103 protein-coding genes and 1 pseudogene are annotated in these 115343 nt (G+C 68.1%); 17 read left to right on the forward strand and 87 right to left on the reverse strand.

The window, feature by feature from the left end; all coding sequences use genetic code 11:
• The 3 genes from ACWDAG_RS07330 to ACWDAG_RS07340 all read right to left on the reverse strand — a co-directional run.
• The coding region (locus ACWDAG_RS07330; RefSeq protein ID WP_450694613.1) for a caspase family protein at positions 1 to 3195 on the reverse strand (3195 nt) is incomplete at its 3' end.
• Between the two features lie 5 nt (positions 3196 to 3200).
• Positions 3201 to 4091, reverse strand: coding sequence for an antibiotic ABC transporter ATP-binding protein (locus ACWDAG_RS07335; RefSeq protein WP_450694614.1), 891 nt, complete (start codon positions 4089 to 4091; stop codon positions 3201 to 3203).
• Positions 4092 to 4176: 85 nt separating this feature from the next.
• Positions 4177 to 4548, reverse strand: a complete 372-nt coding sequence (locus ACWDAG_RS07340) for a VOC family protein (protein ID WP_344402639.1) — start codon at positions 4546 to 4548, stop codon at positions 4177 to 4179.
• A 78-nt stretch (positions 4549 to 4626) separates the two neighbouring features.
• Between ACWDAG_RS07340 and ACWDAG_RS07345 the strand changes: the two genes are divergently transcribed.
• A complete protein-coding gene (locus ACWDAG_RS07345) occupies positions 4627 to 5397 on the forward strand; it encodes a transposase (RefSeq protein ID WP_450694615.1) in 771 nt (256 codons plus the stop codon).
• 1081 nt (positions 5398 to 6478) lie between these two features.
• Positions 6479 to 6658 carry a hypothetical protein gene (locus tag ACWDAG_RS07350; RefSeq protein ID WP_450694616.1) on the forward strand — a complete coding sequence of 60 codons (180 nt, stop codon included), beginning with the start codon at positions 6479 to 6481 and terminating at the stop codon, positions 6656 to 6658.
• Positions 6659 to 6736: 78 nt separating this feature from the next.
• On the opposite strand, the gene ACWDAG_RS07355 is transcribed toward ACWDAG_RS07350, so the two are convergent.
• The 43 genes from ACWDAG_RS07355 to ACWDAG_RS07565 all read right to left on the reverse strand — a co-directional run bounded on the left by ACWDAG_RS07355 (position 6737) and on the right by ACWDAG_RS07565 (position 43892).
• Positions 6737 to 7855: a DUF4192 domain-containing protein gene (locus ACWDAG_RS07355; protein WP_450694617.1), complete on the reverse strand. Its 1119-nt coding sequence runs from the start codon at positions 7853 to 7855 to the stop codon at positions 6737 to 6739.
• Positions 7852 to 8394, reverse strand: coding sequence for a hypothetical protein (locus ACWDAG_RS07360; RefSeq protein ID WP_450694618.1), 543 nt, complete (start codon positions 8392 to 8394; stop codon positions 7852 to 7854). The genes ACWDAG_RS07355 and ACWDAG_RS07360 overlap by 4 nt, the downstream gene beginning before the upstream one ends.
• Positions 8391 to 9425, reverse strand: coding sequence for an N-6 DNA methylase (locus ACWDAG_RS07365; protein ID WP_450694619.1), 1035 nt, complete (start codon positions 9423 to 9425; stop codon positions 8391 to 8393). Before ACWDAG_RS07365 ends, ACWDAG_RS07360 begins: the two co-directional genes overlap by 4 nt.
• Before the next feature lie 76 nt (positions 9426 to 9501).
• Positions 9502 to 9804, reverse strand: coding sequence for a hypothetical protein (locus ACWDAG_RS07370; RefSeq protein WP_450694620.1), 303 nt, complete (start codon positions 9802 to 9804; stop codon positions 9502 to 9504).
• Between the two features lie 63 nt (positions 9805 to 9867).
• On the reverse strand, positions 9868 to 10494 hold the full coding sequence (locus ACWDAG_RS07375) for a hypothetical protein (RefSeq protein ID WP_450694621.1): 627 nt from the start codon (positions 10492 to 10494) through the stop codon (positions 9868 to 9870).
• A gap of 280 nt (positions 10495 to 10774) precedes the next feature.
• Positions 10775 to 11383: a hypothetical protein gene (locus ACWDAG_RS07380; RefSeq protein WP_450694622.1), complete on the reverse strand. Its 609-nt coding sequence runs from the start codon at positions 11381 to 11383 to the stop codon at positions 10775 to 10777.
• Positions 11380 to 11973: a hypothetical protein gene (locus tag ACWDAG_RS07385; protein WP_450694623.1), complete on the reverse strand. Its 594-nt coding sequence runs from the start codon at positions 11971 to 11973 to the stop codon at positions 11380 to 11382. The genes ACWDAG_RS07380 and ACWDAG_RS07385 overlap by 4 nt, the downstream gene beginning before the upstream one ends.
• Positions 11974 to 12036: 63 nt before the next feature.
• Positions 12037 to 12393, reverse strand: coding sequence for an HU family DNA-binding protein (locus ACWDAG_RS07390; RefSeq protein ID WP_450694624.1), 357 nt, complete (start codon positions 12391 to 12393; stop codon positions 12037 to 12039).
• Positions 12394 to 13015: 622 nt separating this feature from the next.
• Positions 13016 to 13750 carry a hypothetical protein gene (locus ACWDAG_RS07395; protein ID WP_450694625.1) on the reverse strand — a complete coding sequence of 245 codons (735 nt, stop codon included), beginning with the start codon at positions 13748 to 13750 and terminating at the stop codon, positions 13016 to 13018.
• 28 nt (positions 13751 to 13778) lie between these two features.
• A complete protein-coding gene (locus tag ACWDAG_RS07400) occupies positions 13779 to 15281 on the reverse strand; it encodes a DNA cytosine methyltransferase (protein ID WP_450694626.1) in 1503 nt (500 codons plus the stop codon).
• Positions 15282 to 15459: 178 nt separating this feature from the next.
• Positions 15460 to 15852 carry a hypothetical protein gene (locus ACWDAG_RS07405; RefSeq protein WP_450694627.1) on the reverse strand — a complete coding sequence of 131 codons (393 nt, stop codon included), beginning with the start codon at positions 15850 to 15852 and terminating at the stop codon, positions 15460 to 15462.
• On the reverse strand, positions 15852 to 16478 hold the full coding sequence (locus ACWDAG_RS07410; protein ID WP_450694628.1) for a hypothetical protein: 627 nt from the start codon (positions 16476 to 16478) through the stop codon (positions 15852 to 15854). The genes ACWDAG_RS07405 and ACWDAG_RS07410 overlap by 1 nt, the downstream gene beginning before the upstream one ends.
• A 90-nt stretch (positions 16479 to 16568) precedes the next feature.
• Complete coding sequence (locus ACWDAG_RS07415) at positions 16569 to 16856, reverse strand: hypothetical protein (RefSeq protein WP_450694629.1); 288 nt, start codon at positions 16854 to 16856, stop codon at positions 16569 to 16571.
• 101 nt (positions 16857 to 16957) lie between these two features.
• The gene (locus ACWDAG_RS07420) at positions 16958 to 17872 is read right to left on the reverse strand and encodes a helix-turn-helix domain-containing protein (protein ID WP_450694630.1); all 915 of its coding nucleotides are present in this window, start codon (positions 17870 to 17872) and stop codon (positions 16958 to 16960) included.
• Between the two features lie 90 nt (positions 17873 to 17962).
• The gene (locus tag ACWDAG_RS07425; protein WP_450694631.1) at positions 17963 to 19096 is read right to left on the reverse strand and encodes a PD-(D/E)XK nuclease family protein; all 1134 of its coding nucleotides are present in this window, start codon (positions 19094 to 19096) and stop codon (positions 17963 to 17965) included.
• The gene (locus ACWDAG_RS07430; RefSeq protein WP_450694632.1) at positions 19093 to 19683 is read right to left on the reverse strand and encodes a hypothetical protein; all 591 of its coding nucleotides are present in this window, start codon (positions 19681 to 19683) and stop codon (positions 19093 to 19095) included. Before ACWDAG_RS07430 ends, ACWDAG_RS07425 begins: the two co-directional genes overlap by 4 nt.
• Before the next feature lie 17 nt (positions 19684 to 19700).
• Positions 19701 to 20603 (reverse strand): recombinase RecT, encoded by a 903-nt coding sequence (locus tag ACWDAG_RS07435; protein ID WP_450694633.1) that lies wholly within the window; start codon positions 20601 to 20603, stop codon positions 19701 to 19703.
• A 90-nt stretch (positions 20604 to 20693) separates the two neighbouring features.
• The gene (locus ACWDAG_RS07440; protein ID WP_450694634.1) at positions 20694 to 21038 is read right to left on the reverse strand and encodes a hypothetical protein; all 345 of its coding nucleotides are present in this window, start codon (positions 21036 to 21038) and stop codon (positions 20694 to 20696) included.
• Positions 21039 to 21141: 103 nt separating this feature from the next.
• Positions 21142 to 21348 carry a hypothetical protein gene (locus ACWDAG_RS07445; RefSeq protein ID WP_450694635.1) on the reverse strand — a complete coding sequence of 69 codons (207 nt, stop codon included), beginning with the start codon at positions 21346 to 21348 and terminating at the stop codon, positions 21142 to 21144.
• Between the two features lie 89 nt (positions 21349 to 21437).
• Positions 21438 to 22007, reverse strand: coding sequence for a hypothetical protein (locus ACWDAG_RS07450; RefSeq protein WP_450694636.1), 570 nt, complete (start codon positions 22005 to 22007; stop codon positions 21438 to 21440).
• Positions 22008 to 22254: 247 nt separating this feature from the next.
• A complete protein-coding gene (locus tag ACWDAG_RS07455) occupies positions 22255 to 22500 on the reverse strand; it encodes a hypothetical protein (protein WP_450694637.1) in 246 nt (81 codons plus the stop codon).
• Between the two features lie 12 nt (positions 22501 to 22512).
• Positions 22513 to 23730: a peptidoglycan-binding protein gene (locus ACWDAG_RS07460; RefSeq protein WP_450694638.1), complete on the reverse strand. Its 1218-nt coding sequence runs from the start codon at positions 23728 to 23730 to the stop codon at positions 22513 to 22515.
• Positions 23731 to 24655: 925 nt separating this feature from the next.
• A complete protein-coding gene (locus ACWDAG_RS07465; protein WP_450694639.1) occupies positions 24656 to 25246 on the reverse strand; it encodes a hypothetical protein in 591 nt (196 codons plus the stop codon).
• A gap of 280 nt (positions 25247 to 25526) precedes the next feature.
• A complete protein-coding gene (locus tag ACWDAG_RS07470; RefSeq protein WP_450694640.1) occupies positions 25527 to 25964 on the reverse strand; it encodes a hypothetical protein in 438 nt (145 codons plus the stop codon).
• Entirely contained in the window at positions 25965 to 27071 is a 1107-nt protein-coding gene (locus ACWDAG_RS07475) for a hypothetical protein (RefSeq protein ID WP_450694641.1), read from the reverse strand.
• Positions 27071 to 27997 carry a hypothetical protein gene (locus tag ACWDAG_RS07480; RefSeq protein WP_450694642.1) on the reverse strand — a complete coding sequence of 309 codons (927 nt, stop codon included), beginning with the start codon at positions 27995 to 27997 and terminating at the stop codon, positions 27071 to 27073. Before ACWDAG_RS07480 ends, ACWDAG_RS07475 begins: the two co-directional genes overlap by 1 nt.
• Before the next feature lie 11 nt (positions 27998 to 28008).
• Entirely contained in the window at positions 28009 to 28944 is a 936-nt protein-coding gene (locus tag ACWDAG_RS07485) for a hypothetical protein (protein ID WP_450694643.1), read from the reverse strand.
• Positions 28944 to 33203 (reverse strand): phage tail tape measure protein, encoded by a 4260-nt coding sequence (locus ACWDAG_RS07490; protein ID WP_450694644.1) that lies wholly within the window; start codon positions 33201 to 33203, stop codon positions 28944 to 28946. The genes ACWDAG_RS07485 and ACWDAG_RS07490 overlap by 1 nt, the downstream gene beginning before the upstream one ends.
• A gap of 35 nt (positions 33204 to 33238) precedes the next feature.
• Positions 33239 to 33637 carry a hypothetical protein gene (locus tag ACWDAG_RS07495; protein WP_450694645.1) on the reverse strand — a complete coding sequence of 133 codons (399 nt, stop codon included), beginning with the start codon at positions 33635 to 33637 and terminating at the stop codon, positions 33239 to 33241.
• Positions 33580 to 34062, reverse strand: a complete 483-nt coding sequence (locus ACWDAG_RS07500) for a hypothetical protein (RefSeq protein WP_450694646.1) — start codon at positions 34060 to 34062, stop codon at positions 33580 to 33582. The genes ACWDAG_RS07495 and ACWDAG_RS07500 overlap by 58 nt, the downstream gene beginning before the upstream one ends.
• A gap of 77 nt (positions 34063 to 34139) precedes the next feature.
• Entirely contained in the window at positions 34140 to 34820 is a 681-nt protein-coding gene (locus tag ACWDAG_RS07505; protein ID WP_450694647.1) for a phage tail tube protein, read from the reverse strand.
• Between the two features lie 127 nt (positions 34821 to 34947).
• Positions 34948 to 35391, reverse strand: coding sequence for a hypothetical protein (locus ACWDAG_RS07510; protein WP_450694648.1), 444 nt, complete (start codon positions 35389 to 35391; stop codon positions 34948 to 34950).
• Positions 35388 to 35816, reverse strand: a complete 429-nt coding sequence (locus ACWDAG_RS07515) for an HK97 gp10 family phage protein (protein ID WP_450694649.1) — start codon at positions 35814 to 35816, stop codon at positions 35388 to 35390. Before ACWDAG_RS07515 ends, ACWDAG_RS07510 begins: the two co-directional genes overlap by 4 nt.
• Positions 35816 to 36247: a DUF6093 family protein gene (locus ACWDAG_RS07520; protein ID WP_450694650.1), complete on the reverse strand. Its 432-nt coding sequence runs from the start codon at positions 36245 to 36247 to the stop codon at positions 35816 to 35818. Before ACWDAG_RS07520 ends, ACWDAG_RS07515 begins: the two co-directional genes overlap by 1 nt.
• Complete coding sequence (locus ACWDAG_RS07525; protein WP_450694651.1) at positions 36237 to 36614, reverse strand: hypothetical protein; 378 nt, start codon at positions 36612 to 36614, stop codon at positions 36237 to 36239. The genes ACWDAG_RS07520 and ACWDAG_RS07525 overlap by 11 nt, the downstream gene beginning before the upstream one ends.
• A gap of 874 nt (positions 36615 to 37488) precedes the next feature.
• Positions 37489 to 38292 (reverse strand): aminoglycoside phosphotransferase, encoded by an 804-nt coding sequence (locus tag ACWDAG_RS07530; RefSeq protein ID WP_450694652.1) that lies wholly within the window; start codon positions 38290 to 38292, stop codon positions 37489 to 37491.
• A gap of 57 nt (positions 38293 to 38349) precedes the next feature.
• Positions 38350 to 38490 (reverse strand): hypothetical protein, encoded by a 141-nt coding sequence (locus tag ACWDAG_RS07535; protein WP_450694653.1) that lies wholly within the window; start codon positions 38488 to 38490, stop codon positions 38350 to 38352.
• Between the two features lie 2 nt (positions 38491 to 38492).
• The gene (locus tag ACWDAG_RS07540) at positions 38493 to 39602 is read right to left on the reverse strand and encodes a radical SAM protein (RefSeq protein WP_450694654.1); all 1110 of its coding nucleotides are present in this window, start codon (positions 39600 to 39602) and stop codon (positions 38493 to 38495) included.
• A gap of 53 nt (positions 39603 to 39655) precedes the next feature.
• Positions 39656 to 40504 carry a GntR family transcriptional regulator gene (locus ACWDAG_RS07545; RefSeq protein WP_450694655.1) on the reverse strand — a complete coding sequence of 283 codons (849 nt, stop codon included), beginning with the start codon at positions 40502 to 40504 and terminating at the stop codon, positions 39656 to 39658.
• A 59-nt stretch (positions 40505 to 40563) separates the two neighbouring features.
• Complete coding sequence (locus ACWDAG_RS07550) at positions 40564 to 41841, reverse strand: DUF6302 family protein (RefSeq protein WP_450694656.1); 1278 nt, start codon at positions 41839 to 41841, stop codon at positions 40564 to 40566.
• Between the two features lie 295 nt (positions 41842 to 42136).
• Positions 42137 to 42631: a hypothetical protein gene (locus ACWDAG_RS07555; RefSeq protein ID WP_450694803.1), complete on the reverse strand. Its 495-nt coding sequence runs from the start codon at positions 42629 to 42631 to the stop codon at positions 42137 to 42139.
• Positions 42631 to 43074, reverse strand: a complete 444-nt coding sequence (locus ACWDAG_RS07560; protein WP_450694657.1) for an ATP-binding protein — start codon at positions 43072 to 43074, stop codon at positions 42631 to 42633. The genes ACWDAG_RS07555 and ACWDAG_RS07560 overlap by 1 nt, the downstream gene beginning before the upstream one ends.
• A 14-nt stretch (positions 43075 to 43088) precedes the next feature.
• A complete protein-coding gene (locus tag ACWDAG_RS07565) occupies positions 43089 to 43892 on the reverse strand; it encodes a TauD/TfdA family dioxygenase (protein WP_450694658.1) in 804 nt (267 codons plus the stop codon).
• A gap of 168 nt (positions 43893 to 44060) precedes the next feature.
• On the opposite strand from ACWDAG_RS07565, the gene ACWDAG_RS07570 reads away from it, so the two are divergent.
• The 5 genes from ACWDAG_RS07570 to ACWDAG_RS07590 all read left to right on the forward strand — a co-directional run bounded on the left by ACWDAG_RS07570 (position 44061) and on the right by ACWDAG_RS07590 (position 50352).
• Positions 44061 to 44480: an NUDIX hydrolase gene (locus ACWDAG_RS07570; RefSeq protein ID WP_450694659.1), complete on the forward strand. Its 420-nt coding sequence runs from the start codon at positions 44061 to 44063 to the stop codon at positions 44478 to 44480.
• A gap of 6 nt (positions 44481 to 44486) precedes the next feature.
• Positions 44487 to 45650, forward strand: a complete 1164-nt coding sequence (locus ACWDAG_RS07575; RefSeq protein WP_450694660.1) for a helix-turn-helix domain-containing protein — start codon at positions 44487 to 44489, stop codon at positions 45648 to 45650.
• 237 nt (positions 45651 to 45887) lie between these two features.
• A complete protein-coding gene (locus ACWDAG_RS07580; RefSeq protein WP_450694661.1) occupies positions 45888 to 47150 on the forward strand; it encodes an XRE family transcriptional regulator in 1263 nt (420 codons plus the stop codon).
• On the forward strand, positions 47147 to 47659 hold the full coding sequence (locus ACWDAG_RS07585; RefSeq protein ID WP_450694662.1) for an NUDIX domain-containing protein: 513 nt from the start codon (positions 47147 to 47149) through the stop codon (positions 47657 to 47659). The genes ACWDAG_RS07580 and ACWDAG_RS07585 overlap by 4 nt, the downstream gene beginning before the upstream one ends.
• 422 nt (positions 47660 to 48081) lie before the next feature.
• Positions 48082 to 50352 carry a galactose oxidase-like domain-containing protein gene (locus ACWDAG_RS07590; protein ID WP_450694663.1) on the forward strand — a complete coding sequence of 757 codons (2271 nt, stop codon included), beginning with the start codon at positions 48082 to 48084 and terminating at the stop codon, positions 50350 to 50352.
• Between the two features lie 89 nt (positions 50353 to 50441).
• On the opposite strand, the pseudogene ACWDAG_RS07595 reads toward ACWDAG_RS07590, so the two are convergent.
• A pseudogene (locus ACWDAG_RS07595) lies at positions 50442 to 50629 on the reverse strand (transposase); the annotation flags it as partial.
• Between the two features lie 300 nt (positions 50630 to 50929).
• On the opposite strand from ACWDAG_RS07595, the gene ACWDAG_RS07600 reads away from it, so the two are divergent.
• Complete coding sequence (locus tag ACWDAG_RS07600; RefSeq protein ID WP_450694664.1) at positions 50930 to 54196, forward strand: P-loop NTPase fold protein; 3267 nt, start codon at positions 50930 to 50932, stop codon at positions 54194 to 54196.
• 189 nt (positions 54197 to 54385) lie between these two features.
• Here the strand turns inward: ACWDAG_RS07600 and ACWDAG_RS07605 are convergent, their stop codons facing one another.
• From ACWDAG_RS07605 to ACWDAG_RS07630, 6 genes are all read right to left on the reverse strand, one after another.
• The gene (locus ACWDAG_RS07605; protein ID WP_450694665.1) at positions 54386 to 55237 is read right to left on the reverse strand and encodes a methyltransferase domain-containing protein; all 852 of its coding nucleotides are present in this window, start codon (positions 55235 to 55237) and stop codon (positions 54386 to 54388) included.
• 307 nt (positions 55238 to 55544) lie between these two features.
• The gene (locus ACWDAG_RS07610; RefSeq protein WP_450694666.1) at positions 55545 to 55877 is read right to left on the reverse strand and encodes a hypothetical protein; all 333 of its coding nucleotides are present in this window, start codon (positions 55875 to 55877) and stop codon (positions 55545 to 55547) included.
• 79 nt (positions 55878 to 55956) lie between these two features.
• A complete protein-coding gene (locus tag ACWDAG_RS07615) occupies positions 55957 to 56232 on the reverse strand; it encodes a hypothetical protein (RefSeq protein WP_450694667.1) in 276 nt (91 codons plus the stop codon).
• Complete coding sequence (locus ACWDAG_RS07620; protein ID WP_450694668.1) at positions 56232 to 57281, reverse strand: major capsid protein; 1050 nt, start codon at positions 57279 to 57281, stop codon at positions 56232 to 56234. Before ACWDAG_RS07620 ends, ACWDAG_RS07615 begins: the two co-directional genes overlap by 1 nt.
• Before the next feature lie 16 nt (positions 57282 to 57297).
• On the reverse strand, positions 57298 to 57714 hold the full coding sequence (locus ACWDAG_RS07625; protein ID WP_450694669.1) for a head decoration protein: 417 nt from the start codon (positions 57712 to 57714) through the stop codon (positions 57298 to 57300).
• Between the two features lie 111 nt (positions 57715 to 57825).
• Positions 57826 to 58530 (reverse strand): hypothetical protein, encoded by a 705-nt coding sequence (locus ACWDAG_RS07630; protein ID WP_450694670.1) that lies wholly within the window; start codon positions 58528 to 58530, stop codon positions 57826 to 57828.
• 466 nt (positions 58531 to 58996) lie between these two features.
• Here ACWDAG_RS07630 and ACWDAG_RS07635 point away from each other — a divergent pair, with 466 nt between their 5' ends.
• Positions 58997 to 59203 (forward strand): hypothetical protein, encoded by a 207-nt coding sequence (locus ACWDAG_RS07635; protein ID WP_450694671.1) that lies wholly within the window; start codon positions 58997 to 58999, stop codon positions 59201 to 59203.
• Between the two features lie 78 nt (positions 59204 to 59281).
• Here ACWDAG_RS07635 and ACWDAG_RS07640 read toward each other — a convergent pair whose 3' ends face one another.
• From ACWDAG_RS07640 to ACWDAG_RS07670, 7 genes are all read right to left on the reverse strand, one after another.
• Complete coding sequence (locus tag ACWDAG_RS07640) at positions 59282 to 59530, reverse strand: hypothetical protein (RefSeq protein ID WP_450694672.1); 249 nt, start codon at positions 59528 to 59530, stop codon at positions 59282 to 59284.
• A gap of 132 nt (positions 59531 to 59662) precedes the next feature.
• A complete protein-coding gene (locus ACWDAG_RS07645; RefSeq protein ID WP_450694673.1) occupies positions 59663 to 60703 on the reverse strand; it encodes a terpene synthase family protein in 1041 nt (346 codons plus the stop codon).
• Positions 60704 to 61239: 536 nt separating this feature from the next.
• The gene (locus ACWDAG_RS07650) at positions 61240 to 61578 is read right to left on the reverse strand and encodes a DUF6233 domain-containing protein (RefSeq protein ID WP_450694674.1); all 339 of its coding nucleotides are present in this window, start codon (positions 61576 to 61578) and stop codon (positions 61240 to 61242) included.
• A 111-nt stretch (positions 61579 to 61689) separates the two neighbouring features.
• A complete protein-coding gene (locus ACWDAG_RS07655) occupies positions 61690 to 62016 on the reverse strand; it encodes a DUF6221 family protein (protein WP_450694675.1) in 327 nt (108 codons plus the stop codon).
• A gap of 38 nt (positions 62017 to 62054) precedes the next feature.
• The gene (locus ACWDAG_RS07660; protein WP_450694676.1) at positions 62055 to 62477 is read right to left on the reverse strand and encodes a pyridoxamine 5'-phosphate oxidase family protein; all 423 of its coding nucleotides are present in this window, start codon (positions 62475 to 62477) and stop codon (positions 62055 to 62057) included.
• 561 nt (positions 62478 to 63038) lie between these two features.
• Positions 63039 to 63278 carry a hypothetical protein gene (locus ACWDAG_RS07665; protein ID WP_450694677.1) on the reverse strand — a complete coding sequence of 80 codons (240 nt, stop codon included), beginning with the start codon at positions 63276 to 63278 and terminating at the stop codon, positions 63039 to 63041.
• 32 nt (positions 63279 to 63310) lie between these two features.
• A complete protein-coding gene (locus tag ACWDAG_RS07670) occupies positions 63311 to 65008 on the reverse strand; it encodes a hypothetical protein (protein ID WP_450694678.1) in 1698 nt (565 codons plus the stop codon).
• 94 nt (positions 65009 to 65102) lie between these two features.
• Here ACWDAG_RS07670 and ACWDAG_RS07675 point away from each other — a divergent pair, with 94 nt between their 5' ends.
• Entirely contained in the window at positions 65103 to 65717 is a 615-nt protein-coding gene (locus ACWDAG_RS07675; RefSeq protein WP_450694679.1) for a hypothetical protein, read from the forward strand.
• A 4-nt stretch (positions 65718 to 65721) separates the two neighbouring features.
• Here the strand turns inward: ACWDAG_RS07675 and ACWDAG_RS07680 are convergent, their stop codons facing one another.
• Together ACWDAG_RS07680 and ACWDAG_RS07685 are read right to left on the reverse strand one after the other, a co-directional pair.
• A complete protein-coding gene (locus ACWDAG_RS07680; protein ID WP_450694680.1) occupies positions 65722 to 67158 on the reverse strand; it encodes a terminase large subunit domain-containing protein in 1437 nt (478 codons plus the stop codon).
• Between the two features lie 53 nt (positions 67159 to 67211).
• Positions 67212 to 67748 carry a hypothetical protein gene (locus ACWDAG_RS07685; protein ID WP_450694681.1) on the reverse strand — a complete coding sequence of 179 codons (537 nt, stop codon included), beginning with the start codon at positions 67746 to 67748 and terminating at the stop codon, positions 67212 to 67214.
• Between the two features lie 437 nt (positions 67749 to 68185).
• Here ACWDAG_RS07685 and ACWDAG_RS07690 point away from each other — a divergent pair, with 437 nt between their 5' ends.
• Positions 68186 to 69142, forward strand: coding sequence for a NucA/NucB deoxyribonuclease domain-containing protein (locus tag ACWDAG_RS07690; RefSeq protein WP_450694682.1), 957 nt, complete (start codon positions 68186 to 68188; stop codon positions 69140 to 69142).
• 80 nt (positions 69143 to 69222) lie between these two features.
• Complete coding sequence (locus ACWDAG_RS07695; RefSeq protein WP_450694683.1) at positions 69223 to 69813, forward strand: hypothetical protein; 591 nt, start codon at positions 69223 to 69225, stop codon at positions 69811 to 69813.
• A 179-nt stretch (positions 69814 to 69992) separates the two neighbouring features.
• Here ACWDAG_RS07695 and ACWDAG_RS07700 read toward each other — a convergent pair whose 3' ends face one another.
• The 15 genes from ACWDAG_RS07700 to ACWDAG_RS07770 all read right to left on the reverse strand — a co-directional run bounded on the left by ACWDAG_RS07700 (position 69993) and on the right by ACWDAG_RS07770 (position 92283).
• Positions 69993 to 70871 carry a hypothetical protein gene (locus tag ACWDAG_RS07700; protein WP_450694684.1) on the reverse strand — a complete coding sequence of 293 codons (879 nt, stop codon included), beginning with the start codon at positions 70869 to 70871 and terminating at the stop codon, positions 69993 to 69995.
• On the reverse strand, positions 70868 to 71179 hold the full coding sequence (locus tag ACWDAG_RS07705) for a hypothetical protein (protein WP_450694685.1): 312 nt from the start codon (positions 71177 to 71179) through the stop codon (positions 70868 to 70870). The genes ACWDAG_RS07700 and ACWDAG_RS07705 overlap by 4 nt, the downstream gene beginning before the upstream one ends.
• A 550-nt stretch (positions 71180 to 71729) precedes the next feature.
• Positions 71730 to 72323 carry a DUF4760 domain-containing protein gene (locus tag ACWDAG_RS07710; RefSeq protein ID WP_450694686.1) on the reverse strand — a complete coding sequence of 198 codons (594 nt, stop codon included), beginning with the start codon at positions 72321 to 72323 and terminating at the stop codon, positions 71730 to 71732.
• 239 nt (positions 72324 to 72562) lie between these two features.
• Positions 72563 to 72751, reverse strand: a complete 189-nt coding sequence (locus ACWDAG_RS07715; RefSeq protein ID WP_450694687.1) for a hypothetical protein — start codon at positions 72749 to 72751, stop codon at positions 72563 to 72565.
• Positions 72752 to 72830: 79 nt separating this feature from the next.
• Positions 72831 to 73499, reverse strand: coding sequence for an HNH endonuclease family protein (locus tag ACWDAG_RS07720; RefSeq protein WP_450694688.1), 669 nt, complete (start codon positions 73497 to 73499; stop codon positions 72831 to 72833).
• Between the two features lie 461 nt (positions 73500 to 73960).
• Entirely contained in the window at positions 73961 to 74437 is a 477-nt protein-coding gene (locus ACWDAG_RS07725; RefSeq protein WP_450694689.1) for a hypothetical protein, read from the reverse strand.
• Positions 74406 to 80876 carry an RHS repeat-associated core domain-containing protein gene (locus ACWDAG_RS07730; protein ID WP_450694690.1) on the reverse strand — a complete coding sequence of 2157 codons (6471 nt, stop codon included), beginning with the start codon at positions 80874 to 80876 and terminating at the stop codon, positions 74406 to 74408. Before ACWDAG_RS07730 ends, ACWDAG_RS07725 begins: the two co-directional genes overlap by 32 nt.
• 256 nt (positions 80877 to 81132) lie before the next feature.
• Complete coding sequence (locus tag ACWDAG_RS07735) at positions 81133 to 84798, reverse strand: LamG-like jellyroll fold domain-containing protein (protein ID WP_450694691.1); 3666 nt, start codon at positions 84796 to 84798, stop codon at positions 81133 to 81135.
• 553 nt (positions 84799 to 85351) lie between these two features.
• Positions 85352 to 87139 (reverse strand): WD40 repeat domain-containing protein, encoded by a 1788-nt coding sequence (locus ACWDAG_RS07740; RefSeq protein ID WP_450694692.1) that lies wholly within the window; start codon positions 87137 to 87139, stop codon positions 85352 to 85354.
• Entirely contained in the window at positions 87136 to 87924 is a 789-nt protein-coding gene (locus ACWDAG_RS07745; protein ID WP_450694693.1) for a nucleic acid/nucleotide deaminase domain-containing protein, read from the reverse strand. Before ACWDAG_RS07745 ends, ACWDAG_RS07740 begins: the two co-directional genes overlap by 4 nt.
• 15 nt (positions 87925 to 87939) lie before the next feature.
• Positions 87940 to 88512 carry an SUKH-4 family immunity protein gene (locus ACWDAG_RS07750; protein ID WP_450694694.1) on the reverse strand — a complete coding sequence of 191 codons (573 nt, stop codon included), beginning with the start codon at positions 88510 to 88512 and terminating at the stop codon, positions 87940 to 87942.
• A gap of 39 nt (positions 88513 to 88551) precedes the next feature.
• Positions 88552 to 89379, reverse strand: a complete 828-nt coding sequence (locus ACWDAG_RS07755; RefSeq protein ID WP_450694695.1) for a nucleic acid/nucleotide deaminase domain-containing protein — start codon at positions 89377 to 89379, stop codon at positions 88552 to 88554.
• The gene (locus ACWDAG_RS07760; protein WP_450694696.1) at positions 89376 to 90098 is read right to left on the reverse strand and encodes a WXG100-like domain-containing protein; all 723 of its coding nucleotides are present in this window, start codon (positions 90096 to 90098) and stop codon (positions 89376 to 89378) included. The genes ACWDAG_RS07755 and ACWDAG_RS07760 overlap by 4 nt, the downstream gene beginning before the upstream one ends.
• A 362-nt stretch (positions 90099 to 90460) precedes the next feature.
• Positions 90461 to 91123 carry a response regulator gene (locus ACWDAG_RS07765; protein WP_450694697.1) on the reverse strand — a complete coding sequence of 221 codons (663 nt, stop codon included), beginning with the start codon at positions 91121 to 91123 and terminating at the stop codon, positions 90461 to 90463.
• Positions 91120 to 92283 (reverse strand): sensor histidine kinase, encoded by a 1164-nt coding sequence (locus tag ACWDAG_RS07770; RefSeq protein WP_450694698.1) that lies wholly within the window; start codon positions 92281 to 92283, stop codon positions 91120 to 91122. Before ACWDAG_RS07770 ends, ACWDAG_RS07765 begins: the two co-directional genes overlap by 4 nt.
• A gap of 130 nt (positions 92284 to 92413) precedes the next feature.
• Here ACWDAG_RS07770 and ACWDAG_RS07775 point away from each other — a divergent pair, with 130 nt between their 5' ends.
• The 3 genes from ACWDAG_RS07775 (at position 92414) to ACWDAG_RS07785 (ending at position 93938) form a co-directional block, all read left to right on the forward strand.
• On the forward strand, positions 92414 to 93025 hold the full coding sequence (locus ACWDAG_RS07775) for a hypothetical protein (protein WP_450694699.1): 612 nt from the start codon (positions 92414 to 92416) through the stop codon (positions 93023 to 93025).
• A 101-nt stretch (positions 93026 to 93126) separates the two neighbouring features.
• The gene (locus tag ACWDAG_RS07780) at positions 93127 to 93666 is read left to right on the forward strand and encodes a hypothetical protein (RefSeq protein ID WP_450694700.1); all 540 of its coding nucleotides are present in this window, start codon (positions 93127 to 93129) and stop codon (positions 93664 to 93666) included.
• Positions 93667 to 93668: 2 nt separating this feature from the next.
• The gene (locus tag ACWDAG_RS07785) at positions 93669 to 93938 is read left to right on the forward strand and encodes a hypothetical protein (RefSeq protein ID WP_450694701.1); all 270 of its coding nucleotides are present in this window, start codon (positions 93669 to 93671) and stop codon (positions 93936 to 93938) included.
• A gap of 565 nt (positions 93939 to 94503) precedes the next feature.
• On the opposite strand, the gene ACWDAG_RS07790 is transcribed toward ACWDAG_RS07785, so the two are convergent.
• On the reverse strand, positions 94504 to 95172 hold the full coding sequence (locus ACWDAG_RS07790; protein WP_450694688.1) for an HNH endonuclease family protein: 669 nt from the start codon (positions 95170 to 95172) through the stop codon (positions 94504 to 94506).
• Between the two features lie 573 nt (positions 95173 to 95745).
• Here ACWDAG_RS07790 and ACWDAG_RS07795 point away from each other — a divergent pair.
• Positions 95746 to 98142: an NACHT domain-containing protein gene (locus ACWDAG_RS07795; RefSeq protein ID WP_450694702.1), complete on the forward strand. Its 2397-nt coding sequence runs from the start codon at positions 95746 to 95748 to the stop codon at positions 98140 to 98142.
• Positions 98143 to 98416: 274 nt separating this feature from the next.
• Here the strand turns inward: ACWDAG_RS07795 and ACWDAG_RS07800 are convergent, their stop codons facing one another.
• The 9 genes from ACWDAG_RS07800 to ACWDAG_RS07840 all read right to left on the reverse strand — a co-directional run bounded on the left by ACWDAG_RS07800 (position 98417) and on the right by ACWDAG_RS07840 (position 109947).
• Positions 98417 to 99136, reverse strand: coding sequence for a hypothetical protein (locus tag ACWDAG_RS07800; protein WP_450694703.1), 720 nt, complete (start codon positions 99134 to 99136; stop codon positions 98417 to 98419).
• Positions 99136 to 99705: an RNA polymerase sigma factor gene (locus ACWDAG_RS07805; RefSeq protein WP_450694704.1), complete on the reverse strand. Its 570-nt coding sequence runs from the start codon at positions 99703 to 99705 to the stop codon at positions 99136 to 99138. The genes ACWDAG_RS07800 and ACWDAG_RS07805 overlap by 1 nt, the downstream gene beginning before the upstream one ends.
• The gene (locus ACWDAG_RS07810; RefSeq protein WP_450694705.1) at positions 99702 to 99926 is read right to left on the reverse strand and encodes a hypothetical protein; all 225 of its coding nucleotides are present in this window, start codon (positions 99924 to 99926) and stop codon (positions 99702 to 99704) included. The genes ACWDAG_RS07805 and ACWDAG_RS07810 overlap by 4 nt, the downstream gene beginning before the upstream one ends.
• Before the next feature lie 3860 nt (positions 99927 to 103786).
• A complete protein-coding gene (locus tag ACWDAG_RS07815) occupies positions 103787 to 104551 on the reverse strand; it encodes a type I-E CRISPR-associated protein Cas6/Cse3/CasE (protein ID WP_450694706.1) in 765 nt (254 codons plus the stop codon).
• Positions 104533 to 105405 (reverse strand): type I-E CRISPR-associated protein Cas5/CasD, encoded by an 873-nt coding sequence (gene cas5e / locus ACWDAG_RS07820; protein WP_450694707.1) that lies wholly within the window; start codon positions 105403 to 105405, stop codon positions 104533 to 104535. The genes ACWDAG_RS07815 and cas5e overlap by 19 nt, the downstream gene beginning before the upstream one ends.
• The gene (locus tag ACWDAG_RS07825; RefSeq protein ID WP_450694708.1) at positions 105402 to 106766 is read right to left on the reverse strand and encodes a type I-E CRISPR-associated protein Cas7/Cse4/CasC; all 1365 of its coding nucleotides are present in this window, start codon (positions 106764 to 106766) and stop codon (positions 105402 to 105404) included. Before ACWDAG_RS07825 ends, cas5e begins: the two co-directional genes overlap by 4 nt.
• Positions 106763 to 107347 carry a type I-E CRISPR-associated protein Cse2/CasB gene (casB, locus tag ACWDAG_RS07830; RefSeq protein WP_450694709.1) on the reverse strand — a complete coding sequence of 195 codons (585 nt, stop codon included), beginning with the start codon at positions 107345 to 107347 and terminating at the stop codon, positions 106763 to 106765. The genes ACWDAG_RS07825 and casB overlap by 4 nt, the downstream gene beginning before the upstream one ends.
• On the reverse strand, positions 107340 to 108992 hold the full coding sequence (locus ACWDAG_RS07835) for a type I-E CRISPR-associated protein Cse1/CasA (RefSeq protein WP_450694710.1): 1653 nt from the start codon (positions 108990 to 108992) through the stop codon (positions 107340 to 107342). Before ACWDAG_RS07835 ends, casB begins: the two co-directional genes overlap by 8 nt.
• Positions 108993 to 109770: 778 nt before the next feature.
• On the reverse strand, positions 109771 to 109947 hold the full coding sequence (locus ACWDAG_RS07840) for a hypothetical protein (protein WP_450694711.1): 177 nt from the start codon (positions 109945 to 109947) through the stop codon (positions 109771 to 109773).
• A 222-nt stretch (positions 109948 to 110169) separates the two neighbouring features.
• On the opposite strand from ACWDAG_RS07840, the gene ACWDAG_RS07845 reads away from it, so the two are divergent.
• The gene (locus ACWDAG_RS07845) at positions 110170 to 114006 is read left to right on the forward strand and encodes a hypothetical protein (protein WP_450694712.1); all 3837 of its coding nucleotides are present in this window, start codon (positions 110170 to 110172) and stop codon (positions 114004 to 114006) included.
• The last annotated feature ends 1337 nt before the right edge of the window (positions 114007 to 115343 follow it).

Raw genomic sequence — 115343 nt, forward strand, 5'->3', positions numbered from 1 at the left:
GTTGGTGTGGCCCGTGAGGGTGGCCCGTACGGCCCCCGCCTCCAGATCCCACACCCGCACCGACTCGTCGTCGCTGGTGGTGACAGCATGAGGACGGCCCTCGATCGGCACCACCACCACCGAAGTCACCCAGTCAATGTGGCCCGTGAGGGTGACGGAAGGGACGTCGAGTCTCTCCAGGTCCCACACCCGCACCGACCCGTCGTCGCTGGTGGTGACAGCATGAGGACGGCCCTCGATCGGCACCACCACCACCGAAGTCACCGAGCCCGTGTGGCCGCTGAGGGTGGCACGTTCGGCTCCCGTCTGCAGGTCCCACACCCGCACCGGCTCTTCGTCGCTGGTGGTGACGGCATGAGGACGCCCCTGGATCTGGGCCACCACCACCGAAGTCACCGAGCCGAAGTAGTAGCGGGTGAAGGTGGCCCGTTCGGACCCCGCTTCCAGGTCCCACACTCGCATCGTGCGGTCGTGGCTAGTGGCGACGACGTGGGGGCGTCCGTCGATCTGCGCCACCACCACCGCAGTCACCGAGCCGAAGTAGTGGCCGGCGAGGGTGGCACGTTCGGTCCCCGCCTCCAGGTCCCACACCCGCACCGACCCGTCGTCGCTGGTGGTGACAGCATGAGGACGGCCCTCGATCGGCACCACCACCACCGAAGTCACCGAGCCCGTGTGGCCGCTGAGGGTGGCACGTTCGGCCCCCGCATCCAGGTCCCACACCCGCACTGACCCGTCGTCGCTGGTGGTGACGGCATGAGGACGGCCCTCGATCGGCGCCACCACCACCGCAGTCACCGAGTCCGTGTGGCCGGTAAGGGTGGCGTGGTGGGCGGGGTTGACGAGGGTGCCGGTGGCCCAGCGGGGTGCCCAGGGGCGGGTGCGTGACAGGCGGGCGGCGAGGTGGGGTTGCTGGTAGCGGGCGGCGTCGATCGCGAGGATGTCACGGCGTTGGTCGGGCGTTAGGGCGATGTGGATGTTGGCAGAGGCACGGTAGACCGCGGCGGCGAGGCGGGCGTCGGCCGTTTGCATGGCCGGAGTGTGCAGGGCGAACGCATTCAGGAGGTGAGCGGGTTGGGCATGGACAAGGTACTCAGTGTCACGCACGAAGCCGCTGAGGATATCTCCGGCGGCGGCATGGGTGGCAACGTGGTGGCGGATGTAGGGGTGGGCTGCGCGCCAGTCACTGAGGTTGGTTGCCGGGTCGGTGGGGACGAGGCGGGCTAGTGTTCGGGCGATGAGGGCATGATCGTCGGCTTCGCGACCGGGGCGGCGCAGGTATTCGGCCATGGTCTCGTGGAAGAGGCGGTAGGCGGATCCGTCCGGTGAGCAGGTTTCGGTGATGTAGGCGCCAGCTTGGGCGTGGAGCCAGTCGAGGTCGTCGTTGGAGCAGGGCACGCCGGAGAGGGCTTGGGCGAGCGGAGCCCAGAGGGTGGACCACGGCATGCCTGTGCCCTGGGCGTAGGCGAGCGGGCGCAGGAGCCGTTCGACCTTGGGGCGCTCGGAGCCAAAGCGGTCGAGATAGGCGGCGAATGCCTCCCCGGCATCGCTGGGCAGGCGTTGGAGCCAGTTGGGCTGGCTGGTGTCGACGCAGATCTGGCCGTGGACGAGAGCGCGCGCGGTCATCCGTGCCACCAGGAAGGACGAACCGGCGCGCCGGGCGATGCCATCGGCAACTGTGGCCGCCAGATCGGGCAGGCCTCGATAGGGCGAGCGGGAGTGGGGGTCCTGGGCGTCTTCGAGGAGAGCTTGGGTGTAGGCGGCGATGTCACCGGCGGTGAGGTAGGCCGGCTTGTCGAGGTCGATGAGACGGACGGCGTGGCCGAGGGCACGTATTTGCGGGGATCGAGTGCCGATCACGAGCCGCACCGAAGGCAGCACGGACAGGGGCTGGAGGAGTTCACGGGCGACGCGCAGGCTCTCGCGTGCATCGCCGGCGGTTCCGGCCTCGTCCAGAGAGTCGACTACGACAGCCACCGGGCTGGTGCGGGTTCCCAGGGCGGTCAGGATGTCGTCACGGCCGGCTTCGGCGGGCAGGCTCAGCGCCCCGGCGAGGTCGGCCACCAGATCCTCCAACGGCACACGGCGCGCATGCAGGGCAATCACTGGCAGCGAGCCCGGCCGCGGCAGACTGTCCGCGGTCGCCGATGATGCGCTGTGCGGCGAGGTTGGCAGGGCTGGGTCGCAGTAGGTCAGCAGGCGCCCCAGCAAGGCCGACTTGCCGGAGCCGGGCTTCCCGGTGACGACGCGGGCCTTGCGGTCGTGCTCAGCGCCGGGGGTGGCGAGGAACGCAGCGAGTTCGTGCAGCGCCCGGGTCCGGCCGGTGAAGTAGTCGCCGTGCTCGCCAGCATGCTCCACGCCCCGGCTGCGCGGACCGAAGAACCCTGCGTGACGGTGTCGCAGCTTGGCCAGTGCGGCGAGATCGATGCCGTCGGCGGGCAGGCCTGGGATGTAGATGCGGCTGGGGAAGAAGGGGTCCTGGCCGTCGGTCTCGGAAGTGGTCAGACGGGCCTGCTGGAGCGACCAGTGCTCGGCGAAATACTCGTTGATGCGTTCGGTGACTTCCCGCACGCTCATGAACTGCTGGGTCGGACCGTGTCGGGGGTTGGTGAACGCATCGGTGAGCGCATCAACGAACGCGTTGTCCTTGGCGCGGTCCTTCGCACGGGCGGCCGCCAGGTGCCACCGGTTCGCGCGTTTCCGGTGGAGGTGGGCGAGTTCCCCGGCCAGCCGGTTGATGTCCTGCGTGCCGGCCGCGGCGTAGCAGGTGTCGAGCATGACCAGCAGATGCCCGACCTCGCTCATCACCAGCGGCCGCGCCAGGTCTTCAGCCGGCAGGGCCCGTGCACGGCGGCCGGGCTGGCTGTCGATGCACTGGAGGTAATGGCGGTCAGCGGCTCGGATCCCGTGGCCAGCGAAGTACACGACCACGATGTCCTGCGGGCCCAGCGATGTCTCTTCCACCCAGTTCTCGATGCCCTCGGCGAGCATGGCTCGTGTCGGGTTGCGGACGAGGCTGGGAAGGACGTGCGTGTAGCCCATGGGCTCTAGCAGCTCACGCACCCGCTCCGCGTCCCGCCCTGCACCGGGCAAATCAGTAATCCCCGAGTCCTGGTAGGTCTCCACCCCGGCAGTGATCAGGAAACGACGCCCATGCCCTCGTCCCGGCTGGTGGGACGGCTGTGTTGCACACACCGCCGCTACTCCTGCAGGCCAGCAGCGATCGCGGACGACGTCTTCGGCGCCGTCAGATACCGCTGGAGATTATGCATCTGCACCCCATTGGTGATCGTCCGGTCGGCCACTGATCCGGCAGGCCCGGGGACGAAATGAGGTTTCAGGGCGTTTACGAGGGCCACAATGTCGCCGGGGTCGGCGACGTTCGTCCATCGCGCCACGCTCCCCGGCCACGCCCCGCGGCCGTTGGCTGGCAGGGGGCTGAGGCGGCGGAAGATCACCGGCAGGCCCAGCGGCGAGCCCAAGGTCACGAGGTCCGTTACCGGCCACTCCGGATGCTCGCACAATGCCTCGTACGCAACCACGGACCCCAGCGAATGCGCCACCATCACCCTGGTATCCGCGCTGATCTCCGCAGCCACCGCCGCGCGCGCCGCCTGCCAGACGGGCGGCTCGTCTAAGTAGCGGCGGACCTGTTTCAGCTCACCGATCAGCATCCGCTCGGTCACCGGCTTGAAAAAGCGTGCCCTGGACAGCGCGTCCAAGGCCGCCCGCACCCGCTGCGATAACAGCAGCCGCGACGTACCGAACGCCACCGCTCCGCGGGTGCCTTCCTCCTCGACGGGGGGAACCTGGTCATCGATAGCCGCAGCCTGCTGCCACCATGCGCCAAGAAGGTCCGCTTCAAGCCCCTCCTCGACATCGTGCTCATCCCACGGCGGCAGCTCGTCAGACCGCGTACCCGGCTCGACGAACACGTTCCCGTAAAACGCACACACCACATCCGCAGGCGCCAGCCGCACTGCCGACGCCAGACGCACACCGTCACGCAGCGCGGTCCCCAGCCGCAGCGACAGCAGCTCCGGTCCCTCATATTGCTGGCCGATCCCGTGCACGAGCACAACTCGCGCCATCACACCCACCCCCGAACGCGATCCCCCAGTAACTCAGCCTAAAGGCTGTCCCGCAATGAGCGAACCGGGTGCAGGGAACCAGTCGTCACGCGTCCTGGTAGAGATTGACGATGTTGCCGTCGGGATCGCGCAGCCACACCGAACGGCGGCCCCAAGGCTGGGTGGTCGGCGGCTTGAGGATCTCGACGCCCCGAGCCCGCAGCCGTTCGTGGCGTGCGTCCACGTCGGCGACCTGGAACTCCAGGGTGAAGCCTCCGCTCGCAGCAGCAGCCATAGAGCCGGGCACCATCGACTCCATGCCCTGAGTGGAGAAGAACGACAGGACTGCGCCGGGGACCATCACCCGGGCGAAGGGGTCACTCCCTTCGACATCTGCGTCCAGGACCGCGGCATAGAAGGCGGCGAGGGCCGGGACATCGTCGGTGATCAGGGCCGTGCCGGTGAAGTGTGGCTGCATCCCGGCATCGTAGATCGAGGGTCGGACACAGGTCCTGGAGACAAGGAGCCTGCCGGTCAGGGGTGACATGATCTTGCCGTGCCTGGTGTGATCACGGCGTCGGAGCCTTCCTGGATAGCCCCGTTCGCCGGGCTGAGCCCACGTCAGTTCGGCAAGCTCATCACCGCGTTGCGGCGCGAGGGCGCGGACTCGGTGCGCAAGGGCCGGCCATGGAGTCTCCCGTTGGAGGACCGGGTCCTGCTGGTCGTCGCGTACTGGCGCACCAACCTCACGCTGCGGCAGCTGGCACCGCTGTTCGGGGTGTCGAAGTCGGCCGCCGACCGCATCATCGGCCACCTCGGTCCTTCGCTCGCGCTCCAGCAGCGCAAGAGATTCCGCAAGGACGCCGTGCTGATCGTGGACGGAACTCTGGTCCCCACTCGCGATCACACCATCGCCGAGCAGTCGAAAAACTACCGGTACTCCACCAACCACCAGGTCATCATCGACGCCGACACCCGTCTGGTCGTCGCCGTCGGCCGGCCACTCCCCGGCAATCGCAACGACTGCACGGCATGGGAACTGTCCGGGGCGAAAGCCGCCGTCGGCACGACCACCGTCATTGCGGACGGCGGCTACCGCGGCACCGGCCTGGTCATCCCACACCGCCGACAGAAGAGCCAGGGCGAACTCCCGGCCTGGAAGGAGGAACACAACGCCTCCCACCGCAAAGTTCGGGCCCGCGTCGAGCACGCCTTCGCCCGCATGAAGACCTGGAAGATCCTGCGCGACTGCCGCCTCAAGGGCGACGGTGTCCACCACGCCATGCTCGGCATCGCCCGCATGCACAACCTCGCCCTCGCCTGGTGACCGAGAAGACGAGCAGGTCAGTCAGCACGCTGGAGATCATTTACGGGACAAGACTTAGCCACGCGTTCAATCCATTGCAGGCGAATCGTCAGCCCCCCTTCGACGACCTGCCGTGTTCCTGCACTGGCCGTTTTCCCTCTGCCGGCAGTTGTCCCGAGCAGCACGCCTACCTTCGTGTTCCATTCTTCGGCAAGGTGATCCGGACCTCCTGACACCAGCCAGCCCCCTTCGCACCGATGCCTGGGCGCGCTAGATCTCGGTGTGCAGTTTCAACAGGACTCTGACCCGCGAGCAGCATCCGCCCTGGATTCCCGGAGCGCCTTCCACGTTGCGGCCCCGCGCGGCCGTTGCTTTGGCTAGAATCCGCCGCATGTCCGACTCCCTCAGCTCTGCCTCTGTGACCAGCAGTCGGCATGAGGGGCGGGGCGGGCCTGCGGTGTGGCAGATCGTTCCGGCGCGGAATACTGCGTTCACCGGCAGCGTCGCGTTTACCTACGCTGGCTTCAACCGTTCTTGGGCACCTCTCCTCACCCACCTGGTGCAGCCCCGCTGGACGCTGATGGATCGGTGGAATGGGGGTCTGCGGGACGCGCTCCGTTTGGTGCTGGTGGCCGACGACGAGGCGCGAGCGGTGGAAGCGACGCGAAAGGAGTGGGCTGCCGTCGCTTTGACGCGAAGGCTGTTGCGGTCATCTGAGGAGTACACAGGCCTTTCTTCGATCACTGCTGCCGTGATCTATGTAGGTTTTTCCGCTCTGTTGCGGCTCATTGAGCCGCCGTCACTGGACGATCTAGAGCGGGCGGCTAGGGCAGTTGACCGGGATCTCCGGATGGCCCGGGACATCCTGTATGCCCTGTCGACTAGTCGCAGCTACGAGTTCGACGATCATTCGCCACCTCATGCGTCGTCGCCGTGCGGTGTTATCCGTTTCGCTGCACCTCTCATCCCTCGAGCTCCTGGAAGGACGGGTGTTCCGCCTGGCCCTTCCAGCATGTGCGTGCTTGCCGCCTGACGTTCTTCGGACCCGCGCGGCCGCGCCGGTAGTTCGAGAGGTATGTCATTGGACAGGCTCACTTTGTGGGTGCTGGCGTTTGTCGGCTTCATCAGCGTTGCGTGCGTACTGGGCGCGAGGCTGGCCAACGACGTCGAGCAGTTTTTCGGTGCGTGGATCGGCACGTTCCAGCGCCTCCGCAATAGGCTCCATCATCGAGAGGACGAGGAGCTTCCTGGCGGCGAGGACGAAGAGGAGGGCAGCTCCTGACGCTGAACCGGTGGATCCTGGGCTGTGGGGCCTGGTAGTCGCCAAGCCCCACAGCGTTGAGATCGGTCAGGCGATCAACTAGTCAGCGGTGCCGGTCGGGTATCCGCCGGCACGCTGCTCGCGCGTCAGTCTTTCGGCGCGGTTGGTGCGGGATATGGGCAGCAGGCTTGTGGCGTCAACTCCGTGGTTGATGGCTTCGTGGAGGGCGTCGGCGAAGTCATCGTCGGGGTCGAGGCTCAGGGCGCGTTTGAGGGCGTAGCGGGCGGTAGGGATATCGTCCTGTCGCCAGGCGACGGCGGCGAGGAGGGTGAGTGCGGGGACAGCTGCGGCCTCGTACGGGGGGATGGCGCGGCGGGCGAGGAAGGCCCACAGGCGGCGGGCGTGGGGCAGGTCGTCGTCCTCGATGTGTTCGAGGCCGTGGTCTCGGGCCCATTCGTCGTTGAGGCCGAAGCTGAGTCGGGCGGTGATGTCGTGGGCGAGTTCGGTGGCGCCGGCGCGGACGTCGCGTATCGCGTTGTCCAGGAGTGCGTGGGTGGCCTGCAGGTATGTGTCGTCGTCGGAGGGGTTGGCGCAGTAGTGGGCCCAGGCTGCGCCTTCGTTGTCGAGGGCGCGGCGCAGGTCGACGGCGTCCTCTGGCTCGGTGGGCTGGAACTCTTGGGTGATCTCGCTGGTGCGGCGGCCGGGAGTCCAGCCGTGGCGGGCAAGTTGGGCGGCGACGCTGGTGGGGTCGTCGGGGCTGGGGAGCGTCTCGCCCTCGCAGCATCCGGGGAGGTGGCATTCGTAGGCCCACCAGCGGTTGTCCACGAGGGCGATGGTCGACTGGACAGAGCTGCGGCCGATGTCGGTGAAGGCGTCGACGAAGTAGTCGGCCAGGGGCCGAAGGGCCTCGGCGGTCTCCTCGGCGCTCTCGCCGGGGCGCGGGGTGCGGCAGAGGAAGACAACGATGTCCAGGACGTCGGGGTGTCCGGGCGCGTGTGTGATCTGGATGAACTTGGCCGCGAAGGCTGCGGCGGTTGCCTGCCAGGTGGCGGAGTCCTCGGGGAGCGAGATGGTCATGGTCGGCCCGGTGCCGGTCTCGGTGTCGTTACGGCCGTGGAGGGCGATGCAGTCCTCGGGCTGGTGGCCGACGAGGAAGGGTAGGAGTTGGGCGAAGTCGGCAGGGCCATCGACCTTGATGCGGGGGTTTGGCGTTTTCACTTCGGGGTGCCTTCTTTCTGAGTTGCGTTGGTCCGCTGGGGCCGGGAGCGCGTCTCTGGGGCAGGGCCGTATGTGGTGGCGCGGATGCGTTTGGGCTTGGTGGTGAGGGAGCGGATGAGTCCGTCGCGCAGGACGGCATCGATGGCTGCCGCGACGTCGGCGGTGTGCCGGATGGGGATGGTGCGGTGCCAGGTGCGGCCGGGCTGAAGGCGTGCGTCGTTGGCGGCTTGGGCCTCGGCTTGCTCTGCCGCCGTGCCGTCGGGGACTGCTGGCAGGTGGGGGCCTGCGGCGATCCAGGTCTGGATGATCAGGTCGTCTCCTTGGAGGCGCAGGCCGATGCGGTGGCCTTCGGGGTGGGTGTAGAGGGCGGTGCGGTCGGGGGTGTCGGTGTCCTCCTTGGTCCAGGGCGGTTTGAGGTCGGGGGCGAGTTGACCGAGCGGCTGGTCGAGGCCGGTGGGTGGGGGCTGGGCAAAGGCGGGTCGGCGCCTGCTCCGGGTGGGGGTGGCGCGCGGTCGTGCGAGGTCGTCTTCGTCGCTCATGCGGCGGTCGTCTCCTTCCCGGAGATGAGGTCGTCCACGAGACGGAAGGCGCGGCGGGAGGCGACGATGGTGTTTGCGGTGTCGACGTAGCGGTCGCGTTGCTCGAAGGAGTCCTTGGCTTCGGCGAGGGTCTTGGCGTAGCCGCCGTCCTCGAGGGCGAGGGAGTCGGCGCAGCCGATGAAGCACTTGGGGCCGAGGTCCCAGATGATCGCGTTGACGGCTGCGCACGCCGCGGCAAGCGTGTCGATGTCGTTGCCGTACCAGAGGTAGTCGTGCGGGTTGAGGCCGAGGTCGCGGAGCCGTTGGGCGACGGAGCGGAGCATGGTGCCGGAGCCGACGGCGGGTTCCCGGATGGCCAGGTCTGGCTGAGCGAAGTCCTTGTCGACGAGCATGTTGGCCAGCAGGTCGGTGACGCCGGGCGGCGTGTGGTACTCGCCGCGCCACTTCTTGTCGCTCTTGTGGCGCAGGCCGGTCAGCAGTGGGCTGAGGACGTCGGTTTCGGCGCGCATGTACGGGTCGTCGTGGCCGGTGAGGTCCAACAGGCCCTGGTTGAGGGCGCGGTGGGTGACGGCCTGCACGGCTTGGAGTTGGTGGGGGTCGGGTTCGGGGTTCCAGGCCCAGTCGTGCAGGCGCATGGCGCGGTCGATCAGGTCGGGGCGCTTGAGCCAGTAGCCGAGGTAGATCTCCTTGAAGAGCTGGGGCAGTTCGTGCGGCTCGCGCGCCATGATCCAGTCGGCCAGTCCGTTGCCGGTTCCCTCGGGCTGGCGCAGGAGTGCGAGGGCGGCGACGGTGCCGAGGGGGACGTCGATGCTGCTGCCGCCGTGGCTCTGATACCAGGCGGCGATGACGTTCTCGGCAATCTTGCGAGCGTGCTCGTGCGGATCGCGCGGCGCGAGGATCTTGCGCCAGGTGGTCTTCGCAGGGCGTACGGCTGCCTTGGATTTCGGAGGGGCCTTCTTCGCCCAGCTCGGTGCGGGGCGGGCCGCGGCGGGTGCTGCCGCCCGCGGCAGGAATATGTCGTCGTCGGGCACGGGGGCTCCTTGGGGTGCGCGCATGGGGCCGCCCCGGTGCGCGGCCGGGGCGGCGTGGAGGGTGCGGTGGCGGGGTTCAGTCGGCCTCGCGTTGGGCCTGGAGTTGAGCTGCGAGGCCGCGTATCTCGACGGCGGCGGCCGCCTCGGGGTGTCCGGTCTCGCGCAGGCCGGTGGCCAGGAACATCAGGGCCAGTTCGTCCGCGGCCACGCCCGCGACCAGTTCCTCGAAGCTGAGGTGCCGCAGGGAGTCGGGGCGGTGGACGTAGCCGATGCGGAGGGTCTTCTCGATCTCCTTGAGGACGTCGGCGGCCTGTTCTTCGGTGAGGTTGAGGAGAGAGGACCAGGCGTTGAGGGTTTCGTCGTCGACCGGGAGCTTCACGGTGCTGGGGCCTTTCTGGAGGGCGTCGCCCACCCGCCTGGTGCGGGTGGGCGACGGAGGCGGTCAGGAGGGGAAGGGGTTGCTCCGGTGGTCGGGGTGGACGACGGCCCACAGCCCGGCGGGCATGGGTTCGGTGATGACGCCCCATCCGGCCCAGCGCATGACGGCGAGGTAGCCGAGGCTGCCGCCGGCGAAGCCGGTGCGGGCCTCGCAGTCGGGGTCGGGCGCGATGAAGACCCAGCCGGGCAACTCGTCACAGGAGGGCAGGACCTGGAAGCCGGGGCGCAGTTCGTGGATGCCGACGGTGACGATGGGCGGCAGGCCGGCGGCGTCGAGGACTCGGATGGCCTGCTGGATGTGGGCGTGGTCGTGGTGTTCGGGTAGGGTGCCGACGCCCTTGCGGATGGCCTGTCGGGGCGGCTTGGTGCCCTGGCTGGCGTGGTAGATGTCCATGAGGAGTAGGGCGTCTTCGATGCGTCCGGCGTAGCGCAGGGCGAGGTTGGCGACGACGGCGACCACGTGGCGGTCGCCGCCCATGAGGCGCCGGAACTGCTCGTCGGTCAGATCCTGGAATTGGTTGGCGCGTATGACCGCGTGGGTGCGGGATGCCGTGCGCAGGGCGCGGGCGACGTATTCGGGTTCTGTACCGATGTGTTGGGCGAGGGTCTGAATTCCTCGGGTGTAGGTCATGGGGTGGTCTCCAAGAGGGCGCTTGCACGTATGGGTGCGCCCCCGGCCGTGGGGCCGGGGGCGCAGGGTGATCTGGGGGTTTGGTGGTTGCTAGCGGCGTCCGCCGCATCCGGCGTGGCCGCAGCCTCCGCAGAAGCCGCCTCGGTTGCACGCGCACGGACAGCCGCTGCTCTGGATTCACATTTCCAATCCCCTTTCCAATTCGGCCATTTCCGAATTGCTTACTTATATCTTAATGGCAAATACCCCAGAAGCAATATCCACCCAATCGAATTCGCATTTATTTTCCGCAATTCAAATTCCCTGATTGGCGGATGCCGGGATGAGGTCGGGCCACCGCACCGCTTCCAGGGCCCGCCGGTGGGTGTCGGGTACCGGCACGGTGGGGTAGCCGAGCCAGTCGAGTCCCATCGCGGCGAGGATCGCGGTGTCGGCCTGGTCGTAGCGCCCGGGCCCGTCGCTTGGCCACGCGGGAGCGTTCCTTGCGCGGCAGGTGTTGCGCCGGGTTCGCGCGGCCGGTGGCGTAGATGGTGCGGTGGTGGGGGTTAGCAACGGCGTACGGGATGCGCCGGCGCCACAGGTACTGGGTCACCAGCCACCACAGTCCGGCCAGTTCGTGGTGCCCGGCCTGTCCGCCCTGTGCGTACGCGGCGCCCTCGACGACCACCAGGTCCGCGCCGTCCTTCAAGCACATGGCGACGGCGGCGAGCAGCCAGTCCATCCGTTCGTGGGCGCGCCGCCTGCCGGGCCGGGCCGCGAACGCCCAGTCCGTCCCCGCGATCCCGGTCGAGGTCAGGGAGAGGTCGAGGCCGATGACGCGTGGCTGCCACTCCCCCGCGGCCTGCACGCTGGGCAGCGTCACGGGCGCGCTCTGGATCGGGGTGTTCACTGCTCACCCTCGGCCTGGGCGGCGAGGTGCTGAGTGATCAGCCGGTCGGCATCCCGGACGGCGGCGTCCTTCTGCCTGGCGGTCCATTCACCGAAGCAGCCTTCGACCGGCCCCCACAGGTACCACCCGGTGTCGTGGTATCCGGCCTTCGGGTTCCTCTTGCGGTGGGCCAGCTCCCACCAGCCGTTGCGCCAGCGCCACAGGCGCCGTGGTTCGGCGTCGGGCAGCCAGCCCGCGCGCTCGACCAGGTTCTGAAAGCGCGCCAGGTCGACGCGCATCAGAGCGTTCTCGCGCAGAGCGTCCGGCTCGGGCCGGGCCGGTGATCCCGGCCGGTGGCTCAACTGGTGGCTGAGCTGGGCCGCGTCGTCCAGCCGCTCGGGCGACTGCGTGGCGTGGCGGTGGGCGCGGTGGCGCGCCGAGAGCCACGCCGAGCGGTAACGGTGCAGGCGGTCGAGGGCGACGCCGAGTTGATCGCGCTGCCGGTCGCGCTGCCCGGCTACGCGGCGCAGGACGGTGGCGGCGCCAGCAGCGGAATGGGCGTCAAGCCATTGGGCGGTGGCTTCTATCTCGGTTCCCACGGGGTGGTTCATCAAGGGCTCCTTCGGGCGGCCGCCGCCCCGGCGCACACCGGGGCGGCGGCATGGTGTGCGGGGTTACGGGCGGGGCGTCTCGGGGGCCTTCTCGCGGGGTGTCTTGGGTGCCTTCTGGATGCAGTTGCCGGACTTCGGCATGGGCGCGCGGCCCGCCACCAGGTCCTGGAAGCGCACCCCGGGGCGGAACTTCACGACGCGCAGGGCGGGGACCGTCACCGTCTCGCCGGTCTGCGGGTTGCGGGCACGGCGCTTGGGGCGGCGCTGGGGTACGAGGGTGCCGAAGCCGGTGACCGCGACCGGGTCGTCGGCGGCGACGGCGCGCACCATGGCGTCGAGGACGATCTCCACGGCCTCGGTCGGCGTGAGGCGGCTGCCGCCCTTGTCGGCGACGGCCTGGATGAGCTGAGCCTTGTTCACTGGTCTTCTTCCTTCACTTCGTCGACAGAGCTGGGCAGTTGGGGCGCTGCGCAGGGATCACCGGGGAGGGCACGCCACCTGGCGGGGAGGGCGTGGAGGCCGAAGCCCGGATCAACGGCGGCGGCGACGTGGTCCACGGCGCACTCACCTCCCTCCGCGATCCTCAATATCCGTTTCAATGATGTCTCCTATCTTTTGAGTGTTTGGGGCTCGTCGCTTCGCGCGTCTGGCGGCCTGGGCGAGTCGTGCGGCCTCCCGGCACAGGGAGCAGGCCGTCTCTCCGCGCCGGTTGTGGGCGCGGGCGCCGGCCTCGGTGCCGTGGGTGATCGGCGAGGCGCCTTCAGCGAGTTCGCCTGGGTCGGCGTTCTCGCAGGTGGCGCGGATCTGGCCATCGAGCCAGAGCCGTCCGCCGCAGATTCCGTCGAACCTCGAGGTGCGGGGCCGGACGAGGCTGATGCACTCGGATCGGAACGGGCACTGCTGGCAGACCTGCAGCAGCTGCTGTGTCTGCGCTGCCCTGAGCGTGTCGTCGGAGACGTCGTCGGGGGTGAAGCGCCCGTCCCCGCCGCACGGTGCACCGCGGACCCACCAAGGGCTGCTCATCTGGTGGTTCTCCGGGCGGCTACGCGGTCGGGGGCAGCGGCAGAAGCCGTATCTGGCTGCTGGGGCTGATGCCGTACGGGTGGACGTAGTCACAGGGCATGGGCATCAGGTGCCGGTCGGTCAGGGCCGGGAGGGCGAACACCTGGCTGAGCAGCCGGGTAAGGACGGTGTCGCAGTCGGCCGGCCACGTCGGCGGCGTCCGCAGCGGAGTGCCGTCATCGGCTTCGCCCGCGAGGATCTCGATGATCCGGCCTCCCGCGCTGTGGCCGTCGGCGATGACCGCGGTCGCCTCCGGATGATGGTCGCGTACCAGCTCTGCCACGCGGGCGGCCCTGTCGGCCGGGGGCAGCTCCAGCAGCCATGAGTTGCCCTCGGAGGCCGAGTTGCGGTGGACCGACGCCCACGCCGGGGAGCTGTAGGGGGCGAGTGCCGTCTGCACGTCGTCCTCGATGTCGTGCGCGATGGCGTCGAGCGGATGCTCGGCGCCGCTCTCGTCCTCAAGGTTGGACCACAGTTCGGGGCACGTTCCGAGCGGGCTGGGCTGGGCGCCCAGCACGCCGTGCAGGTCGAGGGTGCGTGAGCCGTAGTAGGCGAAGGTCACGTAGACGGCTTCCGGGCAGGCGGCGCGGATCTTCGCGGTGATGTGGTCGAGGACTGCGAGGCTGTACGCCTTGTCGATGCGGCGGCGTTCGGCCTTCAATGCTCCTCGCTGCTCGGCGAGGCTGGCGAGTTGAGCGATCTGATCGGGTGTCATGACGGGGGGCCTTTCTCGGGGTGGGGGGTCAGGTCAGGACGGGTATGAGGCGTTCTCCGAAGTGGCGGGCGACGTTGACGCTCACGGCCTGTCCGGCCTGCTGGGTCACTTCGGCCTTGTTGCCGACGGGCTCGAAGGAGTCGGGGAACCGCTGGGCTGCGAGCTGCTCGCGTGGCTGGAGCATGCGGAAGTAGCAGTCCTCGATGGCGGGCGCGTTGCGCACCACGGCCGCTGAATCGCGGGTGGTCATGGTGTGCAGGGGCTCGTCGGCCGTCTTGGGCGTGCTGCTCTTGCGGTAGGGGATGACGAGCGTGCTGCGGGCCCGGTCGCGGACAGCCCCGTCCGGGACAACGAGGCCGTGGTGGCGGGCGGTGGCCAGGGTGCTGATCGGGTTGGACACCGGGGCGGCGTCGCAGTTGTTGCGGAACTCCACGATGAACGGGGCCGGATCGAGCGTCACCAGGGCTTCGCTCTCCCGTGTGGTGCGGGTGCGCATCGGCCCGTCCACCGGGTAGGCGGTGTCGTTCCAGGAGCCGCCGGCCGGTACGAGCAGGGCTTCACCCTGCTTGCCGGTCCGGGTGGGCAGGGGGCGATCGTGCGGCGCGAAGGCCCGGTCGGTGCCGTCCTTGCCGTGGGTGAGGGTCAGGACGCTGGGCTCGAAGGGGTACTTCGCGCGTCCGGCTTCGATGCGCCGCATCGTGTTGGGCACGAGAGGCTTGTCGCGGTCGCCGATCCGGGTGCCGATGTCGTGCCACATGATGATGTCCGAGGCGGGGCGCACGTACGGTTCGACCAGGGCGTGCCCGCAGCGGGCGTGGGGGCAGCGGTAGTCGTACTGCTGGCCGTACTTGCCGACCTTGACTTTCGGGTTGCGCCAGCTCTGGCGGGCCTTGACGTTGCGTCCGCAGGTGAAGCAGTACGCGAGCGGCCTCGCGGCCAGGTCCGGGCGGCGCACGCTCTTGAGCGTGAACACGATGTAGACGCGGTCGCGCCACTGGGGTGCATACGGGTTGGTGTCGGAGCCGATGTGCGCGGAGGACGCGGAGACGATCTGGACGCGGTAGCCCAGCTTCCTCATGGACCTGATCCATTCCGGGAAGAAGGGCCAGTCGGTGACGAACTCCACGACGTTCTCGACCACGACGCAGGGGAACTTCTTGACCGCCGCCGCGCCCAGCACGCACCACGCGGTGGCGCGGGTCATCTCGAAGGCTTCCGGCGGCAGTTGCCGCCACTGTTCCTCTTCCTCGAAGAGGGCTTCCTGCGCGGGGTCGGGTGGGCGGCGGCGGCCGCCTGCGGGGCTGATCTCGGTGCAGATGACCGAGGCCCACAAAAGCTCTGCCCTCGGCAGCCAGCGCATGGGGTAGTTGCGCAGGTCGGCCACCCGCCCGGTGGCACCGGGGAGGTTGAGCTCGAAGGTGTCGATGGCGGTTTGCCAGTGGTTGATGCCGAGGAGGATGTCGAAGCCGGCCTCCTTCAGGCCGAGGGCGTCTCCTCCTGCTCCGCAGAGCAGGGATATGGCTCGGGGCAACGGGATGGATCTCCAGGGGTGGGGCCGCCCGGCCCGGCGGGGGCCGGGCGGCTATTGGTCAGGACTGGTCAGGAGCGCGGAGCGCGCGGTGGTGGCGGCTGTCCTCGATGCCGAGGGCGATGAACGCCGTGAGGCCGAGGAGCAGGAGGATCAGCAGCCAGATCACTGGCGGCGCTCCTTAGCGGGCATCGCGCCAGCCGTTCACGTAGGCACCGACCTCCTCGGCGAGAGGTTCGATGGACAGGTCGCCGGGCGGTTCGGCGTCGCCGGTCGTGGTGTCGTAGATGACCTTCGAGGTGCCGTGCGTGTTGTCGACATGCTGGGCCGTCCAGCCGCCAAGCGCGCTGCGGTCGTCGTGCCAGGGCAGCGACGTGCGCCCAGCGATGGCGATGTACTGCTCGCCGTCGGCGGTGAGCGGGACGACGATGTTCAGCTCGTTGCCGGGCCAGTCCACGCTGACGTCCGTGCAGTGCTGTTCGAGGGCCTCGATGACGTCGGCGTACAGGGCACGGGCCTTGGCCTCGTCGGCCCGGCGCAGGATCTCGACGGCGCTCAGGTAGTGGAGCGTCATTACGCGCCCTCCGGGTCCGTGCTGCGGGTGACGCGGACGGTGGCGATGTAGCCGTCCTTCTCCAGCACCGTGAGCGGGTAGCCGTCGGGCTCGGGCCGCACCCAGACGCGCTGGTAGCCCTCAACGTCCGCGAGGTGATGGCACCACTCGAAGTAGCGGGCGACGGCCATCCCGGGCGTCTCGCTCGCTCCGCCCTGGCTGGTGTTGAGGCCGTAGGGGGCGCAGTACGTGGCCGACGCGGTCAGGCGGGATGTCACCTTGGGGGCGCTGAGTGCGTCGATACGGGCGAACATCGGCAGCAGGCCCGTGTGGCAGTGACGCTGCGGGCCGCCCGGCGCGGAGTCGTACAGGACGGTGTGCCGTGAGGGGTTGTCGATGTCCTGGCGCAGGACGCGCCAGCCGGTGACTTCGGCCGGGTCGAGGGGCAGTCCGTGCTCGGAGGTGATGATCAGTTCGGTGCCGTCCGTCAGGTCCGCGCGGATGAAGGACTCGTCGCTGACGTCGACGTCGGTGGTCCAGCCGAGGTAGCGCAGGGGCGTGATGACGTGCCAGTAGCTGCGGAAGAGCTGGCCCCAGAGCGGGTGAGGCTGGTCGTGGCGGTCGGGCAGTGCCGCGATGGTGGTCATGCAGGTCTCCAAGAGGGGTTGTTGCGGGCAGAACCCCCGAATAGGGGCTCCATCTATGCAGATATGTCACCTATCTCTGGGGAAATGAATTCACCCGACTACGGGCGGCTCCGAGGCCGGGAGGGACTCCACTCGCCACATCCGGCCGTCGCCCGTGACGACGTAGCCGACGGGGCGGTTGTGACGTCGCAGGACGACGGCCGCACCCTGTTCACTGGCGCTGATCGAGCGCGTCAGCTGGTAGACGCCGACTCCGGCGCACTCGACGGAGCAGAACAGCCCCTCGCCGAGGATGGGTGCGGCGGGTCGGCCGTGGATGGCCTCGGCGACGACGACGTAGGCCGTCTCTGCGGGTTCGCGGCCTGTGGCGGTGTTCATGCGTTTCTCCAAGAGGATCCGGTCCGAAGGGGTTTCGAACCTGTTACTTATATCTTATTCGCATACATGGGGGCGTCAATGTTGGCGATCTTTGAATCCGCCTATGAGCCACTGGAGTTGGGACGCCGAGTGCGGCCCAGGCGGGCGAGCTCGCGGGCGCGCTGACGTGCCATCTCCAGCGCCTTCGGGTTGCTGGCAGCCACACGGCGCTCCTGCTCGGCAAAGAACTCCCTCAGCCACTCCTGCTGCGCCATGCGCTCCCGCTCGGCGGCCTTGCGCTGTGCCTGCTCACGGCGGGCACGCGGGTTGGTGCCGCACCCACGGCAGTTGGCGACGGGCTGCGGATGCGCCGGGCAGCCGGACGACGACTGGTCCTCGGCGTGCTCGTCCGCCTCCGCCACGGCGCCCGCCCCTGGGGTAGGGGGATAAGGAAGGTTGTAGGAAGGAGAAGGAAGAGAAGGGGTTTCCCCAGGGAAACCCTCTTGGTTGCCCGGGGGAAACCCACTGGGTTTCACTGGGGAAACCCTCGCGTGCCCGTCTTCAGGGTTTCCCTCGGGAAACCCTCCCCCTTCCGGCACCCGGCTGGAGGCTCGTACCTTCTCCCGCGCGGTCACGTCCTTCTGGGTGCGGGCTGCCGCCGATGGGCTGCGGCGAGGAACCTTCCGGGCCAGCCGGGAATTCGTCGGCGCACGCCTCGCCTCGCGGCGCCACTCGATCAGCTCCTCGGTCGACGGAATCGGGGGCACACCGTGCGGAAACACCCGGTACTCGGCGCGCCGCCCTACGCGGCCTATCTCGGTGCGTTCCACTAGGCCGAGGCCGACCAGCTCTGTGACGACACCGATGACCCGCTTCTCGCTCACGCCCGCCCAGGCCATCATCCGTTCCAGGCCCGGACGGGCCAGGCGTGTCTGGTCGTCGGCGGAGTCCGCGATTTTCATCAGGACGAGCTTCTGGGTCTGATTGATCACCTCCTTCGGCAGGTAGGCCGCCGCCACCATCAGCTGGATGCTCACCGGTACCTCTTTCGTGTTCCGTGCAGTTTTGAGGCGCGCTGGGGCTGGGGCAGGGCCGGCATCGGCCCTGCCCCTGGGCAGGGATGCGGGTCAGGGCTGCTTGCGCACGGTGACGTTGATGCTCACCGCGGTGCGCCGTTCATGGTCGAGGCGCACCGGCACCGGGATGCCGGCTGCCTTCAGCTGTGCCTTCATCGCCGCTGTGTCGGGGGTCATCGGTACCGGCAGACCGGCGTGCCGGAAGAGCGCGGCCATGGCGTCCACGTCGTCGGCCTTGGTCGGGTTGCCGCCGCTCCAGGACAGGACGTTATCGCCGTAGACGCCTTCCTCGGCGCCGTCGAGCCTGGCACGCAGTTCCTTGAGCCGGTCCTTGAGCGGCTTGATCTGCTCGGACACGTCGACGTACTCGGCGAGCGTCTTCGCCCGTTCGGCGTCGTGGTGGATGAGCAGGCTCTGCGGGCTCCGGCCCGCGACGGCCGGGCCCCAGCAGGCCGTCTTGAAGGGGCAGTTGTCGCAAATGGCGGACAGGCCCGGCCCCTTGAAGGTGCGCGGCAGGTCTTCGGGCGTCTCGGCGGCGCGCACCTGGTCGACCCACCAGCGCGCGCCGCGGGCCCGCTCGGCGGTGAACGGCATCTCCTGTACGTGGTCCTCGCCTGAGTCGCGGTTGAGGAACCGGAATCGGATGCGGCCCACGGGCAGCGGGCCGAGGCTGGCGAGCTGCCGCTGCCCCTTGATGTCGGCGAACCCCTCGGTGCGCAACAAGTCTGCGTAGAGCAGGACTTGGCGGAGCTCGGCTTCGCTGGCCCCGTACCGCACGATGGAGTCCCACTGGAAGGTGCTCTTGGTCTTGACGTCCTCCACGGTCAGTTCCTCGGCCGGGAGGCTGGGGCGCAGCCGCTTCGGCAGCCGGGCCGCGGTACGGCCATCGAGCTGGACGGCGTCGATGTGCCCGCGGATGGTGTCGTCCTCGACGCGGCGTTCGATGATCCATCCGTACTCCTGGCGGACGGCGTCGAGCGCGCCTTCGTGCAGCCAGGTGCCGAGGATCGCCTTGCGCTTCTCGCCGACGTCGGTCGGCGTGCGGCCGTGCAGGAGGTATCCGGCGCGCCGTGCACATACGGTGTCGCTGGCGCCGATCTTCGTCTGCCGGGAGCGCGGGCGGCGTGCGTCGGCCGCGTGGGCTGCGGGCCACAGGCTGACGGGTCGTTCCTGGACGAGGGTCACTGGGGGGCTCCCGCCTGGCGGGTTGCCGGGGCAGCTGCCGACTGCGGCCAGACGGTCTGGCAGAACACCTCCAGCGCCTCGTGGATGGCACCGCTGAGCCGCTCGTTACCGTCAAGGGCGTGCCCGACGGCGGGTGCGGCACTGCCGTCGCTGAGCCGGTCGGCGGTCACGAGGTACTGCTGGCCGTGCCGGTCGACGGCGTTGATCCACCGCTGTTCGATCCGCCCGGGGATGTCCTCGTTGCGGGGAGCTGAACCTCCGGCCATACGGCGGCGCATGGCTTCGGCCGCCTGGGGGCTGGTGTCAGGAGTGATGGCGAACCCTTCGCTGCGCAGAGCCAGCGCGACGGTGTCGGCTTCGGCGGCGATGGTCGTGGTGCGGGTTGCCCTTGCCGACGCGACGATCACTTCGGCGGGATGGAACAACTCCCACAACAGGTCCGGGATGGGTAGCGGCTGGACGCTCACGCCGGCGTCGCTGTGGCGCTTGAAGACGAGGAGCTCCGGCATCTCGTCCCAGCGGGTTCGTGCCGACAGGGACGCGCGGGCAACGGTCAGGATCTGGTTCGGCAGGTCTGTGCTGGTCATGGTCTTTCCCCCGTGGTTTAGGACGTGGCCGGCGGCTTGCGGGCCGCGGTGGCCGTCTTCTTGCCGGTGGCGCGTGGGCGGCGCGGCGCAGGCTTGTCGCCTGAGGCCGGTTCACCCGGTTCGTTCTTCGGCCGGGCTGGGGTGCGCTTGCGTGGCTGGGGCTGTTTCTCCTCCGCGGTCGCGCCTTCGGGCTGGTCGGGATCGCTCCCGGCCTCGCTCGTCCCAAGGCCGGCGGCCTCACGCAGCTTGCGGGTGGCCTCTTCGGAGGCCCCGGCCACGACTTCGGCGTCGGCCTGGGCCATCTCCTCGTCGACGTACACGCCTGACAGGTCCTGCGGGGCGGCCATGCGCAGGGAGCCGGCTTCGGCGCATTTGCGCAGCATGTGGGAGCCCATCTGGCGCCACATCTTGGCGACGACGTATTTGCTCTGCTTGGCGTCCCAGTACTCGGGCGCGAATTCGCTCCAGCGGGCGATGAATGGGAAGCGGCTGGCTCCCCTGAGCACGGTGACCTTCACGGCCGACGGCGGGACCGGTGCCAGCCAGACGTCGTGGGCGGTGCCGTCGGCGTCGTAGTAGACGGTGTCCTCGTAGGAGATGCGCTCCCCGGTCCGCTCGGCCGCCCGGTGGGCGATCGTGCGGAAGCCGTCGATGCCGGTCTGGATGGTCCAGTTGACCGGGTTGTCCTCGCGGTCCTCGCCCTTGTTCTTGCGGCCGATCATGTAGATCTGGCGGGCGAACGGATCGAGTCCGGAGCGCACGCAGTAGTGGAAGAACACCGCCAGCTGCGCGCGGGGGGCCTGCTGGAGGCCGGGGCTGATCAGTGCCAGGGCGGCCACCTGGCGTGCGGAGAACTCTGCTTGGTCGGCGCGCAGCACGATCGCGCTCTGGGCGACGGCCTGTTCGGGCAGTGTCCCCACAGCAGGCGGTGCGGGGACAGTCTGTGCAGTGTCGGAGGCTGGTTGTTCGGTTGGTTGGTTCATGGGTCGGTGGTCTCCAAGAGGGTTGGTTCAGTCGGTCCGCAGAGCGCGGACTTCGAACGCGGGCCCCCACTCCGGGTGGCGCTCGATGAGCAGCCGGACGTAGCGGGAGCGGAAGTTGTTGTTGAGGCGGAACTCGTCGCCTTCCGTGGCGGTGGCGTAGCGCCAGCGCAGGACTTCGAAGAGCATCCCGATGCCGACACGGGCGGCGCCGCGCCTGAGGTAGTCGGCCGTCAGGCTCTCCAGCGCCCGCAGCACCCAGGGGTTGAGCCGGTGGAACGCCTCGAACTGCGCCTGGATCGTGGCCGCCTGGCCGTCCGGATGCCGCACGGTGTGGATCACCAGCCCCGGGATCTCGTCCTGGACACCTTCCATACCCCCACCTCTCGGCTACGCCTGCAAGAATGTCACCTATCTTGCAGCCTGGATGGCCGGTGATCAACCCCGCTACGACGGCAGCGACTTCACTCAGTACCGGTCAGGAGGAGGCGGCACCCTCCCCCAGATCCTCCATGCGAGCCTCCCGCTCCTCGTTGACGCGGGAGATGTCCGCGAGCATGCGGACGGCGACACGGGAATTCGGATGCTCCAGCACGTAGCGCGACAGGGCGAGTTCCATCACCAGGACCTCCTTCACCTCCATAGCGGCGACGCTGTCACCGGCTGGTGTTTGCACGAACTGCATGATCTGCCTCCTATGCAAATGAACCCCTTAGGGGAAGATGTGCCTATATTTTATTCGCATTCGAGGTCAATGTACAGAGTTTATGCAGGTCAAAGGCCCTTTGGTGCATGCCGCCCCCGCGTCAGGACCTTCGAGCCCGGACCGTCATACGCGCCCCCGCGCAGGGCCGCCGCCACTTGGTCGTCGACCTCCCAGGACAGGCTGCGCGCGCTCGCCCGCAGCCCGGGCGCCGCACCGAGCACCGTGTCCAGCAGCCACAGCCCCGACCCGGACAGCAGCCAGTCATGCTGCGGGAAGTTGCCCGCGGCGATCCGCGTGGCCAGGGTGCCCTGGGACGGCAGATGGAACAGTTCGATGATCTCCTGCTGGCCGACGATCGGCGGCAGTTGGTCGCGGGAGTCGGCCTCCCAGCCCTCGCCCTGCTCCGCGATGAGCCGTTCCTTGTAGCGGACGTTCAACTGCTTCGGCCGGGCGGTGGTCGTGCCGAAGCGGCATGCAAACCCCAGCGGCCAGTAGCGCACCCCGGAGACGACGATGGCGGTCGCCGGATCCAGGACACCGCGGCTGGGCGACAGCCACTGCGACACCATCTGCGGCGCGACCCCGTACAGGGCAGCGAACTCCTGGTACCCCACCAGATACGGCTTCAGCCGATGCATGGCCCTGTCCTCCGCTGTCCTCTTGAACCTGCCGGCGCACGAGCGTAGCCACACCGCGCCGACCGGCGTCGCGATGGCCGCTGTTACCGTAGGCGGTGGTCTTTCTCCAAGAGGGCCAAGTGGCCCTCGCCCAGGCGGGGGCCACTCTTCTTCCCGGAGGGCACAGACGCCGCAGCCACTCCGAAGTGCCCGTTGTCTCCTTGAGCAGGCGGTCGGACAACTCACCGCCGTGCAGCGGGACTCCGTTTCAGCCCCTCATCAGTCCGAATACCGTCAGCGCCACGGCGGTGACGGTGGCCAGCACTGCGACTGTTGGCAACGGCCACCTTCCTTTCTCCAGAGCAGTGACCCGCTGTTCCAGGTCCTCAACTGCCTTGTCGGTCTGTTCGTTGCGCTGCACGAGAAGCGCCAGCTGGCCGTCGATACGGGCTAGGCCGACTTCCAGGGCGCTGCGCAGTTCGGCGAGTGCGAGTGCGATCTCTCCCTTGGGCACGCGTACCTCCGGTCAGTACTTGGGGGTGGCCGGGTCGTGCTTGCCCGGCAGCCAGGCGGCTGTGCCGGTGCGGCCGAGCGCCGTGCCGAGTGTGGACTTCAGCGCCGACAGGGCTGCGGGGAGAGAGGAGACGGCGGCGGCCTGCCACGCCGACAGCGACACCAGGTCGGTGGCAGAGGAGGCTGCCATCAGGCCCAGCAGCGACTGGACGTAGGTGGCCACGGTGCGCTCCGCGATGTCTGCGAGTGCCTGCGGCACGGGATCGGTCTCCTTCTCGGGCTCAGTCGTCGTCGGTTCGGTGGTGCTGGCCTGGTGCGGGATGCGCAGCGCGTTCCACGTCGCGTGGCCGGGGATGCCGTCGGCGTCAGGGCCGCGGTAGCCACGCTTGATCTGGTAGGCGGCGTACGAGCGGCGGTGCGCGTCGTTCCACACCGCGCCCGCGGGGGTGTCGTAGGAGTCGCAGCCTTCGGCGATCAGCCGCCTGCCCATGGCCTCGATCACCGGCGAGGACCGACCGGCATGGAAGAAGGCCCTGCCGGGAAAGGCGGCGTACCGTGGGGTCGGCCTCGGAGTGGGTTTGGGCGACGGCTTGGGCTTGGGAATGGGCTTCGGTTTGGGCGTGCCCGGAGTCGTACCGTCGCCCTCGATGTGGTGGGCGACGCGAGCGCGGAAGTCGTCCATGTCGATGCCGCCCGGGTCCGGCTTGCCGGGCTGCCACTCCTTGTGGCCGATGACGCTGTGCTCGTTCCAGCCGTGCGCGCGGCACACAGCCGCGGCGGCGCGGGCCATCGCGTCCAACTGTGCGGCGGGCCACGTCTGTTGGCCGGTGTTGATGCACTCGAAGCCGTAGAAGTGCCGGTTGCCGTCGGTGTCGGCCTCGTTGTCGCGCGGCAGGCTCTTCTTCTCCGCGATGACCGCGAGCAGCACGTCGGTGTCGCCCATGCCGGCGTGGTTGGTGCGGCCGTAGCCCACCAGGTGGATTGTCCCGGACTGGTCAATCACGCCGTGGCACAGGGGGCCGGGAAGATCGTGGTAGCCGACGCGGCACTGCTCCACCATGTCGGCCTCGGACGAGTACGGGCCGGTGTGGTGGATCATGACCCCGTTCACGGGACCCCAATTGCCGTATCGGTTGCGGTTGTGGGTACGCCACGTGCCGTGTTCGACGACGCCGAGGCCCGCATGCTTCAGCACGGACAGAAACCTGTCCGCGCTCAACGGAGTTGCCACGCTCGCTTCGCCTTCTCCCCTGCGCCGTATGGCCGTCGGCCGGGACCGTCGGTGCGGTCCGGTCCCTCGGGAGTTAGCTGCAAAGCGTTGAGTGGAGGGTCACCCATTGGTCATGCTACCCGCGCGACCGCACGACCCGAGTGACAGGCGGGGCACCCTCGATGTCGTTCGGAATCGCCTCGTCACTCGAAGATGATGAGGACCTACGGGCTGCCGCCTCCGTCGACTTTGCAGCTGCGCTGGGCCGCGAACGAGTACGGGCTCCGTCACCTTTCCGGTGACGGAGCCCTTGGGCCCTCAGGGGGAGGCTACTGCGGAAAGGATCTTCTTTCTGTTCTCTGCCTCACTTGCAACGATTGAGACTGGCTTTCCGTCGGTGGAACGAGATACAGAAACCGATCCTTTGTGCTGCGTCCGGTTGGTCGCACCGGAAGGCGAATAGTTGACGACGAGGGCACTTCTGCTACAAGAAAGTTCCGCCCACGCCGGGTCGTGACCTGACCCGTATCCTGACGTCCTCAGGTACGGACCGAATGGCAGACGTGAACTTCCCTCACCGTCCTTCTCTGGCCACGAAGTGAGGAGCTGCAACGAGGGTTTTCGATTTGCACCCGAGGGGAAGGCGACAAGGCCGCACTTGTTCCCCTCCGTGTACAAAACGAGTCTCTCGCTGCCTAGGTTCACCTCGCCGATCGCTCTTCGGCTGGGCTCGTGAGGGGTGACATCCAGTTCGGCGAATGGGTCACCGGCCACGTGGACTGTGGGGAGTTTCAGCAGTTCGGCCGCCACTGGGGAACTGGACGGATTGGCGGTTCCCGCATCGGGTGCCGTGCAAGCCGAGCAGACCAGTCCCGCTGTGACACCGGCGATGAGGCATCGAATCGTCCGCGTCATCGGTGTTCCCCTCTGATCTCGGGATGTCTGTCTATTCGGTCCACTGATTGAAGCACACGCCGGCCGGCTTCATTGCCCAGCCTGCCTTCTTTTTGCCGCCTCCAATGGAGACATTGAAGGTGTACATGTCGAACAGGGGGTATGCCTCGATGTGCCCGAACTTCCCCTTGGGGACTTCATACCGCGTCTGGTCTTCAACGGTGACGGTACCGGTCACGTTGAACCCCAGCTTTGCGGTCACCGCCTTGTAGGCGACCGCAACTTCACCGCTCAGTTGCGCAGAAACGGACTTTGAAACTGTCATCACGAGGGTGGTCTTACCGGCACCGCTGGTCCTCTCGAGCCTCGTAGTGCCGCAAACATCATTCGGGCCGTCGACGTCCGTAACCTTGTATTCGCTGCCAGGAGGGTCGACCCTGGGAGTTGCCGGCGTCGACGTGGCAGTAGTCGTTCGCTTAACCGTGGTGTTCGCGGTGGGCTTGAAAAAACCGTCAGGGATGGAAGCCGACGCGGTCGAAGCAGCTTCCGGCGTGGATGCCTGCTCAGCAGACGCTGTCCCGGCCCCGGTCATGGGCAGAATCGCTGCACTTGCGAGCACAGCAATCTTCGATATGCGGTTCATGTTTCCCCGTCTCATCTTCACCCGCTGGTCAGTTGGGTGATTTGCGGTCACAAAGGTATGCGCCGCTGACACACGAGATCAAGGAAGGTTGTGCGATCTGAGCATCATTTGAGGTAGCAGCCGATAGGTGACAGCTCATGGCACGCTTCGTCTCTTATTTACGAATTGCTTTCTTTATGCACTATATGGTGACCTGGAATCTGGCGGACGGGAGTTGGCAGTAAGTCAAGCGGCAGGATGCACGGGCTGCAGCGGGTCGGTCAGGCCAGTCGGGCTGCGTCTACTCGTCGTCTGTGCTGGTGCGGCACGAGGCGCTGTCGAGGCTGATCCAGGTGGCGTTCACGCTGCCGCCACCCTGGACCCGCAAGGTGACCTGGCCCTTGGGGGTGATGTCGAGATGGAGTTCACGACGCCCCGCATCTGAGGCCACCGCTACCGTGCGGGGTGCCTGGGGCGAGTAGCCCTCGGGCAGCAGAGCGATCAATGCCTCGTCCACGGCCTGGCCGTCGGGCAGTCCGATCCGGCCGCTGAACTCCAGCGTGTCCCACGCGTTGGCGCGAACCTGGGGAGGCTGCGCGGTGTCGGGGACTGCCGTGTCTCCGGTCAGCGGCAGGTCGCGCCACGGTGGGTACGGCGCGCGCTGGGCCCGCTCCAGGACGGTGACCCGCCGCTCCAGAGCGGCCAGTCGGCGCGCGAGTTCGGCAATCGTGTCCGGCATCTACGGCGCCTCCGTCTCTTCGCCGCTCTCCTCCGGCTTGGGGGTGCGTTCCAGCTTCAGCGTCACGCGCTCGGGGGTCTCTCCTTCGCCGGGGCGTACGGTCCAGCCGACGATGCGGTTCCACCCGTCGTAGGCGGTGTGCGGTTCGTGCAGGCGGATGCGGACGTCGTCGCCGACGCGCAGTGCCTCGATGGGGGCGGAGGGGTGGTCGGTGATCTCCAGCTCGGTGAGGGTCGGCAGGATCTGCCGGGCCAGTCGTTCGCGGCGGGTGCGCTGCTTGAGCTTGGCTTCGTCCTTCTCGCTGGTCTCCAGTTTGTGTTCCAGGCGCAGCCGTCCGTTGCGGACACCGTCGACGACGACCTTGCGCTTGCTGCCTTCACCGGCGCCCAGGCCGATGGCCCATTGGGCGTATGAGTCGGCGTCCTTGATGACGTGCGGCTGGCCGGTCACGTTGGCGCCGGTGGTGAAGGTCAGGTCTTCGCGACTCCGGCCGAGCCGCGGGGCGCCCAGGACGATGCGCCGCTCGGCGCGGTGCCCGGCCCAGGTGACGGTCTCGGTCCACTCCAGGCCTTCATCGACATCGGCCATCTCGTCCACGATCTCCCCCAGGTTGCGGGGGTCCGTCCTGGCAGTGGTGTAGGGGTCCTTGGCGGTGCCGGTCGTCGCCGTCGATTTCGTGTCGTCCACGGCCACGCCGAGATCGCCGTCGGGTTGTTCCTGCGCGTACGCCCACACGTCTCGGATGACCTGGCATGGGTCGGCGTCGATGTAGGGGCCGCGGCCGTCGAGGTTGCCGTGCAGGTCGAAGCGGCAGTGCAGGTAGCTGGTGAACCCCGATGCCTCGACGGGCAGTTGGGTGCCCTGCGGTTCGGCCCGCCACAGCAGCCCTCCCCACATCAGCCGCGTGTTGCGCTCGACGAGGATCACCGTGTCGCCGGCGTCGTCGAGCATGTCGCTCAGGGCACGGCGGAACGTGGGGTTGAGGGTCGCGTGAAACGAGCCCGGCCCGGACCGCTCGGGGCCGAACTCGACGTCGGTCAGGGGCAGGTTCCAGTGCAGGACCTCGCCGGTGGCGGCGCGCGTGAGGATGTAGCGGTAGTCGGCCATCACACCGGGCTTTCGGTGAACGCGATGTCGGCGGTCACTGTGGTGCCCTTGGCCACCGTGAGGTCGCCGTCGCCGTACTTGTCGATCTGGTTGATCTGTACCCCCAAGTGCTGGCGGGTGCCCCGGTAGGCGGGCGGCAGGGTGAGGGTGTCGGCGAGGGTCACGCTGGAGCGGCGGGTGGTGGTGCCGTCGTCGTCGACCACGGTCGCCACGGAGTTGTGCTCACCGAGGCGGGTGCGCAGTTCGGCGTAGATGTTGCCGGCTTCGGCGCGCAGGCCGGAGAGGGTGACCACGATGGTGGCCTTCGTCGCCCAGCTGGGGATGTCCACCTGCCAGGCGGCTTCCTTGGGCCAGTTCGCCCACCGGCCGTGCGGAGCGGCCACCTTCTCGTTGTCCTCGGGGTGCACGGTGTGCAGGGTCCGCTCGGTGCGCGGGTTGGCGAGCCGGCGCAGGTCGGTGATCATGTCGGCGGTGACCGTGGCCGTGTGGCGGGGCAGGGTGATGCGCGCCAAGGGGATGGCGGTCATCCCGCACAGCAGGTTCGCGTCCTGGTCCACGCCCTGGACGAGATGGAAGTAGCCGATGTCCTCGGTGCGCGGGTCGCGTTCGCCCTCGTACTCGGGGTCCTCGACGCGCAGGACGAGCAGGTCGGTGCGGGCGAACGGCCCGGTCGGCGGGACGTCGACGACCGCGTCACCGATGTTGCTCTGGGTGTAGGCGCCCTGCCAAGGCCGCACCCCGTGGATGAGGGCGGAGCCGTCACCGACGCGCACCCCGGGCCCGGGCGCCTCTAGCGGGCGGACCTTGAGGTCCCCGGCTTCGGCGATGCCCTGCCGGCCACGCGCGAGGTCGCGGATCATCAGGCGCATGGCGCGGGCGGAGTGGCGGCCGCCGCGCACCATCATCGGGGGTTGGACGAGGGTCACTGGTGCTCCGTTCACAGGGCGGTATAGGCCGACCGCCACGACACGTCGAGGCGGGCGGTGCCGGTGGGGTCGTCGCCGCTCCAGCTGATCTCGGAGCGGCCCCGCGGCAGGGCGAAGAGGTCGAGGCGGGAGGCCGGGGTGAGATCGTTCGCGGCGTTGACCGTGCCATTGCGCAGGGCCCAGCAGGTGCCGGGCCGGGTCTCCAGCTCCACCCACTCACCGGCCCGCAGCGACAGGCCGAGTTCGAGGACGCGGCCGGTAACGGTGTTCCAGACGCGCGGGTTGGCGACCGGGCCGTGGATACGGAGGCTGGGCCAGGTCGCCACATTGCCGTTGTTGGTGATCCAGCCGGGCCGGGCGTCCGGGTCCGCGCGCTCGCAGCCTGGCGGCGCGCACAGGACCTGGTTGGCGGTGCGGTCGGCGTCCTTGTGCCGGGCGGCCTGGTCCAGGCCGAGCGTGAGCTGGGACAGTTCGTCGTCGTACCAGCACGGGTCGAGACCGGCGAACTCGATGTCCAGCGGGATCCACCCGTTGATTGCAGTCGCGGTGCTGGTGGCCTCCATCCGACGGAGCCGCCCGTACATCCGGCGGGTGCGGTGGCCCGGCCAGCGGCCCCGCAGCACCGCCCGCCCCTCCGGCCGGGTCCGGGCGGCGGGCTCGTCGACGGCGAGCTCGAGGCGGGCGAGGAGGTCGGCGGCCGCGACAGGGTCGCCGGGGGTCTTGATGCCAGCCTCGAAGCGCAGGGTGCGCGGCCCGTAGAAGTCCTGGCCCGGCGAGGTGCCGTCCCCGGTCGGGTTGTCCACGTCCTGTGGACGGGTGGCGGGCGAGCCGAGTCCTTCGATGTTCCCGACCGGAATGCGGGTGCCGCGGCCGAGGACGACACCGCCGATCTCGTACTGCCACGGGGCCAGCTCGATGGGCGGGGACTGCGTGGTGGGTGCGCTCATCAAATCCTCCCGCCCCTTTGGGCGTTGCGCAGGTTGCGCATCATTTCGGTGCCGATCTGCTCGGGGGTGGCGGAGCTGTCGGTGACGGTGACCGGCATCGAGCCGATCAGCGGCTGCTGCTCGCGGACCACGACGACCTGGACACGCCCGCCGGCGCGGGCGTCGACCACACGGGTGCGGGCCGGGTTGTCGCCGGTGCGAATGTCGAAGGCCCGCACGACCCCGGCCATGACGTCCGCGGTCCGGGCCTGCTTGAAGGAGCTGGCAAGCACCGGGCTGTAGTCGCGGCCGCCGCGTACACCGCCGTTGGCAAACCACTCGACCTGCCCGCCGAAGCGGCCGACCACGTCCTCCACGATGGCCTTGCTGCGCTCACGCTTGGAGGCGGCAAGCGGCACGTAGGCCTCGCCCCCGGTGGACGGCTCCGCCCAGATGCGCCAGCTCCCCGCCGGAGCGATCTGCGCAACCTGCTGCTCACGGCGAGGCCCGGTGATCCCTCCGTCGGCGAAGTAGTCAACGACAGCGCCATCAGCGTGACGGTTCGCCCCCTTGCTCAGGTTCTCGGCCTGCTGCCGCAGCGCATCGGCGGTCTTGGAGTTCTGCTCCTGGAAGGTGTCGAAGATCGACACATGGCGCGTGGTGACCGTCAGCTGCTTGCCACGCAGCGCGTCGATGCGCCGCTGGATCGAGTCGGCCGCCCTGCGCGGTCCACTGGTCGGGACGGTCACCTTGACGTTCTTCGACCCGGGCACCTTTTCGATCCGGAAGCCGAGCGCCGCAAGTTCCTTGCGGGCCTGCGCGGTCGGTGCGCGCACGATCACGGACTTCGCACCGGGCGTGGACCGGATCTTGGCCTCGACTGCCTCCAGGCTCTTGATGGCGGCGGCGCTCGGCGCGGAAATGCGGACGTTCTTGCTGTTCGGGGTCCGGCCGAGCTTGTCGATCAGCCCGTCGAGGCCCCTACGGGCGGCAGCGGTCGGTGCGGTGATCTTGATCTGGCGGGTGCCCGGCACCGTCTTGACCGTGAAGCCGAGCTCGCGCAGCTTGGCCTGCGCCCCGTCGCTCAGCGAGTCGACCTTGATCGTCTTGGCGTTGGGCAGGCGGTGGAACTCGGCCTGGACCGCGATCAGGTTAGCGAGCGTGCTGTCCATGCCCTTGGTCTGCAGCAGCAGCGACACCTTGGACGGCAGTAGGCCGAGGCTGTCGGCCACTCCCTGTGCCTGGGCGCGGGTCAGTCCGTAGCCCTGCGCGGCCTTGATCGCCTCGGTGCGGGCGCGGCTCATCTGCTCGCGGGCTTTGGCCAGCGCCGCCGGAAGGGTCTCACCGTTGCGCTGGGCCAGGTCGTACGTCGCTACGGAGGCGTCGGCCGCCGCGTCCGAGAGCGCGGTGAGCTGGGTGTAGAGCTGCTGGCCGTTCCTGGTGGTGGTGTTGAGGGTCTTGTCCTGGTTGACCAACTGCCGACTGCCGTAGCCCTGCTGGCGGTTGACTCCCTTGCTGCCGTCTTGCAGGTCGAGGACGGCGCTGTTCACCTTGGCCTCAGCGGCCTGCAGCGAGATCTGGCCGCCCGACAGCAGGTCGAGGGCGCTCTTGAGGGAGCGGGTGCGGGTGTCGGCGTCGGCGGTCTCGTCGGCCAGGCCGCCGACCGCGGCCTTCAGCCGGTCGTACGCCGACGTGCCGTCCCCAGTGCCCTTGGTGGCCTGCGCCAGCTCGCGCGCGTTCTTGATCGACTCGGCCATCTCGCCCTTGACGCTGCCGAGGGCATCGGCGGCGTCCTTGTACTGCTGGCCGACGTCGGTGTAGTCGAGGACGGACGCCTTGCCCGCGGCCACGTCCCTGTAGGCGCGGTGGGCATTGGCGGTGGCCAGCAGCTGCTTCTGCAGCGACTCCAACGAGGTGCCCTGTCCGAGGTAGGCATCCGTCAGGGTCGCGAGCGGTACGCCGGCCTGGTCGAGGACCTTGGTGAGCTGGCCCTGGCTGGTCTTGGTGTCCAGCAGGACCTGGGCAGCCTGCTGGCGCACGTTGCTGTCGATCTGCCCGCCGGACTCACGCAAAGCGGAGGTGAGCGAGGAGATCCGCTGCTGATGTTCGGCCGCGGCCTGGGCCGCCCGCTGCTGACGGGCGGCCAGCAGCCCGAGCCCGACGGAGACCCCGGCCATGGCGATGCCGAACGGGCCGCCGAGGGCGTTGGTGACGCCGCCGAGGGCGGAGCGCAGACCCGAACCAGCCGCACGGGATAGACCGTTGAGGGTGCCGGAGAACGTGGTCCCGGCCCCGTTCGCGGTGCGGAAGGCCGCCGTCATCGTGCCGAGGAACCCGACCCGCGCCTGCACGGCGGCCCACGCGGCGCCGTACCGGGACAGCGACACCCCGGCCGAGGCCGCGAGCGCCTGCTGCACCCGCATCTGCTGGGCAAAGCTCTGAAACCCGCTGCGCACCGGCCCGCTGACCGTGTTCGCGATATTGGTCAGGGTCGGCTGGACGCGGCGGAACAGCAGCATGGCCAGGGCGGCGGACTGGATCGGCGCAGGCAGCCCCCCGAAGGCGCTGACGAGCCCGCCGACCAGATGCCCGATCGGCACGAGGACAAGGGACAGGCCGGAGACGGCATCCATCGCCACGTTGGCGACCGTGGCGATGATGTCGAGCGTCCCGGCCGCCGCCCCGCCGTCCTCGCCGAGGCCAGCGAAGGCGGCCACGATGGGCTGGGCGCCGTCGGCGGCATGGCGCAGCACCTGGCCGAGCGTCTCGGCCGCGTTGATCAGCAGGTTCAGGCCCGTGGCGAGCGTGTCCTCGCCCAGCTCCTTCAGCGGGCCGACGAACCGTTTCGCCTCGTCGACCAGGCCGCCGAGCCCGGAGGCGGCCTTCGCCCTCAGCTCCGGCCCGTACAGGACGGCGAGATGCCGGCCATACTCCAGCGCGGTCGTCAGGTAGGGCGTCGCACCAGCCATCCCGCGCGTCAGCAGCCGGGTGACCCACTCCAGCCCGGGCGCCATGCCCTGGTACAGGGCGATCCCGGTCTGCCGCGCCTGGGTACGCAGCTGCACCATCGCGCCGGACAGGCCCTGACCGCGCGAGGCCGTGATGGCCGCCGCGGCGCCGGTCTGCCGTACCGCCATCGACAGGTCATCGAAGGACGCCGTGCCCTGGTGCGCGAGCGCCACCGCCCCACTGAGAGCGGGCTTGCCGAAGGCCCGGGTTACACCGGCCGCGAAGTCCTGCTGGGACATGGCGTGTTCGGCCTTGGACAGGCCGTCGATCACGACCCGCAGCCCGCGGAACTTGCCCTGGGTGTCAAAGGCGTCGATCCCCAGGTCCTTCAGGGCGCTGCGCATCTGCGGGGTGGGGGATGCGAGGTTGGCGAAGATCCCCCGCAGCGAGGTGCCGGCGGTCTGTCCGAGGATGCCGCTCTTGCCGAGCATGCCGACCGCGGCTGCGGTGTCCTGCAGCGAGACGCCGAGGGCGTTGGCGACCGGCCCGGCGTACCGCATCGAGTAGTAGATGTCCGTGATCGAACCGGACGCCGAGTTCGCCGTGGCCGCGAGCGTGTCCGACGCCTTGGACGCCTGATCAGCACTGAGACCGTACTGATCCATGATGTCGCCCAAGTACTTGGCCGAGGTGGCGGCGTTGACGTCGGCCGCGGAGGCGAGCTGGAGGGAGGCGCGGACGGCGTCGATCGACTGATCGGCGCGAAAGCCCGCCTTGCTCAGTTCCACCATGCCCTCGGCGGCATCCGCTGACGTCGCGCCCGGCAGGCTCAGGTCGGCGCCGAGTTCCTGCGCGACGACCGCGGCACGCTTCATCTGTGCGGCGGTGGCGGAAGTGACCGCGCGGAAGAGGTTCATCTGCCGCTGGTAGCGGTTGCCCTCCTCGACGATCTCGCCCGCGCCGAGCAGCAGCCCCCCGCCCGCGAGCAGGCTGGTGGCCGAGATGCCGCGCCTACTGGCGCCGGCTACCGCGCGCTCAAGGCGGGACATCGACCGGGTGCCGTCGTCCCCGGCAGCGCGCAGGCTGGCTCGCGCGGCTGCGGCGCGGCCGGAGATGCGGTTCAGCTCGCCGGTCGCGGAGCGGGCGGAGCGGTTGAGCGCGGCGAACTGGCCGGCCAGCCGTGCACCGTTGACGTCCAGACGTGCCAAGGACCGGTTCGCGGCATCCGTACGGTCGGCGAAGGTCCGCATCTGGCCGGAGGCAGCACGGGTTCCCGCGATCAGGTCGCGGACCTCGGCGCGCATCGCCACGGTCAGGGTGAACCCGGCCACCGCGGGCGGCCCTCCTTACATCGTGTGGGATTTGTTCAGGGGCGCTGTTCGTACTGGGCGCGGGGCAGGAGCTGGATCTTCACTCCGTAGCCGGAGCGGTCGGCGGGGACGTGGTCGCGTTCCTGCTCGATCAGCTCGCAGCCGGGGCAGCGCAGGGTGTCGGTGACGTAGGCGTGGGGGTCACCGCCGCGCTGGTCGTCCCACTCCTCCAGCCGGGTGTGGCACTCGGGGCACACCGACCGCTGCCACTGGGTCCAGGCCAGCGCCTTGGCCCGGTCCAGCGGCGTCCACCGGCCGTCGCCGCCCAGGAACTGTGAGTGCGGGATCCGGTATCGCTCGCACAGCTCCAGCTCGGCCCGCAGCTGCGCGTCGCGGCTCAGCCTTTTCCCAGCTCCACCCTGCTTTCCTGCTGAACGGACCAGGCCGCCTCCCACAGCAGCCCGGCATCCGGGGCCGACCAGGTGGCCAGCAGCTCGGCCGCCTCGTCTTGGCTCATGCCGTCGAAGGACGCCGCCGCGATCAGCGCCGGCGGGAAGGTGTCGGGGTTGAACAGCGAACCCTCTTCGGCCTGTTGCTCGGTCGGCGGGTGCTCGGCGATCAGGTCTTCCAGGACCGGGCGCGGCAGGGCGAGGAAGGTCAGGAAGTCGGAGACGTCGTCCAGCTCGGCCCGTACTGTCTCGAGCGCGGCTGCGGCCTCGTCGGAACTACGGGTGGCCCGTTCGTCGTCGGGGTTCGCCTCGGCGAGGAAGTGGGCACGCCGGGCGGCCTGTTCGGCGTCCTCGAACCGCTGCTTCAGCTGGTCGTCGTCGCAGATGCGGAGCTTGTTCTGTGGCAGGGCGCGGAGGCGCAGGCGTTCCATCTTTGCCGTCCACGCCCCCTCCTCCGCGCTCGCACGGGGAGGGGACGGGCGTTTGGCCGGTGCAGGGCGCGACATGCTCAGTCCTCGACCTGGTCGTGGACGCTTTCGGCGGTCACGATGCTCCGCAGCACGGTGACGTCGGCCTGCGCACCACCGTGCTGGTGGTCATGGCCGTGGTCGTGGCCGCTGTGGCCGTGCTCGTCATCCTCGCAGTCCTCGACCGGGGTAGGCAGCGGGACCGGTGCGATCGCCTCGGGCACCGGGGCATCGAGCGACGGCTCGTCGATGATGGTGAAGTCGACCTTGAACTTAGCCGCCTCGTTCCCCGTCGAGTACGTCGCGGCGCGGGTGGCGACCTGCGCGGGAAATACGTCGACCGAGCGGGAGCCGGGGATGTCGCCCTTGCGCAGGAACACGACGTAGCCCTTGGCGCCCTTGGGCAGCTGCTGCTCGATGGCGTCGGAGAACCGGTCCTCGTAGAAGGTCAGCGAGCTGCTGTCGGCCTTGTCGTTGCCCGGGATCGAGGAGTTGAACGTCGAGCCCATGTCCGGGGTCTCGATCGGCTCGTTCTCCAGCGCCCAGCCCTCGATGTCGCTGACGGCTTTGGTCAGGTCGAACCGGTTGGGCTCGGACAGCTCCGTGCGGGTCGGCCGCTCCGGGTTGTTGACCTTCTTCAGCCAGTAGATCTTGGAGATCCCGCGCCGGAGGAATCGGGTCTGGGTGGCCGGCTTGTTCGTGGACGGCTTCGTCAGGGACACAGGTCCGCTCCCACTTCTGGGGCAGCGTCCCGTGCCGAGGCCCTGCCCCTTGAGTTCAAAGGGGGTTCGCCTGGCCTGGGGCCTAGCGTCCGCGCAGGCCTCCGCGGTGAGGGTGAAGACCGTGTCTTCAGGCAGGGGTTACGGTGATCGTGAACCTCTGTACGTAGGACACGATAGCGCCTGCCGCCGACACCGAGGTCTCTCCTCCTGCGTCATAGGTCAACTCCCGGTCGATCACCCGGACTTCAGGAACACGCAGGTCACGGGCCCAGTGACCGTCGCTGCGACCGACGACGCCAGCGCGCACGCGGTCAGCCAGCCACTGAACCTGATCGGTCCGTTCCCCGACGGATGTGACCTGGTAGGCCCAGGCCGCGTCCGCGTGCCAGTCCCACAGCGGCGGGCCGCCAAACTCGGCGGGCAGAGCGTCGAGGATCGTGTACGGAGCGCCGGCAGGCTCCCATCCCGACTCCCCTTGCACAAGGGGTAGTTCACCCAGGCCACAAGGCCGTCCGGTGGCCTGCTCGACCAGCGTGACGAGCGCACGGGTGACAGGCAGACGCGCAGTCACGGTAGTACCCCGTTCGCGAGGGCCTGGATGAACTCCGGTTCGGTGCGGCGAAAGGCGGGCTCGACGTGCGGGAACGGCGGCTGCCGGTAGTGCCGTCCGAGACTGTCGACGCCGACGAAGCCGTACTCCAGCCTGCGCGCCTGCGGGGCGTCGGAGAACACCTCGGCAGTCACCGAGCCACCGCCGGTACGCATCCTCACGTCCCACGAGGCCCGGTACTGCCCGGTGATGACGTTCGGGCCGGGCCTGCCGCTGGCGTTGCGCTGGATACGCACCCGCAGCAGCATCGCGTGATGCCGCGTGATCGTACGGGTACGGGCGCGAGAAGCCGGGCCCATCCGGGCCAGCGCGGCAGCCAGTGCGATCGGATCGCGGAACGCGGCGGCGTCCGGGTGGGCGTTGGGGTGCGAGTTCACGGTGGCCATCAGTCGATCACCTGGACCCGCACGATGCGCACCACGCTGTAGGTGCCCACGGCTTCGTCCGAGACCCGGAACCGGCGCCCGAGCAGCTGCGGATCCTGTGGGCCCTTGGGACGGACGGATCCGGCAACGCGGATCACGTCGTCGGGCCGCAGCGCGGGGGCATCGACGGGCAGTACCGCCTGATAGCCGGTGGTGGGCGGCTGCATGGCGACCGATCCGCCGACCGGCTGTGTGATGGCCGGGCGGCTGTACGGCATCACCGCGCCGAGTCCGTCCCAGACTAGATCCTCGACCGGCCGCGGCGGCACCAGTTGGCCGGTGGACTCGTCCAGCACATCGTCCGTACGGCCCGCGCTGTCGCGCCACACCTCCAACTTGTCGTCCAGGATGCGACCGACGACCCTGCGCGCACCTTCCACATCAAAGGCCACGCGCCCACTCCCCAAGCTGGGTCAGCATCGCCTTCGTCAGCGAATACGGCTCGGTGCCGAGATCGGGACGGGCGAGCGCGGCGCGTTCCAGGGTTCCCGGGTCGATGGCGTCCAGAAAGAAGGCGGCCGCCGGGCCGGGGTCGGGTAGGTCGGCCACCGCGACCCGGGCGAGTCCGGACCACTGGGCCTCCTCGCGGTCTGCTACGTGCAGCAGGACCTCCGGCTTGTGTCCGGCGAAGTGGCTGACGCTGTACGCGCGGACGGCGCTCGGCTCTATCCGCGCATCGTCGATCTTGATGTCGGCCCGACCGCCCCGCGCGGTGATCTCTACGCGCCGGGTGGCTGCGGTGTCGTTCGTCTGATCCATTCAACCGACGCTACGAGGACTGTCGGACAGCTCAACCCTTCAAAGGAACGGCAGTGCAAGGAGGGGTTTCTGGGACTCATGCGCTACAGGGTCTCCGCTGGTCTGGTCCATCCCCTCACGCCAAGTGACGGAGCATCCGCAGTGTGCTGAACTTGTGAAGACCCCCGTCGAAGAACCTCCCCGAGTGCCCCAACCCGGCTTGACCTGGGGGCGGTTGTGTACCGATGCTGGTCTGGTTTCCTCACTCCTCCGCTTCGACTTCGTCGCTCTCCGTGCAGGGTGCGGCGGGCGCCCTGAGAGGCAGGGCGGCAGGAGGAGAGGAGGAAATAGTGGTGAGGTCCAACATGGGCAAGCCGCACAGGCGGTGGACCGGCCCTGAGAAATGGTCGGTGGGACTGGCTGCGGTCGGAGTGCTCGTGGCGATCATTGCCACCGTGGGGCAGTTCGCCCACTAGGGCGCCCACGCATGAGACGGTCGCGACCGGGGCTGCACACGCAGCGAGCCCGGTCTGATAGAAGGCGACCGGGCTCGTGGAGCTGCGCGGAGGGCCTGGCTCTGGCAGGAGCTGGGCCCTTCGTTATCGCTGCTACCTCAAAGAGTGTGTACCTGGGTACCCCATTCCGACAAGAAAAACATTACCGGCCGCAGACACCATCCAGGCTTGGTGCTCGTTGCCGTCAAGCTCTAGACCGGGTCACAGGTCGCGGCCAGCGATCCTCTTCAAGTGCTCCTCAAACACGGCCTTTGCGTCGGGGTTCATCTTCGCGAGGGTCACCATGCCGGTCACGATGACGTCGCGGTGCAGTTCCTTCCTTCGTACGTGTGCCAGGGGCGGGAGTCTTGGTGGTGCTCATTGGCCGGGGAGCGTGGCGGTCAGGGCTTGGCTGTCCGGTGCTCGGCCCAGGCCTGTGCCGCTCGCTGCATCGGTTTGGCCCAGTCGTCGGTGCTCTCGTCCGCGATCGAGTCCCACAGGCGGTGCTGCGCGCGGGCTAGCGCGTCGAGGCCGGCGGGTGGGGCGAGTTCCCATGCTGGGTGCGCGGCGGCTTCGCTCTCGGCCTGGCCGGGGGTGTGGCCGTGCGCGATGAGCCACAGCAGCCACAGTGCGGGGTCGATCCAGGGCGCGCCGGTCGACGCCCACGCCCAGTCGACGATCAAGGCCCCGCGGTCCGTCATGAGGACGTTGTGCGGGTTCCACTCGGTGTGGAGCAGGCTGGTCCCGGTGAACCACGACAGGTCGGCGGGTTCGTCGACGTACGTCCGAAGCCGGTGCGGCATGCTCTTCAGTTCGACGTCCGGAGCGGGTAGTTCGGCCAGTCGGGACATGGAGGCCATCACTGTCGGCAAGTCGGGTGAGCCGGGCGTGTAGTCGGCGCCTCCGCCCTCGACGTAGTCGAAGCTGAGGAGACTCCACCCGTCCTCCTCTACGTGCCAGTGAAGCTCAGGTGCGATGTCCTCCACGTGCGGGGCGACGTCCGCCTCCCGCTTCTGGGTCCAGACCCAGGGGTGGTCGAGCGGCAGGCCTTTGACGAACAGCGTGCGATCCGCCGTCCGTACGCGGGCGGCGATGGCGCTGTTGCGACCCGCGTTCACGGTCCCGACGTCGACGACGGGGCCGCTCGCTTTCTCGATCAGTCGCAGCACGGCGTCCGGTAGCTCGGTCAGACGCTGGGTGGGCATGAAGCCTCCAAGGTGCAACGGCCGGGGCCGTGCGCGGCACGGCCCCGGCGCAGTGGGTCAGTTGTACGGGTTGTCGTCGCCGCAGCCCGGGAGGGTGTCCGTGGTCAGCGCCTCGACGTTCTCGACCAGGACGATCGTGTCCGGGTCCTGGACGGCGGGCTCCGGCTTGCGGGTGAGCTGGATCATGACGGCAGTCATGTCTACCTCGTTCCGTGTTGGCAGTAGTTGATCAGTGGTGCCTTCGCTTTCTGGAAGACCTTCGCCATCGGCCTGCATACCCGGCACGTGCCGGACAGCGTGCAGCCGCTGCATCCTCCGGTGCGAAGCATCAGGGACTCGGCTATCTCGCCGAGCCGGGTCAGACCTTCCACGCCTTCGGCGATCAGGTCGATGTTCGGTTCGCGGCCGACCTTGCAGATCGAGGCCCGTCCGAACGGGTCGGCGTGGAAGAAGGTCACGCCGGCCGGGCAGCCGGTGAACGGGGCCCGGTGGGTGAGGTACTGGGGTGACTGCGACGGCAGCGGCTCTGCGGTGCCGTGGATCGTCGGGGAGATGTTCGCGTATTCGCGGTATGGCACGCCGAGTTGGTTCGCCCAGGCCCGCATGGCGTTGGCCTCGTGCGTGTTGCCCTGCACGATGATCAGGCTCAGGTCGATGTTCAACCCGGCGTCGACGGCCTTGTGCAGGCCGGAGCGAAAGCGGCTGAAGGCGCCGCGCCTGCGGGTCACCGCGTCGTAGGTTTCGGCTGTCGCGCCGTACACGCTCAGGGTCAGCTTGGTCGGGGGATAGGTGCGCAGCAGGTTCAGGACGTGGTCCTTGTGCAGTCGGGAGCCGTTCGACAGGACCTCCAGCTGCATGCCCAGCTCGTGTGCGAGCCGGTACGAGGCGGGGAAGTCCGGGTCGATGAGCGGTTCCCCGCCGGTGATCTGGAGCCAGATCACGCCCGCGTCGCGCATGACGGCCAGCAGCTTCCGCTTGCCCTCCATGTCGAGGCCCTCGAAACGCTTCTCGCCGAGGTAACAGAACCCGCAGTCGAGGTCGCAGCCGAGGTTGATCTCCCAGGTCGCCCGGCTGAATGCGAACGGTCCCGCCTCCCGCACCAGGAGGATCTCGCCGACGCGTCGGCCGGCCAGGTCCGTCTGCCATTGCGTGCGTACGGCGTCGGCGAGCCACTGGGGCACCGTGCTGGGAACCGAGGCCAGGGTGAGCAGCTCATCGAACCGTGCATGCGGGAGCTGCAGGGCCTTGGTGCTGCCCGGGCGCAGGATGAGGCGCCGCTCTCCGAACGGTGTCGCAACGAGCTCGTGCACGTCGTCTTCCCTTCGTCTGGAAACGAGCCAGTGGTTTCCGGGGCCCTGCACGTTCAACGGGGCTGCCGTGCAGGGAGCCTGGGGCTCGGGTGGTGTGTCTGGGTGCTCTGCAGGAGACTGCGGGCCTTGCGGTGCACGAACGTTCCGCTGGCGGGGCGGGTGGCGAGGAGCCCGGATTGCTTGAGGGGGGCGAGGGCTCTGTCGACGGTGTGGTGGAGGACACCGAATTCCTGGGCGAGTGTTCTGGTGCTCGGGATCGTGTCGCCTTCGGTGTAGGTGCCGTCCAGCACCCGGCGTATGACGGTGTCCCGGATGCGCTGGACGCCGGGCTCGGCCCGCACTCTCCAGGTCTCCCACTTTCCCGAAGTCGTGCGCACCCGCAGGGCGGGGCCGGTCGGAGGTGTCCGGGGATCGATGACCACGGTTCCCCGGCCGTAGACGCTGAGCAGGAGGCCTTCTGCGGCCAGCCGGCCGATGGCACGGGTGACGGCATCCCGGGTGACGCCCAGTTCCTCACACAGCTCCTGCTTCGCCGGGAGCACGTCGTCCACCCGGTAGGTGCCGTCCGTGATCCGATCCCGCAGCGCGCTTTCCACCTCGTCGGCTGCGGGCGTGGTGCGCAGGCCCGCTTCGTCAAGGAGAGTGCGCACCGAGGTGTAGGAGCGGCCCAGAAAGACCGCAATGTCCTGCACTTTCCCGCCGGCGTGGTGCGCCTGGACAATCGCGGCGCGGTACAGCTCACGGTCGCGGGCGGTCAGATGCGTACCCGGGTCGTAGGCAGGCAGCTGCTCCAGGCACTGCCGCCACTGCGGGACAGCACGGACCGTGTGCTGCCCAGATCCGCCCCGGCTGCCGGGGCGGACCGGAGAGGCAGGCTGGGAGTGGTGTCCCCCACTGGTCACGTTGATCTCCATCGAGTGAGGTGCTGGTCTGGCTGGTTGTCCGACGCGGAGGGTTGCATTTACGCGGTCGGTTCCGGTTTGAAGGCGAGGCCGGCGAGTGCGCCTGCCGCATCGGGGTCCAGACCGGCGTGCGGGTGACCGGGGTGCCAACGGTGTGTAGGCGCGAGGCCTGGCGGCTCCAGGGGCCAGTCACCGAACAGCACCTGGACGGCGGCGGCATCACGCGGCTTGAAGGCGATTCCCGCCTTACGGAACGTCCCCGTGAACCGCGTCATGCGATTCTCGCCGAGGTCAGCGGCATGCGTGACGGACAACGCGCTGCGCGGTGGCAGCTGCTCCCGGAGCACGGCCAGGGCCGCCGTCACGGTCTTGTCACTGTCGATCCAGGGCAGCACATCGTGCAGCAGAACCCCGATGGGACGGCTCCAGTCGAGCAGGTACTGCACCCGGCCTGAGCTGAGGAACTGCTCCATGTAGCGGATGTCGCCCTGGACCCACTCCGGCTCCAAGGGGCGCCCTTCATCCCACATGTTGAAGCTTCCGAGGAGCCGTGGGTCGTGGTCGGCGTAGACCACCCGGGCGCTGTCCCGGTGACGGGCCACGATGGCGTGCAAGCCCTCGTTCGGTGAGTTCTTGCGTGGTCTGCCGTAGGCCGACTGCATGCCGCATCCCAGGTCGAGGAACTGGTCGATGCCCTGCGCGGTGAGATGGGCGACCACGCCCGGCAGGTGCATCCGGTTGATCACCGCGGCCAGGGACAGGGCTTGCGCATCGTCGTGGGGAAGCGACGCGACGAACTCCCGGTCGGCCTGGTAGCTGTCCTTGCCGCCGCCGATGAGCAGGTCATGGATGCGTGCCACGGTCGGGGACGCGGGCATCTCGGGCATCGGTGTGACCGGAACCCGGGCGTCCTCACGGGTCTGCTCCGCCTCATACGCCCGCACACCGGCTTCGTGGTAGCCCCACATCCGGGCCCGCTGCGACGGTTCTTCAAGGCGGGTGCCCAGGCCCCAGCGGACGGTGCGGGGCGCATCGATCGGACTGCCATGAAGCGCGCCGTCCCGAACGTCAGGGAAACCCGGCCTTGCGTCGAGGGCGAGCAGGACGTGCAGGGCCTGGCTCCAGCCCGACACGGTGACTTCGCCCGCCACCCGGTGGCCGCCCAACGGGACGGCCAGGCAGGTGTCGGCTGCCTCGTCCTTGCCCAGCTTGATCTCCACCGCCTGATCGAGCAGCGTCGGATCCGCCAACCGGCCCGCCATCAGGGCTTGTTCACGCACGCACCGAGAGGAGATGCCGCCGTGAGGCAGGGGCTGCGCGCCGTCGATCGTGGTCACTTCCATACTCCTTGACGTGTGTGGGTGATCTGCTGGCACAGGAGCGCGAACCGCTGCTCCTCGTCGGCCACGAGCTGCTGCATAGCGGGCGTGGGTTGCCGCCTGCTCCTGGGGCGGCGAAGAACCTCGCCGAGGGCGCAGCCGACGCGGATGAGGAGGCGCCCGGCGCCGAGGCGCCTCCGCTCCCCGAGGGGGAGGTAGAGAGCCGAGGGTTCCCGGCGCCGGGCAGTGGGGCGGGCCTGCCGAGGAAGGCCATTTCGCAGGGCAGACCCGAGGTACGGGGAGGGAGCGCGCATCAGGCGTCGTCTCCCATCAGGTCGAGGATGTCGACGATGGCGAGGGCGTAGCGACGCAGGTGGGACAGCACCTGGTCGGGGGCTGGCCGTGCGTCGCGCAGGGCGAGTAGACGGCACACTTCCTCAGTGGGGTGCCACCCGACACGGTGCGGAAGGACCTGTACGAGCTGGGCCGTCGCCCGGTTGAAACGGTCGGTGATCCGCGCAGCCTCGTCCTCGCTGAGCGGTACTGCGGACTTTGACCGCCGCTGCCGCCTGGGGAGAGGGAGGCCGACGCGGACCAAGAGGCCGTCGAGCTTGCGGCCGCGGTCTCCGGGGCTGGGATCTGGCCGGTCGCGAAAGACGTCCTCCAGGGTGTCGATCAGGTCACCGCTGATCCCCTCGGCCGCGAGCGACCGGGACAGGACGTGCACGAGCCTGCGCATCGTCTCGTCCCCGGACGAGACTGGCCGCCCCAGCAGCTCAGCGGCCGTGGCATTGTCTACGGCGACCATCACGCTCCCCCCTCGGGGATTGCGAGGGAGCACCACGTCATCGTGCCGTCGGGGCTGACGCCCCATTCCTTGGAGACGGCCGAGACGAGTAAGAGCCCACGGCCGTTCTCGGCGGCTTCGCCCGCTTCATGAAGCCGGGCCGGAGTCGGGCTTCCGTCGGTGACCTCGATGCGCAGTTCGTGGGCGGAGTTCGTCACTCTGAGTCCGACCGGTTTTCCTTGGCCGTGTCGCACAGCGTTGGTCACCAGTTCCGAGACCACAAGAACGGCCGTGTCGCGCAGCGCCTTGAGGTCCCACAGGCGCAGGTGAGCCGATGTGACACGTCGCATCTGCCGGACCCGGGAGTCGGCTGGGAGGAAGTTCACCTCGAAGCCGCGCAGGAACGTCTGATCCGAGGCAGAGTCGGCCGTGGCGGTCTTCACCGCTCTGGCGGGCGCCGTCATGGTTCGCCCCATCGCTATCCCACCTCCGTGAGCATGGGCGGAGAGACCGCCTCCGGGGCGGGCCTGAACCCTCGTGGCATGGGAAAGCGGGGATGCCCCAGGGCACGCCAGCACAGCCGATCGCCCGTGAAGCCGCTGCGCCCGTGCAGCCAACGTTCGTTGTCCAGCAGATAGCCCTCACCGGGCGCCAGGGCCAGGGGGAATTGATGGCGGATGGCTGCGGCCCTCAGCTGGGGGACGTAGGGCTGAACGATCGGGCTCCAGCGCGCCAGCCCGTCGAACCGCAGGCGGACAGATACCCACTGACCGTGGTGGACGGTGAAGACTTGCGTGGCGTGACCGTCGCCGGCTCCGAAGAACGCTGTGCGGGGTCGTGCCAGCGCCACGCCAGCCTCCCGCCCACTGCCGGTGAAGAGGTCGGAGTGAACTGCCTGCCCGTCGGTGAGCAGGGACTCCCCACCCGCCACCGCGATCTGTCCGCACACGAGAAGCATCAAACGGGGCGGATTCGGCGTGCCGGCACGCTCCGTGTGCGGATCCAGAGCCCCGTTACTGAATCCGGCGAAACCCACACGGTGAACGTGGCGGTGGGTGTCGCGGATGGTGGTGAGGCCGTCCGAGTCACTGTCGCGGTGGGGTACGAGGTCCATGATCCGGGTGGCGAAGGCCAGCACCGCGTCACGCGAGGTGAGGCCCTCGAGGGTGACCAGGCCGACGTCCCGCAGCCGTGCCGCGATCGCCGCTTCTGCCCCTGGCGCCGCGAGGTTGATGCGGTGGTGCGCGAAAGCGTCGGCGTACGGCTGATGGGCTCGGCGCATGACAGATCTCCTTCGCTGCGGCGTGGTGCTCTTACTGTTCGGAGCGGCTGGGCCTGGGGTAAAGCGACAGATTGTCGACTCGGGTAATTCGCCCACAAAGGAGTCCGGTTGAGGGCGTCGTGGTACGTTCCGAGCGCCCCCGGCCACTCGTGTAATCCGAGGAGAGCGATGGCGTACACGCCCCCCACCTGGCCCGTCTCCGTCAAGGGCGTAGCAGTGGACAGCCGTCGACGCGTCCTGCTGCTGAAGAACGAACGCGAGGAGTGGGAACTGCCCGGAGGCCGCCTCGAACCAGCCGATGCCACACCGGAATTGACGGCGGAAAGGGAGATCGAGGAAGAGACCGGCTGGACGGTGAAAGCTGGGCCTCTCCTCGACGTATGGATCTACCAGCCATTGCCCGAGACCTTGCCGGACCGGCGCGTCGTGATCATCACCTACGGCTGCACCGTGCTCACCCCGGACATGGAGCCGGTGGTGAGTAACGAGCACAAGGAGCTCGGCCTGTTCACCGCCGAAGAAGTGCCCGGGCTGCCCATGCCCGACGGGTACAAGCAGTCCATCGCTGCCTGGTACGAGCGGATGTAACCGGCCATGGGCAGTGGTGAGTTGGCGTGGTGCTCGCAGCGCACCCTCTGGCACTGGGCTACCCCGCAGGCCGAGATGATCCTCGCCACCCGCGACCTCGGCGCCATCCTGCGCTTCCACCGCGCCGTGCACGGCATGAACCAAACCGAACTCGGACAGCTCCTCGGCTACGACAAGACGTACATCTCGCACCTTGAACTGGGCAAGCGCAGGCTTGATGACCTCGGCTCCCGTCGGCACATCGCCGAGTCTCTGCGCCTTCCCCCTCACATCCTGGGTGTCACGGACCCGGCCGACACCGACCATCGCGCCATGCTGCAGTTCGGTGAGTCCACCGTCCGCCTCGCCGAGATCGCCCGGCAGTCCGGGCACGCGTCCGAAGCCGTCGCCGAGTTGTGGCCGCTGGTCGCCCGGCTGGAAGCGCGGGTAGAGGACGGTCACACGGAACGGGATGTCCTGCACCTGTTGGCCCGAGCTCGCGTTGGTCTGGGCGTCGCCCTCGGCAATGTCCTGCCGGAAGAGCGATTGAGCACCGCCGCCCGCTGGACAGCGAAAAGCATCGACATCGCCCGGTACTTCGGCGACCCGGCGTTCACCTCCTACGTGCTGCGCATGCACGGCAACGAACTGCGCAAGGCCGGCCTCCTCGGAGCCGCCGTCGACCGGCTGCAGCACGCGGTTACTCTCGCCCCTGACCAGGAGGCAAGCGCCGCCGCGCTGCCTCTCCTTGCTCGTGCCGCCGGCACACTCCGCAACCAGCCCCTGTTCGACGAGGCGATGCAGAAGAGCGGCCGACTCCTCGCCGAGGCCGAGCACACCTCGCTCTTCAATCCCTATGCACTGCACGAGATTCGGCTGCGCGGGTTGATCTCCACCGGCCGGATCGACGTCGCCATACGACTGGTCGAGCAGGGCAGCCCCGCGCCGACGACCACCGTGGCACCGCAGTGGCGTGTGATCGAACTGATCACCGTCGCCCAAGTACGACTGGCCGCCGACGACTTCGACGGCGCCACGCAGTCCCTGCACATCGCGGTCGACGAGGCTGTCCGCCAGCGCCTCCCGCACCAGTTGCAACGCATCATGCGGGCGGCAGGAGAACGGCTTCCGACCCTCCGGGAATCCGCAGCCGACGCCCTTGATCGGATTCGAGAGGAGATGGCCGCGTAGGCCATACCGATTGCGGGCCTCAACGGGCCAAGGCGCCTCACACACGCTCGCCCTCGGAATCACAGAAGTCGCCTTACTCGCTGGGATGCATCAGCCATGGGTCTACGCCCGGCCATGTGGAACTTCAGTGAACGTGGCACGCGTAGCCGTACGAGACTCCATAGGGTGACCCCAAGTTGGAGTCGGTCCCGGGCCGTTGGGCATAACCTCAGAACCACGCAGGTGAGGGAGTGCTTGATGAGCTTGGAGTTTCAGGATCCACGCGAAGTCGTCGCGGGGCTTCTTGACGACCCGCGGCTCAGGGAAGCCTGCGCGCAGCGGGACATGGGCGCGTTGTTCCGGCTTCTAAACCACCGTGGTGTCAGTACTCGGCGACTCGCTAGTGCGGTCAACATCACCCAGGGACGGCTCTACGACTACATGAACGGCCGTAGCCGGGTGGAAAAGCTGACTCTCTTCGAGCAGATCGTCGATGCCTTCCACATCCCCGGCCACTTCCTCGGGCTCGCCCGTCGAGACTGGGAACCACCGCTGAACACGCACACTCCATCGCCCGTCGCTTTGCCGCATCCAAACGACACAGACGACCTGACGGCAGTAGACGCTTTTCGAGAAGCAGATCGCCAAGCGGGGGGAGGCCGCCTTTACAAAGCCGTCGTCCAACACCTTTCAGACCGAGTGGCGCCCCGCCTCTTGGACGCGGGCACTAATTCCCACATCTTCGCGGCTGCAGCCGCCCTCACCGAGATGGCGGGATGGATGGCCCACGACTCCGGCCAAGATGACCTCGCTTCTCGGCACTTCACCCGGGCACGGCCACTCGCCTCCATCGCTGGCGACTCTGCGTTGGCAGCGAACATCTCAGCAAGCAACAGCCACCTCGCACTTCAGTCTGGAGACGCGTCCAAGGCAGCGCATTGGGCTCTTGATGGGCTCAACCTCCTGCGCCAGGCACCTGGCATCCCCGCTCTTGCCGCGCGGCTCCACGCCATGCATGCGCGCGCCTTAGCCGCTGCCGGGCAGAGCGATCAAGCAATGCGCGCGCTCGATACCGCTCGTATGCGACTCGCCAGCACCGCCAACGCCGCTCACCCGTGGACCAGTCCCTTCGACGCCGCAGCCCTGGCAAGCGAATCGGCGCTCGCCTTAAGGGACCTAGGGAAAGTGGCAGATGCCTTGGTGGAGGCTGAGCGAGCAATCGAGCTCCGGACAGCTGGTCGAGCTCGCTCACTCGCCCTTAGTCGTATCACTCTTGTCGGCCTGCACGTGCACCGCGACGATCTCGACGAGGCCGTGGCTGCTGGTAACGACTTGCTAAATACCTCGCCTATGCTCGGCTCGATTCGAGTGGTTCATCAACTTGACGAGCTATACGAGCTCCTAGCAGCACACCGCAGCTACCGTCCTGTGCACGACTACCTGACCCGGTTCGACGAGGCGAGGAGAGCAAGAATGCTGCTGCTCGCCGACATCCTCACGTCCGGAGGCGACCGATCATGAGGCCCACACCCGCAGACCCGGACGCCTGGAACGCCTACCTTGCCGAGGGCAACCGCACGCAGGCGCGCAAGCGCGTCGCCGCAGATGTCCTGCTCCGCGACGTCAGCGGACGCATCTTGCTGGTGAATCCGACGTACAAGCCGGGCTGGGACCTGCCTGGTGGAATGGCTGAGGCGAACGAACCCCCTCACATTGCCGCGACACGCGAGCTTCAGGAGGAGCTTGGGCTGACAATCGTGCCGCGTGCCCTGCTCGTCGTGGATTGGGTCGCCCCTCACGGGCCGTGGGACGATCAAATCGCCTTCATTTTCGACGCAGGCACCATCGACCCAGCCCGGGCCGCTGCCCTGAAGCCTCACGACGACGAGCTTTCTGAACTGGCTTTTGTAACACCCACTGAAGCAAGCGCGCGACTGCGAGACCGTCTTGCCCGTCGCTTCCTGGCCGCGCTGGAAGCCCTCAACGGGCAGCACGGCCCGCAATACCTAGACGACGGGCAACCGTTCTGACGGAGCCAAGCCCGAACGATGGGCAAAGAGCGAGCTTCATGCATCCGGCGATGCTTGACGCCTGAGCCGCGTTTGAGCCATTCAGATCCTGCGAGCCCCTCCACGACCACCAAAGCCCATCAACGCGCGGAAATCATCCAACTTCCGTGTCACGTTCGTACCACTCCACCCGGGCCACGGCATGTCCCGTCGAGTGGTTCAACCGGCCCGGCGCGCGGGAGTGCAAGCTACGCGCCGGCGTACGACCACCTGGCTCTGAGTCCCTCCGGCGCCGCTGCCCGAGCATCACGTCGTCGCCACACAATGGGCTGTTGCCTGAAATGCGCGATTGCATCAACGGGGGTGCTGCGGTGAGCAGGTGGGTTTACGTTGGGGGCGGCTCGGGACCGAATGGATCGGGGGGCGCCGCGCAGGTGCTCGCGGTGCACGCGGCCCTGCTGCCGGTGGGACAACAGGGGCGCGTGCTCTATTTCTCGGGCAGCCAGTGGGTGGAGGCTCCCCTGTGGGAGGCCATCGAGAACGAGCCGAACCCGGTCGCCGACGCCCGCTATCCCGCGGGAAAGGCTCAGATCGATCACACCAGGTTCTACGATTGCGCGACCCGGCAGGTGTCCAATCCGGGCTCACCGGACGCTGACCTCTTCTGCAGCGGCCACGCGTTCCGGCCGGACGGCCGACTGGTCGTCGCAGGGGGCACACAGCACTGGCCCGACCCTGCCGAAGGGGACCCACACCACGCCCACTGGAGCGGCACGCGCGCCAGCTGGCTGTTCGATCATACGGCGCAGTACCGGGCCAGGCCCGGCGCCGCCGTCACGGCCGTGTGGCACAGTGACCGCCACCTGGACCTCTTCACCACGGGCACGGACGGAGCTGTCTGGAGCACCTGGTGGGAACCCGGACCTGGCTGGGTACCGTGGTTCCAGATCCAGCCGAAGGTGCGGATGCGGCCGGGGGCCACCGTCACCGCGCTCTGGCGGGGCGACCATCTGGACCTCTTCGCCACCGGCACCGACGGAGCCGTCTGGAGCACCTGGTGGGAGGCAGGACCGGGCTGGCAGCCCTGGTTCCTCATCCACCCCGAGGTCAAGATGCAGCCAGGCGCCACAGTGACCGCGCTCTGGCACGGAGACAAGCATCTCGACCTCTTCGCCACCGGCACCGACGGAGCCGTCTGGAGCACCTGGTGGGAGGCAGAGCCCAGCTGGCAACCCTGGTTCCTCATCCACCCCGAAGTGAAAATGCAGCCCGGCGCGACAGTGACCGCACTCTGGCGAGGCGACCACCTCGACCTCTTCGCCACCGGCACCGACGGGGCCGTCTGGAGCGCCTGGTGGGAGGCAGGACCCCGATGGCAACCCTGGTTCCTCATCCTGAACGGGCAGTTCTGGGTGTTCGCGGGAGAGCTGAGCCGGGATCCGGCGCAGCGGGCAGCGGGCGGGCCCATGGGCGGCGGACGGTGGTACCCCACGCTGGTGACACTGGCGGACGGCGGTGTCTTCGCGCTGACGGGGCATCCGCTGATCGGGATGTACGGGGACCGGTTCTACGATTACGACGAGCGGCACAACAACACCAAGCCGGAGATCTACCGCCAGCAGAGCAACTCCTGGCAGGGCGTGGACAAACAGCTCGGGGTGAGCGGGGCCCACGACTACGCGGTCTACTACCCGCGCTTGCACGTGCTGCCCCACACCGGTGAGGTCTTTGTCGTACAGCCTCTCTACAGCCGGCTCGTGACTGCCAACCCCCAGTCCGGCAATCTGTATTCGGCGAATCGGGACGACACGACGCCGCCCTACGCCGTGGATGTCATGGACAAGAGCCTTTGCTACAGCCCGGGCAGTCAGCAGGTCACGCGCGCGTTCACCGGGCCGCAGGCGATCGACGGGATGTACCTGGACCGCTTCTTCACGAGTCAGCCCACCACCTCCGTGCTGCTGCCGTTGCACCACGAGGAGAACTATCGTCCCCGGATCCTGGCCTGCGGTGCCCAACAGGCCGTCGTCACTGATCTGGGGGCCGCCGACCCTCAGTGGACGCCCACGGCGGGGCGTGCTCTGACCGACCCTGCCTCGGGTCGGCCGCCCGTGCGCTACTTCTGCACCGCCACCCTCTTGCCGACGGGGGACGTGCTCGTCTCCGGAGGCGTCACCAAGGAGCAGTACAAGGAGACCGACGGAGTCCGGGCGGCCGAGCTGTATCACCCGTCGGCGGCCGGTGGCAGTTGGAGCACGGGCGCCGTTGCGGCAGAGACCCGGGGGTATCACTCCGTCGCGCTGCTCATGCCCGATGGCCGCGTGTGGACGGCCGGCTCGGAGTTCAACGACACCTCGACCCCGAACCTGTCCATCGAGCTGTTCGAGCCCGACTACGTGGCGGTCGCCGACCGGGTGACCATCAAATCAGCGCCGGGTGCCGTCGGTTATGGCCAGGCATTCCGTGTCGACTACACCCCGGCCGCTACCGCCCCGTCGATCGCGAAAGTCGTCCTCTTGCGGTGCGGCTCCGTGACGCACTCCTTCGACGGCGACCAACGGTACGTGAGCGTGCCATTCACCAGGGCGGGCTCCTCGCTCACCGTCACCGCCCCACCGGACGGCACCGTCGCGCCTCCCGGCTCCTACATGCTCTGGCTCGTCGACACCAACGGCCTGCCCTGCAAGACGGCGCCTTTCATCAAACTCGGCTGAGCCCTCAACGCAGCCCCGCTTCCGGACAGCCGGTCACGCTCCGATGAAGCTCACTGTCTCCGTCCTGTCCGCCCGACCGGCACGCAGGTGTGGCGCGGTGAGAGCGAGCACGGCGGCCATGCGGTGGCGCACGGCAGATCTCTCCAGGGGATTCCGGTGCGGTGCCGGTAGATGATCCCTTCGACGATGCGACGGTGATCAGCGAAGGGCGCCCTGCCTTCCCTGCATTGCGGGGAAGGCAGGGCGCCAGGCGCGCCCACTGCTCGTCGGTCGGCAGGCGTGGCTCTGTTCACGAGAAGCGAATCGACAGCAACTGTCCACCAATTTGGGCGGCACTGACGTTGCGTGGTGTTCGATAGTTCGTGAGAAACGGCAGTACCCCGATCGGATTAGTGGTTGCGAGGGCGCCTTGCTCGACTGTTTCACTACCGTCGAGTAAGAGCGTCGGTGCCGTGTCGGCCAAGCAGTTGCGAGGTTCTGCGTTTGGGAGATCCCAGCGTGGGTGTCGAGTCATTATCGGGCGGTGACCACACCCTCGCCCTCGAACTACTCTCAACCGAGTGCCGGTGTTCGGTGGTTGCCGTTCGGCCAGCCGCTCACCGTCACCGGCCCCGGCGGCACGGTGGGGTTGGCGTGGGCGCGGGACGGGTCCCGGCTACTCCTTGCCGCCGGTTACGGCGGTCGGGTGTTTCTGTGGCAGGTACGGCAGGGTGCCGACGCCCCGGAACCATTCGGCCATGCGCTCAGCAGTCCCGACGTCAATGTGTGGCCGGTGGCGTGGGCGCGGGATGGGTCCCGGCTACTCCTCGCCACCGGAAGCGACGACGGTCGGGTGTTTCTGTGGCAGGTACGGCAGGGCGCCGACGGCCCGGAACCACTCGGCCATGCGCTCACCGGCCCCAGACGCTGGGTGCGGTCGTTGGCGTGGGCGCGGGACGGGTCCCGACTGCTCCTCGCCGCCAGCGACGACGGTCGGGTGTTTCTGTGGCAGGTACGGCAGGGCGCCGACGCCCCGGAACCACTCGGCCATGCGCTCACCGGCCCCGACGCCGCAGTGGAGTCGTTGGCGTGGGCGCAGGACGGGTCCCGGCTGCTCCTGGCCGCCGCCAGCGACGATCATCGGGTGTATCTGTGGCAGGTACGGCAGGGCGCCGATGCCCCGGAACCACTCGGCCAGCCGCTCATCGGCACTGGCGACCGGGTGCGGTCGTTGGCGTGGGCGCGGGACGGGTCCCGACTGCTCCTCGCCGCCGCCAGCAGCTCCCGCAGTGGGGTGTATCTGTGGCAGGTACGGCAGGGTGCCGACGCCCCGGAACCACTCGGCCAGCCGCTCATCGGCACTGGCGACTGGGTGCAGTCATTGGCGTGGGCGCGGGACGGGTCCCGACTGCTCCTCGCCGCCGCCAGCAGCTCCCGCGGTCGGGTGTATCTGTGGCAGGTACGGCAGGGTGCCGACGCCCCGGAACCACTCGGCCAGCCGCTCACCGTCACCGGCCCCGGCGGCACGGTGGGGCTGGCCTGGGCGCGGGACGGGTCCCGGCTGCTCCTCGCCGCCGGAAGCGACGACGGTCGGGTGCATCTGTGGCAGGTGCAGGAGGCGCGTGCGGTGCCGCGGTTGCCCGGCTACCGTTCGGACGGGCTCGGGGGGCGGGCGGCTGACGAACTGGATCGCGACGGCGAGGCGCGTGCTGTCGCCGAGCTGGTGACCGCACGAACGGCCAGTCCGCCTCTGGCGGTGGGTCTGTTCGGCGACTGGGGCGAGGGCAAGAGCCACTTCCTCGATCTGTTGGGCCAGCAGGTCGAGGCCCTGAGCGGTAGTCGGCTCGCGTGCGATTACGTGCGCCAGGTCCGCTTCAACGCCTGGCACTATGCCGAGACCAGCCTGTGGGCGAGCCTCGTCGCCGAGCTGTTCGCGCAGCTCGCTGCCCCGCCGGGCGGCGATGCGGGTACCGCGCAGCGGCAGATGTCCAGGTTGACCGCTGACCTGGTCGCCCAGCGGCAGGTGAGGGAGCGTCTCGACGCCGCCCGGCAGCGCCGCGACGACCTCCAGCGCGCCCTGTCCCGCGTCGACGTCCCGTGGAAGAACCTGGACGAAGGGCGCCGTCGCAGCATCGTGGAGGCTGCCGGAGGTGAACTGCCCGCGGAGGCCCTGTATCGCGAAAGTGTGAGTACCGCCCGGGTGTTGCGCGCCACATTCGCCAACGCATGGACCCTCATGCGCTCTGCGGGGTGGCGTGCGTGGCTGTGGTTCGCCTTGGCACTCGTGGCGAGCGCGGTCCTGCCCTTAGGGATCACCTGGATATGGCCGCACGCCACCCGGTGGCTGGCCATCAGCGGGGTGGTCTTCCTGACGCAGGGAGTCCGCTCCGCAGCCAACCACGCCAAGCCGGCATGGGAACACCTGAATGAGGCGCGCAGGAGAGTACATCGGGCGGTCGAAGGGCTGCGGGCGCCGTTGCAGACCGCTGCCGACGTCGCGACGGCGGAAGTGGCCGCGTTGGAGCAGGAGTTGCAGAACCTGACCGCTGCGGGTCAGCTGGCGGGCCTGATCGGCGAGCGTGCCGCCGCCGGCGACTACCGCAGCCAGCTTGGGCTGATGACGCAGATCCGTGAGGACTTCCAGCGCATGGCCATACTCCTCGCCCAGGCCTCCCGGCAGCGGGAGGCTCCGCCACCCGCCGATGACGACGGCGCCGCACCACTCCGGGACGAGGCGATGGACGAACTGCCGCACATCGACCGCATCATCGTCTACATCGACGACCTCGACCGTTGCCCGCCCGCCCGCGTCATGGAGATGCTGGAAGCTATCCACCTGCTGCTGGCCGTCGAACTGTTTGTGGTCGTGGTCGCCATCGATCCCCGCTGGCTCCTGCGCTCCATTGCCGCCCACTACCGCGACCTCCTGCACCTCCCCGGCAGTGCACCGGCCGACTTCGACGACAACTGGATCTCCACACCCGCCCAGTACCTGGAGAAGATCTTCCAGATCGTCCTCACCCTGCCGCCCGTCGACGACACCGGCTACGCCCGCATGCTCAACACACTCATCACCGTGCACACCCCCGCCCCGCCCACCCCCACCACGGCCGCCGACGGCGGCACATCCGACCTGCCGTCCACCCGCGCACCCGAAGCTGACGCGGCCCCGTCCACGGGTTCCACCAGCGAGGACGCCGCAGCCTGGGACGAGGAGCTGTACGGGCCCGCCGTCGAGGCCCTGCCGGTTGTCGAGATGACCGACCCCCTCACCTTCACCGAGGAGGAGGCACGCCTGCTACGGCTCGTCGGCCCACCCCGCCTGCCACTGACCCCCCGGTCCGTCAAGCGCCTAGCCAACAGCTACGGCTTGCTGACCGCCCTCCGCCAGCCCCACCGCGAACACGACCACACCGACCGCCCCAACCCCACCACCCCGACCTCCCCCGCCACCCACTACCGCCCCTACCGCGCAGGACTGGTCCTGATCGCCGCCCTGGTGGCCTTCCCCGCTCTCGGCCCCGACCTGTGCAGACACCTCCACCAGCAGGCCGACACCGACCCCGAAAAATCCTGGCCCGGCTTCGTGGCCGAGCTGGCTCCAGGGCCACACCCTGACCACCCAGGCACCTACAGCAACGCGGTCCGCCGCGACCTGAGCCTCACTCAGGCCCAGCAGTGGACCGAACTGCACACCGCACTACGCCAGATCACCGACGCAGCCGCCGCCCACCAACTCGATCTGCCTGCCCGCCTCGGCCCCTGGCAGCCGTGGGTCATCCCCACCGCCCGCCTCTCCTTCCCCGCCGGCCAGATCGTCAAGTCCCTGCGCCACGGCGCCGAAGAGCGCCAGTCCAACCACTAGGCAGTGCCCTCGCACTGAAACCAGCTACATCTGATCTCGCACTCACCGAAGCTCCGCCTACACCTACGCAGCCACCGAAGGTTCATGAATCGTTCGATTTCCACAGCGCGTTGAATGCTGCCCAAACTGGAGCACAAACGCTGACGGAAGTCGTTAACAGAGCCAGCAGGCGTTTGCGCCCGTTCGTGGTCACCGAGGCTGGTAGACGGTGGCCAGTACGGAGACGGTGACCTCATCAAGCAGGAGGCCGTCATCGTTCAGGTCTGCGCGGCTCACGTGGCGTGCGCTCGGTGTCATCGCCACCAGATCCAGGGCATCCAGCCTGGTCAAGGGTGCCGTGTACTCCACTCGTTCGGTGACGGTGCCCTCGAAGAATGGGGCCAGCGCCCGGTGCAGGCGCTGTTCCTTGGCCGGGTCGATCGTGACCATGGCAGGTAGCCGGTCGCGCAGCTCGGCCAGGTGCCGCCCGGTGGGACGGACCACGATCAGCCGGCCGGTCGGGCGCAGCACGCGGTGGAACTCGGCTGGGTTGCGCGGGGCGAACACGTCCAGCACGACATCGGCCACCCCGTCGGCCAGCGGGAACGGGCGGAAGACGTCCCAGGCCACCGCGGCAGCTCGGTCATGGGCACGGGCTGCCGAGCGCAGCGCGCGCACTGACGTGTCCAGACCCAGACCACGGGCGCCGGGCAGCCGGTCGAGCACGCCGGCCAGGTAGTAGCCCGTGCCGCATCCCACGTCCACGACCGTGGCCTGCTCAGCGACGGCGTCGGCCGCCAGGTGTGCGCCGATGTTGCGGATGGGCGCGTAGGTACCGGTGGATAGGAAGCGGTTCCGGGCTTGGACCATGGCCGCGTCGTCGCCGCTGGTGGCGCGGGTGCCCGTCAGCAGTCCGGCGTAGCCGTGGCGGGCGATGTCGAAGGTGTGGCCCGCCGGGCAGCGCAGTGCGCCGCAGTCGGGGTGCAGGTGGCGCCTGCGGCACGTTGGGCAGCGCAGCACGTCGAGAGACAGTTCAAGGGCAGGGGGAAACGACACAGGCACGAGGCACTCCTGGCAACGGTGAAGGGAAGAAACCGTGCCTGCCCGTGCTCGGAGCGTCACTGCCGCAGGAAGGTACGGGCAGCGTCGCGAGCGTGGTTCATGCAACAGGCACGCCAAGGAGGGCGACGCCGTCGGGCATCGCCCTCAATGTCTTCCGATCACAGGAAGCAGCAGTGCGGGGTGCTCATGAATGCCACGTCATGAGTCTACGAGCATTGGCGAAGCCCCTCATGCCCCAACGAAGTTGAGAGACACGTCGTCCTAGGTGAACAAGTTGATCGCCGGTCTCCGGCACGTGTGACCCGCACTACCGGTAGCGGCGGGCAGGAGCCAACCAGGTCACCGCCATCGACGCTTCCGCTGCTTCGTCCTCGTCACCTGGATCGTCCGGGGCGAGGGCCTGCCGGACTTGCTCGATCTGCCGCTCGATGCCGCGCAAGTTCTCCTGCAGATCCATGGTCACCACGTTGTCGACGGTGACCTTCAGCGGATCGCCGAGGAGCTTGGCGCGCCGCTCGCCCAACACCTCAAGCGCGACCGCGCGCGCCGACCGCAATCGGAAGAAGCGGCGTTCGAGGTCGGCCGGATCGGTGTCGGGGCCGAGCTGTGCGAGCAGCCATGACCGCTGGAACTCGTCCACCGGTTTCACATCCCTCGGATACGAGGCACGGCCCGGAGCGAGTCGGGGGTGCTGGCTCCGGGCCGTGCAGGTGACCGTATTACGCGGAGGCCGAGCGTGTCCGCCGTGACGGGGCCTTCTTCGTGCCCTCTGCCTGTTCCTGATTGGATCCACTTGTGCCGCCGGTCGGATCGGGCTCGCCCACGGCGATAGGTTCCGGCTCCGCCTCGTCGCACGGCGGCGATTCCCAGGCGTCCGGGTTCGTCACCAGCGCGGCGATCTCCGGAGCCGGGCACTCGCCGGGCAGAAGGATCAGGTCCTCATGGGTAGCCGGGTCCTTCACATACACGGCTGCGATCAGTCGACGCACCGGCATCACAGCACCTTCGCCACGATGTGCGCGTCCGGCGTGTGCATCACCGGCATCCCGACCGCGGCGCCCTTGGTCCAGATCTGCACCGGGTCATCCTGCACACCACGGGTGATGATCAGGCCCGGAGCGTCCTCCCGGATGATCTCCGGGTTCGAGCCGCGCGACAGCACGAGCGCCTCGGCGGTCACGCCGAGCATGGTCTGCGCCCACTTCTCCCGCTCCGGCGGCACCAGGATCCACAGGTCCTCCGGCAGCACCTTGCGGGGCTTGCCGTCCACCCGCACCTGGGCCTTGTAGAACGTCACCGGCGGCAGGCCGTAGTTGCCGCGCACCACGTTGATCTGCTGCGGGGTCAACGTCGCGGTCGGCGTCGTCGACGGGCTCACCGACCCGTAATAGGCCGCCCGGTAGGCGTTGTTCGCAGCGAAGAAGCTGAACGCCTTCCGTGACGTGACCACTTGCTCGGGCTCCGGGGCACCGATGTCGTCCAGGTGCTGGATCCACCGCAGCTCGTCCGCGATCGGATCCGACTCCGGGTCCGACCACGGCCGCGCGGCGACCGGCATGTTCTCGGCCGGGACGTTCCAGTCCACCTCCAGCGTGAGCCCGTTCTCCTGCACCAGCGAGAATCGGCCGTCCGCCAGGACGTCGCCGGCGGCCAGCTCCAGCCGCGACCGGATCGCCTCCACATGCCGCTCAACATCGTCATACAGCAACTCGATCAGCCGGTCCTGATCCGAACCGCGGGAGGCTTCCAGCAGAATCTGCTCCTGCTCCCCCACCACAAGCTTCTGCCCCAGCGCGGGCAGCGCACCCTCGCGGGAGGTCTGCCACGCCTCACGGGTCGCGAACGGCACCGACGCGTCGAACGCCCGGTACTTGGCGACGTTCACGTACCGGCCGGAGTCCCTCACCCGCCACTTGACCTCCGGCAGCACCATCGTCGGGAAGATCGACTGGGTGAGCAGGAAGTCCTTCGGCGACGGGATGGCGCGGGCGAACGCCGTCAGGTCAACCGCCTGGACGTCCTTCAACAGGTCCTGAATCGTCACAGCTCACGCCCCCCGCTCACAGGAAGCGGACCTGCGCACCGCGCGGGTGCCAGGTCAGCTGCGACAGGTCGATGCCGCCCGGGACCTTCGACGCGCGCACCGCGCCGTGCCACAGCAGCGCGGCCGGCACTCGGGTCTGCCCCGGCGCGAACGGGGCCTCGGCGATCACGAAGCCGCGCAGGATCTGGCGGCCGCAGGTGGCCTCCGGGTCGTAGGGGCCGTACAGCTTCGACTCGGCGACCTTGCCGACCGGCACACCGGAGAAGACCCGGCCGTACGGCTCGCAGCCGTCCCCGCACTGGTAGTGGACGCCCTCGGTGAACAGGTTCAGGTCGAGGGTGATGGTGTCGGTCGAGTCGGTGCCGTGCAGGGAGGCCAGCCACTCGCGGTTGGCGGTCGTGTACTCGGACTTCGAAACGGGCTGGATGCTCATGTTGCGTGTCTCCATGGACGATGCGGTCAGCTACCCGCACACCGCCCATGGGGGCGGTGCCGTCCACGAAGTCGAGGGGGCGTGGTCCCCAAGGTCTGTGCTCGGGTCTGTCTATCGGGCGGCGGAGTCGCTGAACTCCGATATCAGGCCCCGGCGCTTGGCCATCTCCAGCCCCGCAGAACCTGGCCTTGACACAGGTGCCGTACGGCTCGGGCCTCGGCCGGCCGGTGCCCCCGCGGGCGCCGCGGGTACAGGAGTGCGTACCTCACCAAACAGCTCCGGACGGCGCGCACGCAAGGCTTCGGCCGCCGACTGGATCTGCGTCTCGTCCGCGTCCTCGTCGTCGACCGCAAGCAGACGCTCCGCATCCACCAAGTCCTCACCCTCCGCGCCGAGCGCCACCAGGGCACCGCGGCGCAAGGCCGCACGCTCCCGCTCAGCAGCCAGCTCCTCCCGGCGGGCCGCTTGCAACTCCCGCTCCGCAGCAGCCTGTTCCCGGCGCTCTACCTCCGACAGCGCAGCCTGCTCGGCCTCTCGCTGCGAGGTCACGAATTCCGTCAGCGCCTTGGGGGAGTCGAACCCGAGCGCCGACAACAGCCGCTTGACCGCCGCCCGTTCACCCTGCGCCTTCTCCCGGGTGAGCATCTTGCCCAACCGGTCCTGGGTGACCGTGACCTGCTGCTCCTGGCCGGACTCGGCCGTGTCATCAAGCTGATCGTTCGTCTCGTCTTCCGTAGAGGCGCCGAGAATTGGGTAGATCGGCCGCCCGTCACGGCGAAAGCCGACAAGACGGCGAGGCGGCAGGGGCCGGACCATGCATCTCCTCCAGAGCGCGCCCCCGCGCTGTCGATCAGTGTAGCCATCAGCGCAGACAGCCCCACGAATCACACCGGACATCTGCCCCTACACGCATACTCTCTTTAGGGCGAATGTCTACCGAGAGTACTTGCCGCATCGCATCCAGTCGTGTATTGCAACCCGGCTGCTCATCAAGTCATACTGCACGGACGCCGGTTGACCGATCGCCGGGTACGACGGGGGCAACTCATGTATCGAGAATTGCGAATATCCACGCCGCAGATTTGAGCCTTGATCATCTGCGGCTCCCTAGACGCCTGCCCTCAAGCAGGACCGTCGGCACGCCAAGTGGTTCTCTACTTGTGGCCCTGGGAGCACGTTGGCGCTGGCAACAGCGCGCGTTCTTACCTGAATTCTCGCCGTGAGAACCTTCCCCAGGTCGCCCTGGAGCTAGGGCACGGCGACGCCACGAGAGGCCGCCGCCGTGCAGCACATCCTGGAGCTGGTCAGTCCCAAGTACATTCTGGGGGCACTCCGCATCGTCCCGTTGATCATCGTTGTGGTCCTCCTGGCACCCTCCTGGCTGTCCTGGGCCTTCCTGCCCGAGAGTCGCCAGAAAAGGGTCATTGACCTCATCAAGCAGTTGGTCGAATGGACGAAGGCAACGCAGCAGGAAAGGTCCCCTCTGTGAACCTCCTGCCGCCTTCTCCGTCCGACCCTCGCGCCCGAGGCGCACAGCCACTCCTGTTCGGCCATCGCCATTGCCGCGTCAGCCCACCCAGCCGATCTCGCGTACCTCGATGGCTCCGGCATGCGGCATGTACTGGATCCAGCAGCGCGACCCGAAGGCCTCGCGGATCTCCTCGATGCTGCCGGGGTCCCGTACGTCCGGCCATGCCCGAGGGGCCGCGCGCACCAGATCAACGAGATCCAGGACCTCGCGCCGCGCCTCATCCGTCGGCAGCTCCGCCATGACCTCCACCGCGAGCTCCTCGAACACCGTTCCATGCCTGTGCATAACGCCCCCTTGTGATCCACAGAGGCAGCAAGGTACTGAAGGTCATGGGACTGTGCTCTGGGCTGTGGATAACTTCCGGCGCCCGGATGCCGCACGGCGCGACGACTCATAGGTTGGTCGTGCTCAGGGTTGTCACCGTGGGGCAAGGTACCGACTGGTCTCGACCGACCAGTCCAGGTTCCCTCGCAGCCAGTGACGCAGACCGCGCAGATTCGGCTCCAGCTCGGTGCAGTCTGGCCATGTGCGCAGGGCGGCTTCGCCAGCGAAGAAGACGTCCATTTGCGCATCGAGGAGTCGACGTACCGTGGCCACGGCCTCGGGCCAGGAATACCCGTGGTTGTGTACCAGCAGCATCACATGGTTGAAGACCTCGCCTCGGGCATGCTCCCTGGGAAGGCTGGCCAGGTCGTTGGAGTAGACGACGACTTGGCTCGCCGCATCCACCGTGATGCGGTAGGTCGTCCAGGCGTAAATGGGCTCAGGCAGATACGTGTCGGTGGCGAATTCGATGAGGTCGAACGAGGGGATGATGGCTCTGGATGCTCCATGCACCAGGGGGTAGTCCGCCGGTGCGGGCACCCGGGACTGTGTGCGGTAGCGAGCCTCCCAAAGGCAGCCATACAGATACTCCCGCACATGCGCCAGGAAACGCTCGGTCCATGGTGCAGGGGGCTCGAAGGCACAGATGCGGGCCTGCAGTTCGCCCCACGCCAATGCGAGGGACCCCGAGGGGGGCCGGCCGTCGATGACAGCTACGATCGCGTCCACGATGGCCTTCACATGTGCGGGGTTGCTGCCGATGCGACCCTCGTCGAATTGATCGTCGAACCGGTCGTCGAGGACGTTGAACAGCCAGGTGTACCAGTCGGCGAGGATGTCGCCGCGGTCCGCCGGGGCCTCCGGATGGGTCCGTGCGGCGAACCGTTCCGTTCTGGTCGCCGTGAAATGCTCGACGGCTGCGGTGGATTGGACCAGTCGCATCCGGCGCAGCCAGTCGGCAGTGTGCCGCCCGGCATCGTGCACCCACGCCGGCATGGGGTGGGACGCGATGGGGAACTCCCGGTGGAGTGCCTGCACGGCCGGTCCTTGCGAGGTCAGGTCGGCGGGTCCCGCCGGGCCGTGCTTGAACTCGGCGGGCATGGTGTCAGCGACCGGGAGGATGCGGGCGTCCATGCTACGGCTCCTTTGCGAGCTATGAGTTCGGGCGCCGTTTCGCGTACGGCGTCGAAGAGGGGTGCTCCGGGGAGGGTCCTGGCGACGTGGCCTCGGGCGAAGTTCCGCCAGTTGCTGTTGCCGCGGGAGATGTCGACGGCTGCTCCGTTTGCCGGTGCCTTGACCACGCAGCTCATTACTGCGAACTGCAGCACACGGGGCGAGCCGGTAAGGGAGGCGGACCTCGTCGAAAGCAGCCTCTTGTCTGGGGAGACCAGCCCGTTCCGGTGATCCCCCTCTTGGTTGCGTCATCAAACAAGGAGTCGGAGGACGACGGCGCATGCACGCGACATTGAGCGCGCTGGTGGTACGTGCCATGCGCCCTGCCCCGCTAGTGCTACTGGGCCCTGGCCTCAGCGGTTGCAGGGTCACGGCGTCAGGTGTCGTCCTGGCTGGTGATGTCAGGGAACGCAGGCATGCCGGGGGCCCCAGCCAGCCAAAAAGACGGCCGCGGAGACCACAGCGAAGTAGACGACCGGGCGGCATCCGCGCAGCACCTAGTCCAGCATCCCCAGGGCCATATCAGGCTGACACTGCGGGCATGCCTTGACCCCGTCGGCGAGCGCGCCCCGGGCTTGCTCCCGGCTTATGGCCTGGCTGCGCTTGCCCGCGCTCCAGCAGTCCCCGACATGCACGCACGAGGGCGGGGACTGCCGGTTGAGCCCCATGTCGAGCAGCCACTCCGGTGCCGGCGGGCGAGCTTGGATACCGCGCTGCCGCTCGGCTTCACGGCGCTCCTCGTCGGCGATCCACCGGCGGGTGCGCGCCAGGTCCCGTTCCTGCACCCGCTCCAGGAAGCGGAGCAGCACAAGTCTCGAAGGGACCGAATCGTTCACGCATTCGATTCTAGGTTGTAGGTTGCCTACTGCACACGTGACCTTCAGCAGTGACGGCTGCGGTGCTGATGGGCGCGCCTGAACCGCTGGGCAGGAGCTGTGCTGGGGAGGTCAGGGATACCAGCTGTCCTGAAAGTCGGGATGCAGTTCGAAGGGCAGCGCGAGGGCTTTCATGCCCTGGAAGGCGAGGATCGACTCCAGCGGCCAGCACGGGCCAGCCTCATGCTCGCGCCGGATGCGTTGCTCGCAGCCGGTCAGGATGCGCCGGTGGGTGGAGATACGTGTGCGGATCTGGGTGGGGCAGGGGCAGGAACACCTGCAGTCCTGCCGGGTTTGCTGAGGGACGGGGCAGGTGAATTCGTGGAAGAGCACACTGCCGTCTTCCTCCTCGTCCCAGCGGGCGCGGAGGAAGACGGCCAGGTCGGTGATGATGCCCATGGCTTCGACCTGTCGTGTGTCGGGCGCACATGCGCCGGTCAGCGGGTAAGGCGGTAGCCGGTGACAAGCTCGGCCTGGATACGGACGATCTGATCCATGTCCCGCCCGATCCAGGGAATGAGGAGCGTGCGGTAGCGGGCCACCTCCAGCGGTGCGGTGACCGGGGTGGCCCGGCCGGTGACCATGACGCTCCAGCCGGTCCGGGTGTCCGGATCGAGATGGTCGGCCTCATAGACCATGATCTCGTCGACGGACGCATTGTGCAGCAGCGCCGATCCGGTGTGGGTGCAGATGACGAGGGTGTCGCCGTCGATGAGATGGTTGACCGGGCGGATCACCGGCAGCGCCTGGCGGGTGAAGCCGACGCGCCCCACGGGCACACCGGCCAGCAGCGCCAGGGACTCTTTGCGGCCCAGTTCGATCATCCGGCCGGTGGAGAAGCCGACAGGTTCGCTCTTCATGGCCGCTCCCGAGCCGCGGACAGATGGTGCCGAAATCTTGAGGATGGCCCTCGTGCGCTGGTAGGGGCTAGGGCCCTTTGGGCCCTCGTGGTGCCCCTTCGGCCCGCGTCATGCGACCGGCCGACCGCTCGCCGAGGGGCTTGCACCGGGGCAGGCCGGAAAGGTGTCTCCGTTTTCTTGGGCGGCCGTGCTGGTGGTCGGCGAGGAGCAGGTCGCCATCGAGGCTGAGCTGGGCGAGCTGATGCCGGCCGAAGGCCCGCCATGGGGCGGCCTCCTGCGGGGGGGCACCGGAGCAGCTCGCCGCCGCGATGCGCCAGGGCGGGGATGCCCGGCTGCGTTGGCCCGACGGGCAGGAACGCAGGGTGCGTCCTGCGGGACTGCCGCGGCAGGACAGCCAGGGGCGTCTGGTGGTGCCCTTTCTAGGCGAGGGGACGAGACCGACTGGGTGATGTCGTGGGACCCATGGCTGCGCACCGACCATGACAAAGGAGTGCCCGCGGCGCGCGTCGTCCTGGTCGACGAGGCCGAACGCTGGCCGTCTGGCTCGACCAGACGTAGCCGTCAGCCCTCCGGCACTGCGTGCCGCACCGCCTTCTTCACCGCCTGCTCCAGCTCGTAGCGCGACATGCCCACACCCTCGCGCCCCGCGTACTCCGTAACCGCGGCCTGGAACGCCGCAGCCGCGTCACGCCACGCCTTCCACTGCACGTCGTACGCCGCACCGTCTAGACCACCGAGCTTCGTGTGCGCATCTTCGGCGGAACGTTCCAGCTTGATCAATTCGTCGGGGATGTCTGCCACGGAAGCGAATCCTAAGCGCCCCGACCACCCGCCTACGCCGCGGCGGCCCGCACCCCGTCGGCCTCTTGGTCGTCTCCGCCGCCTGGAGCCTGCTCGCCCTTACGCGCGACGGCCTCTGCCACCCTGGCCGCGGCCTCCCGCTCGGCGACCACCCGGATCCGGGCCACCTCCTGGGAGGCGTCCTCGATCGGATAGCCCGCGTCCAGCAGCATCTGCACCGCCGTCTCCAGCGAGATCACGCCCGCCCCGTACGCCGTGACGACCTCGTCCAGCACCGCAGCCCGGTCCGTCGGCGTGTGCGGCGCCCACGCCAACCGCGCCGAAAACGACTCCCCGGCCGCCCAACCCTCGGCACGGCCGGCCTGGTACAGCCGCTGCACCATCTTCAACAGCAGGCGGTACTTGTGCTCCCTGGCCAGCCGCATCATCGCCACCAGCGCATCCAGCGGCGCCAGCGCCAGCTGGAACGCATAGCCCGACGGCACCTCCGTGGCATCCAACGTGCCCAAACCCGCAGCCGTGATCCGCGAGTTCGCCGCGATCCGGTCCAACAGGTGCTCCACCCGCGCCCGAAGCTCCGCCAGCTGCGGCGACGTGTCCAGCGCGTCCATGCGCCCCGACTCGCCCAGCTGCCACACCGCGCCGGCCTCCACCTTCAGTTTCTCTGGCCTGCCCGTCGCCCGGTCCACCGGAAGCCGCGCCCCCGCCAACCCGATGATCGGCGTCCCCGTCGTCGCCGACGCCGCCGAGCTGTCCGAGTCCGTCGCGGCCAGCTCATCGAGCGCCTGCAGCACACGGGCCAGCGCCGACCTGCCCCAGTGCTCCCCACCGGCCGGGATCGTGTTCGTGATGTGCACGACCGGCACGAAGTCGATCATCAAGTCCAGCCGGTTCAGCTCCGTACCATCCGCTCGCACCCGGAACGCGGCCTTGTGCATCGGCAGCCGGTCCAGCGTCTCCCCGCGCTTCAGGTCCTCCAGCAGCCACTCGGCATCCGTCAGATAGCACGTCACGTTCGACGCACGCCCCGGCTCCCAGGGATACTCCCGTGTGACGCTCCCGTCCTCGGAGACCGGACCCAGCTCGTACGTCACCCGCCGTATCCGTGCCTTCAGTCCGGCGTCCTGGTCCTCGGGCAGCTCCCACGCCAGATGCACCCGGCTGGGAAGGTCGTCGTCCTGGTCGTCGTCCCACTGCGGGAAAAAGAACCCCGGATCGTCGACCCGCAGCGTCGGCCGCTGCTTCCCGGGCTCCCACGCCAGCAGGTACACACTGTCGCCCAGCAGCACAGCATTGCGCTCCGCCTGCTGGATACGCAGCGTCAGCAGCTCCTTCTCAGCCCACTTCCGCAGCCGCTCCTGTACGGCCGCCGCCTCGACGGCGCCGGGCTCCGGCGACTCCTCGTCGGCGTGCTCGGCACCGGCCACGGCGATCTGCTGGTCGGATCCGAGGAGGTAGCCGAGCGCCGTGTCGACCAGGTTCGCCGCGTCACCCAGCTCGCGCCGCTCCAACGCCGCCTCGTCACCCGCGGCCGCCGCCAGCTGCCCGGCCTGGTTGTTGTCGTACGACGCCAGCACCTTGTACGCCGCCAGCCTGCGCAGCTCATGCGGCGGCAGCCACGAGGCCGCCAGCTCCGGGAACGCACGGCTCGCCGGGCGGCCGGCGTCTGCCATCACCGGCTTGTAGTTCAGCCACGACCAGGCATCAATGACGAATTGGCGCAGGCCCACAAGTCCCTCCAGGACGTCGGCCCCGCGCCAAATCGTTACCCTATCGGCCGTTCATACCCCTGCCGTCCGATCCCGGATGCCCGACAATCCCGGCATGCCCTCCTGGATCAGCACCATCCTTCTCGCTGCCCTGACCACGCTCTTCATCGGCTTATTCATCAATCCGCGCATTGAGGCACGAAAGCCGCGAATTGAAGCCAAGAACAATCACAAACGCCTCGCGCACGAGGCCCACGCTGAGTTCGCAAAACGAGTCCTGACCATCCTCTCGGCGTGCGGGCGTCTTCAGGGAACAGCGGTACCACCATCCCTTGCAGAAACACGCCCCGTCCTCGCAGAAAGGCTGGAAGCCGAACGTCAACGATGGATTGACCAACTCGACGAAGCCACCCGATACCTGGTCGACAACACGGAACTGCTTGACCTCACCTACCGCTATGACCGTACGCGCAGAATGGCCGGCGTGTTCGTCGCCCGAGCGCGAGCCGTGGTGATCTCAGAGCGCACCATCGAAGCGAAGGCCGAGCGACTCATCGCTCTCACAACACCCGTTCATACCCACTTCTTCGCCTCACGCTGGAACCTCGCCAGTATCGGCAGGAGCTTTGGCGAGTTCGAGGAAGCACTAGCCGCCGTCCATGAAGACCTCCCCGACGAGCCCGCAGTAGATCCGCGACCGGCGCCCACGACTCCACAGCCGACCAGCTGACCCGCTATCGACGTCCGCTCAGTCGCTGATCATCCCCACCCCGCGGTGGCGGCATCGTCGGATCGAGGAACAAGTCCCACAACGCCCACACCGCGCTGTCGAGCAGGTCCGGCGAGTCCTCCGTCTCGCCCTGTCCGACGAACGTCGTCATCTGCTCCTCAAGCTCCGCGAACACCCGCGCCGAACCCACGTGATGCACCCGCGCCTGCTCATACAGCTGCGCAGCCGGGGCCGCCCGAGCCCGCTTCCCGCGCGTGGCGTGAACGATTCGCCAGTTCACCGTCGGGTCGACCTGCTCCAGCAGCGCGGGCAGGTAGTCGCCGCCGTTGTTCGCCTCGATGACGACACAGTCCGCACGGTGCTCGTGATACAGCTTCGCGGCCCGCTTCATCGCCTGGGTCGGTGTGTGCCGGTCCTGCTCGCAGTGCAGCAGATACCCGCGGGGCCGCTCGTCGCCGAACATCGACTCCACGGGATAGCCGCGTCCGGCCACGGTGAAGGCTGTCATGTCCGCGTTCTCGTGCGACTTGGTGGCAGGGTCGACGGCCACGACCAGGCGCTGAAGGTCCGGCAGGTGCTCCGGGCGGGGCCGGAAGCCCTCGACCTCCAGCATCCACCCCTTCCACAGCGCGCCCTCGACGTCCTCAAGGAGTTCGCCGGACAGCTCCTGCCGCCCCAGTCGGGTGCCGGCGTACTCCTCCTCCAACTCCTCGCGAGCCGCCGCCGACAGGTTCGCGTCGTTCTCACGCATGTGGCCACGCGTCAGGACCACACGCGGGGGTGCCCCACCCTCCCGGTGGGCCTGCTCCTGGGTGCGACCGCGCTCGACGAGCCGCTTCACGTGCGGGAGCGGCTTGGGCGTGGTGGAGATGACGACCTGCGGCGTGTCCGCCTCGCGCAGGCAGAACCACAGCATGTCGTAGACCTCTTGTGCGGTATGCCGCGACCAGGCCGCGTACTCGTCGCACCAGGCCTTGTCGAACGCCCACCCACGCAGGTTGTCCGGCGTCTCCGCACCGAACCCCCGGATCAGCGTGCCGTTCTTCAACTTGAGCACGGTGTCACCGAGCGACGAGTTGTACTTCGCCACCTCCTCCGGCGGGAACACCGACAACAGCCCCGACTTCGGAGACTCGAAGCAAATGTCCCGCACCAGCGTGGCGTTCTTCGCGACCACGGCGATCTGCAGCCCCGGTGTCTGCGCCCACTCCCGTACCGCTTCCGCCGCCGTACGCGACTTGCCCCAGCCGCGGCCGGTGAGGAGCATCCACACCGTCCACAGCCACAGCGGCCGCCGCTGCGCCGCCCGCGCATGATGGTGGAGCCAGCCTGCGTGGGGCAGCCCGTCACAGTCCGGGACCTCGCATGCCCACCGCCGCGCCGACAGTTCATCGGCCCGGATCAACTCCCGTATCTCCGCCTTGAGCTGCTCATCGCTCATCACCGACGGATCCGCAAAGTCCTCGACCATCCGGCGCTTGGCCCGCCCCCGGGTCACTGGTCACCCTCCGACAACCGGCGCTCCAGCTCACGGCGCAGCTGATCCATCCGCGCCCGGCGATCCTCATCCGACAAGGCGGCGACGTCAGCGCCCTGATCCCGGTCCTCGACCGCCCCGACGGCAGGTGCCTCGCCCACGGCCCGGCGTTCGATCTCCGCCGCAACCTGGATGTACCGCAGCAACTCCGACGGCGACAGCTCCCGCGGGTCCAGCGTCTGCAACCGCGCGACCGCCTTGCTCTGCACCGCCTGCGCCAACTTCGCATGCCTACGCGCGATGTCACGCCGCGCCTGCGCCTGCTCCGCCAGGAACAGCCGATCTTGCTTCCGGTCGTACGCCGTCGCCCGCACCACCCACGCAAACTGCCGCGACCACCGGCCCACCAGCGTCCGGGATTTATCCAACTCCCGTGCCACCCTGGTGACACTGCGCACCGGCCCGAGATCGCGGTACAGGGCAAACGCCTCGAACGCCTGCGCAGACTCGCGGTCCTGGCGCTCCCAGGAGTCGACGACGCCCCGGTCTCCCACCGGTTTTCCTTCCTTCTCCCCTGCGCCAACTGATCTAGGACCACGCCCAGAGCACAAGACTAGACAGCCGCATGACCGTAACCAGGACCGCAGCAACGTAAGTGCCATCGCCAAACACTGTTCTTCGCCAATCGTCAGCGGTACGCCGGGCGAGGCGGGACAGCCCGACGCGCCGCCACGCGCGCTGCCAGCGTTCGCGATCTTTCATTGCATTCGGAACCGTTCGCTCCTCGCCCAAGAGTGATCAAAATGGGGTGCGGCCGGTGCGCAGGGAGTGTTTGCATGAAGTCAACGCGGCTGATTGGCACGGGAGTTGATCCCCGTGCCTTCTTCCCGCTTGAGACCAACACCGGGGGTATAACTTGAAACTGAGGACGCTGTTTACCACGGGGGCCGTGGCCGTAGGGGTACTGGCTACGGTCGGCACTCCGTCGGCCGTGGCGGATCAGGCTGGCAGCGCGCAACTGCGCGTCACGGTCGGCCCGCCTCGGGCGCAGGCAAGTGCGACGGCCGGTGCATCCGCTGCCGCGACCTGCACCATCAACAGGATCACGATCAACCGGTTCAGCGAGTGCGAGTGGGTGGCCGTCCACGTCGACGTGGTCAAGGTCGTCGACGGGGAACCGGTCATCGAGGGCACAGCCGACTTCAACGTCAAGCACCAGATGACCTTGAAGGCCAACTCCGCCAACTGGAGCGAGAAGTTCACCATCTCCAAGGCGAGCACCACCGGCCAGGGCAAGGGCGTCGCCGTCAACGTCGCCGCGCTCTCCGGCGGTGGAACGAAGGCGACCGTCCACTTCACGCAGGGCCACACCCTCGACAGCGCGGCAAGCGGGAGCGTGGACTACAAGACCGGCGCCATCGCCCGCAAGAAGATCAACCCCAAGGCGAAGACCACCTACACCTACACCTTCACCAAGGCCGGATACAGCCCCGGCACCGTCTCCTACGCCTCGGCCGTCTACCGGTGCGACAACTACTACGGCACCACCGGCTGCGCCATGACCGAAGCGCCCACCGGGATCAACCTGTCCACCCTGCCGCGCATCTCCGAGGGCATCCGCAAGCTGCGCTCGCACGGCGGCCACTACGGCGACCCGGGCAACGGCGGCAAGCCCCTGCACTGGATGATCAACGCCACCCAGCAGAGAAAGAACCGCCAGGCGGTGTGCTCGGGCACCGCGCCCGCGGACATGCGACGGGCCGGGCGCACCTCGTGCGACGAATACCCCTTCGCCTCCACCTACGAAGGCGGCACCCATCTGCCGGCCGCCCAGCGCACCATCACCTGGGTCAAGAAGAGCGAGAACGACAGCCAGGGCGCCTTCATCACCAACTGGCGGCGCCAGTTCCACGTCATGGACCACGACCCGTTCTACGTGATCGCCTGAATCCGGCACACTGAGCTCGACCAGGGTGGCCCCGTCCGCATTTGCGGACGGGCCACCCTGCCCGGTAGAAGGAGTCCCCCATGCTGGTCCGCGAAACCGCGTTCATCCTCGAGGTGGGCGAAAGCGGCTACCTCGTCGGCTTCACCGAGCACGACGACTACCCGGCCCAGATGCCCTACGGCTGGCGCTGCGGCCCGGCCACACCGGCCAGCGCCGTCGTGCTGACCACCACCGACACCGGCCCCGTCCGGCTGACCATCCAGGTCCACGACGGCCCGCCCACTCCGGAAACCGGCGCCGGATGGGAGCCGGCCGAGGAACTCAGCCTGCGCACCGAGACACCCGGCCTGTACCTGTCGACCCTTGAGCCGGGCGACGTCCTGGACGCCTGGCCGGAGCAGGAACCACCCCTCTACCTGCCGGACGGCGAGGGCTGTGTGCGGATGCGCCTGTACTGCCACACGGACGATCCCGAACCAGGTATCGGTGATCACGGCGAGCGCCACCTCATCCAGCTGTGGCCCGCCCCCGAAGCCCCGCCCCTCCACCTGGAAATCACCGAAGCCGATCGGCAGCAGCGCGCCGATTACGCCGCAGACAAGGCACTACCAGTCGAGGACTACACCGCCACCTACCCTCAGACCTACACCCACCCCGGCGAAGTGGACTGACGGCGCATGGCTCCAGGTGGGCAGCAATGTCGCCGTCGAGGCCGGGCGATGAGCCTGCCGGAGGATCACCGAGGAGACGCCGCTGCGTTGCAAGGCCAAGCGGGCCTCGCGACCCCAACGTCAGTGCCTCCGCCGCCGCACGTGCTGATGACTCCGAAGAGAGCCCGACACTGGTCGTGTTACGAGCTCGATGGGAGAAGCCGCCCGTACGTCGTCCCTAGCAGCTGGTTGGACGAGTCGACCGTATACGCGGCAACCTTGGGGGCCGCGCTGGACAAAAAGCCCCGCCCGCCATTGTCCAAGATCGTCCTACCAGCTTTCCCCGCCGCGACCCAGTCGATCTCGACGGCGAAAGCACAGAAGCAGGTGGTGTTCTCCAGAGTCAGCTTGAACACCTCGGGATCGCTCGACGAGATCTTGTAGGGGAAACTCACCGGTGGATGCGCAGCTGCCTTCGCGATGATCAGCGGATCGCTCTTGTCCAGATCGGCCCAGAATGGTCTGACGTCCACTCCCGCTCCGCACCCTCCGTCCGCGACGGCGATGCCGGTGGTGGGAGGTGCCTTCCGCTGGAGGTCCAACACGCGCATCCCCACCAGCAGTACGGCCTCTTTGGACGACGTCTGGCTGGTGATGTCAACGGCTACCGGCCCCAGACGCCTCTGCCCTCTGTGCTGCCCCCTCTGGTAGTCGTCTGCCGTCTCCGCGTAGTAATTGACGCTGGAGGCACATTCCTCCTGTGCCTGGAGGTGCACGTCCGACGGGAGCTTCGCATTGCCCGGATTCACCACGCGCGGAACCGGAATCTCATTCGGCGTCCCACCGAAGAACCCCAGCGCGTACCCCGTGTACGCACCTCCCGCGGCCAGGACCAGCGCCAGTGCCGCGAACACTGCCGTCGTCCGCCGCCGCCACCACTTGCGCGGCTGAGGCGTGGCTGGGGGCGCGCTGAAGTAGTTGATGGTCTGGAAGCCAGCCGTCTGGAAGGGGCCTTGGAAGGTGTTGTCTCTGAAGGCAAAGTCGTCCTGCGGGCCGTACTGTCTGTTGTCGTCGGTCATGATGCGGCGCCGCGGTGGATGTGCTGGATGCCCTTCGCCTGAACTGGCCCGTGGAAGGTGTTGTGGTGCACCACGATGTGGTCTCCGCCAGACTGGAGCCCCGGGACCGGGGCAACGGATTGCAGGTGGTCCATGGCTTGCTCGAAGTCGGTGGCGAAGCCGGTATCGGTCTCGCCGGCTTCCTCCAGTGCGAGCAGGACCCGCTGTTGGGTGCGGTCACTGAGCGATTCGCGCCCGCTCGCCGCCTCCTCCGCCAGCCGCTGCAGCGCGGGGTCGTTGCCGAGCTTCCGGCTGACCACGTCGTGCAAGCGATCCATCCCGCGTCCAGCGCCCGGTCTACTTCCCCGTCCGCCCGCCCAGCCACGCGCTGAGCCTTCCGGACAGCCCACGCGAACAGGTACCCGATCGCGATCTCAATGCCCGTCACCGCACCCCCCATGACCAGTGCTGACTCCACATCAGACCGTACCGCCAACTGGGCAGCAAATCAGGCTAATCGGCCCGAAGAGTACGCTTAGTGCTGGGGCCAAGAATCACGTGGCTCGCCAACACGGCGGTGCTACGCACGGTCAATTCCCCTATCAGAATCAGACATTCGATACCCCTAGCTGTGACGATTCATACGGGACCACTTCTCGGGCCAGACGACGTACTCCGCGCCGCCAAACTGGTGTTCGACCGCATGGCTTCTTCCCGCTGGCGGACAGGCAGCGATCATGGTCATCGTCCACGGCGCGAGCCCGCTCAAATCGTCAGCCGTACGACGCTGCTCCGGGAGCCCCGAGGCCGAAGGGTTGGACACGCACCGTCGCATCCAGACGACCATCATCGACGACCTGCAGCAAGGAGGTGTCCGCGCTAGGGATGTGTTCGTCGTTGCTCGTTCCACCTGACACACCGCTCGTACAGGGTGGGAACCGCGTTGTAGATCAGCCGCGGCTCCTCGCTCCACTCCGGCTCCGTCGAGCGCGGGAAGTAGTGCTCGTAGTAGCTGACCGCTGGGCCCAGTACTGGCCAGACGCTGATCAGGCCGGCGCCGATGAGGCCGAAGACGAACTCCTCGTCGATGAGGTCCTTGGAGAGCAGGATCGAAAGTTGGTTGTAAAACCGCAGGAGCCGTCGCAGATCCGCATCCTGGCTGTCATCGATCATGTTGGTCCAAGGCGAGCCGTCCGCCAGATTCTCGTGGTACTCCTGTGCGTCCCTCGGGCACTGGGGCGAGTGAGCGAGCGCCTCTGCCGTACCGCGTGCCCTGCGAATCGCTGGGTCGACGTATGCGAGGTACATCGACCACGACAGGTCGGCCTGACGCGCCTGTCGGGACGAATGCGTGTCCCTTCTGATCTGGATCATCGCGACGATTACGCCGACGACGCCGAGGACGATGGCGGCAGTCTGCAGGTAGTCGAAGCTGGAGGCCCCCTGGCCTTCGGCGAGTATGAGAGAAGGCATGGCGCGAGACTGCCCATGGACGGCACCGTTGAAGACACCGCCCCCCGCTTACCGATACGAAAGGCCTTGTTCCAGACTGACGCCCCATAGGCGGCAGGCCGGATGAGGTGCCCGCGTGCCGAGGCGGGAGAACAGGTGGGCCGGTTCCAGCCCGACGGCGTTGCCACCGTCCTTGGAATGGCGAGTGGGGCGGGACAAGCGGATCGGTCGCTGCTGTCCCGCCCCAGTCGGCCAGACCACTACTTGTCGGCCGGGGTGATCTCCCAGGTTCTGTTGTCGCCGTGCTGCTGAGTCCAGAACAGCCGCCAGCCGTCGCGGGACAGCTTCGGCACCTTGACGCCGAGGATGCCGTCCATGCCGACGCCCCAGACCGTGCCGCCGACGCGCCCGACATCGCCGCGCCCGTCACGGCAAGCCCGGCACTGCATGCGCAGCGTGCACGGCTGCGGGTACCCGGGAGGCGGTCGGCCCGCCGCTCTCCCCCGTAGCGGCGGGCCAGCCCTTTGTTCAGCGGGCTTGGGTGACCGCGATGGGGATGTCCGGGCAGGCGCTGAGGATGCCGGTGAGCGCGGTGCGTTCGACGGGGTCGATCGCCAGGCGCCAGCGGGTTTTGACGGCTACCCAGTCGGTGGCGTAGGTGCAGCGGTAGCCGGCCGCGGGCGGTTGCCAGGTGGCCGGGTCCTGATCCGCCTTTGAGCGGTTGGACGCGGCGGAGACCGCGATCAGTGCGCGGGCGTCCCCAAGGTCGTTGGCGTAAGCCTCGCGCTCCTTGGCCGTCCAGGTGGAGGCGCCGGAGTCCCAGGCCTCGGCGAGCGGGACGAGGTGGTCGATGTCGAGGGCGCGGGCGACGGTGAAGTAAGTGTCGTCGTACGGCGAATACCACTCACCTCCGCTCAGGGTGCAGTTGGGGCCCTGCTCCGGAGCGACGACGGCCTCGGATTTCAGTACTTCCTGACGGGTGTTGCAGCCGTCGCGATCGGCGTCGGTCCAGTGCCGGAACTTGGTGCGTTGATAGCCGGTGCGGTCCTCGTTGTGGACCGGCATGGCAGCGAGGGCGTCGCGGACGGGCATGACGACGGTCTCGCCGGGGTCAGCGGCGCGTGCGGTGGTGGGGGTGAGCAGGACGGCAAGCGCGGACAGCGCGGCGGCCGCGGTACGGACTGCGGTGGTGCGCACGAGGCTCCCTTTCGAAGACCGGGAAGGGTCGTGATCTTCGTAGCGAGCCTGGTCTCCGGCGCGCCCGGGATGTGCCGTCGGCTCACCCCCACGGGCGGTAAGTCACACTGCTCGCTGCCGTCGTGACCCGGTCCGGCCGGGCGCACATTGTGGGCGGCCGTTGGTGCTGCCTGGCGTCGCAGCGTGCCGTCGAGTGCGGGGCGAAGGACTATCTGAGGAAGCAGTCCGGTCACGATGAGGTGCTGCGACAGTGGCCGGAGCTAATCGAACCTGAAGTGGGGTGACTGCCACTCCGGGGAGTCCGTCAGCTTGCGCTTGCTGACGGACCCCTCATGCACGATCGAGGTGAGGAAACTCTTCCACGTCCAGATGTCGAGCCACTTGAACTCGCCCGCCCCGTTTATTACGAGCCCAATGAGACGCCTCTCGCTTCTCATTTGCGAGTTTAACGACTACGAACCTCAACACTTGCCCAGGAATTCACGCACTGCCGAGACAGTGGTCCGCCATTCAGAGATGGCATTTCCGTCTTCATCGACAGTGAGTCGCGACCTTACGGAAGTCCACGGCTCAAGAGGGTTGAAATCCCTCTCCAACTCATCCAGGAAGATGATCGAGTTCTGGATAATCACACTCTCCCTTCGCCTATAAAGAGGCCAACAGAAGATAAAATTGCTGGTTTCCGGATCGGTGATCGACGAAATGAGGCAGGAATCCCGTTCCTCTCCATCGAAAATTATGTGAAGAGAATCGCGCCAACTGCGTTCGTACTCACCGATGCTCCAGTAGGAGAGATCCATATAGAACGACTCTGTGAAGTCACCAACAGTGATCCTTCCGGTCGCCCCCGCCTCTCGGAGCAAGGCAGCCGGAGGGCGATCCGATGCGACCTCGACAGAGAAGGCGTCATTTCTTGATGTAGTTGAGATCCGCATCATAGGTGCCAATCCTGTCGCCTCGACGATTGAATACCTTCCATCCCCCGGTCACGTTATGACCATCGACGTCGGGAGTGATGTAGTTCTTGCCATTGGAAAATACATCTTGCCCGTGCGAGTAGAATGGTGATTTCTGGGGTGCGATTCTCTTGTCGTACCCCAGGGCCGCTGCCCGATCCCTTAGCGTACCGGCGTAAAGTTCTCGACTGTCCGCTCTGCGCGCGCCTACCTCATCAGGGTGATACGGGTCACCCTTCAATGCGGGAGAGGAAGTGTAGCCCTCGGGCAGGCCCTTGGCTCCAGGCGCTCCGAAGCTGCCAATCGCTGCCCCGAGTCCGGCCGAATCGGAGTCGGGGTCGAACCCGTGCTTTTTACCCCAGGCCTTGTATCGGTCGGTCAGGCACTGCCCCTCCACAACGCAGGCGGGCGTGTACAGGGCACTGGTGTAGTCCAGGAGGGTGGTGAAGGGCAGGCCGAGGCCGAAGAGGAGGTTGCCCGCCGGGTCAGTCTGGTGGTTCGCCCAGTTCATTATCTGTGCATCGTGCACCCACCTCGGGTCGAAGTACGGATTTGGCCCGGGGATGGGGACGCCACCCAATGTCTTGGGATGTAGGAAGTCGGTCACGGTTCCGGTGCTGCTGGTACTGGCCGTACCACCTTCGTAGCATTTGTGCCGCTGGCAATAGCCGCTATGGGCGTCGTTGCCGTCGACATCGTGGTAGCCGCCTTGTGAGTCGACCCAATCGCCTCGGCATGCGTCGTCGGCACAGAACTTCAAACCACTCGGGTCGGAGAACGTGAGGGGGTTGTTGCCTGCGTAGGCGTAGCCGTTGAGGGATTGAGCGTTGCCTGTGTCGAGGATTGGGTCGACGCTGATGAAGCGGCCGGTCGTCGCGTCGTACTCGCGTGCGCCGATGTAGGTCAGTCCGCTGGTGGCATCGGTACTGTCGCCGAGGAACCTCTTGTCGTCGGGCCAGGTGCCCGTGCCGCCGGTGCGGGAGGCGCCGAAGGGGGCGGTGTATCTCTTGGTGACCGCCTGGGTGGTGGCGTCGACGGTAAGACTGCCGGTGCCGTGCTGGTCGGCGGCGAGCCAGGAAACAGTCGCGCTGCCGGTTTTGTTGGTGCGCAGGGCAATGACCTGGCTGCCTGCGGTGTAGTACCGCTGGGCCCAGTACTTGGCGGTCGAGGTGGATGTGTCGAGGTGGACCTCGGTGCCGTCGTCCAGGTAGAGGACGCTCTCACCGCCGGTGTTGCGGCGGATGAGGAGGGTGCCGTCGGCGTCGTAGACGTGGCTGGTGGTGCTCTTCGTGGTGCCGGAGCTGGACTTCTCTGTGAGGGTGTCGAGTTGGCCCTCGGGGTTCCAGGTGAGGCTCTGTGTGTCGGTGCCGTTGGGACGGTCCTTGGTGTTGCCCGTCGCGTCGTAGGCGTACGTGGCCGTCACACCCGTGCAAGAAGTCGCCGTGGTGATGGCGGTCAGGCCGTGCGGGTGAGCGGTGTCGCCGTAGCAGTACGTCCTGTTGGTGTCACCGGCGGAGCTGTGGCTGGTCTCCGTGCTACGCAGGCCGCCGTCGGTGTAGCTGTACGAGGTCCAGTAAGAGGAGGCGCCGCCAAGGTTCGCCGTTGTGCGGCCGGATGCGGAGCAGTCGGCGGTGGACGGGGTCCAAGCCTCGGTCAGCCGCTGGTGACCGTCGTAGGTGAAGCACTGATCGTCGGCTTTGCCGGTGCCGCCGAGGGTCGTGGGGTCGCTGATGGAGGTGACGTTGCCCGCGTCGTCGTAGGCGTAGTTCAGCTCCTGCAGTTCGTAGCCGTGGGTCTGGTCGGTGACCGCCGACTGCTTGAGCCGGTCGGTACCTTCCTCCCACGTGTTGGTGATGTACGCCTTCTTGATGCCCTCTGCTGCTGAGGTGCCGAGGGTGAACTGCTGGGGCTGGCCGATTTCGGAGTAGGCGGCGCCGAGCAGGTAGCCGCTGGCTCCAGCGACGTCGGTGGGCAGACCGACGGCGTTGTAGTGGGTGACGACCTTCTCCGAGGCGAGACCGCCTGCCGCCGGCTCGGAGAGGTACTGCTGGGTGCCGTCGAGGTTGTAGTACGTCGAGAAACTCAGCGTCGCCGCGACCGCGCCCGAGCTGACCAGTGGATCAGTGGACGGCAGGACGAGTTGTGTAGTGGTCGACCGGTACAGGCTGTCGTAGGCGGTGACCTTCTTGGTGTAGGCCGTGCCGGACACCCCGCCCACATAGCGGGTGGCGGAGTCCAACTGGCCCTTGGCCAGGGTGTCGTAGGCCCAGTGGGCGAGCTTGTCGGCGTCGGTCTTGGACGTCTGCCACTGGTCCGTCTTGCGGCCGAGCTCGTCGTAGCCGTAGAGAAGGGTGGGCTTTCCGGAATCGGTTGTGGTGGCCACCTGGTCCAAGTCAGTGTACGACGTCGTGCTCGTACCCGTGTCCGGGTCTGCGGCCCTGATCTGGCGGCCGAACAGGTCGTAGGTGTATGACCACTTGGTGTTGTCGGGTCCGGTGATCGTGTCGGGCTTGCCGTCCCGGGTGAAGGTGTACTTCGTCGAGGTGTAGGTGGCGCCGACGCCCGCACCGTAGGCGGTGTCGGACGGGTCCGTGCCCGCGTAGTCCCGGCGCTCGGTGGTGCGGCCAAGGGCGTCGGTGATAGTGCGGACCGCCGATCCGCCGTTCACTGCGGTGGTGGCGGTGGAGTCGCCGGTGTACGTCGTCGACGTGGACCACTTCTTGGCGCCGTAGATGTAGAGGACGCTGTTGGTCGGGCGTTCGGCGCCGTCGAAGACGGTGTCGGTCTGCTTCGGCGCGCCGCCGTACTGGGCACGTGCGTATGTACCGGAGGGTGTGGCTGTGGAGTCGAAGACGTCGGCGTAGGTCTCGTAGGCCAGGCCGCGGCTGTTGTAGCGCGTGTCGGTCAGCAGCCGGCCACCGTTCGCGGTCGGGGACTGGGTCTGTAGCGGCCGCAGCAGCGAGTCGTAGATCGTGTAAGTGGTGTTGTAGACGCCTTCGCCAAGGATGCTTGAGATGGAGGTCCAGGACGGCGCGTTGTTGGTGACGGAATAGGCGAAGGTGTAGTTGGCGCCGTATCCGGCGGCACGCAGGTGGTTGGGCAGCCATACAGCGGTCGCCCGACCCAGGGCGTCATAGGTGGACTCGGTCAGCTTGGTGTTGACGTCGTAAGACTTCAGGGTCGTGCCGCGGGCGTAATCCAGATAGGTGTAGCTCTTCTGGCTCTTGGGGTTGGTGACCATGATCTTGGTCAGCGGTCCGGTCGTGGTCGGGGTGTAGACGGTGGTCGTCGGATTGCCCAGCGCATCGGTCACGCTCACGGACCGGCCCATGACGTCATAAGTGGTCTTGGACAGCGTCTGCCAGGAGGTCGGATACCGCTCGCCGTTGGTGGCCGTGGCCGGGTAGGCGGAGGCACGTCCGGTCCAGGTCGCGTCGCCCAGGGTCGGGGTCTGTGAGGCGGTCCAAGCGGTCGCGGTGGTGTTGTCGTAGACCGTTGCCGTGTCGGACAGCACATCCCCGCGAGTGCTCGACGAGGCCGGCAGGCTCAGGTCGGTCTCGGCAGTGGAGCAGGCGCGGCCGACGACGCGGGTGCGGGAGACCAGGGAGTTGATGCCCAGGCTGTCGTTGCGGGCGTACCAGGTGCGAGTGCAGGTCTCGTCACCGGTCACGGCGGTGTCGCCGGCGTCGTAGACCGTGCTGGGCATGCCGTAGCTGTCGAAGCCTGTGGTCACGGTGTGGGTACGCCAGTTGGAGGCGGCGGTCAGGTACGTCGAGGTCTCCGTCTTGTAAGTGCGGACGAAGAAGGCCTCGATGCTGGCGTACGACTTCTGCTGACTCGCGGTGCGGCTGGACCAGGGGTCGTTGACCTTCACGGTGACCGGGGTGGGCCCGTTGTAGGTGACCTGCTCACGGGTAAACCCGGAGAAGCGGTCGCTGTCGGTCTGGTCGGGCACGCTCAGGCCGGTGAAGCTTATGCCGGGCACGGAGGCCGAGTGGGTCGTGCCGTCCTTCTGCCTGTCGCCGTCCATTCCCTGCAGATAGACCGTCACGGTCTTGGACTGGGTCTCGCTGGCGGCGCCCTTGAGAGCCGTGACGGTGCGGTAGCCGCGCCAGTCAGACCAGGTGCGTTCCTTGGCCGGGGTCAGCGGGTCGTTGTTGTAGTGCCAGGCCGGGCCGGAGTAGCTGTAGTGGTTCTCCATCGTTTCGCCGTGACCCATGGGGTCGGAGGTGATGACGTCGGTGACCCGGTACTTGTGGAACCAGTCCAGTGACGCCTCGGTGGCGCCGTTGATGTGCCAGTAGACCGGATAGCAGCTCAACTTGTCGTTGTCCTCGGACGACGGCATGTTCGAGCCGCGCACGCACTCCGGGTTGGACAGCGTCACGGTGGTGACGGCGCCCGTCTCGGAGGTGACGGTCTGAATGCGGGGCCGCTTGAGCGGCAGGATGTTGTCCGTGGAGGAATCGACCCGGTTCTCCCGCATCTGGTACGTGAACGTGACCGGGTCCAGGGAGATCGCGGTGCCGTTCTTGCCCGTGTGCCGGATGCTCTTCAGCACGAGGCTCTGGTCGGTGCTGTTGCCGATGTCGCCCGGGTCCAGGAACTCCTGCGTGAGCGCCCAAGAGTCGACGGTCGTGTAGGCGCTGGAAGCGGCCGACCAGGCGTCGGTCTCGATGCTGGTCAGGCGCTTACGGGTGAAGAAAGAAGGGACGGATGCATTGCAGTCCGCACCGGAGGCACAGATGGAGTCGAACGGGACATCGGGCCAGCGAGAGGCGGTGGAGGAAGTCAGCGAGGAGCAGTCGGATGCGGTGCACCGCTCGTCATAGCCGAAGAGGATCTCGTCCGAGGCGGTGCCGGTGAACAGGGTGTCCTTGTTCTGCCCGTAGAGGATCTTGGTGAGGTAGCCGCCCCGCGTGTACTGGGCGGTGCCTGTGGTCGCGCCGTTCTTGCCGTAGTAGTTGGTCTCCGCGGTGTACCAATACGACATCGCGTTGCCATGCGGGTCCACGACGTAGTCCAGGTTCCACCGCCACGCCTGGGTGAAGGCGCGGTTGGCGAAGGTGGTGCCCTTGTTGTAGCCGGGCTCGCCGGAGTTGTTGCCGAACACCGGAACGGTCCAGACGGAGTTGGTGCGCTGGGTGTCCGCCCCCGGCAGCTTGTTCAGCCCGAACACGTACTTCGTGCCGTCGCCGGTGGTGACCGTCCAGTACTCGCCCGCGCCGTCGAGACCGGCGTCGCCCTCGTCGTCGTTGTCGGCACCGGTGGAGTGGGTGACGGTGGAGGCGTCGTCGTCCTTCAGGTGCCAGGCGCCGCTGGTGTCGTCCTTGACCAGCTCCGTGGACTTCCCGTTGAGCACCAGTGAGGCGTTGTCGTACTTCCAGCACTGGTCGTACTTGCCGCTCTCTCCGTCGTCGTCGCACGAGGCGTAGGACCGCTCGACGTAGGAAGTCGCCGCGTCGTCGAACCCCTCACCGACCAGGCTCCCCTGGTTGTTCGTCGACGCCGTCCTGCCGTCCACGCTTCCGGAGTCGTACGACAGAGACAGATCGGGCGACGGGCCCGCGGCGGCCGGCGGAGTGGCCATGCGGTACGACCAGGTGAAGGCGCCCGAAGAACCGCCGGCCTCCCAACTGGAGGATGCCGACAGCTTGCTGGCCGCATAGTTGCCCGCGCCGGACGCCGACTCCCCCGAGGTGGCGGTCGCTGCCAGCACCGTGGCCGAGGATGTCGAGTCGGCGGCCATCAGAGAGGCGCGCGGCATCGAGCGCGAAGCCCGCAGTGCCCCGGTGCCGCTGCCTGCCTCACCGAGACCGACCTTGGCCGTGAGCGTCTGCTTGCCGAAGTCGTTGTGCGAGTCGAGCGGCGTCTGCTTGCGGCAGGCGGCCTTCTGCGGAGTGGTCAGGACGCAGGCGGGGAGCTGGACCAGCCGCAGCCGCCCGGACCAGCCGCCGCCGTAGGCGGAGGCGAACGCCGAGTAATCCAGGCTCAGTTGGGCGGAGCCCGGCTCGGCGACCGATGCCGTCAGCAGCACACCTTTGATGCCCGCAGCCTGTGCCTGCTGCTGGCCGAGAACTCGCACCTGCACCTGGCCGGCTGCCGAGTTGGTCCCCCGGCCGTGTGCGACGGTGACGGGCAGTCCTCCCGCTGTCAGCTTCGTCGCGCCCTGCCCTGGTATGCGCCCGGTCACCGCGGCGGCGTGCGGCCAGACCGCGTGTTGCTGGGCACGTGCGCGCTGGGCCTGGGCCGCGTTGGCGGCCTTGGCTCTCGCAACCTGCGCACGGGCCTTCTTCGCGCCCAGGCCTGGATGGTTCTGTACCTTGTCGACCCGCTGCTTCGGCAGCGCCGGCTTGCCCAGGCCGCCCCCGGCAGCATGCGCCGCCGGCACCCCAAGTCCCGCCGAAGCAGCCAGCGCCATGCACAACGCCGCGACAACAGGTGCCCGTCGACGCCGGACAACCCGCCCCGGTGCAGGCGCACGCCATGGCAACAGAACACCGCGGGTCAGAGCGGTGCCGATCCAACGAGCCTTCATGCCGGAACTCATGACTAGCCTCCCGCGACCGCTGCCGGCCGCCTGCACACACCAAGGGATCAAAGAGCAAGGGGACAAGGGAGTCTGGCCGGGTGGGGCGGCTGCCTGACGCCGCCCCACCCGGTGACGCTCACGGGGGTCAGTCCCCGATGATGTCGGTGACCTGCTGGTCGGCCATGGCACCGGACCAGAGCCGGATGTCGGTAATCCTTCCGGGCAGGTAGTGGCCCCAGGCCCCGCCTACGTATCCCCCACCGGCCGCGAACTCGCCGGACCCAGCCGCCGCTGTGTAGGGATGGGTGACACTGGCGTCGTTCTCGACGGGGCCGAGGTAGAAGTGGACGGTGCCGGAGGGGGCGTCATACGTGCCGGTCATCCGCACCGGGCTGCCCAGGACCGCGACCTCGTCGGAGACCACCCCGTCGAAGCTGCCGTCCGTCTTCAGTCGGCCGAAGTACCACTTGCCGACCGGGACGGTGGTGCCGGTGTCAGGGTCGGTGTCCGTTCCCGTGAGCTTGTACCAGAAGCCCCAGGCGGATCCGTCCGCGCTGCGCTGGCCGACGACTTGAGCCGTGTAACCAACCGGCTTGGACAACAGAGCGTCCTTGTCCGCGTCCACCAAGGTCGTGGCGGTGAACGAGGCCGTGTCGTCCAGCACTGGCCCGGGTGCGCTGGCGGCGCCATCCTTTCCGTTCAGGACGAGGGCCTTGCCGTCGAGCGAGGCGCCGCCGGACAGGGTGAGCGTGCGGCCATAGCCGGAGGTGTTGTCCGCCAGCGCGTTGCCGCTCCCACCGTCCGGATTCCAAGCGCCCATCAGCTCCACGCTCGGTGCACCGTTGGCATCGAGGAGCTGGTCCTCGATCGCGATCGCGTTCTCCTCCTCTGTCAGGTCCCGCTGCCAGACGGCCACCTCGTCGATCCGACCCCGCCAGTAGTTCACATAACTGCCCGGGGTGAAACTGGCCCGGCCGAACTGCAGGGTGCCATCGGTGACCGTGGCATCCGACGTAGCGGGCAGCGTGACCGGCGAGCCCTGCAGACGGCCGTTGACGTACAGGGAGATGGTGCGGTCCTTGGAGTTGTAGACGCCGGTCAGGTGCGTCCACACCTTCAGCGGCACCCCGGCCACGTCAGCGTTCGCGCCCATGTACTTGCGCACCCCGTTCTCGTACCAGTTCCACAAGAACACCCAGCGTTGGATGCCCGGCGAGTAGTACAGGGCGAACCCGGAGCCGTCGCTGCCCGTCTCCGACACCACCGTGCGGAAGTCCGATCCGTCCGACAGATACGCCCACGCCGAAACGGTGAACGACGACTGGGTGTTGACCACCGGAGCCGCCGTGGCCGCATACCCGGACTGGCGCGTCATGTCGGAGGTGTCGTTCAGCCACAACGACCGGTCACCGTCACCCCCGCGTGCCAGCGACGACCAGCCCGCGCCACTCGTGAAGAGCGTCGCCGGGTGACGGGCACCCACGGTCGCCGTGTCCGCAGCCGTGGTCACCCCGGAGCCCTGGGCCGCGTCATCGAAGTGCCAGCGGCCGATCTCCGGCTGCCCCGCGGCGACGTTGAACTTCACGATCGTCTTCGCGCCCCAGCGTCCCGCACTGTCCTGCGCCCGCACCTGAAGCTGCTGGGTGCCCGCCAACTGGGGGGTGATCCCCGGGGTGACCTTGTTGCCGGGGATCGGCGCGGACCACGAGGTGGAGGTTGCGAGCTTGTACTCGTACGCGGTGTTGGTGTCTCCGGAAGCCGGCGAGAAGGTGAACTGACCGGGAGTCCCGGGGCCTCCGGCAGGGTCGCACAGGTTGGTCGTGCACAGGGTGTACGGCTTGCCGAAGGTCACCGTGGGTGCCTTGGGGGCGGTGGTGTCCACCTTGAAGTAGCACCAGTCCTTGGTGGTCACCGTGCTGCGCGACTCCAGGTAGTCGGCGCCGCTGTTGTAGTAGGAGCGGCTGAACACCGCCAGCCGGTACAGCGGCCCCTCGGACAAGGTGATCGGCGACGGGTAGGTAAGCACCGTTCCATTGCCGACGTAGCCGCTGGTAGGCCGGACCGGCTCGGTCGCCACCGACCAACTGTGGTCAGTGTTCTGCTTCTGGACGTAGAAGTGCGCGCGCAGGCTCGCCCCGCTGCCGCCGCCGGTCGCCGTCCACACCGTCGCCGTCAGGCTCGGCGTGGGATCCGTGATCACATCCGGATCACTGGAGTTGGTCTCGCAGCTGATCCCGCTGCCCTCGACGATGCCCGCCTTGGTCGGCACCCCGGGAAGCCCCACATAGGTCACCGACAGCACCGCGTCGTTCCGGAACCGCTTCCAGGCACTGGTGTCCGACTCGTCCCGGGCCTTCAACAGCAGCGTAAGCCTTGAGAACTTCCCCGCAGCGAAGTCCCCCACCGTCGACGTCAGACTCGAACCGCTGAACTCCATCGGAGCGGCAGGCTGCGAAGGATCACACAAGGAACTGCGACCTGCCGAGACATCCCTACTCGCCATCGTCCCGAGATACGAGGGACGGTTCGACCAGGTGGTCGACGACGAGATGTTGCCGGTGCGCTCCAGATCGACCCAGCGCGCATCACACGTGAACGACCAGCTCTCCGTCGCCCTGAACGTCGCCGACAGCACCTTCTTGCCCGCCAGGCTGCTCGGCGAGAACTGGAAGTACAGCCGCTCGGTGTAGCCAGGGCCGCAGTAGTAGCCGTTCCACGACGAACAATGGCCCACGCCCTTGCCCTCGTTGTTGCTGCCGTTGCCCCAGTTGAAGTCGGTGACGCCATCCGAGCGCAGATACGTGTGGGCCGTCTGGTCCAGACCGACACTGGGGTCGATGTAGAGGGGGTACGCCCTGCTGTCGCTGTTCGCCAGCATGCCCGCATCCGGCACCACCGCCAGCGAATCCGCGCCGACCTGCACCGGCAGCACCGCCGACGCGTCGCCATCGCCCGGCCCCGTCGTTCCGTCTGCGGACGTGCCGGTGGACGGGTCCGTGGTGGCCGACGGCGACGGGGCGCTCGTCTGCGTGAGTGCGGTCGTCCGCGCCAACTGGGTGGAGGTGCCGGAGGTGGTCGCATCGCCCTGCGAGTCCCACATCAGCGCCGCCGGAGCCGAGAAGACCGGGCGCGCGCCGTCGTCCACGGCGGTCATCCCGCCGCCGTTCGTCGGCGCCACCGTCAACCCGTCCGCCTGGAGTGAGAAGGCGACCTTCTTCAGCTCCGGTCCAGCGGCCGCCTGCGGGGTCTTCACCACGAGCAGCTCACGGAAGCCCTCGGTCGTCGCCGTCATCCGCAAGTCCACGCCGGGCAGCACATCGCCGTAGACCGCGCTCGCTCCGTCCAGCGTCGGCTTCGGCAGCGTCCCCGGCCAGCCCAGCCGCAACGACTTGCCGCCCCGGGCGATGTCCACCAGCCCCGAACCGTCACCGCCACCGGAGAACGCCAGATCCACCACGGCCGCCTTCGGGCCCACCGTCCCGTCCGACCGGACCTCCAGAGTCGGATCCGGGGAGACCCACGACCCGCTGCCCTGGTGCACGCGCACCGGCACCGTTGACTGGTCCAGCCTGAACGTCGTGCCGTCCGGATTGGCGTACGTCGTCGTGTACTCCGTACGGTCGACGCCGACCTCAACCTGAGAACCGCTCGCCAGCGCCTTCTGCGAGGCGGCCGCCTCCGGAGAAAGGGACGTCGTGACGGTGGAAGCGATGTCTTGCCCATCAGCAACGGCCGCATACGCGGCGGCCGTTGCGGCAGGCTGAATCAACAAGACGAACGCGGCCAGCCACGCCGTACGCGAGGACCGCACACGTCTACCCCCCGAATCCCCCACACCGCACCCCTGAGCCCTTGACGAACTGATCACAATCGCTTGGCGATCACGAAGCATGACAGGGGCAGCTCAATCGAAGGTCAAGAAATATCTCAAGATCAGGCAATTGAGCGGCCGTCTTCAAGTAAAGAATTCGACCGTTCACCTTAGATACAGACAGATTCCATCAGCGCGACGACCATCGACAGCTTGGAGGTCGCGAAGCTGTCAAAGAGGCAGAACTCGCCAGCGGGTTCACGAGGACTAATTAGCAGACCACTCGCGAACGCTGGAACACGATCTCCTCAGCCAGGGCCGTCTGCCTGCTCGGCTGCTCCCGCCGTCTGAACCTGGCCCAGAACACCGTCAAACGATAGGTCCACATGCCCGAATTTCAGGCCCTGCGCCGCCGACTCCACTACTACGCCTTCGTGTCATGCGCTGATGGCGGGCCCGCCCTTCGATCGATCACCTGCCTGATGTTTGCGCGTAGCACAGACCGTAGGCTGCTATGACTTTGAAGCACATGGGGGAAGGGACTTCGGTCTCGTCAGTCCCAAAGTTGCGGTGTGTCGAGGCGGAGGGCGTACGTGCCGTCGGGTCCGCCGATCGTGAGGTGCAGTCCGGGCGAGAGAGCGAGGGCCTGGCACCGTACGAGAAGGGGGATCGCGCGCACGCGACCGGTGGGAACATCCCACAAATGCACTGACGCGTCGTCCCAGGCCACGGCGAGTACCGGGCCGTGGGCGCTGTGGGCGGCGGCCATGGCGGTGACGAAGGCCGGCCGCTGCTCGACGGGATCCGGCATGGGATCGGCGGAGGTTGCCCAGAGCCGGACTGTGCCGTCCATGGCCGCGCTCATGACGAGCGTGTGCTGATCGTCGGGAAGAGCCAGGCAGGTCACCGCGGTGACAGGGGCCTTGTGCAGGGCTTGTGAGTGCGGAGTGGGGTGGTAGGTCTCCAGGGCCCAGGCGTGCACGTTTCCCTGTTCGTCACCCACGACCGTCATCCCGCTGCGGGGGCACTGTCCAAGGGCCGTCGGTCGCATGCGGGGGTGTTTGAGGGTGAGTTGTCCGTGGTGGGCCGCGATGTGGCCGAGGACACCGGCAGCCGTTCCTTCGACGTCCCCGGTGACGGGTTGCAGGGCGCCGGTGTCGGCGAGCAGCAGCACGGAGTGGTCACTGCGTACGGCGATGCCATCGGGACGCACGGTCCTTGGAGATGCGACAGCGGCGGTGCCACGGCCGGTTGCCGGATCTAGGAGGGTGAGACCGCCCAGCGGATCGGCGGCGAGCAGGCCTCCCTGTTCGCCGGGCATCGGCGTCAGGGCGGTCACCGCCGCGTCCGGACGGGACCATAGGGCCGTAAACAGGTGCTGTTCGGCGAGGGGCAGCAGGTACTGAGCAAGGGTCGGGCTTGCTCCCAGGGCGGCCGTGTGAAGGAGGGCGGCACGCTGGGTGGTGCTGTGTTCGATGTCCGACAGCTGAGGGGCTGCCTCCTGCCAGACCTGCCGCAGTCCACGAGGTGCCGGGATGCGTTCGTCGGCCAGGCAGGCCGCGATGGACACAGGGGAACCGTGCACGAGAAACCCCGGGTCGCTGAGCAGCGCACGAACGGTGTGACCCATGTCCGGGGAGCGCAGCGCCTGGTCCAGAGCGTGTTCGCGGGCGAGTTCGGGAGCCAGGTCCCAGCGCGGACGGCCGCCGTCGTTGCGGGGGACCTGAGAGGTGAGGTCTCCGCCGCCGAGGGCGCGGTCAGGCGCGACGAAGCTCCCGTGAGGCCTGTCGCCGACGTCGATGGTTTCGGCGCCTGCCCAGGTGTCGTGGAGGTCCATGTCACCGACCTCCACGACGGCGCGCGTCTGCGGCAGTCGCAGGAGGGGGACGAGTAGTTCACGGGCCAGGGCTGCCGGGTCGGCCGGTGACCGGTCAGCGGGGCCTCGCCCAGCCAAATGAAGGTCCGGTACGAGGAGCAGCAGGGGGCGCGGATCGGCTGTGAGGCGTTCCAGCAGTCGATCGGGGGAGAGTGGGCCGTAGCCGAGTTGCCGGCCCAACTCCCAGGCGAAGGCGTCGGTAAAAAGCCCGGCGGAGGGAATCGTCGCGTGCGCGCTGGTGCGGGGGTGGCTGGCTGAGCCGAGGAGGAACCAGGTCAGCAGATGACTCTTTCCACTGCCGCGCGCCCCACGGATCAGGCAGACCTTGGCGCGGCCGGGGGCTGTGTCGGCCGCCCAGTCCAGCAGCGTCGGCCCATGGGTCGCGGTGACCCCTTCCCGCGGCGGCCATACGCTGATGTCGGGCCCGCCGAGCGCGGGCGCCGTACCCGCCGGCCGACTGCTCACTGGCCGGCCTCCTCGTTCTCGCGCAGCAGCCGGATGCCTTCCGCACGCGAGTCGGCCGACTCGCCGTAGGGGTAGTGGTGGGTCAGCTGAGCGTCCGGGAACACCTGCGCCAGCCACAGGGAGCAGTAGTGGCCGGGCATGAAACAGGGTGCCAGGTCGGTGTGGATGCGCAGGACCTGTTCCGGCTCGATCCCGGCCGCGCTCAGCCTGTTCCACAGCCGCTCTTCGGGGTGCAGTGCGATGGCGCCGGACTGTGTGACGATCTGCTTGCTGCCCTTGGCATCGACGTACTCGAAGGCCGCGTACCACTCGGCGCCGGCCGTGTCGCGGATGTCGTCGAGCACCAGGGGCCACCAGTTCTCCCGCTCGGCGAATGCGCGCGGATCCTGTGCACGCAACCGCTCCCCCAGCCTGTCGAAGGCCGCCGAGGCGACTCGCGGCTGGTCCGTGCTCAGGATGACGCGCAGGGCCTCGCGTGCTTCCGTGAGGCCGGATGCGAACGCTTCGGGCGAGGAGTTGACGAAGCGGTTGGGTTCGTCGTAGCCCAGGAGCAGCGCCCACACCGTCCCGTCCGTGTCGGCGCACAGTTCGAAGCCGCCGTCGCTGCCCAGCCGCGCCCAGCGTGCGTACTCCTCTTGGGATACGCGGAGCCCGGCTGAGGCGGCGTATTCGCGCAGGTGCACCGGGTCGCTGGGATCGGTCACGAAGTAGGGCCCGACCTGCACCGGCACGGAAAGTCCGGCAAGCTCCGGCCCGAAGTTCCGCACCTGTCCGTCGTCAGTCACCGATTCGGAGCTCTCTCATTCGAAGTGATGTTCCGGGTCCACAATGTAGGTGAGGACCTCGAACCAACAGGAATCCGGGTTCTCCAGAGCGACCGGATCCACGGAACTCATCGTTTCCCGGATCCGCAGGCGCACAGCCTCAAGCTCTTCCTTTCCATGCGATTCCCAGTCATAGTTCGGACTCTCGACCTTGAGGAGGTACAGGAAATGAACAAATGATCGCAGTCCGCTGTTCAGCAGATAGATTTCTTTATCTTGAGGCAGACAGTAGACCTTGCCGGTATCCGGGTCGAACGCAATATCGTCATAAGGGATCATTCCCAGACCGATCCAGCCGTCCGCCCCCGGCGGGACCCGGTCGAAACGGTCGGAGAGTTCTCCGTCCCAGTCCGCGACCCGCTCCAGTCGCTCACCAATCCCGTCATCCAGGTCGAACCACGGGTTCTCCCAGACCGGAATACCCAGCGTTCCCAGGACATCCCGGGCATCCGCGTCCGACACGGGCCCGAGAATGATCTCCGGCGACCTGATCAGCTCGTCCGGATCGAACACGGCCTCAAGCATGCCACGACTGAGGTTGCTACTCATTCACCCTAATCCCGCCAAAAGTAGATAACTCACGAGATCTTATCTACTCAGTTTCAACTGGTCAAGATAGCTCTCCATGATGGCATTCCCGCGTTCCCTGGATGCCTTGTCGCCGTATTCGACGCTATGGCTCACCTCGGTTCCCGGGAATCTCTCCGCCATCCATGAACTGCAATTCGCCCCTGTACTGCAGGGTTCTCGCTCCGTATAGAGGTGACGTATTCGCGCCGGTTCCCCCTCTCTCAAAAACGGCGCCCCGATCATCCGCTCGGAGTGCCGGCGCCCATTGCTGCGGGCCACGAGAACAAAGTCTCCGCTGCCGTCCGCACTACGCACCCGCGCGGCCGCATAGTTGTTACTCGTGAACTCTCCGTCCTTGTTGTGAGTGCCGTAACTACGATCCGCGTGTCGAGCCAGCTGGGTGGCCTGAGAGAGGTCGGTGCTGCCCAGCGGAACCTGCTGGGACGATGCCTTCGGCCGTGGATCAGTGCGCCCCTCGCTCTTGTCCTTCAGCTTGGCGTTCTGTTCACCTCTGACCGGACGCCCGATCGAGGTGCTGTCGAGCCCGAGCTTCGCCCGGTCCGCGTCCGTGAGGTCCGAATGGGAGCGGTCAGGGTTCAGCCGGCGAATGCTTCCGTCGTCGGCCATGTGGTAGACCGGCGTCTCCTCGGTTCTGGGACGCTTGGCGAGCCGCTCCAGCTCCGCCGCGTGCTTCGCATCGGTCTCAAGGTGGTTGTTCGCGACTCTCTTCAGCCGTTTTCCGGTGTCGTGATAGAGATCCTTGACGGCCTTGCCGGCGTCCTCTCCGACGGCTTTGCCGGTCTTCTCCGCGGCGTGCTCCAGTGCCTTGACGATCTGGTTGGTCACTCGAAGCTCACCCCCGCCAGCTTGGACTTGAACTCCTCGGCGTGCGCGGCCACCTTCTCCGCGTGACCGTGCATCAACTCCGCGCGGGCGTGCACCTGCTCCGGGTCAATGGAGAAACCGGTCCCCGCATCGCCGCCGCCGACTCCCGCCGCCGACTCCGCTGCCTGGAACACCAGTCCGCTCACCGCCCGCCCAACCACTTCCACCAGTGGTTCCACGGCTGCCTCGATGACTTGCCCGATGATGTACTGCTCCAGTTGCTGCTCCAGGTAGTCCATCAGCTTCTCGGCGGCCTCCACGATCAGCACCTCGGCCGCCTCCGCAAGCCCGAGAGTTGCCACCGCCGCTGCCTGATCCGCCACGAACGACGCAGCCAGAACCACCAATTCTGCGATCGCCTCGACCTTCATGCCCACAATCACATCCGCCGCCACGTCGAGCGCGGTCGCGACCGTATGGCAGGCCGTCAGCAACTCGGACATGTGGCTGGAGGACAACTGCGACCACTTCGTCAGCAACGCCTCATAGGAGGGGCCCTGGTACACATCGGCCATCCGCTTGAGCGTCGCCGAGGAATCCTGGTGCGTCTGGTCCAGTTTCTCCGCGAAGTCCCGCACATGGGACGCGAACTCACGGACCTTGTCCTCGTTCACATTCGGCCAGTTCACCCCGATGAACTGCAGGAAGGAAACGACTTCTTCAGGCAGCTCAATAGCCACAGTGCCCCCGTCCGGCAACAGCAAACAGCAGCTCAGCACGCTAGTCGTGAGCCGGCAACGGTAGGGCAAACACTCCCTGTTGATACCTCCAACAGCGTCGGCCTCAACACATGTGTGGAGCAGTCAGGTCTGGACGGGCACGCGTGCCCCGTTCCGGTCACGGTGGCGCCGTCGCCGACAAGGTCGGTGACGTGCTCCCGGAGTTGGTCGCGGACGCGGGCCGAGACGATGCCGACGATCGTGGCCTGTATGGAGGATGCGACGGATCGGCGGGGTGCCGACCTACAGCAGAGCGGCAGCGAGAAGACTGCGTCACCACCGAGCACATGCGCCGCCGACAGAACTGGCGCCAAAGACCTCACTCAGCCGTTTTCAGAGGGTGGAAGAAGAGAGTGCTGGTAGGCGTAGACGACGGCCTGTACTCGATCGCGGAGGCCGAGTTTGGCCAGGATGCGGGAAACGTGGGTCTTCACGGTGCCTTCGCCGATGCCGAGCCGGTCGGCGATCTCCTGGTTCGACAGCCCGAGGGCGACTTGGCGCATGACGTCGTGTTCGCGGTCGGTGAGCGTGTTCAAGGCGGCCGGGGGGCGGGTGCCGGGGGGTGGGCCGGTGAGGAAGCGTTCGATCAGCCGGCGTGTGGTGGTGGGGCCGAGGAGGGCCTCGCCTGCGGCGACGACGCGGACGGCGTCGGCGATGCGGTCCGGCGGATCGGTCTTAAGGAGGAAGCCTGCGGCACCGGCGCGCAGTGCCTGGTAGACGTACTGGTCGAGGCCGTAGGTGGTGAGGATGAGGACCCGGCTCGGCGTCACCGACGTGGCAAGGCGCCGGGTGGTCTCGATGCCGTCCAGTACCGGCATGCGGATGTCCATGAGCACCACGTCGGGTCGCAGTGCCGCGGTGAGGGTGAGTGCCTCGGCTCCGTTGGCGGCCTCGCCGACGACGTGGAGGTCGGGGCAGGAGTCGAGGATGGTTCGCAGGCCGGTGCGCACGACGGCCTGGTCGTCGGCGAGCAGGATGTCGATCATGGCGTGGTCGGGAACGCGGCGCGAAGCGTCCAACCGCCGCGCGGATCAGGGCCGGCCTGCAGGTGGCCACCGAATACTGCGGCCCGTTCCCGAAGGCCGACGATGCCCTGGCGGCTGCCGGGTCCGCGTCCCGTATCGGTCGCTCCGTCGTCGTGGACCTCGACCTCGACGGCGTCGGGTTGGTAGCGCAAGACGATGCGGACCTCCGCCCCGCCCGCGTGCTTGAGTGCGTTGGTCAGGCCTTCTTGGGCGACGCGGTAGGCGTTGAGTTCGACGCTGGCGTCCAGTTTCCGGGGCTCTCCCTCCGTGTGCACTGACACCGCCAGTCCGGCTGTGCGAGTGGTGACGACCAGATGTTCGAGGTCGGCCAGGGTTGGCGGGGGATGCCGGGCGGGCTGTCCGTCCTGGGCCATGCCCACCAGGGTGCTCATGCCGTTGATGGCTTCCTGTCCCGTGGCACGGATCTGCCGGAGGGCCTCGCGGGCTTTGCCCGGGTCGCTGTCCAGGACGTGCTCGGCCGCACCGGCCTGCAGCATCACCACGGCCAGGCCATGACTGATCACGTCATGCAGTTCCCGGGCGATGCGCCGTCGCTCCGCCTCGGCCGCAGCCTGAGCCAATTCCCGCTGCTCTCGCCGCAGGAGGTGAGCGTGGCGCTCTGCCGCGCGGGCCCGGCTGGTGAGCTGACGCACGCTGCGCCCCACGCCGAAGGGCAGCGCCAGGGCTGCGCAGGTCCACAGCACATCTGGAGTTGCCTCCGCCGCCGGTTGGCCGATCCCCTCCGTCAAGGCGAATGCGGTCAGCACCGCGAGGGCATACGGCACGTTGCCGCCGTACGCCCCTGCGGCGTAGGCGGCCGACAGAGCGATCAGCACACTGGAGCCGGATTCGTAGTGCCCCAGGGCCACGCTGACAGCCGCGAGGGCGCCCAGTGCGCCGGTGAGCGAGATCAATGGCCGGGTCCGGCGCGCCGCGAGGAAGCCGCCGGCAAGCGCCGCCAGCACAGCAGACACCGGGTGCGGTTCGGGCCACTCCCCTCCCGTCAGGGCGTCGGCCGCGGCGTATGCGGCGAGCGCGACCGCGAGCACGCCGTCCAGCAGCGGTGACCTCAACACGCGCCGGACGAACGCGGCGTCCTCGCCGTGGCGTTGCTCCTCCATGACCGCACGGTAGCGGCGGCCCGACGCGCCGTCATCTGCCTTACGACAGACGTCGGCTCTGCCACCGGTCGGACGACTTGCGGTCTGCCGGTCCCTACCGTCGGCCTACCGATACCGAGAGGAGGCGATCATGCATCGCTTCATTCACACCGGAACCGCAGCCGCCGTCGCCGGCGGTCTGTCACTGGCATTGGGGGCCGCCCTGCAACTGCTGCCCCAGCCCGCCAAATTCTCCGATCAGGTCGTTACCGACACGTTCGCCGCATCCTCGGCGTTGCGCTTCGTCGGGGCCATATGCATCACCTGGGGGCTGGTTAGCATCCACCTGCGGCAAGTCGACCAAGTCGGGCGCTTCGGGCTGGTGGCCATCGTCGCCTGCATGGCCAACATGGCCCTGCAGACCGGGTGGATATTCGCCGACCTCTTCATCACCCCGGCGCTCGCCGACCAGGCTCCCCAAATCCTCGATGGCGACACCCCCGGGCGCATGGCGATCGGCTTCCTGGCCGCCTGGCTGGCCAACGCCTCCTTCGTACTGCTGGGCATTGCCACGCTGCGCGCCAGGATCCTGCCGAAGGCCTGCGGCATCGGCCTGATCATCGCCGGTGTGATCGCCCTGTTGCCCTTGCCGGTGGACGGGGCCGCGTACGAACTCGTCATCGGTGCGGCGATCTCCGTGGCGGGAGCCTTCGCACTCCGAGAGCCCGACACGACCCGGCCCGCCGCCGAGCAGGTCGTCTGACACATCCGACCGCATGCCCGAGCCCCGCTCTCGCCGCCACGCTCACGGAGAGCGGCCACTCGCGAAACCACACGTCACAGACATCTTCACGGGGAACCGACATGACATCACTCGATCCCGCAGCCCCATCGGACTCGCGTCTCACAGCGGCCGCCAAGGCGCTGATCCCCCTGCTGGCCGGCGCGATCACTGGCAAGATCCTGCAACAGGCAGGTGCCGACGAATACTTCGCCCAAGCAAGCGTTGGCGCCGTCACCGCCGTGGTCGGCGTGCTCCTGGTGCAACGGTCAACACGGCAGGACGAGCAGCGAGCGGTCCAAGGCCGCAGCGCGACACGGCCATCACAGCTGCCGCCCCGCCCGGCCTGGGTACCGGGCGACCCCCCGCCCCACGTGGTGCCGAGCCGCAGCACGGTGGCCTTGTCCACGGTGCTCGCCGCGGCGGCCTTCTGGCTCGTCGATCTCCTAACGACCTGGGTCGGCCTCGGGAGCTTGGGCTACTGGAGTGGCAAAGTCCCCACCGATCCGTCCGCCGCATATCGCGCCGTGGCCCTGCGCAGTCTGCCGCTCCTCCTCCCCGCCATCTTCCTCATCGCCGTCGCGCTCGCCCTAGGCTGCGCGAGCGAGGCAGGACTGTGCTGACCATGGCGGCAGTGGCCTACACCGTCGCCGTTCTCATCACGAACCAGGTTCTGGCCCGTCACTGGGACAGCGACCCGCTTCCCGAAGACGTATACCTGCCCCTGCTGTTCGGGCCGATCGCTTGGCTCACCTGCCACCTCGCCTGCCGGTACGCCGTGCGCACACAGCATCGGTTCGACGCTCTGCGTGCTGCGCAGGCGCAGATGCGCAGCAGCGCCGACGGCGCGAACCGGCCCTCAGGAGACCGCGGCCGTGAACGAAGTGGCAGTTGACAGGCTCGGCGGGACTGGGTGCGGTTCCAGGCTGCCCATGTGCGCGGCAGGCATGTGGCCACCGCCGGGCGCACGGGCTGCTGCGGGTCTCGCGGAGACCCGCAGCCTGGCACGCTCCCCTGGTGGCGAGGAGGGACGGACGCTTGCGCTCCCCGGGGCGCTCGGAGGCCTCGCGGATACAGCTGCCCGCTGGCCAGCGCCGGACAGGCTCGCAGATTACCTTGCGGCGGTCACTGCAGCTTTGGCCCCGCCGACCGGGCCAGCCGAACTGCAGAATACCGAGCCGCGCGCACTCCTCCGCGCTCTGAACTTCCTTGACGTCACCAGCGAACTGGTCCTCGGCCACCAACTCATCCCCCGGCCGCCGATGAGCCGCTCCAGTCTCCTGGCTCTGGACGCCAATGACGAGGCCGAGTTCCAGACCGGCCTCATCGTCCTGACCGACATCTTCCGCGATCTCCAGGTGCCCGGCAGGACCCCCTCCTCCGGCCTCGGCCGCCTGGAACCCCCACGGGTTGACGAATCCCATAGGGGCACCCCCCCTTGCGGCGGGCCAGACCTTCGTTCAGCGGGCTTGGGTGACCGCGATGGGGATGTCCGGGCAGGCGCTGAGGATGCCGGTGAGCGCGGTGCGTTCGACGGGGTCGATCGCCAGGCGCCAGCGGGTTTTGACGGCTACCCAGTCGGTGGCGTAGGTGCAGCGGTAGCCGGCCGCGGGCGGTTGCCAGGTGGCCGGGTCCTGATCCGCCTTTGAGCGGTTGGACGCGGCGGAGACCGCGATCAGTGCGCGGGCGTCCCCAAGGTCGTTGGCGTAAGCCTCGCGCTCCTTGGCCGTCCAGGTGGAGGCGCCGGAGTCCCAGGCCTCGGCGAGCGGGACGAGGTGGTCGATGTCGAGGGCGCGGGCGACGGTGAAGTAAGTGTCGTCGTACGGCGAATACCACTCACCTCCGCTCAGGGTGCAGTTGGGGCCCTGCTCCGGAGCGACGACGGCCTCGGATTTCAGTACTTCCTGACGGGTGTTGCAGCCGTCGCGATCGGCGTCGGTCCAGTGCCGGAACTTGGTGCGTTGATAGCCGGTGCGGTCCTCGTTGTGGACCGGCATGGCAGCGAGGGCGTCGCGGACGGGCATGACGACGGTCTCGCCGGGGTCAGCGGCGCGTGCGGTGGTGGGGGTGAGCAGGACGGCAAGCGCGGACAGCGCGGCGGCCGCGGTACGGACTGCGGTGGTGCGCACGAGGCTCCCTTTCGAAGACCGGGAAGGGTCGTGATCTTCGTAGCGAGCCTGGTGTCCGGCACGCCCGGGATGTGCCGTCGGCTCACCCGCACGGGCGGTAAGTCACACTGCTCGCCGCCGTCGTGACCCGGTCCGGCCGGGCGCACATTGTGGGCGGCCGTTGGTGCTGCCTGGCGTCGCAGCGTGCCGTCGGGTGCAGGGCGAAGGACTATCTGAGGAACTAGTCCGGTCACGATGAGGTGCTGCGACAATGACCGGAGCACGGGTTCTCTACTGGCTTGTCAGCCTCACACACCCGCGAACTTCTACCTGCTGGGCAACTGATGAGGCTCCTTGAAAATCCTCGCTCTTCGTCTTCACTTGGTTGCGGGCACAACAAGAAACGGTCCGCCTGATGGCCAGCAAGAATCGGGGACTTCGCGGACAGTCAGGGACAGCCGTGAGCGGGGCTGCGGGCAGCATTCTCCGATCACTTCTTCGCGGCCGTCGATGCGGTGAGAGGTCGTACGCTGGGTATTCACCCGTCCGGCTTCGGCCTGTCGCCTTGCTGCGCGATAAGGCATCCTCATGCCCATGCGAACGGGGGACACACGTGGTGACGGCAGCAGCAGGCGCGGACGCTACCGAGCATGGGCCCTGGTTGCGGGAGCCGTCGCGGCCGTCGGACTGATCTTCGCGAAGTCGGCTCACCGGGGCGGCGGAGCGAGCGCCGAACACCTGCTAGGGATCGCCGGTACCGCCGTGGGCCTCGTCGTCGGTGTGGCGTCGCTGTACATTTCGTGGCTCGGCTATCGGGCCGATCGGCGCGAACACGCCGACAGCCTCGGCCTGACGGCCATGACCGACGAACTGGCGTTGGCGGTGCGCACCCAGTGGCAGGCGGAGGCGAGAGTCCGGCGCCTCGATGAACCGTACGCACTGCCGGTCCCTTGGCGGCCCGCCCGTGCCGATCTGGTGGAACCCTGGGACCTTCTCGTGCGTACGTCCACCGGGGCGCCCGCCGACCAGACCGCACTGAGGCCCGCCAGGACATCCGGCCCCGAGGGCCTGGCCGGCAGCGACGGCGAGATCATTGAGGTCTTCACCGCCCGCGTACCGGGCAGACGCCTGCTCATCCTCGGTGAGCCGGGCGCGGGCAAGACGATGCTGCTGATACGCCTCCTGCTGGGTCTGCTCCAGTCGCGCGAGGCGGGCTCGGCGGTCCCGGTCATCTTCCCGCTGGCCTCCTGGGATCCCGACCGCCGGGAACTCGACGCGTGGCTGGCCGATCGTCTCGCGACCGACTACCCGGGCCTTGCCGCGCCAGTTCCCGCTCCAACCACAGGCGGACCCGGGCAGGTCACGTCGCGTGCCCAAGCCCTGCTGGACCGGCGCCTGATCATTCCCCTGCTCGACGGACTGGACGAACTGCCCGCGCACACCCGAGCTGTGGCCCTGGACGCCGTGAACCGCACCCTGCCTCCGGGAACCCCCCTTGTGCTGACCAGCCGCACCGCCGAGTACCGGGACGCCGTCGATCCGCCCGCTGACGCAGGCGTTCCCGTGCGCCTCACCGGGGCAGCCGGCATCGAACTCGATGCCGTAGTGCCTGAGGAGGCCGCCGCCTACCTGCGCCGCGACGCCGGCGGAGAGGGCACCCCTTCCGCCGAGCGTTGGCGGCCCGTGCTCGACCTCCTGCCCACCGATACCCCCGTCGGCCAGGCCCTGCAGACGCCCCTGACACTGTTCCTGGCCCGAACGATCTACAACCCGCGCCCCGGCGAACGCCTCACCGCGTTACCCGACCCGGCCGAACTGTGCGACACCACCCGCTTCCCCACCGCCACAGCCATCCGCGCCCGGCTCTTCGACGGCTTCATCCCCGCCGCCTACCGCCCCCTTCCCGGCCACCAGGTGCGATGGACCAGCCGCCAGGCCCAGCAGACGCTCACCTTCCTGGCCCGGCACTTGGAGCTCGATCTGCACGGCGGAGCCGACCTCGCCTGGTGGCAACTGCGGCTGGCCGTGCCCGAGACCACACGACGGCTACTGTCGGGCGCGGTCCTGGGCGCAGCGATGTTCCTGCTGACGCTCCTGGGCTTAGGCCTTGCCCATCTGGGACTTCTTACCGGGGGCAGCCTCGGGCAACTCGTGGCGCTGTTCTGCTCCGCGCCCGGTGTCACGCTCATGCTCGGGGGCTGGGACGGTGGCCTGCTGGGGCCCCCGCTCTGGATGTTGGCCATGTTGGCCGCCTACCTGCCCGCGGGATGGCTACTCAGCCACGTGTTCCGACTGCGAGAACGAAACACACCCACAGCTCGGGGCCACTGGTCCTGGAACCGCAGCCCCCTCCTTCTCGGGCTCGGGACCTCCCTCCTCGTCGGCACAGCCCTCGACTTCCTCCTCGACAGGGTGGCCGGCGTCGGCTGGGGTGCCGTGGCCGGACTTGTCTGCTGGCTGGTCACGTCATGGAGCGCCGCCCCAGCCGACCTCTCCTCGGTCACAAGCCCAGAGGAACTGCTCCTCCAGGACCGCATGGCTTGCCGGGGTTTCGTACGCACCGGCGCCCTCCTCGGACTCCTGGCCGGACTCCTCCTGGGCACCCTGCTGGGGTATCTGAACGGTGACCTTCGCGGCGGCGATCCCGTCAGCAGACTGATCGAGAGCACTGTGTTCGGCTGCGGCATCGGCTTCTGGAGCGGACTCGTGCTTGGTCTGGCCGCCGCTCTCCACCGCACCGCTTGGGGCGATTTCACCCTGAGCCGTCTCTACCTGGCGGCCCGCTATCAGGGGGCCCTGCCACGCCACCTCATGACGTTCCTCACCGACGCCCACCAGGCGCGGGGCGTCCTGCGGCAGGTCGGACCCATCTACCAGTTCCGCCACATCGACCTGCAACGCCGCCTCGCCCGTCACCCCGAAGCCCCGCCGCCACCGGCCCCGCCCCCGGCGACACGTCGAGAAGACGCAGAGGGACGGCCGTTGACGTAGCAGGCGCCCCACCCAGCGGTACCCGCAGGCGGGCAGGACACCGGCCTTGGGGTCCCAGAGGCGGGCCATGCGTACGTCGTGGCGTTCGGTGAGGGCGCCCTCGGTGCGAGCTCCGGGTACAACGAGGTAGAAGGTGCATCACCTAAGCGACCGAACTGGCCACTAGCAATGGACCTCAAAATGGCGTTGCCCTTGGGCTCATGGCCGCGGTAGTTCCGCGATGGCTTGGCGAAGGGGGCCAGTGCGGCCCCCTCTTTAGCCGGTCACGGCTAGTTCAGCGTCTGGCGAGTTCTCCAGGTAGTCGTTCGGTCTTGATGAAGGTGCTCAGGGCCGTGCCCCAGGGCACGGTGCGGGCGAATCCTTCGGCGAGGTGCGTGCTGGGCCGTACGGGCTGGGGGAGGTGACGGTCGTGGGTGAAGCCGAGCATGCGAGCGACCGCCCGCCAAAGGCGGGCGTCCGGAGGGATACCGACGGCTGCATGGTGGGCTGCGAGCAGGTGGGCAGCGAGGGGATCTTCGGCGCCGGCGGCGAATCGCCACCAGTACAGGGCGCTTTCGCGGCGGTCGAGGGTGTAGAGGAGGCAGGCGAAAGTCCGGGCGCCGCGTGGGTTGTAATCGGCGGCGAAGTCGGCAAGGGAGTCGATGTCGTTGGAGCGCAGCACCGTCTCGCACAGCCGGCGTACGTGTTCGACGACGGCGGTCGGAGTGATGGCCGGGTCCTGGGTGAGGATCGGGGTAGGGCGGCGCCGTGGGCCGCGGCGGGTGCGTGGCCTGGCGGCGGCCGGGCGGCTGGGGGCGGGGGCTGCCGCGGGCGGCGGGAGCTGCAGGCGTTGGGGGTGAGGGTCTGGGGCAAGGACTGCGCGGGCCACGCGAGGTGGGCGCGCAGCCTCTTGGGCGATCCGGACGGCGAGGCGGTGCATGAAGTCGTCGGTGTCGTGGTTGTCGTAGGTGCGGTGCAGGGCTTGCGCTTCGGCGCGCAGGAGATCTTCCAACATCAGGACTTCCCCTTCTCCGGATCCGGGAGACCGATGAGGTGGTTGAGGTTTTTCAGGCCCAAGTGGACGTTGGTCCGGGCCGCGTTGAGCGTGATGTCCAAGCGGGTGGCGATCTCGCTGTAGCCGAGTTCGGCGAAGTAGCGCAGACGGACGCAGTTCGCCTGGAGGGGCGCGCGCCGGTCGAGGTCGGCCAGGGCGCGGTCGAGTTGGTCGTGGTCGCGCAGCAGCAACAGGTCGTCGGCGGTGGGCACGTCGGCGTAGCTGAGTTCCCCGTAGCTGATCTCCCTGTCAGCGGTGCGGGCCCGCCGCCGGTAGAAGTCGGCGATGGCGTTCTCGAGGATGCGGTGGGCCAGAGCGATCGGATTCGGATGGGCAAGAACGCGCGGCCACTTGCGGTACATCACCACCGCGGCGTCCATGACGGCTTCGTCCGCGTCGTGCGAGTTGCGCGTGCGGGTAGCGGCGACCCGCAGGAACTCGCCCTTGTGACGGCTGAAGAACACCTCGAAGTCGGTCGGAAGTTCGGCGGGCTCGATCACGCCGAAGTCCTGCTCGTCAGGACTGGTCACTGCTCCTCCACGGCGGGCGGCGGAACAGCGGTCCCCGTATCAGGGCGCAGTCCGGCGGACAGGGCGGGGGTTGGCGCAAGAACGCGTGCGGGCAAGCGGTGCTCGTCGCGAGCCAGCGAGGCGATGCGCACGACGCGTCGTACGACGGCATCGAAGGCGACTGCGGTCATCCGGCAGGCGCCGGCGACCGCCAGCACGTGCCAGGCCCAGTGAAGCCCCACGGACCCTCCTTCTGATCAACTCGGCCCCTGCGCCACACCGTTGCGGAGCGGGGGGAGGACTCGCGGTCCTCACCCCCTTCACCGCTGGACGGACCCCGAGGAATTAACTCTGCGACACATGTTCTTGACGGAACGCAACAATCCACTTGTGACACAGGGTGTGACCTGGGCCCACACATCGTACTGTGATAGACATCACGTTTGCCGATCAAATGTTCGCCACCCTCCGCCACCCCAAAGCCACCCTCACACCACCGGACAGATCAACACACCCAACCGCCACGACCGCGAACACAACGGCCGCACGCACCCGCCGCACCACACCCACATCCACCTCGCGGTTGCGGGGAGCAGATGCACCACGCCGACGGCACCGGCGCCTACCGGGGACCATCCCGGCGGGTACGGAGAGCAGTTGGCGTCCTCTTCGTCGTCTTCGGCTGTGTCGGGACCATCCCCCGCGGGTCGGGGAGCAGGCCGGGCTGGAGCCGGGGCGTGTGATGCTGGCGGGACCATCCCCGCGGGTGCGGGGAGCAGTCGGCGGCGTCGAGCGCCACGCGGTCGTTGGTGGGACCATCCCCGCGGGTGCGGGGAGCAGACCGCAGCACTCTCGCCCGCGCGTAGGTGCCTGGGACCATCCCCGCAGGTGCGGGGAGCAGCACGCCTGGCGACTGCTGCGCTCGAGCGTCATGGGACCATCCCCGCGGGTGCGGGGAGCAAGCGTTCCGCTCGGTCGTGGTCGGCGCATTGATGGGACCATCCCCACGGGTGCGGGGAGCAGGGACTGATCCTCGCCTACAACAAGATCGGCTGGGGACCATCCCCGCGGGCACGGGGAGCAGTCGGCGGCCGTCGCGGTCGCCGTCTCCATCGGGGGACCACCCCCGCGAGTGCGGGGAGCAGGAGGCGGCTGGTACCCCGTCGAGGACAAGCCGGCGACCAACCCCGCGGGGGGAGCAGCCGGACATCTTGTACTCGCTCACCAGGGTGCCGGGACCAACTCCGCGGGTGCGGGGATCAGTCGACCAGGCGCCGGCGCACATCGGCTCTGGTGGGACCATCCCCGCGGGAGCGGGGAGCAGTTGGTGACCGGCTCAGAGACGTCGAGCACGATGGAGCCATCCCCGCGGACGCGGGGAGCGGGGCAGCAGGTAGTTCGCGGCGTCCTGACATTCGGGACCAACCCCGCGGGTGCGAGGAGCAGGGGAACCACGAGACCATTCCCACGGGTGCGGGAATCGTTGGCGGGGGTGCCCTGGGATCACCCCCGCGGGTGCGGGGAGCAGAGATGAATGCACGAACTCGGTTTCACGTGTTCGAGACCATTCCCCGCGGGTGCGGGGAGCAGGAGCGCAGCACACGCCAGGCGTGGCGCGGGGTGGGACCATCCCCGCGGGTGCGGGGAGCAGATCCCGGCGAGCACCTGGGCATAGTCCTCCATGGGACCATCCCCGCGGGTGCGGGGAGCAGTCGTGGCCGTTCATCGGGCCGACGATCGGGTTGGGACCATCCCCGCGGGTGCGGGGAGCAGCCCACCATCGCCCGCTTGCCTGCCTCCGTGCCGGGACCATCCCCGCGGGTGCGGGGAGCAGTTGAGGTCGGCGAGTTGCTTCTTGCGGGCGTGGGGACCATCCCCACGGGTGCGGGGAACAGAGGACCGTGCTGTCGGCGAGGGTCCCGTTGGTGGGACCATCCCCGCGGGTGCGGGGAGCAGTCGTCCAACAGCTCGTCCGTGATCTGGTTGACGGGACCATCCCCGCGGGTGCGGGGAGCAGATGGTGGAGGCGTCGGACAGGCCGCCCCACAGGGGACCATCCCCGCGGGTGCGGGGAGCAGATCTGCGTGAGCGCCTTTTGCACCTCGGGCATGGGACCAACCCCGCGGGTGCGAGGAGCAGAGGGCAGTGAGGCCGTCGAGGAGGAAGCCGGGGGGGACCATCCCCGCGGGTACGGGGAGCAGATCGCCGCCATCTGGGCGGGGATGGCGCCATGGGGACCATCCCCGCAAGTGCGGGGAGCAGGTGCTGTGCGAGGCCCGTGTAGGGCTCCCGCATGGGACCATCCCCGCGGGTGCGGGGAGCAGAGCGTGTTGCGGTAGTAGGCCAGGGCCTTGGGGGAACCATCCCCGCGGGTGCGGGGAGCAGCCACCCTCTGCCGCCCCGTTGTCCCAGGTCCCGGGACCATCCCCGCGGGTGCGGGGAGCAGTGGTCGTCCTTTCCACCACCAAGACGGCCCCGGGGACCAACCCCGCAGGTGCGGGGAGCAGATGGCGCCATTCCGGAGCGCGCGCCGGGGGTCGGGACCAACCCCGCGGGTGCGGGGGGGGCAGGCGGGCGGCGGCACCCGCGGACAACAAGTGGGGTCCAACCCCGCGGGTGCGGGGAGCAGTTGAGAAGGTTCGTGACGAGGGTGACGACGTCGGGACCATCCCCGCGGGTGCGGGGCGCAGTGTCAATCTGCTTGATCTTCGCGCCGGTTGGCGGGACCACCCTGCAGGTGCGGGGAGCAGACCGGCCAGTCGATGCCCATGAGGTCCTGGACGGGATCATCCCCGCGGATGCGGGGAGCAGGCGAACTCGGTTTCGTGTCTTCCTTACCAGGTAGGACCATCCCAGCGGGTGCGGGGAGCAGCCCCTGACGCACGCCGGGCAGGGGTGCCCGTAGGGACCATCCCCGCGGACGCGGGGAGCAGCGGTGCCCTGGGCTGGAGCACGCCAACGAGTTGGGACCATCCCCGCGGGCGCGGGAAGCAGGTGTCCGACACAGTGATCCCGAATGTGGGCCAGGGACCATCCCCGCGGGTGCAGGGAACAGCACTCCGACAGCACCACTGACGCAGAGCGCGCGGGACCATCCCCGCTGGTGCGGGGAGCAGTGGCCAAGGCTCGGGGGCCGTGATCATGTACAGGGACCATCCCCGCGGGCGCGAGGATCAGGAGCCCTGATACACCTCCAGGTCCCACACGCCGGGACCATCCCCGCGGGTGCGGGGAGCAGACGTTGTGCGTCTGGTTGTTCAAGATCCGCATGGGACCATCCCCACGGGTGCGGAGAGCAGGGGGCGATGATCGCTGTGATGGCGATGGCGGTGGGACCATCCCCGCGGGCGCGGGGAGCAGTTGTTGCGGAGCCGGGGCTGCTTCGCGTCCTCGGGGCCATCCCCGGTGCGGGGAGCAGTAGGCGCCCGCGTCGACGTCCGTGCAGATGCCGGGGCCATCCCCGCGGGTGCGGGGAGCAGCTGCGCAGAGCGGATGCGGTGGCCCGTGCCTGGGGACCAACCCCGCGGGTGCGGGGAGCAGTCGATCGTGTCCGGCGGCAGCCACGCGGGCGGGGGACCAACCCCGCGGGTGCGGAGAGCACCTCGGCAGGCACGTGACGAGCGCCCGGTGGTGGGGACCATCTCCGCGGTGCGCGGAGCAGGCGTCGGCAAGGTGGCGTGCGGCCGATGCCATCGGACCATCCCCGCAGGTGCGGGGAGCAGTACGACGCCGCCACGACCGCCCCGAACAGTTCGGGACCAACCCCGCGGGGGCGGGGAACACTCCCACGGGCCGTCCTGGGTGACGACGGTCGGGGGACCAACCCCGCGGGTGCGGGGAGCAGCGCGGACCTGCGTCGCCTTCTGCTGCTTGATCTGGGACCAACCCCGCGGGTGCGGGGAGCAGACCAGGACCCTGCCTTCTGTCACCACTGTGCTGGGACCAACCCCGCGGGTGCGGGGAGCAGCCCGTGGGGTAGGGGAAGGTGGGCCACGTGAAGGGGCCAACCCCGCGGGTGCGGGGAGCACATCTTCCTCTCCTATGGCACCGTGTGGAGCCTGGGACCATTCCCGCGGGTCCGGGGAGCGCCAAGAGCCCCCGTTCAGCGCACGAGTATCAGCCCGCAACTGTAGGCACGCGCGTGGCCGATGCCCTGGGTGAGGGCGGTGACGAACGTCTTCGGGTCGGTCACCGTGATGGTGCCCTTGATCTCCGCACGAGCAATGCGCAGGCCCTTATGTGGTGCCGGACTGGAGACTCGCGGGAGCATGCGCAGAGCAAGCCTCTCAGTGTCCGCGTCAGCACCAATGCGGGCGACACCGTTAGGGGCGACCGGAGGTTCTCCCGACGGTTGCAGACGGTGTGAGAACCACGTCTTCACGTGCTCGGGACGGGTGTGGGGGACTCGGATACCGCGGGTTTTGGGCGGTGAGCCCGGCGCGGGCGGAATGCTTCGGACTGGATTCACGACCGTGCGGAAGTCGACACGGTCGCCGATGCGGAAAGTGCGGTCGACGGTGAGGGTCTCTGGAGCTTCGACCAGGGCGCTCCGGGGCACATTGCTCCAGTCGGCGGGAACCGAGGACTGGACCACCAGGTTGAGCTGTGCCTGCCGGAGATCGACTGTCCAGGTCGACAGGATGCCCATCTGCGAGCGGGCGTCAGGACTACCATCGTCCACCCATCCGGGGAAACCGCTCATGACGGTCCGGTGCATGTCCTGTGCGTCGATGAGTGATTTGGCGACATAAGGATGCCGGGCGTCGAGAGTAAGGAGACTCTGCGTGGCAACGAACCTGGCGGTGCCACCCGGGCCTGAACGCGCATGCGATGTGGCGGCTGTTGTATTCACAGGATGATGTCCCATCCGCGGGCGTTTGAGGCGATGGTGATGCGGTGACGGGTCTCCCAGCGGAGGCTGTGAACGCCTCCGTCCGCGCCGAACCGCACAGGCTGGTCCGACAGGGCGCCGATGCCAGGGAGCGGGCGCGGACTCTCGATCCAGGCCCATGGACGTACCGCTGTCACCGGAGCTGGCGGCTCAGCCTCGTAACAAGAATCGTCGGGGAGCAGGGCATGCGTCTCGAACGCTTCTCTGAGAGTGCCTCGAACGATGCCGAGGGCGAGGTCGCCTGAGGGCGGACATGCCTTACGACCGAGCCAGAGCAACCGCTTGGGGTGCTCCAACGCATGACCGATCCGATCCAGGAGTGCTGCATCGGGGTGCTCCAGGCCTACGAGGAAGGCGGCGTCAGCGAGATACCAACGCTCTGTGATCAGAGCGTGGCGGCGGACCTCTCCGGAGACGAGGGCTCCCGATGCCGGGTCCGCGGTGACGTACTTCGGTGAGCCGTACCAGGCTTCCAACTCCCCGCGGCCGAACGGGCCGGGCTCTGAATTCAGTACCGAAGCGGTCGCGGCCTTGTCGGCACGCTGGTGGTCGGTGAGGAGGTCCCGGGGGCGCAAGGGATAGGTGCCTCCGCCGACCGTGTGGTAGTCGCGAAGCGGCGTGCCGGGGCGGTCGGCGCGGACCCCGAAGAGGACCTCGGCAAGTTCCCCGAGGGGCTCCTCCCGGGCGAGGCCGAGAGCCGCGGCGCACAAGCCGATCACGCCGGACTTGGTGGGACGGGTGTGTGTGTCGCGGCGCGCGAACCGGCCGGTGAGGCCCCAGGACTGCAGGGGACCGGCCAGCCGGACAAGCAGCACGTGTGGGTCGTTCACGGGGTCAGGTCCTCGGTTCGCTCCACCACAGTCAGTGACTCCGGCAAGCCCAATTCGCCCAGGAGTACATCGATTTCGGGGTCGTACGTGAGTACCCGCGCGGTGCGCAGGTCCTCGCGGCGGCGGCTGACGAAGGTGTGGTGGCGCAACAGCCTGCGAACGGCCGCAGGTCCTGCAGGTCCCTCCCCGCCGGCCGACACCGGGCCTTCATCCACCGGCCGCTGGAAAGCGGACGCGTAGTTGTACGGGCGTTCTCCCTCGAATGCGAGAACGAGCATGGGCAGGGACCCGGTAGATGCGGTGGAGTTTTTCTTCGCCTCCGGGAACGCCTCCACGAAGGCGGTCACGAACTCCTCTTCGGCTTCAGAGGCTGCCGTCTCGGCCTCCTGCTCGTCCATTCCGGCCGCCCGCAGATTGGTGCGCAGTTGCGTGCGGTCAAGGACGGCGTGCCGGTAGAAGGTGCCGGAGATCAGCGACTGGTAGCCGGTCATGCCAGCGCCCGCGTCGTCGGCGGCGTCGAGGAAGCTGAGGGCGTTGCGCTTGCGATCCAGCTTCGCATCGTCGGCTGCCGCGTAGAAGTCCTCGATCTGCTCAGCTTCGTGCACGGTGAAGGCGTGCCCGGTCTGAACGGCACCGTCGACGTTCGGTGAGTCAGGGATCTCGGCCAGAAAACGGCCGTAGAGCGCGATGTCCACGGCGTCGCGTGGAGCGAGGGCGAGCAGAACGGCGTCCCGGGTGGCCTTGGGCAGCAGTGGTAGCGGGACGGACGCGACAGCTTCCGCTGAGGACGTCTCCTCTGTCTCTTCCGCCTCTGGCGATGATGCGGCCTTCTTCCTGGCTCCACGACGTGTCTTCTTCGCTGCCTCCGCGCTGGCCTGAGCTTCGAGGTATGCGTCGCGCCACTCTTCGATTTTCGCCGCCTGGTCCGCGATGTGGCCCGCGATCCTCACTGCGGCATCGGCCGGCGCGAAGACGAGCACCTTCGTCAGGTTGGCCACCGTCTTCTTCTTCGGGTCGCCGAATTTAAGTCCGCTCGCCTCCATCACCGCACGGGCCGTGGCCAGGGCCTTCTCCTTCTCCCAGCCGTGGGCGGACTCGAGTTCACGTCCGGCCAGGAGCGCCCACTCACGGGTACGGACGCCCATGCTCCGTCCCTTGAGCGCCCCGCGGCCCGCGTTGGCGCGGTTGCGGGCGTGGACCCGCTCGGCACGCCGGCGTGCCTGACTGGTGATCATGTGACGCTCCACGCCTCCGAAGACAAGCGTCTTGGGCTGCGCGTTCTCGTCGCGCACCGGGAGGACCGCCGCGAGGGTCTCGATGAGGTGCAGGGAGAGGAACTGGCTCCGAGATGCCTCAGTCACGAGGTGGTGTCCTTCCGTGTCGTCGGTTCGTTCTGTGTTTCCCGGCCTCGCGCCGGCGGGGTGTGGAAGTCGACCGACCACCCGTAGGCGACGCGCGCCTTGCGGTCGTTCCAGTTGATGAGGTCCTCGGTCAGTACCGTCCACGACGGCGGCGGCTGTTCGCAGGACCGCAGGCGGGTGACCACATGCTGAAGATGGCGCCAGGGGATCCGCCGACTGGCGACGACACGGTTCAGGAGCCGCTCGGCTCCGGGGTTGTCAGGCCCACGTCCGGTCCCGTCTCCGATCCGGCGGGCCGCAGCGCCTAGACTGCCGTGGCCGTACGAGGGCGTGGAGCGCCCTTGGTGGTAGATGGCGAACAGGAAGGCCATCCGCTCGAACAGATCGCGGTGGTCGTCACCGCCGTACCAGCCCGCGCGGATGTGGGCGTTGGTGGCGCCTGTGGCCCGCCGCAGTTCGGCGAGGGTCCCGTACTCGCGGTTGCGGACGAGAGTGGTCAGCCAAGCGGTGAGGGCCGCGCTGTCGTGCGCGACCCGAAGGCGCTCCTGGTCTGTTCCGCCGGACAAGCCGTGCTCAGTCACGCGCTATCTCCCCTCGCAGTTCGGCCGGGGCCCAGTCATTGGACATGTCCTCGTCGAAGCGCCGCACGGCCTGGGCCCGCGCGCGGTGATTACGGTCGTTCGGGGGCAGGGTGTCGAGCCGCTGAAGCATCTGAGTGCGAGCTGTCGCCATCAAGCCCAGTGCATAAGCAACAAGGGGCGCCGACACCGGGTCGTCGTCCTCCGGACCTCTGTCGACCACTTCGTCCAGCAGTTCGTGGAAGGGGTCCTCCGCAGCAGGCCAGAAAGCCCACCGGGCATCGAGCCGTGCCACCTGACCAGCCTCATCCGCACCCCGCATGGCGGGAAAGGCCGTCTCCGCGGCCAGGATGGCCGCGTTCTTCAAGCTCCGTGCGATGTGTTCAGCGATGTCCGAGCCCCGTCGGGAGGCCCGATAGAGGTGGGCAGCCATGCCCGGGGCGTAGGGGTATGCACCGTGCGTCCAGGCGACGGGCAAGGTCTTGTTGGCCAGCAGCCCCACTGCCCACAACTGGTATGGGGCGCCTGTCCCCGTCCGCTCATACGGTAGGGAACGCAGCCGCGCGTACAAACCGATTCGGTCGTCCCTGACGGCGCTGTACAGAGCATGGGCTTCCTGCCACAGCGCCCTGCTGGGGGACGGCCACAACGGCTTCTTCAGACCGTTCGTCGTCTTGCTGAACACGGCATCCTGAAGGTGCCGGTCCGGGTCAAGTTCCAGGATCTCGCCGGCGCCAATCAGGACCCTGTCGACGACAATCTGCCCTCGCGGTCCGCGGTTCGCGCGCAAAAGCACGGAACGCCCCAGGGCACTGTGAAGATCCGCGGAACTTCGCGGGACTCTGGGCTTCGCCTTCTCGGTGAACGTTCGGCGCTCGATGACGCCAGTGGTCCAGGACGTGTTGAGTGAATCCCCCGCGCCCTCTGGCGGGTAGAGGTTCAGGCGCAGTGTCTCGCCGAGCGTCTGCCCCAGGGCGACGACACGGATCCTTCCCGTGAGCCGGCCCGCGGCGAGATTGGTCACCTTGGGGCCAAGCCGCTTGCCAGACATGCGAGCTCGCCCATAGGGGCCGTACACGTGTTGGGTGAGCGTGGCACGGAAGGCATCCGCCGCCGGGAGCGGATTGTCGAGCTCAAGGTGATGATGGTCGAAGTGCTGGTTGTAGTCCCCCGCGTGTTCGATAACCAACTGGGCTGTTCCCGTGCCACTCTCATTGAGATCCGCCGCCAGCAGGGAGTTCTGCACCAGGGGCGCCGTGGGGTGAAACAGGTCCCAAGCGTCGTCCGATTGGCATGCCAGCCATGCCGCCGCCGGCGCGAGGGTCTGTTTGCCGACCACCCAGGCGCGCCATTCCTCGTCCGAAGACGGACAGGTACCAGAGGCGAAGCAGATGGCTAGCAGATGCTCGATGACAGCGACGTTCTCACCCGGTGACGCGCAGTCCAGGGCGGCCAGTTCATCGGCTCCAGCAAGAAGCGCGCACAGGGAGTGATGGGCGGTCGCTCCGTCCACGGTTACAGCGGGTATGCACGGCTTACGACGCGGATCCCAACTGAGGCGCTGCTCGGCTGGCCCGGGCGGCGGAGCATCGGACAATTCCTGTCTACCCCTTTCACTTATGGACAGTGAGCGCGTCGTCGATTTCATCGAACGACGCAAAAAGGCCGACGCCGGTCGTGGTTACAAGAGGGCCGTTCTGCCGATCGGTATCCCCAGTCCCTGAGGGACAAAGCAGCCCCCGCACACGCGGGGAAGAACTCAGACAGAGCCTTGGATGCCGTCGACGGGCCACTCCCGCTGCCTGCGGGACCACTCCCTTGATTTCCGCTCGACGCTCCTTCGAAGAGGCACCTGGCTGTCGGCCTGGAGCCGGACGGATCGGGCGCTTACAGTGGGAGATTGCCGAAGGATCGGCAGTCTCGGCCTGGCCTCACCGGCAGACCCGGCGAGGCCACAGAGTGGTTCCCGTCCCGTGCGCGCGGAACGGGAACCACTCGTTGCCGGGGCAGGCCGTTCTTGGCGCCCTCGTTGCGCCAAGAACGGCCGTCTACCAGAGGTGATCGACTACATCGCCGACCACCGCGGCAGCCACGATGAGAAACAGCTCCCACCCATGGCGTCCCAGCCATTCGCGTGCAGCTCTGCCCATGGACATCCTCCGTATTGGGGCCTCCAGCCCTGCGGTTGCAGAGCGGGGGCACCGATACGGCTGACAGCAGAAACCCACACGGATGACTTTCTACCTCAACGCCCGTACTTTGAGGGCGAGTTTGAGCCAAGTACCTTACGAAGGACAGAGTTTCAAATAGAGCATTTGAAGCTGTCGAGTTGGGTTGCATAGCGCCGTGTTGCCTGGGCTTCACGGCATGAGGCTCGTGCCCGGGTGCGGCAGCCTTGCCACACGAGGACTCCAGGTCGCATCCCCTCACCGCGGGCGGCGGCGCACAAGGATGGTGAGCGTGGTGCGCGCGTCCTTGCGGCGTTCCGGCGTGGGGGCAAGGACGGAGACAAGGGCGACGACGAACAGGACACCCGCGTACAGCAGGCCAGCACACCCGCTCAAAGCCGCGATACAGGAGAGCAGTTTGGAAATCTCGGACACAGGCCATCCTTCTGTCTCAGAAGCCGGACTCGGCTGGGGTGGTGATGGCTCTACAGTCGCGAGACCGCGGGACAACGGACAGTTGCGCCTTCTTCCGTGTGGCGATTTCCGCAGCTCAGGGGGCACATTTTTGACGAAGCCGACCGAGTTTTCCGCCGTTGCGAGTCGAGAGGCGGATCGGTGACCGATACAGAGCACGCCGCACGCATGAGACTGGGCGCCATGCTGACGCACCTATGGCAGGCGGCCGGACAGCCACAAGCTCAGGAACTCGGGCTTCCACCTTCCACGCTGCGAGACTGGCGTATGGGAGTGACGGCCCCGAAAGCCGAGAAAACGGACCATTTCTGGTCCCTGGTACGGCAGTTGCAGCTGGCCGTCGGCCGCCCCGTCCACACGGATACCGAGTGGGAAGCCGCCCTGCGCGCCGCGCAGGAAGAAGGAACCAGCAGACAGCACCGACAGATCGTCGTGGTCCGGGAGCGGGACCCGCACCACCGCTTCGTCCGCCCGCACAGGCCCGCCATTGAAGCCGCCGTTAATGATCTACGCGGGCGAGAGGGCGAACGTAGGGCCATGAACGCGTTCGTCAGCGACTCCCGTTCCACGGCGCCGCCGTATCTGTGCTGGCACGCCGACGCCCCGGTAGGCAAGACCGCCCTGCTCGCCGACTACGTGCAGCGGCCGCCACGCAACACCGACGTCTTGAACTTCTTCGTCTCCGCGCGTGGCACCGACACGCGCGCTGAATTCGAACAGCAAATGGCCGATCAGATCAGGGCGTTACTCCGTGAACCCGAGCAACGCATGCCTCGCGGTGTCCAGCAATGGAAGCGTCTGTTTGCCGACGCCGCCGAGACGAGCGTGAAGCACGGGCGCAAGCTGTTGCTGGTGGTCGACGGTCTCGATGACGACGTGGCGTGGTCAGGACTCGCTGCCGCCGGCGAAGCGCCCACAGCCGGAGGCAGAAGCCTGCCAGGCATTGTCCGTGGAAGCATCGCCGCCCTCCTCCCCTCTGCTCCACCTTCCGGTATGCGCGTCATCGTCTCCTTCAGGCGCGGCGTGCGCTTTCCCGACGACCTCCCCGCCCAGCATCCACTGCGCCAACGCACATACCTGCGCGCTCTCGTACCTGCCGAAGGAGTCGCACAGGTCAGGCTGGCACCGCCGGACCCCACCGCTCTGGGCGAAACGGTCGCGGGGCTGCTCGCCGCGGCGGGCGGCGGCCTGCGCGCGGCGGACCTGGCGGAGCTGGCCGGGCTCCCGGCCGACTGGGTCGACCGCCTGATGCAGGGGCCGGCGGGGCGCTCCGTCATCCTCGACGATCCGGTAGCCCAGACCTACGCCCTTGCGGATCCCGGTCTCGTCCAGGTAATTCGTGGGGACTTGGGAGACCAGGCGATCGCGCAGCACACCCGTACGCTGGTCGCCTGGTCGCAGAGATGGCGTACGGCGGGCTGGCCCCCCGAGACGCCCCCATACCCCCTGACACATCAGCTCCGGCTGCTAATCGGTGCCCCAGAACGGGCCGCTTACGTTCTCGACATGCCCCGGCTGCGCCGGCTCGCCTCCACGGCCGGCCCAGAAACGGCCCTCGCACAGCTGGACGCACTTGAGGAAGAGATCAACCCTTCAGACACCGCCCCCGGCACCCTGGCAGTTCTCGCCCCGCTCATCGCGGCGCGGTCTCAGCTACGCAGCGAGTCGCGCGAGGTGCCTCCAGGTGCCCCCGCCCTCCTCGTCCGGCTGGGCGAACTGGAGCGAGCTCGCGGCCTGGCCCGTTCCGCACCAATCACAGCCGAAAGGGCCGCGCACCTGGCGGACGTTGCAGTGGAGATGGCCTACGCAGAGCGGGAAGGAGCAGACGCCGTCGCGCTCGAGGCAGCCCAATGGCTCACCTGTACCGACCCAGGTTTCCCCGGCACATATCAGGACACCGAGACGTACACACGGCTCCTCGAATCCGCCCGCGCACTCGTACCGTTGAACGAGCTGGGCGCTGCCCAAACCCTGCTACAGGCCGTAATCCGCGACAAAGCGGCTGGGACTGAAACACTCACCGCGGCAGCAGGCCTGCTGGTTACGGCCGGCGACACGGATGGTGTGACGGCCCTGCGTGAACGAGCAAAGACCTTGAGCGAGGGACGCATCCGCGACCGTGCGGCAGCAGTGGACCTCTACGGAGCACTGGCGCGGGCCATGCCTTCGCTCAGCAGCGACGCCGGTGACCGCATCATGGCCATCTGTGATGAGCTCGACCCCTCGGACGGACTGGATGCAGTCGACGTACTCGCCCGCGCCGCATCGGCACTTTCCAGACTGCCTGCCAGGCGACAACGCAAAGCTCAGGAAAAGACACGGGCCGCACTGGCCCGGATGACCGAAGCACTGGCCGACCCCGATGCGCTGTCCGAAGACGATCAGGCACACCTCGGTCGTGAACTGGCCGGAACGCTGGCACGTCTCGCTCAGGCGGTCGACGACACCGTGCTCCCCACGAGGAACGCCCTCGAAGACATCGGCCGCCTTCTGAGGTCCCTACCCGAGGGGCTGCGCTCCGGCGTACTCGGTGATGTCATCCCTGAACGGGCTCTGTCACTCACTGAAGCTGGTGAAGAACGTAGAGCACAAGAGGCTAAGGCCGCCTCGGCCGCCGCCAGAGAGGAGAAGAACGCGGCCCGGAGAGGGAAGGACGCAGAGCGGACTGTGCTGGCGGCATCGCGGAGGAAGGACTCGAAGACACAACCGGGACCAGGTGGCGCGCAGAGACAGGACCGAACTGCACCAGTATCCCGGCGCGCGCCCAGGCATCGGCTGTCCGCAGGTCTGCGTCCCCCCGGCGACGGGCCGCAGCGTGATCACGTACTTCTGCTCCACGAGGCGGACGATCAACTGGCCGCAGGCAATCTTCTGCGCAGCCGGCAGCTGCTGGAGACTGCCCTACGAGGCTTCCCCGTTTCGTCGTCGCATCCATCCGTCCCGGAAGACTGGACGGTAGATCTATCCCAGGCTCTGGGTTTCGCAGGCGAATTCAGCTCAGCCGAGGCCTTCGTCGCATACCTGCCAGGTCCCCCGGACCGTGCACTTCACCTGGCAGCGATCTCCCTCGGATGCTCCCTCGGCGGGCACGCAGATGCGGGATGCCGCTACGCCCATGAGGCAGCGCGAGTGATTGCCGGCAGTGCCGATCCTGGCTTGACCAACGTCGTAGCCCAAGCACTAGCCCACGCCGGTGACGCACCTGCGGCTTTGGCCACCGCAACGGGACATACCGCCATGGAGAAGCGACTCGCGCTAACAGCCGTCGCGGCCGGACTCACCCACCATTGCCCCAACGAAGCGGCACGCATCGCCGAATCTCTCACCGAGGATCTGATACGACGGATCGATTCAGGAAGCCCTCTCCGAACCCTCCCGGAACTGGCAGCTCTCCTACTCGCCTACCCGAATATTCGACAACCCGCCCCGCGACTGCACGAAGCGGTCCGGCTCGCCTCACTTCGCCTGTCTGACACACCCCCGCCATGGCACACGCCGTCAATGACCGTCCTCACCCTGCTTAAGCGCCTCGACTGCCTCCCCGAAGGGAGCCGCCACGTCGTCACAGGCATAACCGACAGATGGCAGCACTCGCTTCAGCCGGGGGAAGGACCTTGCGCAGAACTCGCCCTGCTCTCCGCCATGGACAGTGACACCACCGCCCTTTGGCGCCATGCCGAGGCGGCACGAACACCAGGCGAGCGAGCGATGGCGCTCTACGCAGCCGCCGCATACCTCGCGGGCACCCCAGTAACACTGGCCACGGACAGCCGGGCCGGCGAGAGGATCGTCCGGACCTGTCTGGCGCTTGCCCAGACATCCAGCGACGGCAGCCCCCCTGCTGAAGAAACGGCCCGACACCTCGTGCGCAGCCTATTGAGAACCAACGCATGGCCCCACACGATCCCGCTACTCCCTCAACTCGCTCCCGACGCCCTGCGACACCTGAGCTTGATCGCAAGAGACTCTGACCGGCGCGTGAACGAACCAGAAGCCGGAAAGGACACATCCCAACCCTGAGTCACCGTCACCGTGGGCAGCCCTCCCAGTGTTCCCCGCTCCCGCGGGGATGATGCCTACCGCCAATGGGCTGGTCCCGTGTTCGTAAAATGTTCCCCGCACCCGCGGGAGGGTTCCTTTGCCCTCACCGCGGCCAACCGGACGGCACGTGCTCCCTGCACGCGCCGGGATAGTCCGCAGGAGATCGGCACCCCCGACATGGCCGACACGTGCTCCCCGCGTCAGCGGGGATGGCCCCCAGAAGGACGACCCGATCCTGAAGCGGATCAACTGATCCCCGCGCCGGCGGGGATGGTCCCGTCCAGGCTCGTTGCCTGGCGAAGGTGTCGTTCTGCTCCCCGCACCCGCGGGGGCGGTCCCCTGATTCAGGGCACCTCGACGCCCATCTTCAACTGCTTCCCACACCCGCGGGGATGCTCCCGCGGACTCGGCCCACACCCATCCCGAGGCCCGCTGCTCCCCGCACGCGCGGGGATGGTCCCGAGATCCGGGCGAAGGAGAACCTCGCGCCCGTCTACTCCCCGCACCCGCGGGGATGGTCCCTTGCGCGAGCCCTACCGCGTGTACGTCGAAGACTGCTCCCCGCACCCGCGGGGATGGTCCCGAGCTGCGTGTCGACGGCTCCGGCGACACCATCTGCTCCCCGCGCCCGCAGGGGATGGTCCCGGCCGCACCCGTTCAATGATCCGCGAGGAGGCCTGCTCCCCGCGCCCGCGGGGATGGTCCCCGGCTCATGTCGGTACATCCGCACGTGCTGAATTGCTCCCCGCGTCCGCGGGTGTCGGCGACGGCTGAAAAGTGGACCAGTAGCGACGGAACTGGGTCACGATTCAGGCGTCGCCGACACGCGGGGATGGTCCCGCGGCCGGCGCCGCCCCCTGGTGGGGTGCCGCCTGCTCCCCGCGCCCGCGGGGATGGTCCCGGCGCGCTGCGCCAGTACGCCCAGGGTGGCGTCTGCTCCCCGCACCGGCGGGGATGGTCCCGGGCCGTTACCCTCCGGGCCGACGATCAGCGCCTGCTCCCCGCACCCGCGGGGATGGTCCCGGGAATTGGATGGTGCGCGCCGTCGCCCACGACTGCTCCCCGCGCCCGCGGGGATGATCCCGCGTGGGTGTAATGATCGAAGAGACCGAGCATCTGCTCCCCGCACCCGCGGGGATGGTCCCTCGTACGGGGTCAGGGCCTGCGTGACCGTGGTCTGCTCCCCGCACCGGCGGGGATGGTCCCGCGACGGAGACCGTCCGCGTGGCCGACGCCTACTGCTCCCAGCACCCGCGGGGATGATCCCGGCTGCTGCCTGCGGGGCGGTCCCTGTCCCAGCTGCTCCCCGCACCCGC

This window comes from Streptomyces sp. NPDC001157 (assembly GCF_053598255.1).

What these genes read in the sequence shown, in the direction of transcription:
- ACWDAG_RS07335 (WP_450694614.1), bottom strand. Translation starts at nt 4,091, where the DNA reads ATGGCGCGAGTTGTGCTCGTGCACGGGATCGGCCAGCAATATGAGGGA.
- ACWDAG_RS07340 (WP_344402639.1), bottom strand. Translation starts at nt 4,548, where the DNA reads ATGCAGCCACACTTCACCGGCACGGCCCTGATCACCGACGATGTCCCG.
- ACWDAG_RS07360 (WP_450694618.1), bottom strand. Translation starts at nt 8,394, where the DNA reads ATGAGCGACGAAGACGACCTCGCACGACCGCGCGCCACCCCCACCCGG.
- ACWDAG_RS07375 (WP_450694621.1), bottom strand. Translation starts at nt 10,494, where the DNA reads ATGACCTACACCCGAGGAATTCAGACCCTCGCCCAACACATCGGTACA.
- ACWDAG_RS07385 (WP_450694623.1), bottom strand. Translation starts at nt 11,973, where the DNA reads ATGAACCACCCCGTGGGAACCGAGATAGAAGCCACCGCCCAATGGCTT.
- ACWDAG_RS07395 (WP_450694625.1), bottom strand. Translation starts at nt 13,750, where the DNA reads ATGACACCCGATCAGATCGCTCAACTCGCCAGCCTCGCCGAGCAGCGA.
- ACWDAG_RS07405 (WP_450694627.1), bottom strand. Translation starts at nt 15,852, where the DNA reads ATGACGCTCCACTACCTGAGCGCCGTCGAGATCCTGCGCCGGGCCGAC.
- ACWDAG_RS07410 (WP_450694628.1), bottom strand. Translation starts at nt 16,478, where the DNA reads ATGACCACCATCGCGGCACTGCCCGACCGCCACGACCAGCCTCACCCG.
- ACWDAG_RS07415 (WP_450694629.1), bottom strand. Translation starts at nt 16,856, where the DNA reads ATGAACACCGCCACAGGCCGCGAACCCGCAGAGACGGCCTACGTCGTC.
- ACWDAG_RS07430 (WP_450694632.1), bottom strand. Translation starts at nt 19,683, where the DNA reads ATGACCAGCACAGACCTGCCGAACCAGATCCTGACCGTTGCCCGCGCG.
- ACWDAG_RS07440 (WP_450694634.1), bottom strand. Translation starts at nt 21,038, where the DNA reads ATGGAAGGTGTCCAGGACGAGATCCCGGGGCTGGTGATCCACACCGTG.
- ACWDAG_RS07445 (WP_450694635.1), bottom strand. Translation starts at nt 21,348, where the DNA reads ATGCAGTTCGTGCAAACACCAGCCGGTGACAGCGTCGCCGCTATGGAG.
- ACWDAG_RS07450 (WP_450694636.1), bottom strand. Translation starts at nt 22,007, where the DNA reads ATGCATCGGCTGAAGCCGTATCTGGTGGGGTACCAGGAGTTCGCTGCC.
- ACWDAG_RS07465 (WP_450694639.1), bottom strand. Translation starts at nt 25,246, where the DNA reads ATGAACCGCATATCGAAGATTGCTGTGCTCGCAAGTGCAGCGATTCTG.
- ACWDAG_RS07470 (WP_450694640.1), bottom strand. Translation starts at nt 25,964, where the DNA reads ATGCCGGACACGATTGCCGAACTCGCGCGCCGACTGGCCGCTCTGGAG.
- ACWDAG_RS07475 (WP_450694641.1), bottom strand. Translation starts at nt 27,071, where the DNA reads ATGGCCGACTACCGCTACATCCTCACGCGCGCCGCCACCGGCGAGGTC.
- ACWDAG_RS07485 (WP_450694643.1), bottom strand. Translation starts at nt 28,944, where the DNA reads ATGAGCGCACCCACCACGCAGTCCCCGCCCATCGAGCTGGCCCCGTGG.
- ACWDAG_RS07500 (WP_450694646.1), bottom strand. Translation starts at nt 34,062, where the DNA reads ATGGAACGCCTGCGCCTCCGCGCCCTGCCACAGAACAAGCTCCGCATC.
- ACWDAG_RS07515 (WP_450694649.1), bottom strand. Translation starts at nt 35,816, where the DNA reads ATGGCCACCGTGAACTCGCACCCCAACGCCCACCCGGACGCCGCCGCG.
- ACWDAG_RS07525 (WP_450694651.1), bottom strand. Translation starts at nt 36,614, where the DNA reads ATGGATCAGACGAACGACACCGCAGCCACCCGGCGCGTAGAGATCACC.
- ACWDAG_RS07530 (WP_450694652.1), bottom strand. Translation starts at nt 38,292, where the DNA reads ATGCCCACCCAGCGTCTGACCGAGCTACCGGACGCCGTGCTGCGACTG.
- ACWDAG_RS07535 (WP_450694653.1), bottom strand. Translation starts at nt 38,490, where the DNA reads ATGACTGCCGTCATGATCCAGCTCACCCGCAAGCCGGAGCCCGCCGTC.
- ACWDAG_RS07555 (WP_450694803.1), bottom strand. Translation starts at nt 42,631, where the DNA reads ATGGTCGCCGTAGACAATGCCACGGCCGCTGAGCTGCTGGGGCGGCCA.
- ACWDAG_RS07560 (WP_450694657.1), bottom strand. Translation starts at nt 43,074, where the DNA reads ATGACGGCGCCCGCCAGAGCGGTGAAGACCGCCACGGCCGACTCTGCC.
- ACWDAG_RS07565 (WP_450694658.1), bottom strand. Translation starts at nt 43,892, where the DNA reads ATGCGCCGAGCCCATCAGCCGTACGCCGACGCTTTCGCGCACCACCGC.
- ACWDAG_RS07570 (WP_450694659.1), top strand. Translation starts at nt 44,061, where the DNA reads ATGGCGTACACGCCCCCCACCTGGCCCGTCTCCGTCAAGGGCGTAGCA.
- ACWDAG_RS07575 (WP_450694660.1), top strand. Translation starts at nt 44,487, where the DNA reads ATGGGCAGTGGTGAGTTGGCGTGGTGCTCGCAGCGCACCCTCTGGCAC.
- ACWDAG_RS07580 (WP_450694661.1), top strand. Translation starts at nt 45,888, where the DNA reads ATGAGCTTGGAGTTTCAGGATCCACGCGAAGTCGTCGCGGGGCTTCTT.
- ACWDAG_RS07585 (WP_450694662.1), top strand. Translation starts at nt 47,147, where the DNA reads ATGAGGCCCACACCCGCAGACCCGGACGCCTGGAACGCCTACCTTGCC.
- ACWDAG_RS07615 (WP_450694667.1), bottom strand. Translation starts at nt 56,232, where the DNA reads ATGCCGGTGCGTCGACTGATCGCAGCCGTGTATGTGAAGGACCCGGCT.
- ACWDAG_RS07625 (WP_450694669.1), bottom strand. Translation starts at nt 57,714, where the DNA reads ATGAGCATCCAGCCCGTTTCGAAGTCCGAGTACACGACCGCCAACCGC.
- ACWDAG_RS07630 (WP_450694670.1), bottom strand. Translation starts at nt 58,530, where the DNA reads ATGGTCCGGCCCCTGCCGCCTCGCCGTCTTGTCGGCTTTCGCCGTGAC.
- ACWDAG_RS07640 (WP_450694672.1), bottom strand. Translation starts at nt 59,530, where the DNA reads ATGCACAGGCATGGAACGGTGTTCGAGGAGCTCGCGGTGGAGGTCATG.
- ACWDAG_RS07645 (WP_450694673.1), bottom strand. Translation starts at nt 60,703, where the DNA reads ATGGACGCCCGCATCCTCCCGGTCGCTGACACCATGCCCGCCGAGTTC.
- ACWDAG_RS07655 (WP_450694675.1), bottom strand. Translation starts at nt 62,016, where the DNA reads ATGGGCATCATCACCGACCTGGCCGTCTTCCTCCGCGCCCGCTGGGAC.
- ACWDAG_RS07660 (WP_450694676.1), bottom strand. Translation starts at nt 62,477, where the DNA reads ATGAAGAGCGAACCTGTCGGCTTCTCCACCGGCCGGATGATCGAACTG.
- ACWDAG_RS07675 (WP_450694679.1), top strand. Translation starts at nt 65,103, where the DNA reads ATGCCCTCCTGGATCAGCACCATCCTTCTCGCTGCCCTGACCACGCTC.
- ACWDAG_RS07680 (WP_450694680.1), bottom strand. Translation starts at nt 67,158, where the DNA reads ATGAGCGATGAGCAGCTCAAGGCGGAGATACGGGAGTTGATCCGGGCC.
- ACWDAG_RS07695 (WP_450694683.1), top strand. Translation starts at nt 69,223, where the DNA reads ATGCTGGTCCGCGAAACCGCGTTCATCCTCGAGGTGGGCGAAAGCGGC.
- ACWDAG_RS07700 (WP_450694684.1), bottom strand. Translation starts at nt 70,871, where the DNA reads ATGACCGACGACAACAGACAGTACGGCCCGCAGGACGACTTTGCCTTC.
- ACWDAG_RS07710 (WP_450694686.1), bottom strand. Translation starts at nt 72,323, where the DNA reads ATGCCTTCTCTCATACTCGCCGAAGGCCAGGGGGCCTCCAGCTTCGAC.
- ACWDAG_RS07715 (WP_450694687.1), bottom strand. Translation starts at nt 72,751, where the DNA reads ATGCAGTGCCGGGCTTGCCGTGACGGGCGCGGCGATGTCGGGCGCGTC.
- ACWDAG_RS07725 (WP_450694689.1), bottom strand. Translation starts at nt 74,437, where the DNA reads ATGATGCGGATCTCAACTACATCAAGAAATGACGCCTTCTCTGTCGAG.
- ACWDAG_RS07730 (WP_450694690.1), bottom strand. Translation starts at nt 80,876, where the DNA reads ATGGCGCTGGCTGCTTCGGCGGGACTTGGGGTGCCGGCGGCGCATGCT.
- ACWDAG_RS07750 (WP_450694694.1), bottom strand. Translation starts at nt 88,512, where the DNA reads ATGAGTAGCAACCTCAGTCGTGGCATGCTTGAGGCCGTGTTCGATCCG.
- ACWDAG_RS07765 (WP_450694697.1), bottom strand. Translation starts at nt 91,123, where the DNA reads ATGATCGACATCCTGCTCGCCGACGACCAGGCCGTCGTGCGCACCGGC.
- ACWDAG_RS07770 (WP_450694698.1), bottom strand. Translation starts at nt 92,283, where the DNA reads ATGGAGGAGCAACGCCACGGCGAGGACGCCGCGTTCGTCCGGCGCGTG.
- ACWDAG_RS07775 (WP_450694699.1), top strand. Translation starts at nt 92,414, where the DNA reads ATGCATCGCTTCATTCACACCGGAACCGCAGCCGCCGTCGCCGGCGGT.
- ACWDAG_RS07780 (WP_450694700.1), top strand. Translation starts at nt 93,127, where the DNA reads ATGACATCACTCGATCCCGCAGCCCCATCGGACTCGCGTCTCACAGCG.
- ACWDAG_RS07785 (WP_450694701.1), top strand. Translation starts at nt 93,669, where the DNA reads ATGGCGGCAGTGGCCTACACCGTCGCCGTTCTCATCACGAACCAGGTT.
- ACWDAG_RS07795 (WP_450694702.1), top strand. Translation starts at nt 95,746, where the DNA reads ATGCGAACGGGGGACACACGTGGTGACGGCAGCAGCAGGCGCGGACGC.
- ACWDAG_RS07800 (WP_450694703.1), bottom strand. Translation starts at nt 99,136, where the DNA reads ATGTTGGAAGATCTCCTGCGCGCCGAAGCGCAAGCCCTGCACCGCACC.
- ACWDAG_RS07815 (WP_450694706.1), bottom strand. Translation starts at nt 104,551, where the DNA reads ATGGGACATCATCCTGTGAATACAACAGCCGCCACATCGCATGCGCGT.
- ACWDAG_RS07835 (WP_450694710.1), bottom strand. Translation starts at nt 108,992, where the DNA reads ATGAAATCGACGACGCGCTCACTGTCCATAAGTGAAAGGGGTAGACAG.
- ACWDAG_RS07845 (WP_450694712.1), top strand. Translation starts at nt 110,170, where the DNA reads ATGCTGACGCACCTATGGCAGGCGGCCGGACAGCCACAAGCTCAGGAA.